At 59.1% G+C, this 114,907-nt stretch carries 98 protein-coding genes, 1 tRNA gene, 2 pseudogenes and 1 riboswitch; of the genes and pseudogenes, 45 read left to right on the top strand and 56 right to left on the bottom strand.

Translation table 11 applies throughout. The features are described 5' to 3' along the window. The first annotated feature begins 284 nt into the window (after nt 1-284). Nucleotides 285-845, top strand: a complete 561-nt coding sequence (locus ACIOWA_RS01345) for a glycine cleavage system protein R (RefSeq protein ID WP_016984694.1) — start codon at nt 285-287, stop codon at nt 843-845. A 10-nt stretch (nt 846-855) separates the two neighbouring features. Then, nucleotides 856-1,329 carry a peroxiredoxin gene (locus ACIOWA_RS01340; RefSeq protein WP_095119107.1) on the top strand — a complete coding sequence of 158 codons (474 nt, stop codon included), beginning with the start codon at nt 856-858 and terminating at the stop codon, nt 1,327-1,329. 139 nt (nt 1,330-1,468) lie between these two features. Here the strand turns inward: ACIOWA_RS01340 and ACIOWA_RS01335 are convergent, their stop codons facing one another. Both ACIOWA_RS01335 and ACIOWA_RS01330 read right to left on the bottom strand, forming a co-directional pair. Then, nucleotides 1,469-2,539, bottom strand: coding sequence for an AI-2E family transporter (locus tag ACIOWA_RS01335; protein ID WP_339430750.1), 1,071 nt, complete (start codon nt 2,537-2,539; stop codon nt 1,469-1,471). 32 nt (nt 2,540-2,571) lie between these two features. Continuing rightward, nucleotides 2,572-2,811 (bottom strand): sulfurtransferase TusA family protein, encoded by a 240-nt coding sequence (locus ACIOWA_RS01330; RefSeq protein ID WP_221729408.1) that lies wholly within the window; start codon nt 2,809-2,811, stop codon nt 2,572-2,574. Between the two features lie 99 nt (nt 2,812-2,910). Between ACIOWA_RS01330 and ACIOWA_RS01325 the strand changes: the two genes are divergently transcribed. Further along, nucleotides 2,911-4,344, top strand: coding sequence for a M48 family metalloprotease (locus tag ACIOWA_RS01325; protein WP_339430749.1), 1,434 nt, complete (start codon nt 2,911-2,913; stop codon nt 4,342-4,344). 78 nt (nt 4,345-4,422) lie between these two features. On the opposite strand, the gene ACIOWA_RS01320 is transcribed toward ACIOWA_RS01325, so the two are convergent. The 4 genes from ACIOWA_RS01320 to rpoE all read right to left on the bottom strand — a co-directional run bounded on the left by ACIOWA_RS01320 (nt 4,423) and on the right by rpoE (nt 8,237). After that, nucleotides 4,423-5,853: a DegQ family serine endoprotease gene (locus ACIOWA_RS01320; protein WP_401157802.1), complete on the bottom strand. Its 1,431-nt coding sequence runs from the start codon at nt 5,851-5,853 to the stop codon at nt 4,423-4,425. 210 nt (nt 5,854-6,063) lie between these two features. Beyond that, nucleotides 6,064-7,029, bottom strand: a complete 966-nt coding sequence (locus ACIOWA_RS01315) for a MucB/RseB C-terminal domain-containing protein (RefSeq protein ID WP_401157800.1) — start codon at nt 7,027-7,029, stop codon at nt 6,064-6,066. 8 nt (nt 7,030-7,037) lie between these two features. Beyond that, nucleotides 7,038-7,625, bottom strand: a complete 588-nt coding sequence (locus tag ACIOWA_RS01310) for a sigma-E factor negative regulatory protein (protein WP_007911408.1) — start codon at nt 7,623-7,625, stop codon at nt 7,038-7,040. A gap of 30 nt (nt 7,626-7,655) precedes the next feature. Continuing rightward, nucleotides 7,656-8,237: an RNA polymerase sigma factor RpoE gene (rpoE, locus tag ACIOWA_RS01305; protein WP_003172477.1), complete on the bottom strand. Its 582-nt coding sequence runs from the start codon at nt 8,235-8,237 to the stop codon at nt 7,656-7,658. Nucleotides 8,238-8,794: 557 nt separating this feature from the next. Here rpoE and nadB point away from each other — a divergent pair. Next, nucleotides 8,795-10,411: an L-aspartate oxidase gene (gene nadB, locus ACIOWA_RS01300; RefSeq protein WP_339430746.1), complete on the top strand. Its 1,617-nt coding sequence runs from the start codon at nt 8,795-8,797 to the stop codon at nt 10,409-10,411. Here the strand turns inward: nadB and ACIOWA_RS01295 are convergent. After that, complete coding sequence (locus tag ACIOWA_RS01295; RefSeq protein ID WP_339430745.1) at nt 10,380-10,832, bottom strand: protein YgfX; 453 nt, start codon at nt 10,830-10,832, stop codon at nt 10,380-10,382. The genes nadB and ACIOWA_RS01295 overlap by 32 nt on opposite strands. Continuing rightward, complete coding sequence (locus tag ACIOWA_RS01290; protein ID WP_093438371.1) at nt 10,816-11,070, bottom strand: succinate dehydrogenase assembly factor 2; 255 nt, start codon at nt 11,068-11,070, stop codon at nt 10,816-10,818. Before ACIOWA_RS01290 ends, ACIOWA_RS01295 begins: the two co-directional genes overlap by 17 nt. A gap of 151 nt (nt 11,071-11,221) precedes the next feature. Between ACIOWA_RS01290 and ACIOWA_RS01285 the strand changes: the two genes are divergently transcribed. Further along, nucleotides 11,222-12,163 carry a folate-binding protein YgfZ gene (locus ACIOWA_RS01285; protein WP_339430744.1) on the top strand — a complete coding sequence of 314 codons (942 nt, stop codon included), beginning with the start codon at nt 11,222-11,224 and terminating at the stop codon, nt 12,161-12,163. A 34-nt stretch (nt 12,164-12,197) separates the two neighbouring features. Next, entirely contained in the window at nt 12,198-13,019 is an 822-nt protein-coding gene (locus tag ACIOWA_RS01280) for an HDOD domain-containing protein (RefSeq protein ID WP_339430743.1), read from the top strand. Nucleotides 13,020-13,110: 91 nt separating this feature from the next. Here the strand turns inward: ACIOWA_RS01280 and ACIOWA_RS01275 are convergent, their stop codons facing one another. Further along, nucleotides 13,111-14,496: a sensor histidine kinase gene (locus ACIOWA_RS01275; protein WP_401157797.1), complete on the bottom strand. Its 1,386-nt coding sequence runs from the start codon at nt 14,494-14,496 to the stop codon at nt 13,111-13,113. After that, nucleotides 14,489-15,160 carry a response regulator gene (locus ACIOWA_RS01270; RefSeq protein WP_339430741.1) on the bottom strand — a complete coding sequence of 224 codons (672 nt, stop codon included), beginning with the start codon at nt 15,158-15,160 and terminating at the stop codon, nt 14,489-14,491. Before ACIOWA_RS01270 ends, ACIOWA_RS01275 begins: the two co-directional genes overlap by 8 nt. Nucleotides 15,161-15,396: 236 nt before the next feature. On the opposite strand from ACIOWA_RS01270, the gene ACIOWA_RS01265 reads away from it, so the two are divergent. Genes ACIOWA_RS01265 through ACIOWA_RS01245 form a run of 5 tightly spaced genes read left to right on the top strand, consistent with a single transcriptional unit; the run spans nt 15,397 to nt 20,778 of the window. Continuing rightward, entirely contained in the window at nt 15,397-16,689 is a 1,293-nt protein-coding gene (locus ACIOWA_RS01265; RefSeq protein WP_401157795.1) for an OprD family porin, read from the top strand. 53 nt (nt 16,690-16,742) lie between these two features. Continuing rightward, nucleotides 16,743-17,720, top strand: coding sequence for a tripartite tricarboxylate transporter substrate binding protein (locus ACIOWA_RS01260; protein WP_339430739.1), 978 nt, complete (start codon nt 16,743-16,745; stop codon nt 17,718-17,720). Between the two features lie 59 nt (nt 17,721-17,779). Continuing rightward, complete coding sequence (locus ACIOWA_RS01255) at nt 17,780-18,238, top strand: tripartite tricarboxylate transporter TctB family protein (RefSeq protein ID WP_339430738.1); 459 nt, start codon at nt 17,780-17,782, stop codon at nt 18,236-18,238. 1 nt (nt 18,239) lies between these two features. Beyond that, nucleotides 18,240-19,754 carry a tripartite tricarboxylate transporter permease gene (locus tag ACIOWA_RS01250; RefSeq protein ID WP_339430737.1) on the top strand — a complete coding sequence of 505 codons (1,515 nt, stop codon included), beginning with the start codon at nt 18,240-18,242 and terminating at the stop codon, nt 19,752-19,754. Further along, the gene (locus ACIOWA_RS01245; RefSeq protein WP_401157792.1) at nt 19,747-20,778 is read left to right on the top strand and encodes an AbrB family transcriptional regulator; all 1,032 of its coding nucleotides are present in this window, start codon (nt 19,747-19,749) and stop codon (nt 20,776-20,778) included. Before ACIOWA_RS01250 ends, ACIOWA_RS01245 begins: the two co-directional genes overlap by 8 nt. 64 nt (nt 20,779-20,842) lie before the next feature. Here ACIOWA_RS01245 and ung read toward each other — a convergent pair whose 3' ends face one another. Beyond that, complete coding sequence (ung, locus tag ACIOWA_RS01240; protein ID WP_401157790.1) at nt 20,843-21,535, bottom strand: uracil-DNA glycosylase; 693 nt, start codon at nt 21,533-21,535, stop codon at nt 20,843-20,845. A gap of 132 nt (nt 21,536-21,667) precedes the next feature. Here ung and ACIOWA_RS01235 point away from each other — a divergent pair, with 132 nt between their 5' ends. Further along, the gene (locus ACIOWA_RS01235; protein WP_401157788.1) at nt 21,668-22,780 is read left to right on the top strand and encodes an enoyl-CoA hydratase/isomerase family protein; all 1,113 of its coding nucleotides are present in this window, start codon (nt 21,668-21,670) and stop codon (nt 22,778-22,780) included. Between the two features lie 69 nt (nt 22,781-22,849). Here ACIOWA_RS01235 and ACIOWA_RS01230 read toward each other — a convergent pair whose 3' ends face one another. Genes ACIOWA_RS01230 through ACIOWA_RS01220 form a run of 3 tightly spaced genes read right to left on the bottom strand, consistent with a single transcriptional unit; the run spans nt 22,850 to nt 30,514 of the window. Continuing rightward, on the bottom strand, nt 22,850-28,411 hold the full coding sequence (locus ACIOWA_RS01230) for a calcium-binding protein (RefSeq protein WP_401157786.1): 5,562 nt from the start codon (nt 28,409-28,411) through the stop codon (nt 22,850-22,852). Nucleotides 28,412-28,413: 2 nt separating this feature from the next. After that, on the bottom strand, nt 28,414-29,268 hold the full coding sequence (locus ACIOWA_RS01225) for a hypothetical protein (protein WP_401157784.1): 855 nt from the start codon (nt 29,266-29,268) through the stop codon (nt 28,414-28,416). Nucleotide 29,269: 1 nt separating this feature from the next. Then, a complete protein-coding gene (locus ACIOWA_RS01220; RefSeq protein WP_401157782.1) occupies nt 29,270-30,514 on the bottom strand; it encodes a glycosyltransferase family 4 protein in 1,245 nt (414 codons plus the stop codon). 387 nt (nt 30,515-30,901) lie between these two features. On the opposite strand from ACIOWA_RS01220, the gene ACIOWA_RS01215 reads away from it, so the two are divergent. Next, a complete protein-coding gene (locus tag ACIOWA_RS01215) occupies nt 30,902-36,028 on the top strand; it encodes an SET domain-containing protein-lysine N-methyltransferase (protein ID WP_401157780.1) in 5,127 nt (1,708 codons plus the stop codon). A 126-nt stretch (nt 36,029-36,154) separates the two neighbouring features. Here the strand turns inward: ACIOWA_RS01215 and ACIOWA_RS01210 are convergent, their stop codons facing one another. Further along, the gene (locus ACIOWA_RS01210; RefSeq protein ID WP_194933739.1) at nt 36,155-36,562 is read right to left on the bottom strand and encodes a hypothetical protein; all 408 of its coding nucleotides are present in this window, start codon (nt 36,560-36,562) and stop codon (nt 36,155-36,157) included. Between the two features lie 180 nt (nt 36,563-36,742). Then, nucleotides 36,743-37,006, bottom strand: coding sequence for a hypothetical protein (locus ACIOWA_RS01205; RefSeq protein ID WP_093438415.1), 264 nt, complete (start codon nt 37,004-37,006; stop codon nt 36,743-36,745). Between the two features lie 283 nt (nt 37,007-37,289). Next, nucleotides 37,290-37,390: riboswitch (guanidine-I (ykkC/yxkD leader) on the top strand. Nucleotides 37,391-37,453: 63 nt separating this feature from the next. On the opposite strand from ACIOWA_RS01205, the gene ACIOWA_RS01200 reads away from it, so the two are divergent. The 13 genes from ACIOWA_RS01200 (at nt 37,454) to ACIOWA_RS01140 (ending at nt 52,519) form a co-directional block, all read left to right on the top strand. Next, nucleotides 37,454-38,521 (top strand): putative urea ABC transporter substrate-binding protein, encoded by a 1,068-nt coding sequence (locus ACIOWA_RS01200; RefSeq protein ID WP_401157777.1) that lies wholly within the window; start codon nt 37,454-37,456, stop codon nt 38,519-38,521. 18 nt (nt 38,522-38,539) lie between these two features. After that, nucleotides 38,540-39,355 (top strand): ABC transporter permease, encoded by an 816-nt coding sequence (locus tag ACIOWA_RS01195; RefSeq protein WP_339430727.1) that lies wholly within the window; start codon nt 38,540-38,542, stop codon nt 39,353-39,355. Next, nucleotides 39,352-40,140, top strand: coding sequence for an ABC transporter ATP-binding protein (locus ACIOWA_RS01190; protein WP_339430726.1), 789 nt, complete (start codon nt 39,352-39,354; stop codon nt 40,138-40,140). Before ACIOWA_RS01195 ends, ACIOWA_RS01190 begins: the two co-directional genes overlap by 4 nt. 25 nt (nt 40,141-40,165) lie before the next feature. Next, nucleotides 40,166-40,891, top strand: coding sequence for an urea amidolyase associated protein UAAP1 (locus ACIOWA_RS01185; RefSeq protein WP_339430725.1), 726 nt, complete (start codon nt 40,166-40,168; stop codon nt 40,889-40,891). Nucleotides 40,892-40,902: 11 nt separating this feature from the next. Continuing rightward, on the top strand, nt 40,903-41,556 hold the full coding sequence (locus ACIOWA_RS01180; protein ID WP_401157775.1) for an urea amidolyase associated protein UAAP2: 654 nt from the start codon (nt 40,903-40,905) through the stop codon (nt 41,554-41,556). Between the two features lie 182 nt (nt 41,557-41,738). Continuing rightward, entirely contained in the window at nt 41,739-45,386 is a 3,648-nt protein-coding gene (gene uca / locus ACIOWA_RS01175; RefSeq protein ID WP_401157773.1) for an urea carboxylase, read from the top strand. A 24-nt stretch (nt 45,387-45,410) separates the two neighbouring features. Next, the gene (gene atzF / locus ACIOWA_RS01170; RefSeq protein WP_401157771.1) at nt 45,411-47,183 is read left to right on the top strand and encodes an allophanate hydrolase; all 1,773 of its coding nucleotides are present in this window, start codon (nt 45,411-45,413) and stop codon (nt 47,181-47,183) included. Between the two features lie 218 nt (nt 47,184-47,401). Continuing rightward, entirely contained in the window at nt 47,402-48,889 is a 1,488-nt protein-coding gene (locus ACIOWA_RS01165; protein WP_401157769.1) for a diguanylate cyclase, read from the top strand. After that, nucleotides 48,882-49,112 carry a cysteine-rich CWC family protein gene (locus tag ACIOWA_RS01160; RefSeq protein WP_401157767.1) on the top strand — a complete coding sequence of 77 codons (231 nt, stop codon included), beginning with the start codon at nt 48,882-48,884 and terminating at the stop codon, nt 49,110-49,112. Before ACIOWA_RS01165 ends, ACIOWA_RS01160 begins: the two co-directional genes overlap by 8 nt. 33 nt (nt 49,113-49,145) lie before the next feature. Beyond that, the gene (locus ACIOWA_RS01155; protein WP_339430719.1) at nt 49,146-49,838 is read left to right on the top strand and encodes a pseudouridine synthase; all 693 of its coding nucleotides are present in this window, start codon (nt 49,146-49,148) and stop codon (nt 49,836-49,838) included. A gap of 317 nt (nt 49,839-50,155) precedes the next feature. Next, nucleotides 50,156-51,040 (top strand): alpha/beta hydrolase, encoded by an 885-nt coding sequence (locus ACIOWA_RS01150; RefSeq protein WP_339430718.1) that lies wholly within the window; start codon nt 50,156-50,158, stop codon nt 51,038-51,040. A gap of 158 nt (nt 51,041-51,198) precedes the next feature. Next, nucleotides 51,199-51,272: transfer RNA gene (locus ACIOWA_RS01145), tRNA-Gly, on the top strand. 518 nt (nt 51,273-51,790) lie between these two features. After that, nucleotides 51,791-52,519 (top strand): class I SAM-dependent methyltransferase, encoded by a 729-nt coding sequence (locus ACIOWA_RS01140; protein WP_339430717.1) that lies wholly within the window; start codon nt 51,791-51,793, stop codon nt 52,517-52,519. Nucleotides 52,520-52,592: 73 nt separating this feature from the next. On the opposite strand, the gene tam is transcribed toward ACIOWA_RS01140, so the two are convergent. Beyond that, on the bottom strand, nt 52,593-53,363 hold the full coding sequence (gene tam / locus ACIOWA_RS01135) for a trans-aconitate 2-methyltransferase (RefSeq protein ID WP_401157764.1): 771 nt from the start codon (nt 53,361-53,363) through the stop codon (nt 52,593-52,595). A gap of 366 nt (nt 53,364-53,729) precedes the next feature. Further along, nucleotides 53,730-54,815, bottom strand: coding sequence for a type I restriction endonuclease (locus ACIOWA_RS01130; protein ID WP_339430706.1), 1,086 nt, complete (start codon nt 54,813-54,815; stop codon nt 53,730-53,732). 228 nt (nt 54,816-55,043) lie between these two features. On the opposite strand from ACIOWA_RS01130, the pseudogene ACIOWA_RS01125 reads away from it, so the two are divergent. Next, nucleotides 55,044-55,397 (top strand): annotated as a pseudogene (locus ACIOWA_RS01125) (low affinity iron permease family protein). A 53-nt stretch (nt 55,398-55,450) separates the two neighbouring features. Here ACIOWA_RS01125 and ACIOWA_RS01120 read toward each other — a convergent pair. The 6 genes from ACIOWA_RS01120 to ACIOWA_RS01095 form a co-directional block, all read right to left on the bottom strand. After that, nucleotides 55,451-55,954, bottom strand: coding sequence for a DUF4142 domain-containing protein (locus ACIOWA_RS01120; protein ID WP_221731372.1), 504 nt, complete (start codon nt 55,952-55,954; stop codon nt 55,451-55,453). Nucleotides 55,955-56,289: 335 nt separating this feature from the next. Further along, complete coding sequence (locus tag ACIOWA_RS01115) at nt 56,290-57,639, bottom strand: diguanylate cyclase domain-containing protein (protein ID WP_339493668.1); 1,350 nt, start codon at nt 57,637-57,639, stop codon at nt 56,290-56,292. Between the two features lie 79 nt (nt 57,640-57,718). After that, on the bottom strand, nt 57,719-58,357 hold the full coding sequence (locus ACIOWA_RS01110) for a LysE family translocator (protein WP_401157761.1): 639 nt from the start codon (nt 58,355-58,357) through the stop codon (nt 57,719-57,721). Between the two features lie 168 nt (nt 58,358-58,525). Continuing rightward, nucleotides 58,526-59,242 (bottom strand): hypothetical protein, encoded by a 717-nt coding sequence (locus ACIOWA_RS01105; protein WP_401157759.1) that lies wholly within the window; start codon nt 59,240-59,242, stop codon nt 58,526-58,528. Nucleotides 59,243-59,279: 37 nt separating this feature from the next. Continuing rightward, entirely contained in the window at nt 59,280-59,996 is a 717-nt protein-coding gene (locus ACIOWA_RS01100; protein WP_339465989.1) for a hypothetical protein, read from the bottom strand. 194 nt (nt 59,997-60,190) lie between these two features. Further along, nucleotides 60,191-61,465 (bottom strand): hypothetical protein, encoded by a 1,275-nt coding sequence (locus tag ACIOWA_RS01095; RefSeq protein WP_401157757.1) that lies wholly within the window; start codon nt 61,463-61,465, stop codon nt 60,191-60,193. 219 nt (nt 61,466-61,684) lie between these two features. Here ACIOWA_RS01095 and ACIOWA_RS01090 point away from each other — a divergent pair, with 219 nt between their 5' ends. Beyond that, complete coding sequence (locus ACIOWA_RS01090; protein WP_401157755.1) at nt 61,685-62,281, top strand: hypothetical protein; 597 nt, start codon at nt 61,685-61,687, stop codon at nt 62,279-62,281. 46 nt (nt 62,282-62,327) lie between these two features. On the opposite strand, the gene yiaY is transcribed toward ACIOWA_RS01090, so the two are convergent. Beyond that, nucleotides 62,328-63,476 (bottom strand): L-threonine dehydrogenase, encoded by a 1,149-nt coding sequence (yiaY, locus tag ACIOWA_RS01085; RefSeq protein WP_401157753.1) that lies wholly within the window; start codon nt 63,474-63,476, stop codon nt 62,328-62,330. Nucleotides 63,477-63,630: 154 nt separating this feature from the next. Between yiaY and ACIOWA_RS01080 the strand changes: the two genes are divergently transcribed. Next, nucleotides 63,631-64,650 (top strand): DUF4917 family protein, encoded by a 1,020-nt coding sequence (locus ACIOWA_RS01080; RefSeq protein ID WP_339430696.1) that lies wholly within the window; start codon nt 63,631-63,633, stop codon nt 64,648-64,650. Nucleotides 64,651-64,710: 60 nt separating this feature from the next. On the opposite strand, the gene ACIOWA_RS01075 is transcribed toward ACIOWA_RS01080, so the two are convergent. The 7 genes from ACIOWA_RS01075 to ACIOWA_RS01045 form a co-directional block, all read right to left on the bottom strand. Next, nucleotides 64,711-65,055 carry a YegP family protein gene (locus ACIOWA_RS01075; protein WP_339493671.1) on the bottom strand — a complete coding sequence of 115 codons (345 nt, stop codon included), beginning with the start codon at nt 65,053-65,055 and terminating at the stop codon, nt 64,711-64,713. Between the two features lie 166 nt (nt 65,056-65,221). Continuing rightward, entirely contained in the window at nt 65,222-65,527 is a 306-nt protein-coding gene (locus ACIOWA_RS01070) for a ribbon-helix-helix domain-containing protein (protein ID WP_339430694.1), read from the bottom strand. A 13-nt stretch (nt 65,528-65,540) separates the two neighbouring features. Continuing rightward, nucleotides 65,541-66,122 (bottom strand): DJ-1/PfpI family protein, encoded by a 582-nt coding sequence (locus tag ACIOWA_RS01065; RefSeq protein ID WP_401157750.1) that lies wholly within the window; start codon nt 66,120-66,122, stop codon nt 65,541-65,543. A 266-nt stretch (nt 66,123-66,388) separates the two neighbouring features. Next, on the bottom strand, nt 66,389-67,603 hold the full coding sequence (locus ACIOWA_RS01060) for an SAM-dependent methyltransferase (RefSeq protein WP_339465984.1): 1,215 nt from the start codon (nt 67,601-67,603) through the stop codon (nt 66,389-66,391). Nucleotides 67,604-67,742: 139 nt separating this feature from the next. Beyond that, nucleotides 67,743-68,360 (bottom strand): hypothetical protein, encoded by a 618-nt coding sequence (locus ACIOWA_RS01055; protein WP_339430691.1) that lies wholly within the window; start codon nt 68,358-68,360, stop codon nt 67,743-67,745. Nucleotides 68,361-68,393: 33 nt separating this feature from the next. Then, the gene (locus tag ACIOWA_RS01050) at nt 68,394-69,146 is read right to left on the bottom strand and encodes a TPM domain-containing protein (RefSeq protein ID WP_401157748.1); all 753 of its coding nucleotides are present in this window, start codon (nt 69,144-69,146) and stop codon (nt 68,394-68,396) included. Nucleotides 69,147-69,159: 13 nt separating this feature from the next. Continuing rightward, nucleotides 69,160-69,768, bottom strand: a complete 609-nt coding sequence (locus tag ACIOWA_RS01045; RefSeq protein WP_401133237.1) for a LemA family protein — start codon at nt 69,766-69,768, stop codon at nt 69,160-69,162. A 260-nt stretch (nt 69,769-70,028) separates the two neighbouring features. Here ACIOWA_RS01045 and bglX point away from each other — a divergent pair, with 260 nt between their 5' ends. Further along, nucleotides 70,029-72,320, top strand: coding sequence for a beta-glucosidase BglX (gene bglX, locus ACIOWA_RS01040; protein ID WP_401157746.1), 2,292 nt, complete (start codon nt 70,029-70,031; stop codon nt 72,318-72,320). A 154-nt stretch (nt 72,321-72,474) separates the two neighbouring features. Here the strand turns inward: bglX and ACIOWA_RS01035 are convergent, their stop codons facing one another. The 5 genes from ACIOWA_RS01035 to ACIOWA_RS01015 form a co-directional block, all read right to left on the bottom strand. Next, entirely contained in the window at nt 72,475-73,632 is a 1,158-nt protein-coding gene (locus tag ACIOWA_RS01035) for a phosphatidylserine/phosphatidylglycerophosphate/cardiolipin synthase family protein (protein ID WP_339465980.1), read from the bottom strand. Between the two features lies 1 nt (nt 73,633). Next, on the bottom strand, nt 73,634-74,224 hold the full coding sequence (locus ACIOWA_RS01030) for a YceI family protein (protein WP_401157744.1): 591 nt from the start codon (nt 74,222-74,224) through the stop codon (nt 73,634-73,636). A gap of 202 nt (nt 74,225-74,426) precedes the next feature. After that, complete coding sequence (locus tag ACIOWA_RS01025) at nt 74,427-74,723, bottom strand: amidase (RefSeq protein WP_401157742.1); 297 nt, start codon at nt 74,721-74,723, stop codon at nt 74,427-74,429. Then, on the bottom strand, nt 74,720-75,799 hold the full coding sequence (locus ACIOWA_RS01020) for a serine hydrolase domain-containing protein (RefSeq protein WP_401157740.1): 1,080 nt from the start codon (nt 75,797-75,799) through the stop codon (nt 74,720-74,722). Before ACIOWA_RS01020 ends, ACIOWA_RS01025 begins: the two co-directional genes overlap by 4 nt. Before the next feature lie 152 nt (nt 75,800-75,951). Then, complete coding sequence (locus ACIOWA_RS01015; protein ID WP_401157738.1) at nt 75,952-76,830, bottom strand: acyl-CoA dehydrogenase; 879 nt, start codon at nt 76,828-76,830, stop codon at nt 75,952-75,954. Between the two features lie 153 nt (nt 76,831-76,983). On the opposite strand from ACIOWA_RS01015, the gene olsB reads away from it, so the two are divergent. Further along, entirely contained in the window at nt 76,984-77,739 is a 756-nt protein-coding gene (gene olsB / locus ACIOWA_RS01010; RefSeq protein ID WP_339430682.1) for an L-ornithine N(alpha)-acyltransferase, read from the top strand. Next, nucleotides 77,739-78,530, top strand: coding sequence for a lysophospholipid acyltransferase family protein (locus ACIOWA_RS01005; protein ID WP_339430681.1), 792 nt, complete (start codon nt 77,739-77,741; stop codon nt 78,528-78,530). The genes olsB and ACIOWA_RS01005 overlap by 1 nt, the downstream gene beginning before the upstream one ends. 50 nt (nt 78,531-78,580) lie before the next feature. On the opposite strand, the gene ACIOWA_RS01000 is transcribed toward ACIOWA_RS01005, so the two are convergent. Next, nucleotides 78,581-79,165: an ACP phosphodiesterase gene (locus ACIOWA_RS01000; protein ID WP_339430680.1), complete on the bottom strand. Its 585-nt coding sequence runs from the start codon at nt 79,163-79,165 to the stop codon at nt 78,581-78,583. A 168-nt stretch (nt 79,166-79,333) separates the two neighbouring features. Between ACIOWA_RS01000 and ACIOWA_RS00995 the strand changes: the two genes are divergently transcribed. The 3 genes from ACIOWA_RS00995 to ACIOWA_RS00985 are packed head-to-tail and all read left to right on the top strand — an operon-like array spanning nt 79,334 to nt 81,906. Beyond that, complete coding sequence (locus ACIOWA_RS00995) at nt 79,334-79,654, top strand: helix-turn-helix transcriptional regulator (RefSeq protein ID WP_221731397.1); 321 nt, start codon at nt 79,334-79,336, stop codon at nt 79,652-79,654. A 5-nt stretch (nt 79,655-79,659) separates the two neighbouring features. Continuing rightward, nucleotides 79,660-80,826: an MFS transporter gene (locus ACIOWA_RS00990; RefSeq protein WP_339493676.1), complete on the top strand. Its 1,167-nt coding sequence runs from the start codon at nt 79,660-79,662 to the stop codon at nt 80,824-80,826. A 30-nt stretch (nt 80,827-80,856) separates the two neighbouring features. After that, nucleotides 80,857-81,906, top strand: coding sequence for an alkene reductase (locus tag ACIOWA_RS00985; RefSeq protein ID WP_339465977.1), 1,050 nt, complete (start codon nt 80,857-80,859; stop codon nt 81,904-81,906). A gap of 204 nt (nt 81,907-82,110) precedes the next feature. Here the strand turns inward: ACIOWA_RS00985 and emhR are convergent, their stop codons facing one another. Then, a complete protein-coding gene (gene emhR, locus ACIOWA_RS00980) occupies nt 82,111-82,743 on the bottom strand; it encodes an efflux system transcriptional repressor EmhR (RefSeq protein WP_221731400.1) in 633 nt (210 codons plus the stop codon). Between the two features lie 263 nt (nt 82,744-83,006). Here emhR and emhA point away from each other — a divergent pair, with 263 nt between their 5' ends. From emhA to emhC, 3 genes are read left to right on the top strand one after another with little or no spacing between them, the layout of a single operon-like run. Then, entirely contained in the window at nt 83,007-84,164 is a 1,158-nt protein-coding gene (gene emhA, locus ACIOWA_RS00975) for an efflux RND transporter periplasmic adaptor subunit EmhA (RefSeq protein ID WP_401157734.1), read from the top strand. 3 nt (nt 84,165-84,167) lie between these two features. After that, nucleotides 84,168-87,332 (top strand): efflux RND transporter permease subunit, encoded by a 3,165-nt coding sequence (locus ACIOWA_RS00970; protein WP_401157732.1) that lies wholly within the window; start codon nt 84,168-84,170, stop codon nt 87,330-87,332. Then, complete coding sequence (emhC, locus tag ACIOWA_RS00965) at nt 87,329-88,789, top strand: efflux RND transporter outer membrane subunit EmhC (protein WP_339430675.1); 1,461 nt, start codon at nt 87,329-87,331, stop codon at nt 88,787-88,789. Before ACIOWA_RS00970 ends, emhC begins: the two co-directional genes overlap by 4 nt. Here emhC and ACIOWA_RS00960 read toward each other — a convergent pair whose 3' ends face one another. Then, on the bottom strand, nt 88,790-89,119 hold the full coding sequence (locus ACIOWA_RS00960; protein WP_401157730.1) for a hypothetical protein: 330 nt from the start codon (nt 89,117-89,119) through the stop codon (nt 88,790-88,792). On the opposite strand from ACIOWA_RS00960, the gene ACIOWA_RS00955 reads away from it, so the two are divergent. After that, the gene (locus ACIOWA_RS00955; protein WP_401157728.1) at nt 89,118-90,377 is read left to right on the top strand and encodes an OprD family porin; all 1,260 of its coding nucleotides are present in this window, start codon (nt 89,118-89,120) and stop codon (nt 90,375-90,377) included. The two genes, ACIOWA_RS00960 and ACIOWA_RS00955, sit on opposite strands and share 2 nt — an antisense overlap. A 53-nt stretch (nt 90,378-90,430) precedes the next feature. Here ACIOWA_RS00955 and pcaC read toward each other — a convergent pair whose 3' ends face one another. From pcaC to pcaR, 11 genes are all read right to left on the bottom strand, one after another. Further along, complete coding sequence (pcaC, locus tag ACIOWA_RS00950) at nt 90,431-90,823, bottom strand: 4-carboxymuconolactone decarboxylase (RefSeq protein WP_007917093.1); 393 nt, start codon at nt 90,821-90,823, stop codon at nt 90,431-90,433. Nucleotides 90,824-90,833: 10 nt separating this feature from the next. Next, entirely contained in the window at nt 90,834-91,625 is a 792-nt protein-coding gene (gene pcaD / locus ACIOWA_RS00945) for a 3-oxoadipate enol-lactonase (RefSeq protein WP_401157726.1), read from the bottom strand. Between the two features lie 11 nt (nt 91,626-91,636). Then, nucleotides 91,637-93,001 (bottom strand): 3-carboxy-cis,cis-muconate cycloisomerase, encoded by a 1,365-nt coding sequence (locus ACIOWA_RS00940; protein WP_401157724.1) that lies wholly within the window; start codon nt 92,999-93,001, stop codon nt 91,637-91,639. Between the two features lie 45 nt (nt 93,002-93,046). Continuing rightward, nucleotides 93,047-94,342 (bottom strand): MFS family transporter, encoded by a 1,296-nt coding sequence (locus ACIOWA_RS00935; RefSeq protein ID WP_339430670.1) that lies wholly within the window; start codon nt 94,340-94,342, stop codon nt 93,047-93,049. A 113-nt stretch (nt 94,343-94,455) separates the two neighbouring features. Further along, on the bottom strand, nt 94,456-95,022 hold the full coding sequence (gene pcaG, locus ACIOWA_RS00930) for a protocatechuate 3,4-dioxygenase subunit alpha (protein WP_339430669.1): 567 nt from the start codon (nt 95,020-95,022) through the stop codon (nt 94,456-94,458). A gap of 1 nt (nt 95,023) precedes the next feature. Beyond that, nucleotides 95,024-95,728, bottom strand: coding sequence for a protocatechuate 3,4-dioxygenase subunit beta (gene pcaH / locus ACIOWA_RS00925; protein WP_339465967.1), 705 nt, complete (start codon nt 95,726-95,728; stop codon nt 95,024-95,026). A gap of 36 nt (nt 95,729-95,764) precedes the next feature. Beyond that, nucleotides 95,765-96,970 (bottom strand): 3-oxoadipyl-CoA thiolase, encoded by a 1,206-nt coding sequence (gene pcaF / locus ACIOWA_RS00920; RefSeq protein ID WP_339430667.1) that lies wholly within the window; start codon nt 96,968-96,970, stop codon nt 95,765-95,767. Continuing rightward, nucleotides 96,967-97,749, bottom strand: coding sequence for a CoA-transferase subunit beta (locus tag ACIOWA_RS00915; protein WP_221731475.1), 783 nt, complete (start codon nt 97,747-97,749; stop codon nt 96,967-96,969). Before ACIOWA_RS00915 ends, pcaF begins: the two co-directional genes overlap by 4 nt. Continuing rightward, nucleotides 97,746-98,603, bottom strand: a complete 858-nt coding sequence (locus ACIOWA_RS00910) for a CoA transferase subunit A (protein WP_339430666.1) — start codon at nt 98,601-98,603, stop codon at nt 97,746-97,748. The genes ACIOWA_RS00915 and ACIOWA_RS00910 overlap by 4 nt, the downstream gene beginning before the upstream one ends. 288 nt (nt 98,604-98,891) lie before the next feature. After that, nucleotides 98,892-100,238 (bottom strand): MFS transporter, encoded by a 1,347-nt coding sequence (locus ACIOWA_RS00905; RefSeq protein ID WP_339430665.1) that lies wholly within the window; start codon nt 100,236-100,238, stop codon nt 98,892-98,894. A 294-nt stretch (nt 100,239-100,532) separates the two neighbouring features. After that, nucleotides 100,533-101,375: a pca regulon transcriptional regulator PcaR gene (gene pcaR / locus ACIOWA_RS00900; RefSeq protein WP_339430664.1), complete on the bottom strand. Its 843-nt coding sequence runs from the start codon at nt 101,373-101,375 to the stop codon at nt 100,533-100,535. A 650-nt stretch (nt 101,376-102,025) separates the two neighbouring features. Between pcaR and ACIOWA_RS00895 the strand changes: the two genes are divergently transcribed. Together ACIOWA_RS00895 and ACIOWA_RS00890 are read left to right on the top strand one after the other, a co-directional pair. Further along, nucleotides 102,026-102,226 carry a hypothetical protein gene (locus tag ACIOWA_RS00895; RefSeq protein ID WP_221731414.1) on the top strand — a complete coding sequence of 67 codons (201 nt, stop codon included), beginning with the start codon at nt 102,026-102,028 and terminating at the stop codon, nt 102,224-102,226. 375 nt (nt 102,227-102,601) lie between these two features. Beyond that, nucleotides 102,602-104,077 (top strand): inorganic phosphate transporter, encoded by a 1,476-nt coding sequence (locus tag ACIOWA_RS00890; protein WP_339430663.1) that lies wholly within the window; start codon nt 102,602-102,604, stop codon nt 104,075-104,077. Between the two features lie 236 nt (nt 104,078-104,313). Here ACIOWA_RS00890 and ccoM read toward each other — a convergent pair whose 3' ends face one another. The 3 genes from ccoM to ACIOWA_RS00875 all read right to left on the bottom strand — a co-directional run bounded on the left by ccoM (nt 104,314) and on the right by ACIOWA_RS00875 (nt 105,170). Further along, a complete protein-coding gene (gene ccoM / locus ACIOWA_RS00885) occupies nt 104,314-104,427 on the bottom strand; it encodes a cytochrome c oxidase subunit CcoM (protein ID WP_003222396.1) in 114 nt (37 codons plus the stop codon). A gap of 146 nt (nt 104,428-104,573) precedes the next feature. Further along, the gene (locus ACIOWA_RS00880) at nt 104,574-104,735 is read right to left on the bottom strand and encodes a hypothetical protein (RefSeq protein WP_339430662.1); all 162 of its coding nucleotides are present in this window, start codon (nt 104,733-104,735) and stop codon (nt 104,574-104,576) included. A 93-nt stretch (nt 104,736-104,828) separates the two neighbouring features. Further along, nucleotides 104,829-105,170 (bottom strand): aspartate-semialdehyde dehydrogenase, encoded by a 342-nt coding sequence (locus ACIOWA_RS00875; protein ID WP_221731416.1) that lies wholly within the window; start codon nt 105,168-105,170, stop codon nt 104,829-104,831. Nucleotides 105,171-105,400: 230 nt separating this feature from the next. Between ACIOWA_RS00875 and rapA the strand changes: the two genes are divergently transcribed. Next, a complete protein-coding gene (rapA, locus tag ACIOWA_RS00870) occupies nt 105,401-108,247 on the top strand; it encodes an RNA polymerase-associated protein RapA (protein WP_339430660.1) in 2,847 nt (948 codons plus the stop codon). Between the two features lie 158 nt (nt 108,248-108,405). Here rapA and ACIOWA_RS00865 read toward each other — a convergent pair whose 3' ends face one another. Further along, nucleotides 108,406-109,755, bottom strand: a complete 1,350-nt coding sequence (locus ACIOWA_RS00865; RefSeq protein ID WP_401157718.1) for a spinster family MFS transporter — start codon at nt 109,753-109,755, stop codon at nt 108,406-108,408. Nucleotides 109,756-110,056: 301 nt separating this feature from the next. On the opposite strand from ACIOWA_RS00865, the gene ACIOWA_RS00860 reads away from it, so the two are divergent. Both ACIOWA_RS00860 and ACIOWA_RS00855 read left to right on the top strand, forming a co-directional pair. Then, nucleotides 110,057-110,425, top strand: a complete 369-nt coding sequence (locus ACIOWA_RS00860) for a YkgJ family cysteine cluster protein (protein ID WP_339430767.1) — start codon at nt 110,057-110,059, stop codon at nt 110,423-110,425. 148 nt (nt 110,426-110,573) lie between these two features. Beyond that, entirely contained in the window at nt 110,574-112,856 is a 2,283-nt protein-coding gene (locus tag ACIOWA_RS00855) for a putative bifunctional diguanylate cyclase/phosphodiesterase (protein ID WP_401157716.1), read from the top strand. Here the strand turns inward: ACIOWA_RS00855 and ACIOWA_RS00850 are convergent. Next, nucleotides 112,747-113,643: an NAD(P)-dependent oxidoreductase gene (locus ACIOWA_RS00850; protein ID WP_339493688.1), complete on the bottom strand. Its 897-nt coding sequence runs from the start codon at nt 113,641-113,643 to the stop codon at nt 112,747-112,749. The genes ACIOWA_RS00855 and ACIOWA_RS00850 overlap by 110 nt on opposite strands. A gap of 195 nt (nt 113,644-113,838) precedes the next feature. Here ACIOWA_RS00850 and ACIOWA_RS00845 point away from each other — a divergent pair. Beyond that, a pseudogene (locus tag ACIOWA_RS00845) lies at nt 113,839-114,907 on the top strand (hypothetical protein); the annotation flags it as partial.

Raw genomic sequence — 114,907 nt, 5'->3', positions numbered from 1 at the left:
GCACAAGCGAAGTACTGCGCTGCCGCCATTCCCCTTGGCGCCGCTTTTCGCTACCCTTCAGACTTTGATCGGTACAGATCAGCTTGTACGCCGGGTTACAGCCTCCCTTTTCGGCCTCCCAAACCCCGTTCCTGCGTCGCATCGACGCGCTCCCGCTATAGTGGAGCGAGCCGCGAGTGCTTTGCCGGGGCTTTTTGAACGGACAGCCTGAATGGGCACACAGGCAATTCCCGACGGCCAACGACCGTAAACCTACCGACCGCTCATCGCTTTAGGAATGCTGCATGTCCACCCCCACAGTTCGCGAACAATTCCTTGTCATCAGTGCCCTCGGCGCCAACCCCATGGAGCTGACTAACGTCCTGTGCCGCGCCAGCCATGAAAATCGCTGCGCCGTGGTTACTTCACGCCTGACCCGCCACGGCGAGTGCAGCGCGCTGATCCTTGAGATCTCTGGCAGTTGGGACGCCCTCGCGCGTCTGGAAGGCAGCCTGTCGGGCCTCGCCAAGAAGCACGCTTTCACCGTCAACGTGGTGCGTAGCGCGGCGCTGGAAAATCGCCCGCAGGCACTGCCGTATGTGGCTTACGTCAGCTCGGCGTATCGCCCGGACATCATCAATGAGTTGTGCCAGTTCTTCATGGATCACAACGTCGAACTGGAAAACCTGACGTGCGACACGTATCAGGCGCCACAGACGGGCGGCACCATGCTCAACGCGACATTCACCGTAACCCTGCCGGCCGGCACCCAGATCAGTTGGCTGCGTGACCAGTTCCTGGATTTCGCCGACGCGATGAACCTCGACGCGCTGATCGAGCCTTGGCGCCCACAAAACCCAATGTAAGGAAGCTTTCATGGCCGTTGTCATCGACCAACCGGTAGCGGATTTCGAAGCACCTGCCACCAGCGGGCAAACCGTCAGCCTCTCTGCCCTGAAGGGCAAGCAAGTGGTGATCTACTTCTATCCGAAGGACAGCACCCCGGGCTGCACCACCGAAGGCCAGGGCTTTCGAGATCAGTACGCGGCATTCAAGGCTGCCAACACGGAAATCTTCGGCATTTCCCGCGACAGCCTGAAGTCCCACGAGAACTTCAAGTGCAAGCAGGAATTTCCGTTCGAGCTGATCAGCGACAAGGACGAAGCCGTCTGCCAACTGTTCGACGTGATCAAGCTGAAGAAGCTGTACGGTAAGGAATACCTGGGCGTTGATCGCAGCACGTTCCTCATTGACAAGGACGGTGTACTGCGTCAGGAATGGCGCGGCGTGAAAGTGCCGGGGCATGTGGATGCGGTGCTGGCGGCGGCTCAGGATCTGAACAAGGCCTGATGTTGTTGCGTCGTTTTCACTGACGCCTTCGCAAGCAAGCCCGCTCCCACACTGGATCTGTGAACGCCACGGTTCCTATGTGGGAGCGGGCTTGCTCGCGAATGGGCCTCAAGCCGCACCGAACAATACGGATCAGCCACTAAAGCAATGGCGCCACCGCTGGCTCCTTGCGCGGCCACGCATCCAGCACTGCCTTGAACAGCGTCGCCAGGGGAATCGCAAAGAACACGCCCCAAAACCCCCACAACCCGCCAAACAAAAGCACCGCGCAAATGATTGCCACCGGGTGCAGATTGACCGCCTCGGAAAACAGCAACGGCACCAGCACATTGCCGTCCAGTGTCTGGATGATCCCGTAAGCAGCCATCAAATAGATGAACTGATCGCTCCAGCCCCACTGGAACAACGCAATCAGCAGCACGGGCACCGTCACCACCACCGCTCCGACATACGGCACCACCACCGAAACCCCGACCAGCAAGGCCAGCAGCGCCGCATAGTTGAGGCCCAGCGCGACAAAAGCGATGTAGGTCACGCCGCCGCAAATCACAATCTCGATGACTTTGCCGCGAATGTAATTGGCGATCTGGCGGTTCATCTCCTGCGTGACACGGGTGATCAGCGCCCGTTCGCGGGGCAGATAGCCGCGTACCCACTCGCCGATCATTGCCCGATCCTTGAGAAAGAAGAACACCAGGATCGGCACCAAGACCAGGTAGATCATGATGTTCACCAACAGTGGCAAACTCGACAGCGAGAACGTCAGCGCCAACTGGCCGAATTTGCCAATCTCGCCGCGCGCCACTTCGATGGCCTGCAACACTTGCTCGTCGGACACCAGATGCGGATAGCGCTCCGGCAGCAACAAAAGCAGCGATTGCCATTTGGCAAGCATGCCCGGCAGCTCGTTGAACAGCGTGATCAACTGATGCCACAGCAGCGGCAACACCACGACGATGAAGAGCATCAAGACGCCCATGAACAGCGCAAACACCAACGCCACCGCAGCACCGCCCGGCATGCGCAGACGCTCCAGCGTGACCACCAGGCCCTGCATCAGATACGCCAGCACCATCCCCGCCAATACAGGCGCAAGCATGCCGCCGAGGGTGAGCACCGCAGTAAAGGCCAGCACCAGCAGCACCGCCAACACCACAGCCTCTTCGTCGGAGAAGTAGCGCTGAATCCAGTCGCGTAACACTTTGAACATCAATAATCCTTAGGTCTTTTACGCTGTCAGGTTCAGGCCTTTTTCAACCAGTAACGATAGACGCCCGATTCGTCTTCTTCACGCAGCAGCGTATGACCGGCCAATTTGGCAAAGGTGCGGAAATCGCGCTGCGAGCCCGCATCCGTGGCGATCACCTTGAGCACCGCACCGCTGGACAACTTGTTCAGTTCCATTTTTGCCTTGAGCAACGGCAACGGACAATTCAGGCCGCTGGCGTCCAGTTCCACATCATGGGCTACAGCGTCAGTCATTGCTTCACTCCGGATCAGGTCAGTCGAGCGGCCTAGAATATCTGGTCGCAGGCCTGGTGTCCGGCTACAGTAAGGTCTTTGTCTTCTAAGGCTTTGTGCATGACTTTTCTGCGCCCTACCCTGCTGACGCTCGCTTGCCTGCTCGCCTCACCGGGCTTTGCCGACGATCTGCCGTCACTCGGCGACGCCAGCTCTGCCATTGTCTCGCCACAACAGGAATACCAGCTCGGTCGCGCCTGGCTGGCCATGTTGCGCAGTCAGGTTTCACAACTCAACGATCCACAGCTCAAGGACTACGTCGAATCGAGCGTTTACAAGCTGGTGGAGACTAGCCAGGTTACTGACCGGCGCCTTGAATTCATCCTGATCAACAGCCCGCAGCTCAACGCTTTTGCGGCACCGGGCGGCGTGGTCGGGGTCAACGGTGGACTGTTCCTCAATGCGCAGACCGAGGGCGAATACGCGTCGGTACTGGCGCACGAACTGGCTCACTTGTCACAACGCCACTTCGCCCGCGGTGTCGAGGCGTCACAGCGGATGCAAGTGCCAATGATGGCCGCGCTGCTGGCCGGGATCGTGATTGCCGCGGCCGGTGGCGGTGACGCTGGTATTGCAACCATCGCGGGCACTCAGGCTGCTGCGATTCAGTCGCAACGGACCTTCTCCCGCCAGAACGAACAGGAAGCCGACCGTATCGGCATCCTCAATCTGGAGAAGGCCGGGTACGATCCGCGCTCGATGCCGAACATGTTCGAGCGCTTGATGCGCCAGTATCGTTTCGATGCCAAGCCACCGGAATTCCTGTTGACTCACCCGGTTACCGAATCGCGGATCGCCGACACCCGCAACCGCGCCGAACAGGCCAAGCCCGGCGGCATCGAAGACTCCATGCGCTATCAGTTGATTCGCGCCCGCGTCCAACTGATCTACGAGGGAACCCCGGGGTTGGGTGCCAAGCGCTTTCGCGCGCAACTGGACGAAAACCCGAAAAACGATGTGGCGCGCTATGGTCTGGCGATCGCGCAGATAAAGGGTGGCCAGTTGAATGAAGCCCGGGAGAACCTCAAGCAATTGCTGGCCAAGTCGCCAAACGAGATCATCTACAACCTTGCTCAGGTCGACCTGGACATCACCAACAATCGCCTGCCCGATGCACAGTCGCGGGTTGACCGCATGCTCACGCAGTATCCGGGCAACTATCCGCTGAACCAGGTTCGTGTCGACCTGCTGCTCAAACAGAATCGCGCCGCCGATGCCGAAAAGGCGCTGGAAGGCTTGCTCAAATCACGCCCGAATGATCCGGACGTCTGGTATCAGGTTGCCGAAACCCGTGGTTTGTCAGGCAATATCATCGGCCTGCACCAAGCACGCGCCGAGTACTTCGCGCTGGTCGGCGATTACCGTCAGGCGATCCAGCAGCTCGATTTTGCCAAACGCAAGGCGGGCAGCAACTTCCCGCTGTCCGCGCGCATTGACGCACGCCAACGCGAGTTGTTGGAGCAGGAACGCATGGTCAAGGACATGATGGGCTGAGTCATACCATCGATATAAAAGCTTCAGGTATAAAAAAACCGCCTCTTTCGAGGCGGTTTTTTTTAACCGTCAGCCTGCTTATTCAGCCAGTTTGAAGGTAATGAAGCTCGCGCGACCTTGGCGCAGAACACGCATCGACACCGAGCGATTCTTCGGCAGCGCCTTGGCGATCTCGGCGAACTCCTTGGTGGAGCCGATGGCCTGGTTGTTCAGGTGGGTGATGACATCACCTGGTTGCAGACCGATCAACGCCGCAGGACCGTCCTGCACTTCCTTGATGACCACCCCCCCTTTGAGGTCGTACGCCTTCTTCTGCTCAGCAGTCAGCTCGCCCACCGACACACCGAGGCGGTTGCTGCTCGTTTCGGTTCCGGACTTCGGCAGAACATCCAGTTCTTTGTCTTCGTCAGGAATGGCACCGACTGTCAGTTCGACATTCTTGCGCTTCCCGTCACGGATCACTTCCAGATTGGCCTTGGTACCCGCTTTCAGTGCACCAACCAGATGCGGCAGGTCAGCGGACATGACAATCGGTTGACCATTCATGCTCAGGATCACGTCGCCCACTTGCAGACCGCCCTTGGCCGCCGGACCATCATCCTGGATCTGTGCAACCAGCGCACCGGCCGGTTTATCAAGACCAAACGACTCGGCCAGATCCTTGTTCACTTCTTGAATGACCACGCCCAGCCAGCCACGGCTGACCTTGCCACCGCTCTTCAACTGGTTCGACACATCCATTGCCACATCGATAGGGATCGCGAACGACACACCCATGAAGCCGCCGGAACGGGTGTAGATCTGCGAGTTGATCCCGACCACTTCACCGTTCAGGTTGAACAGTGGGCCACCGGAATTGCCCGGGTTGATCGGCACGTCGGTCTGAATGAACGGCACGTAGTTCTCGTTCGGCAGACTACGACCCACGGCGCTGACGATGCCTTGGGTCACCGTATGGTCAAAGCCGAAAGGCGATCCGATTGCCACCACCCATTGGCCAGCTTTCAAATCCTGGGACTTGCCAAGCTTGAGCACCGGCAGATCCTTGCCTTCGATTTTCAGCAAAGCCACATCGGAGCGCGGATCAGTGCCGACCAGCTTGGCTTTCATTTCGCTGCGATCAGCCAGGCGTACGAGAATTTCGTCAGCATCGGCAATCACGTGGTTGTTGGTCAGGATGTAGCCATCCGGAGAGATGATGAACCCCGAACCCAGCGATTGCGCTTCACGCTGGCGTCCGCCGCCAGGCGAACGCTGCTGAGGCGGCATCCCGCGTTCGAAGAACTCGCGCAGCATCGGTGGCAGGCCTTCGAGATCGGGCATCTGCTGGTTCACTTTGCGATCCGGCAATTTCTGCGTGGTACTGATGTTCACCACTGCCGGCGAAGCTTGTTCGACCAGTTGCGTAAAGTCAGGCAGATCGGCTGCTTGCGCAGCAGGTACGGCCTGACCGAGCAACAGCACGGTGGCGAAAATGGAGAGATAAGACTTCAAGCTAGGTATCGACATACAGCTCCCGTTACGACGAGCAGGTTTAAGCGATATGGAACAAGGAACACCGGAAACCACACACCGGTATTTTTCTTCCAGGAAAAACAAACAAGGCCAGAGCCGTGAGGCTCTGACCTATAAAAAATTTCCGGGTGATTTGCAAATGAAAATACTCAACAAACATTTCATCTCCGTCTGAACGAAGAAAGAGTAATGACTGAAATCAGCTCACTGCTTGCTGGTTGCTGGGGCATCGGTATTACGCATCGAAAGCGCAATTCGTTCGGCAGTGCCGATTGGAATCTCACCCACCACGGTGACCATGATCTCGCCTTCCGGCGTGGTCAACCGACGGGATACGGCGACAGTCGGGCCCAACTGGGTGCGAGTATCCGTAACGGTAGCGCCATTCAATGGCTCAAGGAAAACCGAGAAGCGCGCCAAGCCATCGTCATACATCAGGCTGGTGACCTGCGCCTTTGTTTCCGAATCTTTGTGCGAAGCGCTGCTGGTCAGTTCGAAGCCGGGGGGCAACCACACTGAATGCCAGACCTGAGCCGTTTTCACGGCAGAAGCCTTGTCGCTGTCGAGCTTGACGGGCTTGCAGTCGGCGTCGGCCAGCAGGTCTTTATCAGAGGGTACATCGGCGGTATCGAGACTGGTGAACTGGAAGCGTTCGAGCAACTGCCCTTTGTCATTGAGCAACAATGACTTGAGCGCCAGCCCGGTCTGCTTGTCCAGATGCAACTCAAACCCGTAACGATGCTGGTCACGAGGCGTGAGCGATACGATCACTGCGTCTCGCCCGGCCACGCGCGATTTGCCAATGACGGCAAGGTCATACCAGTTCTTAAGCTTTTGCGGATCGAGAGAGCGAGCGGCGGAGTTGGGAGTATCCCCCAGCCCGGCAATCAGGGTGCCGCTGACGCATTGAGTATGTCCATCAATGCGCACGACTTCCTGTGCAGAACCGTCGAGCTGAAGTAAACGCTCGCGAACCTGGCCATTCTGGACGCGATGCCAGATGTTATGGGTAGAAAAACTACCGTTACGCTCGTAAACGAATGTGCCTTTAAAGCTCTGCTGCTGTTCGGCCTGGCCCAGACGGGTCAACCAGTCCTGGGCCTCGTCGGCGTGGGCTGGAACAACGAACCAGCCACTGAGCAGAAGCGAGAGTAGAGGTATGGCGCGCATGATCCTCCTTAACGGTTTTCCAGGCTCGCTGCACGTGCATATGGCAGTGCGCTTTCAGTACCTTTCAGAGCTGCCTGTTGAGCGTGTTGGCGCAAGTAACCCGGCAGACGCTGATCGTGCCAGCCCGGCTGACCTTGCAGTACGCCGTTGGCCATAGGGCCAGTGGCTTCCGAACTCTCACTATAGCCTGCCAAAACAGCCGGGCCTTTTACTTGTGGAGTGGCCAGGGTTGGCTGGTTCGATTGCTGTGCCAGTTCAACACCTGCAATTTCGTCCTGGTTGTAAAGACGAACACCGGCCAGAACGGCAACAGTTACCGAGGCTGCAACAGCCAGACGGCCGAGGTTGCGCCATGGGCTACGGGATACTTTGGCCGGAGCCGTTTCGTCTTCCAGTGCAGCAGACACTGCCGCAGCGATATCCAGACGTGGAAGCAGCAAATCCTTGTGCATGGCTGCCCGAGCGATCTGGTAACGAGCCCAGGTCTCACGGGTTTCAACGTCGTCCAGTGCATTGAGCACTCGACGCAATTCCAATTCGTCCGCTTCGTTATCCATCACTGCGGACAGCGATTCCTGCAGGGCTTCACGACTCATGGCGTTCCTCTCTTGGCTGTCGCCGCTGTCTCAGTTTTCCTGCAACAACGGCTGCAGGGCTTTATCGATGGCCTCCCGGGCGCGGAAAATCCGAGAGCGCACGGTACCCACCGGACACTGCATGACGCTCGCAATGTCCTCGTAACTCAGACCATCGAATTCACGTAAAGTTAAAGCCGTACGCAAATCCTCTGGCAGTTGCTGAATGGTTCGATGGACGGTGCCTTCGATCTCATCCCGCAGCAGTGCACGTTCTGGTGATTCGAGATCCTTGAGGCCATGATCGCCGTCGTAGAACTCTGCATCTTCGGAACTTACATCGCTATCCGGCGGCCGGCGGCCGCGTGAAACCAGGTAATTCTTCGCCGTGTTAATGGCAATACGGTACAGCCACGTATAAAACGCACTGTCGCCGCGAAAGTTTCCAAGTGCTCGATACGCCTTGATAAAGGCTTCCTGAGCCACGTCCTGGGCTTCATGGGTGTCGTGCACAAAACGCACGATCAACCCGAGAATTTTGTGCTGATATTTCAGCACCAGCAGATCGAAAGCTCGCTTGTCGCCACGTTGAACGCGTTCGACCAGTTGCTGATCCTCTTCCTGGGTTAGCATGAACACTCCTCGATAAGCCCGGAGGAGACTTGCATAACTAAATGACCAGACTTGCAACCATAGACTCGGGCTTTTCGCAAAAGTTCTCCCCCTCCAAGCAAGTTTCCTGCGGGCTCTGTTTTGGCACGCACGAAAAACGCAGCGCGGGATAAACCGGCTGCGCGAATAATCTTGTCATCGGTTTCGCCGGCAGGAACCCAACCGCAGATTCCGCACGTAAGCCGACACTGTCCCTTGTTTCTGGCACCGTCTATTGATCTTGGGCCTTTGGCAAAAGTTCCAATTATTTATAGACGCACCCACTCCACATTGGGCAACCCCGGGAAGGAAAAGTCTGTTTCATCGTCGATACAGTCGTCTTTTCCCAAAACTCATGGAAAATCTTCCGACGAAACACACGGCTTTTTCCGTCACAGTAGTTTCACAATGCCATATAGGCCCGGCTATTGTGCCGCCCCACCCCTCTATATACTAGTGGGCTGTGTGGTTGTCTTGACTCGCCAATCCAGCTGTCTTGCGCCACCCCCGATCCGGGTCGCTTTGAGCGGAATCCTGAAATGAGCCAACAGTTTCAACACGATGTTCTGGTCATTGGCAGCGGTGCTGCCGGTCTGAGTCTTGCGCTGACCCTTCCAGGCCATTTGCGCATTGCCGTATTGAGCAAGGGCGATCTCGCCAACGGTTCGACGTTCTGGGCCCAGGGTGGCGTCGCCGCCGTACTGGACGACACCGACACTGTCGAATCCCACGTCGATGACACCCTGAACGCCGGCGGCGGTCTGTGCCATGAAGACGCCGTGCGCTTCACCGTCGAGCACAGCCGGGAAGCCATCCAGTGGCTGATCGATCAAGGCGTGCCGTTCACCCGCGACGAACAGTCCGGCACTGAAGACGGCGGCTTTGAATTCCACCTGACCCGCGAAGGCGGCCATAGTCACCGGCGCATCATCCATGCGGCCGATGCCACCGGCGCTGCGATATTCAAAACCTTGCTGACCCAAGCCAAAGAACGCTCCAACATCGAACTGCTGGAGCAGCGGGTTGCCGTCGATCTGATTACCGAACGACGCTTGGGCATGGACGGCGACCGCTGCCTGGGCGCCTACGTGTTGAACCGCGCCACAGGTGAAGTCGATACCTATGGAGCGCGTTTCGTGATTCTGGCTTCCGGCGGGGCTGCCAAGGTCTACCTCTATACCAGCAACCCTGACGGCGCCTGTGGTGATGGCATCGCCATGGCCTGGCGCTCGGGCTGCCGCGTGGCAAATCTCGAATTCAATCAGTTCCACCCCACCTGCCTGTATCACCCGCAAGCCAAAAGCTTCCTGATCACTGAAGCGTTGCGCGGCGAAGGCGCGCACTTGAAGCTGCCCAATGGCGATCGCTTCATGCACCGCTTCGACAAGCGCGCCGAACTCGCACCGCGAGACATCGTCGCACGCGCCATCGACCATGAAATGAAGCGTCTGGGTGTGGATTGTGTCTATCTCGACATCAGCCACAAGCCTGAAGCCTTTATAAAAAGTCACTTCCCGACGGTTTATGAACGCTGTCTCGGTTTCGGCATCGACATCACTCAACAACCGATCCCGGTCGTACCCGCCGCGCACTACACCTGCGGCGGAGTCATGGTCGACCAAAACGGTCGCACCGATGTACCGGGTTTGTATGCCATCGGTGAAACCAGTTTCACCGGCCTGCATGGCGCCAATCGCATGGCCAGCAACTCGCTGCTGGAATGTTTCGTCTACGCCCGCTCGGCGGCGGCAGACATTCTGGCGCAACTCGATGATGTGACAGCGCCAAGCGCCCTGCCCGCGTGGGACGCCAGCCAGGTCACTGATTCCGACGAAGACGTAATCATTGCGCACAACTGGGATGAACTGCGCCGTTTCATGTGGGACTACGTCGGTATCGTGCGCACCAACAAGCGCCTGCAACGGGCCCAGCACCGAGTGCGCCTGTTGCTGGACGAGATCGACGAGTTCTACAGCAACTATAAAGTCAGTCGCGATCTGATTGAGCTGCGAAATCTCGCCCAGGTTGCTGAGCTGATGATTTGCTCAGCCATGGAGCGCAAGGAAAGTCGCGGCCTGCATTACACCCTCGACTATCCTGACCTGCTGCCCGAAGCGCTCGACACTATTCTGGTGCCGCCCACCTACGTCGGCTGAACTTGAGTCGTACTCGCAGACGTCGGTGCAGATCCGCCGTCTGCGAGTCCCGAGGCACACAGATCGACCTGACCTGCCACTCCCCGCGCAAACGAAAGCGCAGCACCACGATCAACGGCAGCGCCAGACTGTCGGGGCGCAACTGCACGGCTTGCCAGCCTTCGACCTGATTCCACAATTGCCAGCCATCGGCATCTCGACGCAATCCACAAAATGCTTTTGGATGACTCAGCAGGATCTGCCGCGGCAATACCCAGAAACCGTGAACCAGGCAGCCGAAAGCACCGACCAGACTCGCCCAGAGAGGAATAGACAGTAGGCACAACGAGCCCAAAGCGAATGCCTGGGCCAATAGATACGCCGCCAGCAACTGCCGTGAGGCATGCCAGCGGCATTCGAACGTATTACTTGGGCTGAACACGATCCAGGATCATGCGAACCATGCGTTGCAATTCCGGATCTTCGGACTCGCTGCGCTCCATGAACCAACCGAACATGTCCTGATCCTCACACGTCAGCAGTCGCACGTACAAATCGCGATCCACCTGATTCAGGTCTGCGTAAACCTCTTTCACGAACGGCACCAGCAGCACGTCAAGTTCAAGCATGCCGCGACGGCTGTGCCAAAAGAGGCGATTGAGTTCAACTTGTTCGACCATGGGGCCCTCCTCAAATTTGGCGGCAAGTATACAGCCCCCACGCGGCTCGCACAGTCGGCTTTGGTCGGGCACCATCGATCCTTTATGAACTACCCATTTCAACAACGCCCCCTTATGATGTGCCCCAGACTTTTTTACCCTGCGAAGACCCATGGCCGATTCTGCTTTTTTCTGCACCCTGTCTCATGAAGGCGTTCTCGCGGTTCGCGGCGCGGATGCCGGAAAATTCCTGCAAGGCCAATTGACCTGCAACATCAACTACCTGAGTGACACCAAGGCCAGTCTGGGTGCGCGCTGCACACAAAAAGGCCGGATGCAGTCCAGTTTCCGCATTCTGCTCGAAGGTGACGGCGTGGTGCTGGCCATGGCCAGTGAGCTGCTGGAGCCGCAACTGGCGGATCTGAAAAAATACGCCGTGTTCTCCAAATCCAAACTGACTGATGAAAGCGCCGCTTGGGTGCGTTTCGGCCTGTCGCATGGTGACAGCGCCTTGACCAGCCTCGGTCTGGACTTGCCGGCGGAAACCGACAGCGTCGTGCGCAGTGAAGGTCTGGTCGCGATTCGCGTCTCGCCGGACCGTGCCGAACTTTGGGTGCCGGCCGATCAAGCCGATGCGATCAAAAGCAAATTGTCGGCGGTCCTGCCTGAAGGTGAACTCAATCATTGGCTGCTCGGCCAGATCCGCGCCGGTATCGGCCAGGTCATGCCGAGCACCCGCGAACTGTTCATCCCGCAGATGCTCAACCTGCAAGCAGTTGGCGGCGTAAGTTTCAAGAAGGGTTGCTACACCGGCCAGGAAATCGTCGCGCGCATGCAATACCTGGGCAAACTCAAGCGCCGCCTGTATCGCGTGAGCCTGGAGGCGGGTGAGTTGCCGGAGCCCGGCACGCAACTGTTCGCGCCGAGCCACAACAGTTCGATCGGCGAAATCGTACTGGCCGCCCACGCCGGACAAAACATTGAACTACTGGCGGTGCTGCAGGCCGAAGCTGCCGAAGCGGGCAATCTGCATCTGGGCAGCCTTGAAGGCCAGACACTGCACTTGCTCGATTTGCCCTACGAACTGGATCGCGACCGCGAAATCCAGCGCTGATCGCAGCGTTTGTGCAACACCCTAGAGAGTCTAAATGAGCGAACTGGCGGATAAGGTCCAAAAGGATTTGATTGAGGCCATCGACAACGATGACCTGGTTCTGCCCACGTTGCCGGAGGTGGCCCTGCAAATTCGCAAGGCCGCTGAAGATCCGGAAATCAGCGTCAGCGACCTGAGCAAAGTGATAGGCCGAGACACCGCGCTCTCGGCGCGCCTGATCAAAGTGGTCAACAGCCCCCTGCTGCGCGCGGCGCAGGAAGTCACCGACCTGCACACGGCCATCACCCGACTGGGCATCAACTACAGCAGCAATCTGGCGATCGGCCTGGTGATGGAGCAGATTTTCCACGCCAGTTCCGAAGTGGTGGAACAGAAAATGCGCGACGTCTGGCGCAAGAGCCTGGAAATCGCCGGGGTCAGTTATGCGCTGTGTCGCCGCTACTCCCAGCTCAAGCCCGATCAGGCGGCATTGGGCGGGTTGGTGCATCAGATCGGTGTGCTGCCGATTCTGACCTACGCCGAGGACCACTACGAACTGCTGTCGGACCCGGTCAGCCTCAACCATGTGATCGACAACATTCATCCGCTGCTGGGTGACAAACTGCTGCGCGTTTGGGAGTTCCCCGAGCGACTGGTGAAATTGCCGGGGCTTTATCAGGATTTCACACGCGATTCGGCTGAAATCGATTACGTCGATCTGGTGCAAGTGGCTAGCCTGTATTGCCACAAGGACACCGATCATCCGTTTGCACGCATTGATCCGCTCACTGTCCCGGCGTTCAGGAAGCTTGGGATCGATCCCGAGAACAAAGTGTTGTGCGCAGACCTGGAAGAGTCGCGGACGATGTTTTACTGATCTGAAACCACGCCATTGGCGAGCAAGCCCACAGGTTTACGCGCCCACTGTGCGAGCTTGCTCGCGAAGAGGCCTGCACACCCCATACAAATCACCCGGCGATAAAGCTCACCCGCACCTTCAACCCCGCCTGCTCACCATCGTGCAGGCTGATCTGCGCCAGATGCGCCCGACAAATCTCACCGACAATCGCCAAGCCCAAACCCGAGCCCGCCACCTGCTGATTACGCCGATAGAAGCGCTCGAACACCCGATCACGCTCCTCCAGCGGAATCCCCGGCCCGTCATCTTCAACCTCAAGCACCGCCGGCGCCGTGACCCGCAGAATCACATTGCCGCCCGACGGTGTATGCGCCAATGCGTTGTCCACCAGATTGCTCAGCAACTCATTGAGCAGCGTCGGCTCGCCACGCAACCACACCGGCTCATCCGCCTCCAGCGCCAGGGCGACACCGCGCGCGTGCGCCAGCGGCGCCATGGCCATGCCCAGTTCACGGGCCAATTGACTCAGATCGAGCAACTGCGCGCCGCCCTCGGCAATTGCCCGAGCGCCGTTTTCGACGCGGGCCAGCGACAGCAACTGATTAGCCAAATGGGTCAGACGATCGGTGCTTTGCGCGCAGGATTCCAGAGTGCTGCGCCACGTCTCGGGTTCACTTGATCGCAAACCCAACTCAAGCCGCGCCTTGAGCGCTGCCAATGGCGTACGCAATTCATGCGCCGCATCGGCGATGAACTGCGCCTGACGTTCAAATTGGCCGCGCAGGCGCTCGGTAAAATGGTTGAGGCTGCTTACCAGCGGACCAAACTCGTGCTGCACTTCCACCAATGGCAACGGGCGCAAGTCATCGGGCTGACGCTCCTCCACCGCCGTGCGCAACCGCTCCAATGGCCGCAACGCTGCACTGACCGCGAACCAGACCAACAGCAACGCGCCAATCGCCAACATGCCCAATCGCAGCAACGTATCGCCCGCCAGACCGCGTGCCATGCTGACGCGAGCTTCATCGGTTTCAGCGACGCGGATTTCCGCCATGCCATTCATGTTCGGCTCGCTCACCGCTTTGAGCAGGCTGACCACGCGCACGTTCTGGCCCCGGTAGGTAGCGTTGTAGAAGCGCGCCAATGCCGGATAATCGTCGGTTCTTGGCGTGCCGGGCGGCGGTCCTGGCAGGTTTTCGTAACCGGAAATCAACTTCTGATGAATGTCGTTGACCTGGTAATAGATCCGCCCGGCGCTGTCGTAGGCGAACGTATCGAGGGCCACATAAGGCACATCGGCACTGAGGGTGCCGTCACGCTGGGACAAGCCGGCAGCGATGGTTCGCGCCGAGGCCAGCAAGGTTCGGTCATAGGCAGTGTCGGCGGCGACGCGGCCATTCCAGTAAGCACTCAAGCCACTGGCAAGCATCAACACCACCAGCAATATCGCCAGATTCCACAGCAACCGCCAGCGCAAGCTGCTGGGCTTATGCATCGCGGCTTTCCAGCAGATAGCCGAGGCCACGGAAGGTTACGATCGCCACCGGTTGGCCATCGAGTTTCTTGCGCAAGCGATGCACGTAGATTTCGATCGCGTCAGGGCTGGCCTCCTCATCAAGGCCAAACACCTGCGACGCCAGTTGCTCTTTGCTCATCACCCTCCCCGGCCTTGCTATCAGTGCTTCGAGTACCGCTTGTTCGCGAGACGTCAGGCTCAGCAATTCCTCGCCGAGGGTGAAACGACGGGTGTCGAGGTCGTAGGCCAGCACACCGCAACGCTGCTGACGCTCGCCGCCGAGCACAGTGCGGCGCAACAGGGCCTTGACCCGCGCTTCCAGTTCGGTCAACTCGAAAGGTTTGGCAAGGTAGTCGTCAGCGCCAAGATTGAGGCCGTGCACGCGATCCTTCACATCACTGCGTGCGGTCAACATCAACACCGGCAAATTCTTTCCGCGCGCGCGCAATCGCGCCAGCACCTCAAACCCGTCCATGCGCGGCAGGCCGACATCGAGGATCGCCACCGCGTACTCCTCGCTGCCGAGCGCAAGGTCGGCCGCCACCCCATCGTGCAACACATCCACGGTAAGACCCGTGCTCTTGAGCGCCTGAGCAACACTTTCGGCCAGTTGCAGATGGTCTTCGACGAGCAGAACACGCATGGATTTTCACCTCATTCAGGGGTGGCCGACGCCACGCTTTGCCGCGGAGTTTACAGCCGCCTCTGCCGCTGTGAAGCCCGAAAACCGTGAAAGTCATTTGAAAGGTTAGCGAAAGGTTGGCCCGTTAGAGTCAATGCACGGACAGTCCAGACTGCCGTCGCTGATGCCACACAGCGTTACGAAAAACGCCACGAAGCGTTTTCGACCAATAAGAACAATAAACGGAGTACCCCCGCATGCCGTCCTTGCAGACCAAGGCTCTCACGCCTGTTCGTCCTTCCCGTTTCAGCCGTACCGCCCTTGCCAGTGCCGCCGCCCTCGCCGGTTTTTCGCCGCTGAGCCACGCCGACTTCATCGAAGACAGCAGCGCCACCTTCGAAACCCGCAACATGTATTTCAACCGCGACTTTCGCTCTGGCACCAGCGCCCAGCAATCCAAACGCGATGAATGGGCTCAGGGTTTCATGCTCAATCTGCAATCGGGTTACACCGACGGCACCGTGGGGTTCGGTGTCGATGCGCTGGGCATGTTCGGGGTCAAACTCGATTCGAGTCCGGATCGCACCGGCAGCGGCCTGCTGCCGACCCACGACGATGGGCGCGCCGCGAACGAATACTCGAAAGTCGGCCTGACCGGCAAAGTAAAGATCTCCGCCACGGAACTGAAAATCGGCAGCCTGATTCCCGAACTGCCAATCCTCAAGGCGAACGACGGGCGCATCCTGCCGCAGACCTTTGAAGGCGGCTTGCTGACGTCCAAAGAGTTCAAGAACCTGACCTTCACCGGTGGCCGTCTGGAGAAGGCCAAGGATCGCGACAGCACCGATTTCGAGGACATCGCCCTCAACAACAAGAACGGCCGCTTCGCTGGCGCCGTCGCCGGTAAACACTTCGATTTTGGCGGCGTGGACTACAAGTTCACCGACAAGATCACCGGCAGCTACCACTTCGCCCAACTCGACGAAGTCTACAACCAGCACTTTTTCGGCCTCGTCGCCTCACGGTCGATGGGCCCGGGGACTTTTGCGACCGACCTGCGTTTTGCCCTCAGTGATGACCAAGGCGCAGCCCGTGGCGGCGAGATCGACAACCGCTCGCTCAACGGTCTGGTCAGCTATGCCTTGAGCGGCCACAAGTTCACCGCCGGTTATCAGCACATGTCCGGCGACAGTGCATTCCCCTATGTCGATGGCAGTGACCCGTACCTGGTCAACTTCGTGCAGATCAACGATTTCGCCGGCGCCGAAGAGCGCTCCTGGCAAGCACGTTACGACTATGACTTCGGCAAACTCGGCATCCCTGGCCTGAGCTTCATGACCCGCTACTTGAGCGGCGACAACATCAAACTCAAGAACGGTGATGAAGGCAAAGAGTGGGAGCGCAACACCGAAATCAAATATGTGGTGCAAAGCGGCGCCCTGAAAGACGTTGCCGTGCGCCTGCGTAATGCAACCTACCGTTCCAACTATTCTGCTCGCGATGCGGACGAAGTGCGTCTGCTGGTGAGCTATAGCGTTGCTCTTTGGTAACCGCCCTTGGGTAAGCAACACCTCGAATAACAACAATGTCCGTGGAGACTGAAATGAACTTATCACTGCGTAAAGTGGCTCTCGCCGCCAGTTGCATCCTGTTTGCCGGCCAGCTCTTGGCCGAACCGAAACGTCCGGAATGTATCGCCCCGGCTTCGCCTGGCGGTGGTTTCGACCTGACCTGCAAACTGGCGCAAAGTGCGCTGGTCAACGAGAAGCTGCTGAGCAAACCGATGCGCGTGACCTACATGCCCGGCGGTGTCGGCGCGGTCGCCTACAACGCGGTGGTCGCTCAACGTCCCGCCGACGCCGGCACCCTGGTGGCGTGGTCGAGCGGTTCGCTGCTGAACCTGGCTCAGGGCAAGTTCGGTCGTTTCGATGAAAGCAACGTGCGCTGGCTGGCAGCCGTCGGTACAAGCTACGGCGCCATCGCCGTGAAAAGCGATTCGCCCTACAAGACTCTCGACGATCTCGTTCAGGCGCTGAAGAAAGATCCGAGCAAAGTGGTCATCGGTTCCGGTGGCACCGTCGGCAGCCAGGACTGGATGCAAACAGCGCTGATCGCCAAGGCTGCCGGGATCAACCCGCGTGACCTGCGTTACGTCGCCCTCGAAGGCGGCGGCGAAATCGCCACGGCCCTGCTTGGCGGGCACATTCAGGTCGGCAGCACCGACATCTCCGACTCCATGCCGCACATCCAGAGCGGTGACATGCGTCTGCTGGCGGTGTTTGCCGACAAGCGTCTGGATCAGCCGGAAATGAAAGACATCCCGACGGCCAAAGAGCAAGGCTATGACATCGTCTGGCCGGTGGTACGCGGTTTCTACCTCGGGCCAAAAGTCAGCGATGAAGACTACGCCTGGTGGAAAGCGGCATTCGACAAACTGCTGGCCTCCGAAGACTTCGCCAAGCTGCGCGATCAGCGTGAACTGTTCCCGTTCGCCATGACCGGTCCGGAACTGGACACCTACGTGAAGAAGCAGGTCGCGGACTACAAAGTGCTGGCCAAAGAGTTCGGCCTGATTCAGTGATCGTCTCTGTCTAGCGGCTGTGGCCCCGTTCGCCCGGGGCTGCAGCACAGGAGTTCCCCATGCTTATTCAACGCATTTTCGCCTCGGTGCTGTTGCTGGCCTGCGTCGGCCTGGCACTGATGGCCTGGCCGTATCAGGCAGCCTTTTCCTACGAACCGGTTGGCCCTCGCGCCTTTCCTCTGTTGATGCTCGGTCTGATGGGCCTGGCCTTGCTGTACATGGTGTTTCGTCCAGCACCGATCAAAAGCAAAGATGACGAGCCGCCGCTGGATCGTGAAACCCTGACCAAGATCGGTATTTGCGTGATTCTGCTGCTGGTGTTCGCCGGCACCTTCGAACCCCTTGGTTTCATCATCGCCAGCATCCTGACGGGCATACCGATGGCGCGCCTGTACGGCGGCCGCTGGTTGCCAAGCATCGTGATCATCAGCCTGATGGCCGTCGGTCTTTACCTGCTGTTCGACCGTGTGATGGACGTTCCGCTGCCCCTCGGCCTGCTCGACGTTCTGGAGAACTGATATGGATACTCTTGGCTATTTGGGTCAGGGCTTTGGCGTCGCGCTGACCCCCTACAACCTGGTCACCGCGCTCTGCGGCACCTTGATCGGTACTGTCGTCGGCCTGCTGCCGGGTCTGGGCCCGATCAACGGCGTGGCCCTGCTGATCCCGATCGCATTCGCCCTCGGCCTGCCGCCGGAATCGGCGTTGATTCTGCTGGCGGCGGTTTATCTGGGCTGCGAATACGGCGGGCGAATCAGTTCGATCCTGCTGAACATTCCTGGCGAAGCCTCCACCGTAATGACCACCCTCGACGGCTACCCGATGGCCCGCAAGGGTCTGGCTGGCGTGGCGTTGTCGCTGTCGGCGTGGAGTTCGTTCATCGGCGCGCTCATCGCCACTTGCGGCATGGTGCTGTTCGCCCCGCTGCTGGCGAAATGGGCGATTGCCTTTGGTCCGGCGGAATACTTCGTGTTGATGGTCTTCGCGATTGTCTGTCTCGGCGGCATGGCCGGTGATCGACCGCTGAAAACCTTTATTGCGGCGCTGATCGGTCTGTTCCTGTCGACCGTCGGCATCGACGCCAACAGCGGCGTGTATCGCTTCACCGGTGACAACATTCACCTGACCGACGGCATTCAGTTCGTCGTGCTGGTGCTGGGCCTGTTCTCCATCAGCGAAATCCTCCTGCTGCTGGAAAAAACCCACCACGGCCAGGAAGCGGTAAAAGCCACCGGGCGCATGATGTTCAACTTCAAGGAAGCGGCGTCGGTGTTCACGGTGAACCTGCGTTGCGGCGTGCTGGGTTTCATCATGGGCGTGTTGCCGGGGGCCGGTGCGACGCTTGCCAGCGCCGTGGCCTACATGACCGAGAAGCGTCTTGCCGGCGCCACAGGCAAATTTGGTGAGGGCGATGCCCGTGGCCTCGCAGCCCCGGAAACCGCCATCGGTGGCGCGGCTTGCGGTGCCTTGGTGCCGATGCTGACCCTCGGTGTTCCAGGTTCAGGTACCACCGCGGTGATGATCGGTGCGCTATCGCTGTACAACATCACGCCGGGCCCACTGCTATTCCAGCAACAACCGGACATCGTCTGGGGTCTGATCGCCTCGTTGTTCATCGCCAACGTCATGCTGGTGGTTCTCAACATCCCGATGATCCGCGTGTTCACCCGCATCCTCGCCGTGCCGAACTGGGCACTGGTGCCGGTCATCGCCATCATCACCGGGATCGGCGTTTACGCGGTGCATGCCACCACGTTCGATCTGTTCCTGATGATCGGCATTGGTATCTTCGGTTACATCCTGCGCAAGCTGGACTTCCCGTTGTCGCCGCTGCTGCTGGGCTTCATCCTCGGCGAACTGATGGAGCAGAACCTGCGCCGCGCCCTGTCGATCTCCAACGGTGCACTGGAAATCCTCTGGTCGAGCCCGATCACCCTCGGTTGCTGGGTGTTGACGGGGATCATGCTCTTGATGCCGATCATCCGTATCTGGCGCAAACGTTCCGCTGCCCGTCGCGCCATTGCCGGTGTCTGATCGGTCGCTCAAGACCGTGTGGGGAACGCCGCTGGTCGGTCTGCTTGGCGGTTATATCGCCAGCCAGATCGGCTGGCCACTGCCGTGGATGGTCGGCTCGTTGCTGGCGATCATCCTCGTGCGCTGCTTCACTCCTTGGCAATTGAGCGAAATCCCTGGCGGGCGTAAATGCGGCCAGTGGATTGTGGGAATCGGCATCGGCCTGCACTTCACCCCGGTGGTGATGGAACAGGTGCTGAGTCATTTCGGTTTGATCTTCTTCGGGGCGCTGGTCACCAGTGTGTCGGCGGTGGTCGGTGTGTGGTTGATGCGCCGTACCGGCGAAGATCGAGCTACCGCGTTTTTTTCCAGCATGCCCGGCGGCTCGGGTGAGATGGTCAACCTCGGCGCGCGCAACGGCGCGATGCTCAGCCATGTCGCGGCGGGGCAGAGTTTGCGGGTGTTGGTGGTGGTGTTGTGTGTGCCGGCGGCGTTCAAGTATTTGCTCGGCGATGGCACGCCTGTTTCTCACGCAGGCAGCGTCGACTGGCGCTGGCTGGCGCTTCTGTTTCCGGCGGGTGCCCTGCTCGCCTGGGTCTGGGAGCGACTGCGTCAACCCAATCCCTGGCTGTTCGGGCCATTGCTGGTGAGCGCGTCGATCAGCATTGGCTGGGACTTGCACATCGGTCTGCCCGATGGCGGCAGTCAGATTGGCCAGTGGCTGATCGGCAGCGGTTTGGGCTGCCACTTCAACCGGCAATTCTTCCGGCGGGCGCCATCGTTCATGGGCCGCACGTTGATCGGCACGGTGTTGACCATGTTGATCGCAACATTGGCGGCGCTGGGCTTGAGCACACTGACCCATCTGGATCTACGCTCGCTGACCCTGGGCATGATGCCTGGCGGTATCGCTGAAATGAGTCTGACGGCGCAGACCCTGCAACTGTCGGTGCCGCTGGTGACGGCGATGCAGGTGATGCGGTTGTTGTTTGTGCTGTTTCTGGCTGAGCCGTTGTTCAAATACTGGAATCGCAATCCCGAGTAATTCAGAAAGACCGGGTTGCCTTCTTCGCGAGCCTGTTCGCGAAGAAGGCAACCCGGTCACCCCATCAAACCGGCGGCAACCGCCACTCAATCGGCGTCTCGCCGTTCTGCTCCAGAAACTTGTTGGTGCGACTGAAGTGCCCGCAACCCAAAAAGCCACGATACGCCGACAACGGTGACGGATGCACTGACGTCAGCACCAGATGCTTGGTCGCATCAATCAGCTTTTGCTTGCTCTGCGCATGGGCGCCCCACAGCATGAACACCAGGTGCGTCTGCTGCTCGCTGACCAGCTCAATGATTCGATCAGTGAAAAACTGCCAGCCCTTGTCCTTGTGCGCGTTGGCGGTGGCACGCTCCACCGTCATGGTGGTGTTAAGCATCAACACGCCTTGATCGGCCCAGCTCTGCAAATAGCCATGGTTGGGGATGTCGATGTTCAGGTCGCGCTTCAACTCTTTATAGATGTTGACCAGCGACGGCGGTGCCGGCACACCCGGTTGCACCGAGAAGCACAGGCCATGGGCCTGGCCCGGGCCGTGATACGGGTCCTGGCCGAGGATCACCACTTTGACTTTATCCAGCGGCGTCGAATTCAGCGCGTTGAAAATCAGCGGCCCCGGCGGATAGATTTCCTTGCCGGCCGCCCGCTCCTGCTGCAGGAAGTTACGCAACTCTGCCATGTAAGGCTGGTCGAATTCGGCACGCAGTGCCTCCTTCCAGCTCGGTTCGAGTTTGATACGGTCGTCAGCAGTCATGGTCATACCCGGCAAAAACAATGGGGCGAACCCTAGGAAAGCCGACCACGCTTGTCAATTGATCTGACGCAGATCCGGCACTTTCCCACACAGCGATCATACTGAACGCTCAAATTCCCGATCGAGGTCACGATGAATCTGCACTTCGAAGAACTCACCGGCACCGACGGCGCCCGCATCGGTATCGCCAGCCTGGATGCTGAAAAATCGCTGAACGCGTTGTCCCTGCCAATGATCAACGCCTTGAGCGACAAACTGAACGTTTGGGCCAAGGATCCGCAAATCGTCTGCGTACTGCTGCGCGGCAACGGCGCCAAGGCCTTCTGCGCCGGCGGCGAAGTGCGCAGCCTGGTGGAAGCCTGTCGCGCCCATCCCGGCGAAGTGCCGCCACTGGCCGCGCAGTTCTTCAGCGCGGAATATCGCCTGGATTACAGCCTGCACACTTATCCAAAACCGCTGATCTGCTGGGGCCACGGCTACGTGCTGGGCGGCGGCATGGGCTTGTTGCAAGGCGCCAGCACGCGGATCGTCACCCCGAGCAGCCGCTTGGCCATGCCGGAAATCACCATTGGTCTGTATCCGGATGTGGGTGCCAGTTGGTTTCTCTCAAGGCTGCCGGGCAAGTTCGGCTTGTTTCTCGGCCTGACCGGCGCGCATCTGAACGGGCGCGATGCGATTGATCTGGGCTTGGCCGACCGTTTTATGCTCGACGAACAACAACCGGAACTGATCGAAGGCCTGCTGCAATTGAACTGGCAGGAACAGACCGACATGCAACTCAACAGCCTGCTCAAAGCGTTGCAGCAGGAAGCCGTTGGCCAATTGCCAGAGGCGCAGTGGTTGCCGCGTCGTCAGCAAATCGACGATCTGCTCGACGTCAGCGACGTCACCTGTGCGTGGAAAGCCATCAGCCTGCAACGTGACAGCAGCGACCCGTTACTCGCCCGCGCTGCCAAGACCCTGAGCGAAGGCTCGCCGGTGACCGCTCATCTGGTCTGGGAACAGATCATCCGCGCCCGTTATATGTCACTCGCCGAAGTCTTTCAGATGGAATACACCCTGAGCCTCAATTGCTGCCGGCATCCTGAGTTCAGTGAAGGGGTCCGCGCACGGTTGATCGACAAGGATCAGAAGCCGCACTGGCATTGGCCGGACGTCAATCACGTGCCGGATGCAGTGGTCGAGGCGCACTTTCACAAGGTTTGGGAGGGCCGACATCCGTTGGCGGATCTGACGCAGTATTGAAGTACTGATTGCCCGCGATGGTCACCTTTGTCTTCGATCGCGGGCACCCTCAAACTGACGTTATTACAGTTAATTCAGTTCGTAGAACTTGATTATCTCGGCCAACGCGAGTTGCGACTCTTCATTTTCTTTTACAAGAATATCCTCCACATCACGCAGTGGCGGAAGAGGATGCAGTCGTTCGGCAATTTGCGCTGCGGGGTAGTCTTTAACCGTTTCTCCTTCGCCGCTAACCCTTATGAACCCAATCGCGCTTTCGCCTCCAGAAAAATGATTAGCCACTCGAACCTTGGGGCCCATGCCATAGCAGACCACTATGACAAGATCTTCCTGATCGCGATGAAACCTTAATTGTTCAATAGGTATACCCACACCCGAAAAATCGATTCCATCGATCCCACCCCCGGTGTTATTAATCAAGTCTCTTCCAAGACCATCGTATTTGTAGAGATCGTTGCCAGCACCACCAGACAACGTGTCATTACCGGGACCGCCTAGCAGTACATCATCGTCGACACTCCCCATCAGCGCATCATGTCCCTGCATACCTCTGATTTCACCTGCGCCGCTTAGAGTGTCATTACCGTGACTTCCCACCAGTGGGAGCGCTTGGCCATTTCTCATAGATTTGGCACTGGCCGCATTATCGACCAAGAGACCATTGTAATAAGTATTCGGGGCAGGACCCAGCTGACTGGAGCCAAACAGTTCTTTGAGAGTAAGGCTTGAGCCATCTGCAAATTTAATAATCTCAATGCCGGAACCCTCGATATCTCCGGCATTGGGTAGAACAATGCGAACTTTCTGCGACCCACCCCATTTAATATCGAGTGTCGAATAGAGCATTTGCGCGCGCGGCGGATGGCGATAGGCATTACGACGCGGATCAGGTGCCAACTCAACATTCACTGTTTCAATGAGTGTTGCGCCCCAACTGAGCTGCAAATTCTCCTGCGTCGCGTCTTCTGGAAGCACGACAGTATCTTGATCGACTAATCCATACTCGTCCTTCCATCCGGCAACACCTACTTCAGGTCGGATAAAAACCGGATTCAGCACATCCGCGATAATGGTCGTTGCGCCAGCATGCGCCTGCACGATGTAAGTATCGGCACCGTTTTCACCGTACAGGTAGTCATCCCCAGCGCCGCTCACTAAATAATCAGCGCCTTCAGAACCGAGGAGGGTATCGTTGCCTGCACCGGCGGACAGAAAGGCACCCGGTATCCTTTCATTAATATAGCCGTAATCAAGTAGAACACCAGAATAGGCGACGATCAGGTCATCGCCTGCACCCCCCAGGAAAAGATTGCCGACTTCGACATTAACTCGCCCACCGACATCGTCGCCGTGGACAACTTTATGTTTGATCGTTTCAGTTGTGACATCCCGCCGAAATTCCTTGCGGACAGTTTCGCCCGCCGTGAAACTTTCAGCAGGATAGATGTACCACCCTTCGATAGCACCTGAATCTGTTCTATCTGCAATAATTACGTCGCCGACTTTGAATGAAAAACCGCTGGCAGTGCCAGATCGAAAATAACGTGGCTCCAGCAATAACGGCGACGTAATGCCCTCTTTCTTTACCTCTCGAAAACTGGATCGGGATGTAGAGCTTGACTGTCTTTCGCTAAATACCGCATCGCCAGTGGCAGACCCCATCCATTGAGGCGTTTCAGACAATGCCCCCGTTTCGATGCTTTCATCGATCACATCAGTGTGGGTGATATAACCCGTATCGTTGGTGGTTATATGGTTACGAACCCAGACACCTGGTTTGCTCAAGGTAAATCCTGTTGCATGCCTGCTAGCGGAGCGCTTTGCTTTGAGCTCCGCCAGGAACCTGTCTGTCCAGCCAACATTATGATCAATGGCATTACTTCGTTCCTCGCCAGGAACAACGATCCCTGATTGGTCCGGAACAGCAACCTGTACTTCGTTTGCAATAATGTCTATATCTTCTTCTTTGGCCAGCACTCCATCCCCTGCTGGCGGCTCGATGATCTCTACAGCTGGCAGCGTTTTTTTCATGACCTCTTGATAGCCGAGAATGACACCATCGCTAAACGTGAACGTTGAATTCTTCCATTCTTCATAATTCCTGATAAGGATGGCGTCCCCCTCACCATTGAACAGCCGCAATACCCGGCCTACGGAAACATCAATAATGTCGGCTTTCAAACTTTCCGCAGAGAACCCGGCACCGAACTTGATGACATTGCTGCCACCTGAATCGGTGATAACGTCAAGACCATCACCCACCCCGAAATAGTAAACATCAGCGCCGTCATGGCCCTCCATCACGTCGTTACCGGGCCCGCCATCAAAAACGTTATTGCCGGAATCCCCACGAAGGTGGTCTACACCCTCCCCGCCCAACAACGTGTCGTTGCCACCACCGCCGAGCAAGGTATCGTTGCCTGAACCACCGTCCAGATAATCTGCGCCATGTTCGGCTTCGGCTGTCTGCGCGTAGTCGCCGGATAAAATGTCATCATCAGCGCCGCCATAAAGCGTGTCGGCGCCCAAGCCGCCCAGAAGGGTATCGTTTCCTTCATCGCCTTGAAGGTAATCATTGTTGATTCCACCTGACTGCAGGTTGGACACATCGCCATCCAGCGCGTCAGCTCCTGCCCCACCGATCAGGGTATCGGAACCCCCCATTCCCTGAAGTGTGTCATCGCCCGCTCCACCATCAAGTAAATCATTGCCGTGGTACCGAATTGGATGCTCAGCATAATCCCCGGCCAGCGCGTCGTTACCCTCACCTCCGAACAGCAGATCATCCGCCCCACCGCCCCAGAGTGTGTCGTCTCCTGCACCACCGTCCAGCAGGTCGCTTCCAAAAAAGTGGGCAGCGTCACCGGCAACGCCATTCAGTACATCGTCATCGCCCTTGAGAGTGTCATTGCCTGGACCACCATAAATCGCATCGTTTCCACCGTTACCAGCGAGCCAATCATCGCCACTTCCACCGTCCAATACATCGTTACCATGGTGTTTGCTTTGCAGTCCCCCGCCCCAATCGAGGTTGTCTCCCATTATCGTGTCGTTACCGCTTCCTCCGGCCAGCGTGTCATCCCCCCCATCCCCTGCAAGAAGATCATCTTCTGTTCCGCCATCAAGCAGATCCTCGCCCCATCCGCCATTGAGAACATCGCGACCGCCCTGGCCGTAGAGAACATCGTTATCGCCCTGCGTCGAACTGTTAAAGGAGGCCTGTGAAAAGACAGTTCGGTGACTGGTGACACCACCGTCTATAAGCACTTCGACGCGTTTGAATCCCCATTTCTGCTCCAGCGCGCCGGTCGTTTCATCCCCTGATAAAACGTCATCTCCCGCACCTCCAATCAGCGTATCCCGATCGTTACCGCCCAGAAGCACGTCCTGGGATGCCGTACCGATGAGCAAATCGTGGCCGGCGCCTCCGTCAAGCCAATCGCCTCGAGCGGCTTTCCCTTTAGAGTCACCAGCGGCCATGGCTTTTTCGAGCGTCGTCTGTTTATCCCCAAACAACTGATCGTTTCCGTCCTTGCCGAATAATCGGTCTGATCCACCAAGTCCGAGAATGACGTCGTCTTTTGCAGAGCCGTAGAGCACATCGGCCTTGTTTCTCTGTTTTACGTTGGCCAATAGCAACGCGTTGCCCAGCTCATCGTATGAGAACTGATCACCGGGAACATTGGGGTCGATATCTTTCGCTTTCCAGTCGCCCTGGAGAACCAGATCGGGAGCAGAGACCGTATGGTCTTGGTGTTCAGGAAGTCGGATACCAAGCATCCCGGGGCGGAAGTTATTGATAACGACGAGGTCGTTCAGGCCATATTTGATGTTGAGGGTGGGTTCAGTGAGTTCTTCGATGAGGGTCAGGGTGATGGCCTGATCCTCGGTCGACCAGATATTGCTCAAAGGGGCGCGACGTTTGAGTGAAGGAATCGGCGCGCCGTTGATCCACAGCTGCCCATTGGCGTTGGCGTCGAAGATCTCATCGATGCCATCACCGCTGGAAAACTCATAGCGGTCGCTGCCTTCGCCACCGCTCAAAGAGTCGTTACCCTTTCCTCCGACCAGAACATCATCACCGGCCATTCCGTGCAACGCATCATTGCCGTCGCCTCCGCCAAGCAAGTCGTCGCCGCGTCCACCCTCGATGACATCGTGACCTGCCAGTCCGTTGATCGTGTCATTGCCCGCGCCGCCATACAGATGATCAATGTTCGCACCGCCTGCGAAAGACCGTGCACCGTCATCGCCGAACATGACCAGCGGATTCAACACACCGGTGGTCATCGGCGCCTGTTTGGCTGAGGCGAGATCGGAGTAGGAAAACTCCTGCAGCGAGTGCTCTCCAAACGAGCCCTGGGTTCGGGCAATCAACCGGGCCAACATCTGCGCACGATCGGCAAGCCATTGCGCAGTGATGAAACCTTCGCCGGTCAGCGGATCGTAGAGTGCCAGTCCGCGTCCGGGGTAACCGTCATCGCGTTCGATGACGATTTCACTGAGTTGCTTCAGGGAATTACGCAACGCCAGGCCGATGGGTGTCGACTCGCCAGCCAGTTTTGCCCATGAATTGGCGTTTCCGTATTCGCCTATCGAACGGGTGACGATGCTTTGGGACTGCTCTGGTGAAAATGCCGAGAAGAATGCGTAAGCGTTGGTGGCGAAGGTTTCATCGGTGGTAGGTGGCGCTGCTGAATCGCCGTTGTAGGTGCGCTTGAACATGTCCAGAAATTCGTTCTGGCCATAGCGCAATATCAGGTCGACCACGACGGAAACCGGCGTGCCTTTCACTACATGCTGAATCAGCGGATTGAGGCTGCCACTGGCGAGCGCGATATTGATTTGCTCTGGCACGACGGAAAGCAGACTTTGCAATGGATTGACGCCGAAATTGCTGATCGCCGCTCGCAGGCCGACACTGTAGGAATCGATGGCGAACAGAATATTTTTATAGTCATCGAGCCTGTTGGCTTTTGCTTGAATCGGCGGGCCGCCATCTTCCCCTTGCGAATCACCCGCAGAGATCAATCTCCAGGTTTCATAGGGCGGCGCTCCACCCAACAGGCTGAATCCGACTGTCCCTGACCAGCCGGCGTTATGGCTCACGGCTGTATCCTTCTCTCCGCAAGCCTCACTAAACAGTGCCTTGCCGATCGCACTGGCATCAATCTCTGCAATCTGGCTGATGGATGGAACCGTCCAGGGTGCCAGCCGACCCGCGAGGGATCCGTCGATCAAAGTATTGATGAAATTGGCGGCGACCTGATTCGATGACAGTTGCATCAGGTTTTCACTGAAGATTTTATTCAATCTCAGTTCACCTTGCCGCGAGGTGTAGCCGCGAATCAGGGCGGAGTAGGCACCGTTTCCACCGTTGGCATCAATGGCCACGGCAAGCCAGAGCCTGGCGCTTTTCAGAACTTTTCCCGCTTCTTGATCGACAGCGGTAGCCTCAGAAACTCTTCCGCCAATAATATCGAATAGTTTTTGATACAGGGGAGCGCAGCTAGCCCCTGTTATTCCCAGTGCCTCGTACTCAATTTTTTTTGAGAGAAGCCTAATACCTTTGCAAATATTGGCTGCGTTAAAGATCGCTGTTTTTTCAATATCGCTAAAAATATAAGTCATCGTTACTTCCTTGTAATAACTGAGCGTGAAAGATAATCACTGAGAAACTTGAGCATCTCAGGTGTTTCGCGTAATGACGATAGACCGAGGTCTACGCTGCCGTGCCCCCCAGCAAAGTCAAAGCTATCCAGATTGACAGTGCAGAAAAAGTTCAACTTGCCAAAATCCAGATTTTCCAATTCTGCTCTGTTGAGCATTGCCAATTTCTCGTCAGTCAGTTGTTCCTCGGAAGCCGGGCGAATCAAACCGTTACAGCCTATCAACCGAGGGGTGCCATCACGCCGCGGCCAGCCAGTAATGACAAACGTTCTGACGGAATCCACATTCTTGAAATGCGGCGGCGGAGCATCCAGCCAAATCTCTAACCCCGGATAATTAATCAACTTCACAATCAACTCATCCGGCCAGTTGACGTGCCGATAGCCCCGTTCATGGGGTTCAGTGTTTTCTTTTTTTGTATAAAGCCCAGCGTTCAGCTTATAAAGACGCCAACTTTCAGGAGTCGGCTTTACACTCTGGTCGTGGTAAGACCGTATCTCCGTCCCGGTCCACCAGAAATGCCCCTTGAGCGTATTGGCCAGACACGCTTTCTTATTCGCCAGTTCAGGCATGCCCACATAAAACTCCGGGACCAGAGTCTTATCCACATAGCTGCCGCCCAGTATGGGCACCTGCTTCATGCTCGCCAGCTTCTTTTGACAGGCCTCCTGATCCGCGTAATAGATTGCCATCGCCTCGGCGACCTGTTCTTCACGGATATAAAAATTCACCACGCAATAACAGGCATAAATAAACAAGCCGTATTTCAACAACTTCTTAAACCATTTAACCCATGGCTTACGCGACATCCGGAGCATTTCAAATCTCCCAGTCAAACTGACGAGCAGGCGGTTTCTTGAGATGCCCGAACATCGCGCTTTCAAATACCTCAAAGTAATGTTTCGTGCCGTACGCCACATCAAATCTGCTCGCCGTCAACTTCGCAGCGCGGCGCAGGCAGTCGAACTCATCAACGGAATCAAGAACCTTGGCAATACGTTTGGCGATACCGTGATGATCGAAGAAATCCACCAGCATTCCATTGTGACCATCGACGATCACCTCCCTTACCGGAGCCGTATCCGACGCTACTACCACACACCCAGCCGCCATCGCCTCCAGTAACGACCACGACATAACAAACGGATACGTCAAATAAACATGAACCTTTGAACAGTCCAGAACTGCCCGGTAAGTCTGGTAAGGAAGCTTCCCTGTGAAATGAACGGTGGAATGATCGAAACTTACCTCTGCCTCCATCCTGCTGCGCCAATTTGCATAGCCAACCGGCTTACCCCCGTAACTGACGTCATCACCGCCCACTATGATTATCTGCGCACCGGGACACTCAGCCTGAATATGCGGGATCGCTCGCATAAAACTGTGAAACCCGCGATAAGGCTCAAGATTCCTCGCGACATAAGTAACGATCGGCTGCCCGGCTCTCAGTTCGACGCCATTGGGCAACCTGACGGCCCCAGCTTTCGCCAAACAGGAACTCTGAATGACGCCCTCGTGAATAACCCGAATGGCCGACTGATAAGCGGCCGGAAAGAGACTGCGCTGCCACCGCGTGGGCGCAATGGCAATGTCACATTGCTCAAGATTCAAAAGATGCAGCGAATTGAGCACTCGCAGCCTTGATGACTCTCTTGTTGCTCGCGGGAATTCAGGGTCGAACCCGGAATCTGCGCCCTGCGCCCGATAGTAATATTCGCAATAGTGAATAAGCGGCGCGTCAGGATAGACATCCTTGACGAAGAGCGTTTCCCCCCATCCGGGATGAGCGAGAATCACGTCCGGCCGATAACCCGAATGTTTCAGCCGGCTCAGAGTTTCAAAAACCTTCTGTCCATCAGTCACCGCTTGTTCGTAACGGGTCAGGTAGGGGTGAATACCGCTCGGCGCTCGGCTGGCAGCGCGGTATCGATATATTTTCACCCCTGCGATACCCGGCGCCGTATCCCGACCTATCGCTAAAACCTCATAACGCCTGTCAATCGCCGCCAGCACCACATGACGGAACTGGCCCGGAAAGTTTTGGTGAATAACAAGAAGCTTCATAGCGGCATCGTCCTTTTATTCGCCGCTGTTGAACTGAGTTTTGCTCACCTTGATCGGCACGAACAGACGCTAACAAATGCAAGGAAATGAAACTGTAGGAAGCGTCTGGGAATGCCCTAGGAGATGGCTAACGGGACGACTTTTCGACGGTTGCGTAGTAACGCGGGGCGGCATCCGTTGGCGGATTTGACGGGTTACTGAGCCAGACGCAGGGTCGGACCGGACGCAAATCTACATCCTGTCCGACCGCCAACACGGCGTTTAACTGGACACAAGAACTCGCACTTGATTTATGGAATGTGTTCACCGCGTGTTTTTACACTCGTGAACGCTGGAAGCGCCTAACCGCGCTTTCCCAAGGACGACTCTTTGACTATGGACAGTCTCATGACGGGCAACACCCTAGAACGCACACCTTCGCTGACACAACCGCTCCCCCCCGATGAACCTGAAGGCATCGAAGCGCTGCCGGCTGTCACTGACAGCACGATTGAGCCCCCCTTAGGCAATTGGGGTGGGGCGTTGTCCTGGCCGATTCCACTGAATCCAGACGAACAACGGCGCTTGCGCCTGATTACGATGAATCATGCGCACCACTTGGGCGACCAGCCGTTGGTGATGCAGACCCAGGGTGGTGCGCTGGAGTTTCTGCGTTATCGCTGCCCACTCCCGGATAACATCGCGAACGATCCTGCCCGGATACTCGAAATCCTGATCGGCTCCGCGCAAGGGCAACTGATGGGCAATGCGCTGCAACGAAGAATGCAGGGTATCGACAGCGAAAGCAGTGCGATGGATTACCTGCTGGCAGGCATCACACTGCAACTGGACCCCGAATCGATCACTGCCCCTGATCGGCGCAAAACTGCCGATTTTGATCTGGCCAGTGATCAGCATTGGGGCCGGCGCGCCTCTGAAGTCGCAGATAACCTGGCTGATCACTTGAGCCGGGAAGGTAGAACCAGCGCTGCCCTGGCGAAAGCCGGTGCGTACCTTTTGCTGGGCAGGTCGGCACCGCAATTTCTGATTGAGGACATACCCGGGAATGTAAAAGTTGGCAGTCTGGCATGGGCGAACCTGACCATTGCGGCAATGACCATCGAGACTCAAACACCGGGCAAAGTCCCCGGCATGTCGTTTGCCCAGATCATGAGTCAGTCTGAAAGTGCTCGCCTGGTTGACCCTGCATCCAGCCAGCGCATTCAGGCAGCCGTATTGCTCGATTGGGCTGTCGCCAACCAAATCATTCTGAAACGGCACGCTGAAAACTACCCCGCCGGACAACTTGAAACGATAAGGGTGGCATTTAACCAGGAGCTTGATGAGCGGCTTGTTGCCGCCAGAATACTGGACAAAGAATTACCGACACGAAAAGACATTGCCCTGGCCGTATTGATAGAGCGATTTGGCGATCTGGGCACGCTTTTCGAGGTCAAGGCACTCCACACGGATACGTATCGCGGCGAGAGTGGGCAGTCGGGTTTCAGTGGCATTCATTCGCTACAGGATTACGCGATGATGGATTTGCCCAATCCGCGGCCGCTGGCATCCATTGATGCCCGCATCCCGTTGGAGGCATTGAATAACAACCCGACGTTTGGAGTGCAGGAAGCTTTCGAGCAGCAGTTCACGCGCGCCATCGAGGATAAAAAAGCCGCCGTCAATACAACGGTCAGGCACATGATCTGCCTGCTCCCACTGGAGGACAAAAAGAACTTCGAGTTTGGAAAAATCAGTTTCTTCCAACAAGGTTCATATGTGTCAGATGGTTTCTTTAATCATACTCCTTGCCCGAACGAGCCCGGACTGCTCATCAGAACGGAGCTGAGCGGCAACCTTCGGGCGTATGAAATCAATATCAATAAAGACACGATTGAACGAACAGCCCTGCACAGGGCAAAGCACCGGGAATCAAGGGAAGCCAACAAATATTTTACGACCAGAGAGCTTATCCCCCGTGAGGCGGCAAGTGAGCTGGGGCGTGAGCGCGCGTTGAGCGAATCACTTTTTAACAGTTTCAGCAGCGCTCGGTCCCGTGCGATTGCCGACGCCTTTGTGCAACATCTCGATCTGGATGATCCCGCAATCAGAGCGCTGGCCCGCGGGCAGACACCCATGGACGAGTATTACCAGCCCAAACCGCTGGGTGAGTTTTTGTTGAACCTGATCCCCTTCCGATCAGCCATTGTCAATTTTCAGCAGGGCAACTATGGCGCGGCGGTGTTTGATCTCACCGTGGATATATTCGGTTTTCTCACGGCGGGCGCCGCCACTGCAGGAAAACTGATCAGGATCGGCAGCACTGCGCTCTCCACTGGAGCCAAGGCCTTGAAGACCGTCCATGTCATCGGCGTCGCCACAATCGATGTGCTCAACCCGGTGGGCGGCTTGGGTGATCTGGCCAGACTGGTGGGGACCGGTGGCCTTTATCTACTGTCCAAAGGCGCCAAAACCGTCAACCGGCTCAGGGGCGCTGCCGACAGTTACGAAGTATTGAAAGCTGTCAGCAAACAGTATGACGCAGCGGCAACGGGCACCGTAAAAGTCGCCGGCCAGACTGTGGAAGGCGCAGCTGTATTGAAGAACGGTCAATGGTATTCATTTGATGCCGACACGATGCGACCTTACGGCAGTCCGATCGAGGAGTTTGCAGTCACCACCCAGGCGGTCGCCGGTAAAGTGCTCACTTCATACCTCGATGAGTTGCACGAGCTGAGCCATGCTCTGTTCAGTCACTTCAGTGTGCCCGAATCCAGCATTGCCGGGCTCTCGCGCAACGGCCAAGGGATATATGTTGCCGCCGACGGGCATCTCTCCCACATACGCCATACCGATAGCAGCGGTAAAACAGCGGTGTACGAGGTCAGGCAAGTCACTCGCAGTGAAGATGGCGTCGTGCAGGCGCGGGTCTATCACCGCAACCGGCAAACCGAATTGCTGATCCAGCATCTCCGCGGTGACCAGTGGCAACGACTGGGCGCGCAAGGGGGTGGACGGGAGATTAGTGCATTGCATTTACGGATGTGGGAAGCATTGTCCCCGGCGCAACAGCATCAAGTTACCCGCGGCGGCTTTGCCCGACAGTATCTACTGCCGCGAAATACATTTGAGTACTACGTCAAGCCTGGCGGTGAATTGAGCGCTGCCGGCGTGCTGGTGCGTGACCGACCCGCAGATACAGCCTTCAATCTGCCGAACGTAGCGCATGTCCGTGAATGGCAGAAAATGACGCAGAAAGCCCGTGACGAAATGACCATGGGGGGATTTGCCGGTCTGCATCACTTCAACCCGGCAACCTTCAGAAGTTACGCAAGAGCCGACGGTCGCTTGGGGCCGGCCGGCGAAGCGCTGCTGCACAGCGCGGCCGGTGGTGCCTATAACAAATTCGGTTATGACCATTTACACCAGTGGAATGTGCTCTTCAGGCAACCGGGCAACACGGTGACAGAAGCGCAGTTCATGCATCAACATCAGCTCAACCCCAACATATGGCGAAAACATGTCAGGCAGGATGGGTCGCTGACAGAGGAGGCGATCAAACGTCTGGACAAGGTGAAAAAAAACACCGATCAACCTGTCCCGGATCAGCAACCTGATACGCAGAGAGTTCCGGAAATCGACTGGCCCGGCCGGGTTCCGAAGGGCAAGACTCGAAGGGTCACTGCCGAGCACCTGCGGCAATGGGAGGCGCTGCCTCAAGCAGAGCAGCAGAAGCTGACGCGTGACGGCTTTGCGCTGCAGAACAATCTGCCGCGAAAAACATTTGAGTACTACGTGAAGCCTGACGGCCAATTGAGTGAAACCGGCGTACTCGTGCGTGACCGTCCGACAGACAAAGCCTTCAACAGGACCAGCGAAACGCATGTCCGTGCCTGGCAAAACTTGACCCAGCAAGAACGTGACACCATCACAACTCAAGGATTTTCCGGTCTTCATTTTCTTCACCCGGAGACTTTTGCGGGCTATGTACATGCCGATGGAAGCCTGAAACCAACCGGACAATCCTTGATGCACCGAGCGGCCGGTGGCACCTACAAGACTTTGACCGATGAACATTTACGTCAGTGGTGGGTGCTTTCCGGGCAGCGCGATAACACCCTCACGGCAGAGGAATTCATCCGTCAACACGCATTCAATCCTGCTACATGGCAGGCGAACGTCAAAGTCGATGGATCCCTCAGAACCGCAGCCTTGCACCGTATCAAAAATGCCTTGCCTCCTGAAATGTCCACCCAACTGACAGGCCGGACTTCGAGAGTGCGTAAGCAAAGGGTCATTGCCGAACATTTGCGGGACTGGGAGGCATTACCGCAAGCGGAGCGACAGAGGCTCACACGCAAGGGGTTTGCCCGAGAGAACAACCTGCCTCGGAAAACATTCGAGTACTACGTGAAGCCCGACGGCGAGTTGAGCGCGACTGGCGTATTAGTGCGTGACCGTCCTGACGACTTACCGTTTAACCAGCCGGAAGAAACACATGTTCTTGCGTGGCAAAACATGTCTCAGCAAGAGCGAGACACAATGACCATCGAAGGATTTGTCGGTCATCATCATCTTTATCCGAACACTTTTTACAATTATGTCCGGGTCGATGGCAGTCTTGGGCCAAGGGGGCAGTCCATGATTCGCAAGGTTGCAGGCCATTCGGGGCAAAGCTCCATGCCACGCCTTGAAGGCCAACAAGCTGAAACGAGTACGCCACAAAAGCGTCCGGCGCCGGCCTCACTGGAGTCACCGCCGCCGAAAAGACCCGCCGACACGCCAGACCGTGTCGCAGAAGTTCCGGGTCCCTCTTCGGACATCTTGCCTGTCGCTATCAAAGTTGAACCAGGGATCTCCTCGTCGTTGCCTCATCAGGTCGACAACAACCTGCCGATTCTGCAGGACCCGCGAAACCCGACAATCAGCCGGACTTTATCCCTCGAAGGGCCGATAGATGACATCCGTATCGCCCACTGGAATGGCCTGCTTGACGGTCTCGATAACGCAAGCAAAAAAAACGTTTCAAGCCAGATCAAGGAATCGATCAAAGACTGGTTGCGTACCGAAGGACGGCATCAATCACGGTTTGATCAAACTCTGGAAGTGTTCACGGCACTGGATGACGGTGGGCCCAATCGCGGCGCGTCAGTGTGGGCACGACGCGATATTGCCAAATTTGAAGTGCTAGGACCGTACGCAGGCAAATTCCATGAATCAGAAGCGTCGTTGTTTCAGGAAATACGCAAACAAGGTTCAAGGGCTGTACTGACCTACTTGTTCGGCACACGGTCGGGCAATCGCTCGGTGAGTGCGCTGCACACGGGCAACAACCTGAGCCTGATCAATACCTCGCAATTGGGCGGTGGGCCGGCGTGGCGCTCGAATAACGTCATTTCCATCGCAGTGGGGAAAAACCTGACGTTTTACGTGGCGCTGAATGACATCAGGAAGGGTGAAGAATTGCTGGTTGATTACGGCCTTTCCTATAAGCCAGTGCCTGATATAGCGATTAAACCGGACCCTAGTCGATGAGTATTCAGTTCCGGCGCCGAGCCTGCTATGGCCATTAATCCTGCGTTTACCGTTGCGGCTGCATCCTGACGATATTCCGGGCACAAAAAAGCGGCGCTTTATGCGCCGCTTTTTGTTGGCGGGTGATTACCATCGGTTGCCACGCCCGTTATGGTCACCACGCCCGCTGTGTCGGTCATAGTTACCGCGACCGCGGTGATCGTTATCCCAACCGCCGCGACGATGGCCATCCCAACGCCCGCGATCGTTGTCGTGCCAGCGACGGCTTTCGTAATAACGTGGAGCCGGCTGGTAGTAACGCGGCGCCGATTGGTAATAGCGCGGTTGCTGGTAATACCGCGGGGCCGGCTGGTAGTAGCGAGGCTGCGCGTAATACGTGCTGCCACCGTTGTAATACGTGCCGCCCGTGTTGTAGTAGGCCGGTGCGGGTGATGTGTAGACCTCTGAGCTGTAATACGAGTCCGCGTAGGAGTACGGGACGCAACCGGCAACGGAAAACATCATCGCAGCAAGTAGAAGAATTCGTCTATACATGGCGGCCTCCTGGACCGCGGGTTGGCCACACCAGCGACGCTGGCAGGCGACAGTCATTTAATCGGTGACTGTCGAAAAATCAGACAGCGTTTTCGGCATCTGGTGCGTTCCTGCAACAAGTTGAAACAAGTAATTGATGAAATCCTGTTCATTTGGAAAACGCTGTCATTCAGCCGCTGATTAATGGTGGCCACCGTGATATCCGCCGCCGTGATAACCCCGTCCGTAACCGCCTCGATAGCCGTAGCCACCGTGGTAATAACGCGCGCCGCCGTAGTAGCGCGGAGCGTAATAACCACCGTAGGAATAAGGTGAGTAATAGCCGGGATAGTAGTAGGTAGACGGATAAGCATCGTAGGGCCCGGCGTAGTAGTAGCAACCGGACAGACCCAAACCGAGCACCGCTCCCAGCAGCACCCTTCGCAATGTTTTTTGAATAAGCATGGCGGCCTCCTGAAAGACCCGCGACAGCAGTCGGCACAGACCGGCTGACATCTGTTTTGACTGGCAAACCCAGACCGAGTGCCAACAGCGCAAAATCATCGGATCAGCGGCAAACACGCTGCATCACGGTGCAGCCGCGCACCAACTCAAAGCGCCTCAGCAGCCTCGCCACCAACACTAGGTAAGCCGCGCGCCCGTGCCAGAGCGCCTGACGCGACTTGGCACGCGTCTCGCTTAAGCAAACCCGTGCAGGAGTCATCACAGGTTCGCGGCACCACAATTTGCAATGGCTGACTAGGGTTCCGGCTCGCAATCGCGAGTGGCTGGTCCGAGAGTTGGCGACCTCCAGTTGAGGTTACACGGCGGGACAAAAGCCCGGGAGACAAGCCACCGTTCGCGGTGCCGCGTTGCCTTCCTGTCCGCCCTTGATCAACTGGAGAATCCACCATGTCACGACTACGCCTACCCGCCCTGCTCGCCGCCGTCTTCGCCGCGCTTGTCAGCACCCAATCCCCCGCCGCCCAGAAAGACCATTTCAGCGTCTGCTGGACGATTTATGCCGGCTGGATGCCATGGGAGTACGCCGGCAGCCAAGGCATCGTCGACAAATGGGCGAAGAAGTACGGGATCAAGATCGACGTCGTACAGCTCAACGATTACGTCGAATCGATCAACCAGTACACCGCCGGTCAGTTCGACGGCTGCACCATGACCAACATGGACGCACTGACCATTCCAGCGGCGGGCGGCGTCGACAGTACTGCGCTGATCGTCAGCGACTTCTCCAACGGCAACGACGGCATTGTCCTCAAGGGCGAGGGCAAGACAGTCGCCGACCTCAAGGGCATGGACGTCAATCTGGTCGAACTGTCGGTGTCGCACTACCTGCTGGCGCGGGCGCTGGACTCGGTGGACCTGACCGAGAAAGACCTGAAAGTGGTCAACACTTCCGACGCCGATATCTCCGCCGCTTTCAACACCGAACAGGTCAACGCCGTCACTACCTGGAACCCGATGCTCTCGGACATCAAGGCCAAACCGGGGGTGACCGAAGTGTTCAATTCCAGCCAGATTCCCGGCGAGATCATGGACATGATGGTGGTCAACAGTGCCACCCTCAAAGACAACCCGGCACTGGGCAAAGCGCTGACGGGCGCCTGGTTCGAAGTCGTCGAACTGATGAACGCCAAGAATGCTGCGAGCACAGCCGCGCTGGAGCTCATGGCCAAAGCCTCCGGCACCGATCTCGCCGGGTTCCAGTCGCAACTGGACACCACCAAACTGTTCGCCACCCCCAGCGAAGCACTGAGTTTCGCCACCAGCAAACAACTGCCGGCAACCATGCGCAAAGTCGCTGAGTTTTCGTTCGAGCACGGTTTGCTCGGTGAAGGCGCCAAAGACACCAGCGCCGTCGGCATGTCGTTCGCCAACGGTGTGACCAGCGGCGACACCAGCAACCTCAAGCTGCGTTTCGATCCGACCTACGTGCAGATGGCCGCCGACGCCAAGCTGTAAGCCACGGAGGATTTGGCCATGCGCCTGATCAATCGCCACCCGGATCGTCCGAGCCGCTTGTTGCTGGTGATCCTGCCGTTCGCGTTGCTGCTGTTCGCCTACTTCATGGGTTCGGCCGAGCGACTGGCAGACAACCCCAACGACAAACTGCTGCCCAGCGCAGTGCAAATGAGCGACGCGGTAACACGCCTGGCCTTCAATGCCGACAAACGTACCGGTGACTACCTGTTGTGGCAGGACACCGCTTCGAGCCTGCGGCGCCTGGCCATCGGCCTCGGTATCGCTGCGCTGGCCGGGCTGTGTCTGGGCATCGCTGCCGGGACTTTACCGTTATTCGGTGCGCCGTTGTCACCGCTGCTGACGGTGCTGTCGATGGTGCCGCCGCTCGCGATCCTGCCGATTCTGTTCATCGTTTTCGGCTTGGGCGAATTGTCGAAAGTGATGCTGATCGTGATCGGCATCACACCGGCACTCGCTCGGGATCTGGAACAGCGCGCCCGGGAAATCCCCGTCGAGTTGCTGATCAAGGCGCAGACCCTCGGCGCCTCGACCTGGACGCTGATGCTGCGCGTGGTGCTGCCGCAACTGCTGCCACGTTTGCTGATTTCGCTGCGGCTGATGCTCGGTTCGGCGTGGTTGTTCCTGATTGCCGCCGAGGCGATCGCCTCCACCGACGGGCTCGGCTACCGGATTTTTCTGGTGCGCCGCTATCTGGCGATGGACGTCATCCTGCCTTACGTCGTGTGGATCACCCTCCTCGCCTGGCTGATGGATTGGGGTTTGAAACACCTGACGCGGCGCGCATTTCCCTGGTACGAAGGGGCCGCCAAATGAGCTTCATCCGTGTGAAAAACGTCTGGCAGCAATACGCCGATCAGGTCGTGCTCGAAGGCCTGAACCTGAACGTCAACGAGGGCGAGTTCTGCACGCTGGTCGGTGCGTCCGGTTGCGGTAAATCGACCTTCCTGCGTTTGCTGCTCGGCCAGGAAACCGCCAGTCGCGGCGAGATTCTGCTCGACGGTCAAGCGCTGGCCAGCGAGCCCGATGCCAGCCGTGGCGTGGTGTTCCAGCGCTACTCGGTGTTCCCGCACCTGAGCGTGCTGGACAACGTCGTCATCGGCCTTGAGCTACCGCACTCGCCGCTGCTGGGGCGTCTGTTCGGCAGCGCCAGGCGCCAGGCACGCGAACACGCTTCGGCGCTGTTGCACAAAGTTGGCCTCGGTCATGCGCTGGACAAATATCCGGCGCAACTGTCCGGTGGCATGCAGCAACGGCTGGCGATTGCTCAGGCGCTGATCATGAAACCGCGAGTATTGCTGCTCGACGAACCGTTCGGCGCACTCGATCCAGGCATCCGCAAAGACATGCATGCCCTGCTGCTGGACCTGTGGCGCGAGACGCCGTTGACGGTGTTCATGGTCACCCATGACCTGTCCGAAGGTTTCAGCCTCGGCACTCGCCTGCTGGTGTTCGACAAGGTTCGTCTCGACCCGCACGCCCCCGGCGCCTATGGCGCACGCATCACCTATGACATCCCTTTGAACAGCGACCGCCGCGCCCAACGCGCCGCCGTCGAAGCCTTGCCGGCGTCACTGGCGGGCGCACTTCGAACTGCTTGAGAGGACTGCTTCGATGAATAAGCCAATGACTGATTCGACCCAACTGTTCCCACCGTTCGCAGAAGAAATGCTGCCCGGTGGCGGTCACCGTTCCTTCGTGTTGAAGCGTGGCCAATTGCTGCGCCTGACCGATCTGCGCGGTGGCGCCAACGTCAGCCTGACCCTGCTCAACGCCAACGAAAAAACCGAGCGGCTGAACCTGCCCGACAGCCTCAAATGCCAACACACCGCCAAGCTCACCACCGGCCACTGCCTGTATTCGGACATGGGCCGCGTGCTGGCCGCCATCACCGCCGACACTTGCGGCTGGAGCGACAGCCTCGGCGGTGTGCTTTGCGCAGAAGAAGTCGCGCACAAGTACGGCCAGGGCCGCTATCAGGAACTGCGCAATGGCTTCTTTCGCAATGGCACCGACAACCTGTTGGTGGAGCTGGGCAAGTGGGGGCTGGGCCTGTCCGACCTGCTGATGACCCTCAACCTGTTCAGCCGCGTGAACGTCGATCAAGCGGGACATTTGCATTTCGTCGAAGACCACTCCAAGGCTGGCGACTACATCGAGTTATACGCACCGATGGACACACTGGTGGTGCTCACCGCCCTGCAACACCCGATGGACCCGGCGCCGGACTACGCGCCAAAACCATTGAAGCTGAGCTGGATGAACGCCGACGCCAGCGTCGCCGAACACTGCCGCACCTCGCGCCCCGAGAACGAGCGCGGATTTATCAACACTGACCGTTTGTTCGCCTGAGGATCGCCGCCATGTCATTTGCCATCGCTACTGCTGACGTTTGCGAAAACAGACGACCCGACACCGCGGTCTACCGCGCGACCATCCCTGCCGGCGAACCCTGGCTGATGGAGGTCAAGGCCGGCCAGACCCTGCGCATTCTTGATCTGGAAGGCAACCAGGCGATCGACACCTTGTTCTACAGCCTCGCCAACCCCAAAGAACGCTACGACGTGCAACGCACCTTGCGTCGGCAGAACAGCGTCTACCTGAGCACCGGCAGCGTGCTCTATTCCAATCTGGGCAAACCGATGCTGACCCTCGTCGCCGACACCTGCGGACGCCACGACACCCTCGGCGGCGCGTGTGCGCAAGAGAGCAACACCGTGCGCTACGCCCTGGAAAAACGCTACATGCACAGCTGCCGCGATAACTACCTGCGCGCCTGCGTGCACGATGGGCGACTGGGCAAAAGCGACATCGGGCCGAACATCAATTTCTTCATGAACGTCCCCGTCACTGCCGACGGTGGACTGACCTTCGAAGACGGGATTTCCGCGCCGGGCAAATACGTCGACCTGCGCGCCGAGATGGACGTGATCGTGCTGATCTCCAACTGCCCGCAACTGAACAACCCGTGCAACGCCTACAACCCGACCCCTGCGGAGCTGCTGGTATGGAACTGAAATTGCGCCGCTGGTTGTTTGCCTTATGCCAGGCCCGATCCGGGCAGTGCCTGAAACCGTCCGCACGCCCCGCTCCCACAAGGGTTTTGTGCTGATTGGGAGAACGTGTTTTTCATCCGGGACGACCCGGATGCCAGTCGAAAAACGGCGGGACGGCCCGCTTCCCCTTCAGGGGTTATGCCATGTTCGAAAAAGTCCTCATCGCCAACCGTGGCGCCATCGCCTGCCGCATTCTGCGCACCCTCGCGCCGTTGCAGGTCAAAAGCGTCGCCGTTTACGCCCAAGCCGATGCCGCCAGCCTGCACATCCTGCAAGCCGATGAAGCCCACAGCCTTGGTGAAGGTGCAGCGGCCAGCACTTATCTGGCGGTCGATAAAATCCTCGCCATTGCCAAAGAAAGCGGCGCCACGGCGATTCATCCCGGCTACGGTTTTCTCTCGGAAAACGCCGCTTTCGCTGAAGCGTGCCAAGCCCAAGGCATCGCCTTCATCGGCCCGACGCCGGAGCAACTGCGGGTGTTCGGCCTCAAGCACACCGCGCGCGCTTTGGCGAAACAGCACGGCGTCCCCATGCTCGAAGGCACCGAACTGCTCGACAGCCTCGACGCGGCGCTGATCGCTGGCGAGCACGTCGGCTACCCGGTCATGCTCAAAAGCACCGCTGGCGGCGGTGGCATCGGCATGCGCGTGTGCCGCAGCGCCAGCGAATTGAGCGACTCATTCGAAGCGGTCAAGCGTCTGGGCCAGAACAACTTCAGCGACGCCGGGGTGTTCATCGAGAAATACATTCAGCGCGCCCGGCATCTGGAAGTGCAGGTATTCGGCGATGGTCGCGGCGAAGTCATCGCCCTCGGTGTGCGCGACTGTTCAGTGCAGCGGCGCAACCAGAAAGTCCTCGAAGAAACCCCAGCGCCCAACCTGCCAGTCGGCATGGCCGATGAGCTGTGTGCAGCGGCGATCAAACTGGCCAAAGCGGTCAATTACCGGAGCGCCGGCACCGTTGAATTTGTCTTCGACAGCGTGGCGCAGCGCTTCTATTTTCTTGAAGTGAACACACGTTTGCAGGTCGAGCACGGCGTCACGGAACAGGTCTGGGGCGTGGATCTGGTGCGTTGGATGGTCGAACTGGCCGCGGGTGAGCTGGCGCCGCTCGCCGAGTTGTACCGCGACCTGAAACCCGGCGGCCATGCCATTCAGGCGCGCTTGTATGCCGAAGATCCGGGGCGTGATTTTCAGCCAAGCCCGGGCCTGCTGACGGCTGTTGAATTCCCACCGGCCAACGGCATTCAGTTGCGTATCGACACGTGGGTCGAGGCTGGCTGCGAGATCCCGCCGTACTTCGACCCGATGATTGCCAAAGTCATCGCCTGGGCACCGACCCGTGAACAAGCGCGCACAGAACTGCATCAGGCGCTCAGTGACAGCCAGTTGTACGGCGTGGAAACCAACCGCGATTACCTGCGCCAGATTCTGCTCGACACCCCGTTCGCCAGCGGTGAGCCGTGGACCCGTTGCCTGGAGAACCTGGTTTATCGCGCCAATACCTTTGAGGTGCTCAGCGCCGGCACACAAACCAGCGTGCAGGATTATCCCGGTCGCCTCGGTTACTGGGCCGTCGGTGTGCCGCCCTCGGGGCCCATGGACAGCCGGGCGCTGCGTCTGGGCAATCGCCTGCTTGGCAATGCCGATGGCGCAGCGGCGCTGGAAATCACCATGAGCGGGCCGATGTTGCGCTTCAACTGCGAGGCGGTGGTGGCGGTGACCGGGGCGCCGATTGCCTTGGCGTGCGAGGGTCAAACCGTGCCGATGAACACCGCGCTGCTGATCCCGGCGGGCGCGACGTTGAACCTTGGCAGCATCAACGGCGCCGGGGCGCGCAGTTATCTGTGCCTGCGCGGCGGCTTGCAGGTGCCGGACTATCTGGGCAGCAAAAGCACGTTCACCCTCGGCCAGTTCGGCGGCCATGGCGGTCGTGCGCTGCGCACTGGCGACGTGTTGCACATACCGGCGCTGGCCGATCGCAGCGCCGGTCAACAACTTGCGGCGCAGCACATCAGCGTGTTGCCGGCCGTGCGGCAGATTCGCGTGATGTACGGCCCTCACGGCGCACCGGAATACTTTACCGAACACGCCATCGACACCTTCTTCGCGAGCCCGTGGGAAGTGCACTTCAACTCCAGCCGCACTGGCGTGCGCCTGATCGGCCCGAAACCGGAATGGGTGCGCGCCGACGGTGGTGAGGCCGGGTTGCACCCCTCAAACATTCACGACAATCCCTACGCCATCGGCGCCGTGGACTTCACCGGTGACATGCCGGTGATCCTCGGCCCGGACGGCCCGAGCCTCGGCGGGTTTGTGTGCCCGGTGACGGTGATCGAAGCCGATCTGTGGCAGCTAGGGCAGCTCAAGGCTGGCGATAAAATCCAGTTCATCCCGGTGGTCCTCAAAACCGCCCGCGAACTCGCCCTGAAATGGGATACCCCCTGTGGGAGCGGGCTTGCTCGCGAAGAGGCCGTGTCCGTCAACATTGATGTGCCTGACACACCGCTTTCGCGAGCAAGCCCGCTCCCACAGGGTTTGGTGTCGCCTGTGGTGTTGGAGTTGGGTCAGGGGGATCGGCGGCTTGTTGCGCGAGTCTGCGGGGATACTCACCTGTTGCTGGAAATCGGCGAGCCTGAACTCGATCTGGTCCTGCGCTTCCGCGCTCACGCCCTGATGCAAGCTTTGGAAAGCAAATCCCTGCACGGCGTGATCGACCTCACGCCGGGCATTCGCTCGCTGCAAGTTCACTACCAGCCCGAGCAATTGCCACTCGCCGACCTGCTCGGCATCGTCGCCGGGGAGTGGGACGCGGTGTGCGCGGCCAAGGATTTGCAGGTGCCGTCGCGCATCGTGCATTTACCGCTGTCCTGGGACGACCCGGCCTGTCAGTTGGCGATCGAGAAATACATGACCACCGTGCGCAAGGATGCCCCATGGTGCCCGAGCAATCTGGAGTTCATCCGCCGCATCAATGACCTGCCGGACCTCGACGAAGTACAGCGCACGGTGTTCGATGCGAGCTATCTGGTGATGGGCCTTGGCGACGTCTACCTCGGCGCGCCGGTGGCCACTCCGCTCGACCCCCGCCATCGATTGGTCACCACCAAATACAACCCGGCACGCACCTGGACCGCCGAAAACTCGGTGGGTATTGGTGGCGCTTACCTGTGCGTGTACGGCATGGAAGGCCCGGGCGGTTATCAGTTCGTCGGGCGCACGTTACAGATGTGGAATCGCTACCGCGAAGTGGCGGCATTCGATGGCAAACCGTGGCTGCTGCGTTTCTTCGACCAGATTCGTTTTTACCCGGTCAGCGCCGAAGCGTTGCTGCGCATCCGCAGGGATTTCCCCCTCGGGCGTTTTGAACTGGACATCGAGCACAGCCAGCTCAACCTCGCTGAGTATCAGGATTTTCTGAGCCGCGAAGCGCACAGCATCAGTGCGTTTCGCAGCCAACAACAAGGCGCGTTCAACGCCGAGCGCGAACGCTGGATCGCCAGTGGTCAGGCGCACTTCGACAGCGAAGAGGTGGCGCCGCCATCAACCGAGGACGCACCGTTGGCGCACGGCCTGCAGAGCATCGAAAGCCATATCGCCGGCAACCTCTGGCAAGTGCAAGTCGAGGCTGGCAGCCGCGTCGCGGCGGGTGATGTGCTGGTGATTCTCGAATCGATGAAGATGGAAATCCCTGTGCTCGCGCCAATGGCTGGCGTCGTACGCGAAATTCGTGTGCAGCCGGGTTCGGCGGTGCGCGCAGGTCAACGGGTCGTGGTGCTGGAACTCGACTGAACCCATTTGTAAAAGGATCAACTCATGAATCTGCAACTCGATGTTCTGCGCCAGGCCTATATCAAGGGCGAAACAACACCCCGCACATTGCTGCCTGCACTGCGCGAAAAAGCCGCCGCGCTGAATCCCGACTATCACCTGTTCATCCACTTGCTCAGTGTCGAAGAACTGGAGCCGTACCTCGCCGCCCTCGACGGCCGCGACATCGACAGCCTGCCGCTGTACGGCGTGCCGTTTGCGATCAAGGACAACATCGATCTGGCGGGTATCCCCACCACCGCCGCGTGCCCAGCGTTCGCGTATATGCCGCAGCGTTCGGCGACCATCGTCGAGCAGTTGATTGCGCTGGGAGCGGTGCCGCTGGGCAAGACCAACCTCGATCAGTTTGCGACTGGCCTCAATGGCAGCCGCTCACCCTACGGCGCATGTCCGAACAGCGTGTTGCCGCAATATCCGTCCGGAGGTTCCAGCGCCGGTTCGTCGCTGGCGGTGGCGTTGGGCGTGGCGAGTTTTGCCCTGGGCACCGACACTGCAGGGTCAGGGCGGGTGCCGGCGGCCCTGAACAACCTGATCGGTTTGAAAGCCAGCAAAGGGCTGATCTCCACGGCCGGGGTGCTGCCGGCGTGCCGGACGCTGGATTGCGTCACCACGTTTACCGCGACCGCGCGCGAGGCCAGTCAGTTGTTGGCACTGACCGCAAAACTCGATCCACGGGATGAGTACAGCCGCCCTAATCCGGCGTGGAATGACGGCTCGGCATTCGGTGCGCCACAGCCGTTTCGCTTCGGGGTCCCGCGTGCGCAGGATCTGGAGTTTTTCGGCTGCGTCGAAGGCCCGCTGCTGTTCGGCGATGCCATCGACCGGCTCCAGGCCCTGGGTGGCGAAGCGGTCGAGCTGGATTTGTCGCCGTTCCTGGAAGCCGCACGCTTGCTGTACGAAGGGCCGTGGGTCGCCGAGCGCTACAGCGTGGCGGGCGAATTGATGGAAGAGAATCCCCAAGCGGTCTTGCCGGTGATCCGCGCCGTGCTGGCCAAAGCTGCGGCGGTGACGGGCGTGCAGACCTTCCGCGCCCAATATCGGCTGCAAGCCCTGAAAGCGCGTTGCGATCAGGCCCTCGAAAACCTCGACTGCGTGCTGACCCCGACCCTCGGCCGTCCCGTGACACTGGCGCAATTGGACGCCGAACCGGTGCTGCGCAATTCCGAACTCGGTTACTACACCAACTTCATGAACCTGCTCGATTACGCCGCCGTCGCCGTGCCAAGCGCGTTCATGGCCAATGGTTTGCCGTGGGGCGTGACGCTGTTCGGACGGGCGTTCACCGATCAATACCTGTTGAGCGTGGCGGATGCGCTGCAGCGCCAGCAAGATTGCGCGCAGCCATCACCTGCGAACGTGGCGCGCAATGACCGCGCGCGCGTGGTGGTGTGCGGCGCGCATCTGGATGGTTTGCCGTTGAACGGGCAGCTCACGCAACGGGGTGGGCGCTTGCTGGAAACCACGCTCAGCTCGCCGGACTATCAACTTCACGCCCTGGCGGGTGGCCCACCGAAGCGCCCGGGCATGGTCAGGGTGAAGGATGGCGGTGTGGCCATTGCGGTGGAAGTCTGGGAGTTGCCGAGCAGCGAATTGGGCTCCTTCCTTACCGGTATTCCCGCCCCGCTCGGCCTGGGCAAGGTGCAACTGGCGGATGGGCGCTGGGAGAGCGGGTTCATCTGTGAGCCGTATGGCTTGGAGGGCGCCGTGGATATCAGCCATCTGGGCGGATGGCGGGCCTATCTGAAAACCCTGGCCTGAGGCGCTCCTTGGCAGGCGTGAGCCGGCTCGCGATAGCAGTGTTTGAGCCACACCATGGGTGAATGTCACGGCCCCATCGCGAGCAGGCGCACACCGATAAGGGGTGGCGCCACTTCAGGCCAGTACAGGAACGACCATTCGCACCGCACATGGAGCAGATATTTGCCCCGCAGTCCCGTTAGAATGTTTGCCATCGGGCCACTGCCAACGGATCTGCCATGCCGCATCGCTCTGCGCTGTACTCCCAACGTTCACTGGTGTTGACGCTGATCGCCCTGCTGGGCGCCGGTTTCCTCGCCACCTCGTTGCTCAGCTACTACGCCTCGCGCACGTCGATCCGCGACAACATCGTCAACACCGAACTGCCGCTGACGTCCGACACCGTGTATTCGGAAATCCAGAAAGACCTTGTCAGGCCGATCCTGATTTCCTCGATGATGTCCCGCGATACCTTCATGCGCGACTGGGTGGTAAACGGCGAACAGAACCCCGAGCAGATGACCCGTTATCTCGACGAAGTCATGACCCATTACGGCGCCTACACCGCGTTTTTCGTCTCCAACAGCACCCTCACCTACTACCACGCCAAAGGCGTGCTCAAGCAGGTCAAGGTCGAGGAGCCGCGTGACGCCTGGTACTTTCGCGTGCGCGACATGAAAGACCCGTACGAGATCAACGTCGACCCGGATCTGGCCAACAAGGACAACCTGACGTTCTTCATCAACTACAAGGTCTACGACTACCACAACCGCTTCATCGGCGCGGCGGGTGTCGGCCTGACGGTGGACGCGGTGATCAAGCTGATCGACAAATACCAACAGCGCTATCAACGCAGTGTTTACTTCGTCGACACCTTTGGCCGGCTGGTATTGACCGGTGCCCAGGGCGGACCTGAAGGCGCGCACATTGGCCAGAGCCTCGGCGAAATAGACAGCATGAAAAGCCTGGTCAGCCAATTGCCCAAGCCCCACAGCGGCCGCTACGAATACTCCGCCCACGGTCAGGGGCACTTCCTCAACGTGCGGTTTATCCCGGAGTTGAACTGGTACCTGTTCGTTGATAAACGCGAGGACGGTGCACTGAGTGAAATCCGTCAGTCGCTGTACCTCAATCTGCTGATTTGCCTGCTGGTGACCTTGATTGTGTTGGCAGTGCTGAACCGTGTGATCAAACGGTTTCAATCGAAAATCCAGGCCCAGGCCACGCTCGACAGCCTCACCGAACTGCCGAACCGGCGCGGCTTTGATCTGCTGGCCGCGCAAGCCCTGCACGAAGCGCAACGCGAGACCAAGCCGCTGACCGCGTTGCTGCTCGATCTCGATCACTTCAAAGTGCTGAACGACACCTACGGCCACATGGCAGGCGATCAAGTGTTGATCGGTTTCGCCCGGGATCTACAGAGTTGCCTGCGCCATGCCGACATCGTCTGCCGCTGGGGCGGTGAGGAATTTATCGTTTTGCTGAAGGACACCGACGGCGAAACCGGTCAGAACATTGCCGAGAAGATCCGTCAGCACGTCGAACAGCACGAATATACCTACAACGGCCATACGCTAAATCTGACGGTGAGCATCGGTGCCACCACCCTGCAACGCGATGACACCTTGCACAGCCTGCTGTCCCGGGCCGATCATGCGATGTACCGGGCCAAGCAAACCGGCCGCAACCGCACCTGCGTGGAAATGCCCCACTCGACCTATGCCTGACATCAATGCAAGACCCGACCTCTGCCCGGCCTGCGGTACCCGCAACGACTGCAGCCTGGCCGACCCACGCACCGCCGACCGCGCCTGCTGGTGCTACGGCGTGAGCATCGACCCGGCCGTGCTCGAAGCATTGCCGCCCGAACTGCGCGACACATCCTGCCTGTGCCCACGGTGCGCGCAGGTCCAGGCGCAACTGCAAGCGGCCAGCCAGACGATCCCGTAAGATGCGCGCCCCTTCACCCAGCGAAACCTGAACATGCGCGTTGACCGCTTCCTCAGCAATCTACCCCGCTACAACCGTCAGCAGGTTCGCCTGTTGCTGGTGGAAAAGCGCGTGCGGGTTGACGGAAAAGTCGTCATCGATCCCCACAGCGATGTACTGGAGTTCAGCCGCGTCGAAGTCGATGACCAAGTGCTGCAACTCGGCAAACCGGCGCGCTACTTCATGCTGCACAAACCTGCAGGTTGCGTCAGCGCCACCCGCGACCCACAACACCCGACCGTGCTCGACCTGATCGATGAGCCGGACAAAGACGACCTGCACATCGCCGGACGCCTGGACTTCAACACCACCGGGCTGATGTTGATCACCAACGATGGCACCTGGTCGCGACGCCTGACCCAGCCGCAGACCAAATTGCCGAAGGTCTATTACGTGGAGACCGAACAGGACATTGGCGCGCACTATGCGCTCACGTTTGCCGAGGGGATCTACTTTGCTTTCGAGGATCTGACCACGCAACCGGCGCATCTGGAGTTGCTCGGCCCAAGGTCGGCGCGCTTGAGCATCGTCGAGGGCCGCTACCATCAGGTGAAGCGCATGTTTGGTCACTTCAACAATAAAGTCCTGCGCCTGCACCGCGATTCCATCGGCCCGTTGCTGCTCGATCACGCGCTAAAACCGGGCGAGTACCGCGCTTTGCGCACCGAAGAGATTCAATTGTTCTAAAGCCGCGACCGCTCAGCAGAAGTCGTCAAAGAATTTACCAACGGCACTTGCGCGATCCCGATCCCCCTGCTTGAATCAGGACGTCGGCCGAAATGTGACCGACGAGTCACAACATACCTCTAAGAAACTTTTTGCCGGTAGACAGCCCTCAGGGCTGCGCCTCAGCCGGCAGACTGCCCGCCAATAACAATACCCGTCGACCTGCCGTACCGGATCGACATGGGCCAAGCAAATTTCAGGCGTATGCCTACCTGTCACAAAGCTCGTGCAATCTCTATTTGCGCGCATACCCGCTTGCTTGCCAGGAGTCTTATGACATGAGGCCAGAAATCGCTGTGCTGGATATACAGGGTCAGTATCGGGTTTACACGGAGTTCTATCGCGCAGACGCCGCAGAAAAGACCATCATCCTGGTCAACGGCTCGATGGCCACGACTGCGTCGTTTGCACAGACTGTGAAAAACCTGCACCCGCAATTCAACGTGGTCTGCTACGACCAGCCCTACGCGGGCAAGTCAAAAGCCCACAACCTGCACGAGAAACATCTGACGAAAGAAGTCGAAGGGCAGATCCTGCTGGAACTGATCGACCACTTCGGCGCTGAGCATGTGCTGTCGTTTTCCTGGGGCGGCGCCGCCACACTGGTTGCCCTCGCACACCAGCCTCGGCGCATCGAAAAAGCCGTGATCAGCTCGTTCTCTCCGGTGATCAACGCGCACATGCTCGATTACCTGGAGCGCGGCGTCGACTACCTCGGCCAACGCGATGGCGATCGGGTAGGTGAACTGGTCAACAGCACCATCGGCAAGCACCTGCCGTCGCTGTTCAAGCGCTTCAACTACCGCCACGTCAGCAGCCTGGCCGAGCACGAATACGGGCAGATGCACTTCCACATCAGCGACGTGCTGCACAGTGATCGTCTGTGCTATTTGAATGCAGCGCAGAAAATCAACGTGCCGGTGCTGTTTCTCAACGGAGAATGGGACGAGTACACCGCCGCCGACGATGCGCGCCTGTTCGGCAACCATGTGGCTCAGAGCACCTTCACCACGCTGCAGGCCACCGGACACTTTCTCGACATGGAGCACAAGGCTGCCTGCCGAGATAGCCAGAACGCCCTGCTCGGCTTTCTGAAACCGGCACCGCAGGCGAGCCGAACGCGTTACTCGTTTGTTCAGGATCACCATGCACTGGCCATTTGAAAAAGCGTCGTCGCGAGCGAGCCTGCCGGGTTGAGGTTTTCGTTTACTTACCCGCAGCGCTCGCCCGCGATTGACCGTTTTCAGCGATTTAAAGCCATCGCACGCAAAAGAAAACTTCAAATTCGTTGGCGACTCTGGTACAAAGTCAGCCGCTCTGAGCGGGTATAGTTTAATGGTAGAACAGTAGCTTCCCAAGCTTCCGACGAGGGTTCGATTCCCTCTACCCGCTCCAATCGAATAGAGGTCTCACGTCGCACTGTTCGGCGGGGGATGCAGAAACAGAAAAAACCGGCCTTGATGGCCGGTTTTTTTACGCGCTGTAGAAAGCAAGCAGGGACTCGGTGTCGTACGCCGGAATGGCGAGAAACACCGGTTCGGGCTCGTTGGTAGAGCCCATGATTTGGCCTATCAAGTTACCGACCACCCTCCAGGCACACAAGCCGGCGAATTCTGGCGTACCGGCAGGCAACAGCTCAAGGGTTTGCAGGCTTCAGGACGTAACACCGAATACCTTTAAACACGGCCTCCAGAAAGCGTTTACGCACCCACAAAAAAACGGCAATTCGCCCGACTTTACAGATCGACAACACTGCACCGGTTCTCACTTGGCGCGCGCCCCGCTAGCATTTCCTCATCAACCACCCCCTCCCCCCTGCGCGGCCATCGACGAATACGCGTCATCACTTTCGAGGGAATCCCAATCACGGCCAATTTGCCGCTGACGACTGAACTCAAAAGAGCACTTCACCCATGACTCAAAACATTTACGACGATCCCGAGTTTTTCCAGGGCTACAGCCAGATGAACCGCTCCATCGGCGGCCTCGATGCCGCGCCGGAATGGCCGGCGCTCAAAGCGCTGCTGCCCCCCCTGCATGGTTTGAACGTGGTGGACCTGGGCTGCGGCTATGGCTGGTTCAGCCGCTGGGCCAGCGAACAGGGCGCGGCTAACGTGCTGGGGCTGGATGTCTCGGAAAAAATGCTGGAACGCGCACGCCAAACCACCACAGCAGCGAACATCCGCTACGAACGTGCCGACCTTGAACAACTCGACTTGCCCGCCTGCTGCTATGACCTGGCTTACAGCTCGCTCGCGCTGCACTACATCAAGGATCTGCCGGGGCTGTTTGCCCACCTCTACAGCGCGCTGAAACCGGGTTCGCACTTCGTGTTTTCCATCGAGCACCCGATCTTCATGGCACCGCGCAATCCGGGTTGGCTGATCGACAGTGAAGGTCGCAAGCGCTGGCCGCTGGACAGTTATCAGCTGGAAGGCGAACGCGTAACGAACTGGCTGGCCGAGGGCGTGATCAAACAGCATCGCACGGTCGGCACGTTGCTCAATTCATTGATTGGCGCGGGTTTCAGCATTCGCCATGTCAACGAATGGGGCCCAAGCGATGCGGATATCGCAGCGCAACCGGCGCTGGCTGAAGAACAGGAGCGGCCGATGATGATGTTGGTGGCGGTGCAACGCTGAGATTGCAATAGAACCAAAGACCCTCTCCCAAAGGGAGAGAGTTGCGGCAACGCCTGACTTCTCAAGTCGAATCTCAACGCGTCGCCACAATAAACAACCGCGGAAACGGCAACAGCACCGAGCCATCCGCCAGCGCAGGGTAAGCCTTCGCGACTTCTGCCAGATACTGCTCCAGATACTGCGTGCGCTGCGCCTCGGTCAGCGGGTCCAGAAACGGAATCAACCCGCTGCCCTTGAACCACTCCACCACCCCCGCTGCCCCGCCTGACAACTGATGGTGATACGTCGTGCGCCACACATCGACCCGGGCACAATGCGGTCGCAACATCGAGAAATAATCACCGGCACTTGCCATATCGGTTCGCTGACCGGCGGCGCCGGCGAGTTTGCTGGCCCATGGGCCGTTGGCGGCGACTTCGCGCATCAGTCGATGGGAAGGCTCATTGAGGTTGTCGGGCATTTGAATCGCCAGACTGCCGCCCGACGAGAGTTTGCTTGCCAGCGCCGGCAGCAAACTGGCGTGATCCGGTACGCACTGCAACACCGCGTTGGCGAAGATCACATCAAACGGACCCGCATCGGCCCATTGATCAATCTCGGTCACGTCGAATTGCAACTGTGGCAAGCGCTTGCGCGCTGCGTCGATCATGTCCGGTGAACTGTCGAGCCCGCTGACTTTTGCCCCTGGAAAACGCTGCACCAAAAGCGCCGTCGAGTTGCCGGGACCGCAACCGATATCCACCACTGACCGGGCCTGCGCCGTGGGAATCGCCGCCAGCAGATCGCGGGCCGGGCGGGTACGTTCATCTTCAAAAGCGACGTATTGTTTGGCGGACCAACTCATTGTGTTTTCCTTTTGGGACTTTCAACAGTTTCGCCACGATACAGGCTGCTATACAGCCGGTTCCAGAGCTACATTGCAAAGGGTGTCAGTTCACCGCCAACTGCTCGATAGAAGATCCCTAACGTGATTGCTAGTACAGCTACGTCATTTATCGCATGACCGTCGCGCGCGACGACAAACTTTCAGAACCGCGCCTAATGCTCATACCAACCGAACCCGACCTTGACCTTTCGGACTTACACGACGGCACTTCGCATCGCCAAATGTAAGTTGAGTTTCATGCTGATCCGTCAGTATCGTGAAGCGATGGGTCACGTCAATAAATCGTAGAAAATTGAAAATCGGCCTTTAAGGCCGATTTATCGATTAGTCGTAGTATCCAACTGTTTTTTTCAAATGATCTGAATACTCATAGATGTCATCGACTGAGCTGATCGGATGACGTGTTTCGTTTTTTTCTTCATCAAAAATACCTATGTACTTCTGCGACCGATTGAAATGCAATCGACAGATGGGTTTGCGATTGTTGTCATCCAGCAAAATCCCAAAGTAACTCTGCGTGTCTCGCTGAACGATTCGCTTGGCATCGACCACCGACCGTACCAGCGCTCGAACGATGTGATATCCCTCTAACTCTTCCAGCGTTGTTAAAATTTTGTCGTCTGATTCGTCACGCGGATCTACTGGATCAGTCCCGACAGAAGCTGAAGGCAAAGACGCTAACGCAGGTTGAATAGCTCCACTCATTGCAGATTTGAGCCGGTCATTGATCTGGTCATTTAAAAACTGCACAACGGCTTTTCTTGTCAGTTCTTGAAATTGCTCACGTACTTTTTGCGTGATCACACCGTCATAAACACGAGAGGCGAAAACCTTCACGAAATCATCATCCGGTTTGCTGACCTGAGCCGCAATAACCTTCTTTATTTGACTGACATACTTCAATTCGCCAGCCGCACTTATGATGGAATCAACATCAAATGCCGATTTTGTCAATTTGATCAGTTCGGGAACTGAATACTCGTCTATATCCAAGAGATCCAGTTCCAAAAATGGCTTTTCATCCATCTTGTTCGGGGCGTCCAAGTCGGTGAAAAACTTGTAGACCTGTCCGTTAGTTAGGATTGATATACGAGCGCTAGTGACGTGAAAATACCGAAAGAGCTGAGATGCATGATTGATATGCAGTGACTCACCAATTTTCTTGCACTCGATGAGTATCTGTACTTCGCCGTCTTTCATGACGGCGTAATCTATTTTCTCGCCCTTCTTCGTACCCACGTCACAGACAAATTCGGGCGTTACCTCCGTCGGGTCAAAGACGTCATATCCCAAGACCGTACTGATGAATGGCATGACGAACGCATTTTTCGTCGCTTCTTCCGTATGGATTGCAGCGCTCTGCAATCGGACTTTAGCGGCTAAGCTGGCTAGCTTTTCGAAGAATTCCATGAGTGGCCTCTTGCGTGATGTCGATCCGTGTAATGAGCTGCTGGCAATTTGACTACCACTTGATACTAGACACAAACCTGCACAATGGAAGTTCGCCCACTAAACGGAGAAGCCATCGTCGATGGATTTCACATACCTTCATTGATGGCAGACAGTTCTAAGTAAAATTTTCGGCAATCCATAAGTGTCAGGATTTCAAACGCCCACCCACCCATAATGACCACAGCTATGAAATTCGCAAAAATCTCGCAAAAATTCGTACTCTAGCCGGAATCCCGAAGATTTTTATGGTGGCGTTGATCTTGATCGGGTTGTGGGGTTTGAGCGGGCCGATTTTTCATTACTGCGACACTTGGCAACTGATCATCAATACCTCGACCACCATCATCACCTTCCTGATGGTTCTCCTGATCCAGAACACGCAGAACCGCGACACCGACATTCTGCATTTGAAGATTGATGGATTACTGTTAGTTAGCAGAAGCCATGTTCAGCTTGGAAGCACCGAATTTGAAGCAACTGGAGGCGTTGTCCGAACACTTCCGCAAGCTGGGCGAGGGAGCAGTGTTGAACCTTGAATGACTGCTGATAATCAAAAACGGCGCCAAAGCGCCGTTTTTATTTGAGGTCTGCCCTTAGCGGCTGGCTTGCAGCGCTCGGGCCATTTGCAGGTGATTTTGCAGTTTGGGCAACGTCTCATCGGCGAAGGCTTTGATCTCCGGCACGTCGGTGGTCTGCGCTTGCTGCTGGATCTGCTCAATGGCTTCTTCGGTGGCTTTCACCTGACTGGCGGCGTAGGCCTGGTCGAAGGTCGCGCCGTCCTTCACTTGCGGTATCAGTTGCTTGGCCTTGTCGGCCATTTCTTCACGGGGCGCGACGGGAAGATCGAGCTTTTTGGCAATCTTCGCCAAGTGCTGGTTGGCCGTGGTGCGGTCGTTGATGACCACGATGGTGTAATCCTTGACCTCTTTGGATTCGGTCTTCTGATGCGCCATACGGCTGGCCTCGATGTCGGCCATGCCTTTGGCGGACGCATCGTTGATGAATTCGGCGGGCGACTGGGCGAAAGCACTGCTGGCAAACAGGCCCAGTACGGTGACAAAACTGAAAGTGCGTATACGGGTGGCCATCCGGCTCATGGTCGCGCCCTCCTTCTCTGTAAATTCAAGCGGAAGCTCAGGCCCCGCCGCTCAATCAAAATCACCTTCACCGACGACGTCGATGTCTGAACGGGCTTGACTCCTTTCGGTTTTCGACAGTCGTTGTGGTGATTTCCCCACCCTTGCGACCCGTTTCAGAAGCCTTCGTTCGGTCGTTGGCGAAGTTTGCCCAGTTCGAATGACTTGTATCCGGCAGGTTTCTCTCGCTCTTGATAATGAGCGCGGCGAGCAGATGCCCTGCATTGATTGAGAATTTCCTGGCCGACAAAGGTTTAGAAAAGTTGCAGTTACCACGACGAACGGTGCCCCCCCGTTCAGATATCCAGCGCCCGATGATTCAGCCGTTTGGCGGCATACATTGCTTGATCGGCATGGCGGAACAGTTGCTGTTCCTCGCGGCCGTGCTCGGGGTAGCGGGCGACGCCGATACTCGGTTCAATTTGCAAGTTGTGGCCATCCAGGCGCATGGGTTGTACCAGCACTTGTCGCAGCTTTTGCGCCACGCTGTCGGCATCTTCCGTTGCTTGAACGCTGTGCAGCAGCACAACGAATTCGTCACCGCCAATGCGCGCCACCGTGTCAGTCTCGCGCACGCAACCCTTGAGGCGACTGGCCACGGTTTGCAGCAGCATGTCGCCCACGGCATGCCCGAAAGTGTCGTTGACCTGCTTGAAACGATCCAGATCGACATACAGCAACGCCATGTGCCCCTTTTGTTCGCGGGCGCAGGTCAACGCAGCCTTCACGCGATCGCGAAGCAACTCACGATTGGGCAATTGCGTCAGTTGATCGTACTGCGCCATGCGTCGCAGACGGGCGTGTAACTGCTGACGCTCAATGGCCGTGGCCACTTGGGCGCAGACATATTGCAGCAGTTCTTTGTCTTGCTCGGTGTAGCGCTCGCCGCCCGGCAGGCTTTTGACGATCAGCGCACCGATGGTGCCGTTTTTCGAGTTCAACGGAACGCCGAGCCAGCAAGAAGAATTCTGCCCCGCCACCAGCGCGGCGAAATCGGGCGCCGAATCGGGACTTTCCGGCGTCAGAAGAATCGGCTTACCGCTACGGATGACTTGCGCACACAGACGTCCGGTGACGGTGCCGGGTTGTTCAGGCTGCAACTCGTGATCGTTGACGTGATAGGGGAAATTCAGCTGAGCACACTGATCGTCGTAGAGCGCTACGGAGAAATTCAGTGCCGGCAGCCACTCGCCGATGATCAGGTGGATGCGTTTGAACAGCGCTAACAAGTCCTCCGACGCATGCGCCGCCTCGGAAATCGCATACAACGCCGCTTGTCGCGATTCGGCTTGTTTGCGCTCGGTAATGTCACGGGCCACGGCAATGCGCAGTTGATCGACCTCCGACCAGCGCGCCGACCAGAGGATGTGGGCCACGCTGCCGTCCTTGCGTATGTAGCGGTTCTCGAAGTTGTGCTTGGGCTCACCGCCCATGATTTGACTGGCGGCCGCCAGGGTGCGCTGACGATCAGCCGGGTGCACCAGTTCGATCATCGGACGGCCGATCAACTCGTCTGGCGTGTAGCCGAAAACCCGCTCGCAGGCCGCGCTGACAAAAACGAAGCGGCCTTGCTTATCGACTGCACAAACGGCGTCCAGCAACAGGTCGATGAAACTCGCCAATGGCGCGGAGTTTGGGCTTTCCATGGTTCAGCGTGGGAGTCCAAGTCATGTAGCGTTTATCAACCATCCCTGACCTTGTGAGTGCTCATCCCTGCAAACAAAATCAAGCCCTGTCCGGCATCAGCCCTGGCAGTGCATGCACCAGCGCATTGATGGCGAACCCCATGAACATCACGCCACACAAACGGGTGATCAGCCGCTCATGCCGTTGATACAGCGCGCGCACCCGCTGCGCGCCGACAACGCCGGTGAGGATAGCGTAAGCCGACAACCCGCCCAGAAAGCTCAAGGCGATCAGCGCCGGCAGCATCGTCCAGTTGAGCAATTCGGCGCGGCTGGATAACAGCGCGGTAAATGTCGCCACCGCGACCGGGTAAGCCTTGGGGTTGGTCAGGCCGAACACAATGCCGTGCCAGAACGGCCTGCGCGCCGCGCCTTGCGGTTCGTCATCGTTGCGGCGCTGGGCACGCACCGCCCGCCAACCGAGCCAGAACAGATACACCCCGCTGAGCACGCCGAGCACATCAAATGCGGTGCTGCCGATTTCTCGGGCGCCAACAATCGCGATCAACGCCGTGCTGCACCAAACCACATCCCCGAGCAGATGACCACACAGAAACCCTGCCCCCGCTCTGCGCCCATGCGCCGCGCCGATGCCGAACACCGCCAGCACACCAGGCCCCGGCGTGATGCCATAAATGAAACCCGAGGCCAGTACGGCCATTAACAACGATGGGGTCATGGAACACCTGCACATGACGACGCAAATGACGGCCAGTCTATATCAGCTCAACGCGTCGGGTCAGGACTCGTCGTAGAAACGCATGCCGACATGCAGATTCGGCATATCGCGGTCTGCCCCCTAGCTGCGGCTGGGCTCATTGACGGATTGAGGCCTGTGAGCATCGGTTCAGTAACCTCTGAGGTCTTCAGGCACGACGTATTGTTGGCCGTCGTAGGTCAGGGTGATTCGGGTTTTCTTCAGGTTGGTGTTTTTTGAAACGCACTGTTTTCCCGATTGGGTGTTTTTCATTTTGGTGCCGCTGGTGGTGACGATCAGATCGGCGAAACCGTAGTGACTTGATGAACCGACCTCGATGGTTCTGCGGATCTTCCTGGCGTAACCCTCGCAATCACTCATGAATTCGCCATTGTTCTTGTAGATCACCAAACCTTCCAGCACCGGGCGCAAGGTATTGCCCTCGCGCACATACAGCGCCAGATCGGTTTTCTCGTAGGGAATGGCGCGGGAACTGTGGACGAACTTCGAACGCAGGCCAAAAGCACGGACATCCGGCGCCAGTCGGTAGCGGCCTGTGTCGACACGCAGATCATCAAACCGCACGGCATCGGAGTTGTACGCGCCCGGTTTACGGTAAGTGGCGACGGGTTTGGCATTGCTGGCGTTGACGATCGCCAGATCCAGATCGAACACCCCGGCATCGTCGCCACCGGCATCAGCAAGGTAGGTGGACTTGACCGCGATCGCCTGACTCGGGAAGGCCGGCCAGACGATGCAGCGTGACAGTGATTGGCCGTCGAAAGCGTTTGTGGTGCAGGCGGCTTGGGCTTGGGCAGTGACAGCCAGAAAACCGAGGGCGATAAGGAGTCTGGTGGGGGTAGGCATGGTTCTTCCTTGATAAAAATCGTTGTTGGCAGGCTGGCTACAGACCTTTGAAACCTGGCGGCAGGACGTAAGACTTTCCGTCATAACGCAAGGTTGTCAAAACCGGTTTGTAGACGGTGGTTTTATCTTCACACGCGTCCCCTTCACCTTCGCTTTTCGTGCCTGTTTGCTGGGTTTTGACGATCAAGTCTGCGTAACCGTGGGAGCTCGTTTTAGCGATATCGATAGTTCTTGAGATCTCGAAGCGCTCCCCAGCGCAGTTGTCATCCCACTCGCCGCCGTACTCATAAACCACCAACTGACGCAGGACTGGGCGCAATTTTTCGCCCTCCCTGACGTAAAGCGAGAGCTGGCTTTCATCCATCGGATTGAGGCGAGAACCATTGGTGAGTCGTGCACGTAGACCAAATGCGCGAAGGTCGGGGGCGAGTTTGTAGCGCGCCGTATCCAGTGTCAGCTCGCGCAAGCTGGCGCCATCCATCACGAAAGCAGTGGCCTGGTGGTAAGTCGCAACCGGCTTCGGTTGCGCGTCTTTCAGCACCGACAGGTCCAGATCATGGGTGCTGAGCGCGCCAGCGGCGGCAGGCGTGAACCGGGTTTTGGCGCTGATGGTCAGTCCCGGGTAAGCCGGCCAGTCCTTGCAGACTGACAAATCCTCGTCACCCATTACCGGCGCCGGCGTGCAATCGGCAAACACCTGCCCCGCCATCAGCCACCCACACAGCGCCACACCGCCGATCAATCCAGACTTCATTGTCACATCCCGCTCCTCGATAGCTTTTCAGCCGCGCACTATCCCCTCCTGAACGAACGGTTTCAACCGAGTGAATGCTAAATGGCCAGTCGCTGATTCGGTCCCGACACACCAGTGGAGCTAGCCGGTGCCACGCAATGCACTGTCATCGCGAGACCGCTCATCCCCCCAAGAAACCGTGTTTCAACGCCCTATCAACTGTGGGTCAGCAATCGGATCAACTGTGCGGATTCGTTCTTTGTTCCCAGCACCACGACCGAAGCGTCTTGCAAGCAGGCATCGCGGGCGATCCAGTCGATCTCGGCCGTGCCCTCGAGATCAAACGACTCGTCCACCGCCCCGTCCTTCAGGAAGCCCCCCGTCAACAGATTGCGATGCCCACCCGAGGTCTGACCCACGGTGACTATGCGCTGATCCGCAGAATCACCCACTGCAAACCCAGCAACCCAGCTCTTGAGTTCCTGTGGTTGCGTCGAAGCGCTAAGAACCGGCGCGCCGCCATTGAACGACGGATCAATTTCGCCGCCGTGGGTGATACCGGTCATGAACGCATGTTGACGTTTCTCCCCGCCAGCCGCCTCGACAGCGGCGCCGATCAAGAGTAAGCGCTGTGCCGACTGCTCTACGATGCCGTTCACCGAGCTTTCCAGCGGCGTGCCTTCATTGCGAATGTTCAACAACAACGTACCGTCATTGCCGAATGACTTCGCAACCTGTCCGGCATTGTCGAACGCCATGATCCACCCCTGATGGGTGACTTCTGTCTTGCCATAAACCAGTATCAGCCCACTGTTCAGTTGCGTGACGCCTTGCAACTGGATGGCGACGCCGGGGTGCGTGATGTAGATCCAGCCGTTGGCATTAAACGCGGTGTCATCGCTGCCATCGAGGAAAAAGCGCGCAAGCAGCGCGCCCCCCTGTTTCGACGTGGCAAAAAGCAACCTGTCGTGCGCCGCCGCTTTTTGGTCCGATTGCGCCAATTCAAGGCTTGCGGCCACCGCACCGAAGAGAGAAGGAACGCGCATGGGAACAATTTTGTAACCGCTCTGACCGTCACCGAACTCAAGATCAGGCGAACCGTCCGGCAGAAAGCGCGCAATGATTTGCTCGTAATCGACAGACGTCCCTTTGATGAGTCCGCACACCCAGATCCCGCCGCTTGCATCGATGCTGAGTGTCCCGCCGTGTGAGGGCACATCACGCCTGTATTGCCCCACGACATAGCCGGCCTGGCCAAAAGTCGGATCAAGATGACCATCGGCGAGCAGACGCGCCAAGCCATAACACACATTGCCCGATGCATCGGTGACGGTCGCACAAACCATCATCTGACCGGTGGGCGTTGTCGCGACACCCTGACCGACGGTCTTGCGTGCACCTGGGAATTGCAGCGTTTGCAACCCTGCATTTGCAAAGGAACGATCGATTTCACCGGCTGACTGCGCTTCACGTGCGTTAGTTCGTGACATGTTCGTAGGCTCCTTACGAGATCGGGTTTGATCCGTTTCCCGGGCCATTCGATCCGAGTCAACCACAGACCACAACTGATAGAAATGACAGTCTTTTAGAAGAAATCGCAATTATTCATCGAACAAAAAAACCTAAAGAACTGTTACTTCTTACAGGTTCTCCATCAAAAGAACCGTGCCAACCTCTCGCTTCACTCCACCCGGCAACGAGAGCACATCATGAGCACTTCGCCCCACTCCAACATTGAGTCCGTACCTGCCCCCGTCATCACCGACCCTGCCGCAGACACCAAAACGGGCCCGGCAACACTCTTACTGGGCGTCGGTGTACCTATGGCTTTTGTCGAAGTGTGGGACATCGAAAACACACAGTTGCACGGAAAAGGCCCCGTCAATGCAAACGGCCGATGGGCCTTTAGTTTCAGTGGCGATCTTGCGCAGGGACCACACCGTATTCACGCCCGCCAAACGTTCGACGACGAAACATCCCCATGGACTGACGTTCGTTTGTTTAATGTCCTCCTGCAACCGGATGTCGCTGCACCTGCGATTGGCACGCCGCAGGAAGGAGAACAGACGGATAACGCTGCGGTTCTATCAGGCGATGTACGACAGCCCGGTGGCATCGTGGACATTATTGACCTCGACGCCAACCTGTGGATTGCCTCGGCAACGGTGGAGGGTGACCTGAGTTGGCGAACACAGGCATCGATGTCGGCAGGCCCCCATCGGATTTCGGCCATTCACCGCGTGGCGGGCAAGGTTTCCGATTGGGCGCGTATCCGGACATTTACGGTCTCGCCAAAGGGTACATAAACCAGGCGAACAATCCATTCAAGGCTGTTCGCCCAATCCGCGCACTTCAAAACGCGTTGCGGAAAATCTCCTCGATCTGGCGCTGATCCGCCGCCCGTGGGTTGGTCAGGCCGCACGCGTCTTTCAGAGCATTGGTGGCCAGGATCGGGATGTCCGTGAGTTTGGCGCCCAGTTCACGCAAACCACCGGGGATCTCGACGTCGCCGGCCAGACAACGGATCGCGTTGATCGCCGCCTGAGCGCCCTCTTCAGGGCTGAAACCGCGAACATCGGCCCCCATGGCCTGCGCCACATCGGTCAAACGTTCAGCACACACCAACGCGTTAAACGTCTGCACATGGGGCAGCAATACGGCGTTACACACGCCATGGGGCAAGTCGTAAAAACCGCCCAACTGGTGCGCCATCGCATGCACGAAGCCGAGCGAAGCGTTGTTGAACGCCATGCCCGCGAGGAACTGCGCATACGCCATGTTCTCCCGCGCGGTGAGGTCGCTGCCATCGCGCACGGCCAGGCGCAGATTGTTGCTGATCAGGGTCATGGCCTTCAGCGCGCAGGCGTCGGTGATCGGGTTGGCGGCGGTCGACACATAGGCTTCGATGGCGTGGGTCAGCGCGTCCATGCCGGTGGCGGCGGTCAGGCTTTTCGGCATGGCGACCATCAGCGCCGGGTCGTTGACCGACAGCAGCGGCGTGACGTTGCGGTCGACGATGGCCATTTTTACGTGGCGCGATTCGTCGGTGATGATGCAGAACCGGGTCATCTCGCTGGCGGTGCCGGCGGTGGTGTTGATGGCGACCAGCGGCAGTTGCGGCTTTGTGGATTGGTCGACCCCTTCGTAGTCGCGGATCTGCCCGCCATTCGTGGCACACAAGGCGATGCCCTTGGCGCAGTCGTGGGGTGAACCACCGCCTAGCGACACCACGAAATCACAGCGGCTTTCCTTGAGCAGCCCCAGCCCTGATTCGACGTTGGCGATGCTGGGGTTCGGTTTGGCGCCGTCGAAAATCACCGAATCAATGTCCTGCATCGCCAGTTTCTCGGCGACCATCGCCGCCACGCCCGCCTTGGACAGCCCCGCGTCGGTGACGATCAGCGCCTTGCGAAAACCATAGTTGCGGATCGCGACCATGGCTTCATCCAGGCATCCGCTGCCCATGATATTTACGGCTGGAATGAAAAAAGTGCTGCTCATGCGCCTCTCCTGACTGGGGCCGAATCGACTGCTGCGATCCGGCGGACGCACACAGGATCGACTGATCGGTCACGGCGGATGTTGATCTGGCTCAATGCCCGCTCGTGATAAAGTCGCCGCCCATCAGCCCCTTTGTTTTGAGACCTCCCACGCAATGACCGATTTTCTGGATGTCGACGCCACTCTCGAAGACTGGAATGCCTTGCGCACCGCGACCGACTTCAAGGGTTTGCTGGTGGGTAACGGCGCCAGCCGCGCCGTGTGGGACGACTTCGGCTACGACTCGCTGTTCGAAAATGCCCGCACCGTGACAGAGAAACCGCTGAGCCCGTCGGAACTGGCCGTGTTCGACGCGATGCACACGCGCAGCTTCGAGCAGGTACTGGGCGCACTGAAAACCACCAGCCGGGTGAACAAGGCACTGGCCATCAGCTCAGCCGCACCGCGCAATCGCTACTACGCGATCAAGGAAGCGCTGATCAACACCGTGCACGCCGTTCATATCCCGTGGCGACGGGTTCAGGCCTCGACGCTGACCACGCTCAACGAAGAACTGGCGCGCTATCGCACGGTGTTTACCACCAATTACGACTTGCTCAACTATTGGGCGCTGCAGCACAAAAGCGAGGCCATTGACGATCTGTTCAATGGCACGAATGCAAGTTTTGATCTGAGTGAAAGTGCGACTGAAAAACCGCGCTTGCTGTATCTGCACGGTGGTCTGCACCTGGTGCGCAATCAGGACGGCACCGCGCGCAAACTGACCTCCACCGAGGGCACGCTGCTCGGCAGTTTTGCGATCAACAACACGATCAAAACCCTGGATGACGTGCCGCTGTTCGTCGCTGAAGGGCCAAGTGCCGAAAAACTCAAAACCATTCGCAGCTCGGATTATCTGTCGTTCTGTTATGCGCAGTTATTGGGGCATGGCGACAGTTTATGCATCTTCGGCCATGCCTTGAGTGAACAGGACGCTCACATTGTCCGGGCGCTGCGTTTGGCGAAACCGAACGCCGTGGCGATCTCGATTTATCCGCGCAGTGCGGCGTTCATTCAGCATCAGAAGCGGCATTACGCCAAGGTGTTTGAAGGGACTGGGGTTGAGTTGCGGTTTTTTGATGCGAAGACCCATGCGTTGGGGAGCCCCAAGCTTTCGGTACCCGTCGAGGTCTGATGTCCGCGGGCCTGACGCCTTCGCGAGCAAGCCCGCCCACCTGTTGACCTTCAGCGTTCCTTAGAGGACCGGCAGGGTCTTGTCCTTGATGGTTGTGGTTGGCCCGTTGGCCTTGACGCTGGCGATGCCTTTGGCGCAAGCGGCGTCTGAGGAGTACGACTCGCTGCTGCCGATGATCTGATGATTGGCGGCCTTGAGGTTGAAGTACGGATGCCCGTCCTTCGTCGTTTTTTTCTCGTAGCGTTCATCCAGCGGGCTGTTGGTCTGCACCGAAGCAATGCCATTGTCGGCTGCCGCGCGGGTGGTGTAGAGCTCGCTGGTGAGAATGGTTTCAGCGTTGGCGGCTTTCAGCACAAACCTGAACTGGCCGTTGCTGCTTTTACTGACTTCGTACCATCCGGACATGCTCGTTTCTCCTTGGCGGTTGAGAGGTTTCGCGCCAATGAGTAAAGACCAGCCTCAGACTTCTGTCGCCTGAACCAGCCTCTTCGCAAGCAAGCGGCTCCCACATCTGGAACGCATTCCCCGTGTGGGCGCAGGCTTGCTCGCGAATGAGGCGACTCGGCCCCGGCTATTTCACCCGCGCCCGCACCACCGACAACGGCGTCTCAGCCACCCGGCGCTGACTCAGATACCGCGTACAACTCACCCGCAAGAACGACGCAAAGTTCACCACCTCTCCGCGATAATCCATCACCTCTTCGTACAGTTTGGCGATCAACTGGTTAGTGGTCATACCGTCGACCTCGGCGATTTCGCGCAGGATGTCCCAGAACTGGTTCTCCAGGCGCAACGTCGTCACCACCCCGCAGATGCGCAATGAACGCGAGCGCGATTCGTAGAGGATCGGGTCGGCCTTGACGTAGAGCTCGCACATGGGCGAATCCTCGTTACAGGGTGATTTGGGTGCCGAGCAGACCGAGGAACCCGGCCAGCCAGTTCGGATGCGCAGGCCAGGCCGGCGCGGTGGCCAGATTGCCTTGAACGTGGCCGTCGGTCACGGGGATGTCGATGTACGTGCCGCCCGCCAGTCGGACTTCCGGCGCGCAAGCCGGATAGGCGCTGCATTCACGTCCTTTTAACACGCCCGCTGCCGCCAGCAACTGGGCACCGTGGCAAACGGCGGCGATCGGCTTGCCGGCCTTGTCGAAGGCGCGCACCAGTTCGAGGACTTTTTCGTTCAGACGCAGGTATTCCGGGGCACGACCGCCGGGAATCAGCAGCGCGTCGTAATCGCTCTCGCTGACCTTGGCGAAATCGAAATTGAGTGCGAACAGGTGACCGGGTTTTTCGCTGTAGGTCTGATCGCCTTCAAAGTCATGGATGGCGGTGCGCACGGTGTTGCCGGCAGCCTTGTCCGGGCACACGGCGTGGACGGTGTGACCGACCATTTGCAGGGCCTGGAACGGCACCATGACTTCGTAATCTTCGACGTAATCGCCGACCAGCATCAGGATCTTTTTCGCGGCCATGGGGAGGACTCCTCTGGGAAAGGGCTTGCGGGAGTATTCAAGGTAGACCTTATCGGGACGAGCAGGTAATAACCGACTACTACCGAGTTATCGTTCTTCGCGGGCAAGCCCGCACACAGATTCTGCGTCGATCACAGGTTGTGTGTGGGACGCAAATACTCTGGGGCGGGCTTGCTCGCGAAGGGGCCCTGACAACCGACAGCTTCGTTGACTGTCAGCACGCCTTCGCGAGCAAGTCGAATCGGCGCACCGCCGCTGTCACAGGATCAGAGGTAACCATCCGCGCGCAGCAGGGTTTCCAGGCAGTGCTCGCTGATGTTGTAGAACGCCTTCAATTCCTGAATCTTCACCAGCAACTGAGCCGGGTCCACCGGTTCGGCGCGTTTGACCGCCAGAATCATCTTGTTCTTGTTGGTGTGATCCAGCGAGATGAACTCGAACACCTTGGTTTCGTAACCACAGGCCTCAAGGAACAGCGCACGCAGACTGTCGGTGACCATCTCCGCTTGCTGCCCCAGGTGCAAACCGTATTGCAGCATTGGCTTGAGCAGCGCCGGGCTCTGGATCTGCAAGCGGATCTGTTTGTGGCAGCACGGCGAGCACATGATGATTGAGGCGCCCGAACGGATGCCCGTGTGGATGGCGTAATCGGTGGCGATGTCGCAGGCATGCAGGGCGATCATCACGTCCAGCTCGCTCGGCGCGACGCTGCGCACATCACCGCATTTGAATACCAGCCCCGGGTGATCCAGCTTTGCCGCAGCGCTATTGCACAGGTTGACCATATCTTCACGCAACTCGACGCCGGTGACTTCGCCCTCGGCCTTCAAGGTGTTGCGCAAGTAGTCGTGAATCGCAAACGTCAGGTAACCCTTGCCCGAACCGAAATCCGCGACCCGCACCGGTTTGTCCAGCGCCAGCGGTGACGAGGTCAGGGCATGGCTGAACACTTCGATGAACTTGTTGATCTGCTTCCACTTGCGCGACATGGCCGGGATCAGCTCATGCTGCGCGTTGGTTACGCCCAGATCCTTGAGGAACGGACGGCTCAGCTCCAGAAAGCGGTTTTTCTCACGGTTGTGCTCAGCGGACGGAGCCTCACGCAATTGCTGAGGTTTGCTCCTGAAGAGCGAAGGCTTGCCCTTTTTGCTGTATTCGAGCTGTGCTTCGTCAGTCAACGCCAGCAAATGCGCATTTTTGAACGAGGCCGGCACCAGCGCGGCGATCATCGCTACGCCTTCCAGCAACGGCAGGTTCTTGGTGATGTCGCGGGTCTTGTAGCGATAAACAAAGGACAGGTTAGGCTGCGCCTTGACCGTCACTGGTTTGATGATGACCCGTTGCAGATCCGCCTCTTCGCCGACGTACTTGGCCAGCACCAGTTTGATGAAGCCGTTCTGTTCGAGGCTGGTTTGCAGCAGCTCGATGAACTGGGCGTGGTGATCCGGCGCAGATGGCGCGGTGGGGGCGGTGACGGACATGAACAAGCGGCCTCGGACGGGGCGAATCGGGAATGGCGGGTATTTTAGGGGGGATGCGGGTTGGGGACACGCTCTTATTTACCGAACGGCATAAACTGCGCCGGCCCCCTCACCACAGGGCACTGCTGCGCCCAGAGATTTAACCCAACACCACCAACCGATTCGGCAATTCATTGCGTACCTGCGTCACCGGCACATGCACTTTGAGCAATTCGCCACACGCCTCGATGCAGGTGACAAACCCTTGCAGCGTGCGCCCCTGCCGCACCTGCTCGGTAAACGCCGCGACAATGGCATCCCAGCTTTTATTGTCCAGTCGCCGGGAAATCCCCTCATCCACCAGAATCTCCACGTACCGCTCAGCCTCGCAGACAAAAATCAGCATTCCGGTGCTGCCCACCGTGTGATGCAGGTTCTGTTCGAGAAACTGCCGACGCGCCAGATTCGAGGCGCGCCAGTGACGCACCCGGCGAGGCACCAGATGAGTGGTGATCTTGGGCAAGCGAAACAACAGGCACAGCACAATGAAAATGCCCCACTGCACCAGCAGCAGACTGCGCATGGTGAGCCAGCCGGTCAGGTAATGCACAACGCCTGGTACCACCAGCGCCAGCAGGCTGGCCCACAGCAACGGGATGTACGCGTAATCGTCGGCGCGGGCGGCCAGCACGGTCACCAGTTCCGCATCGGTGTCGCGCTCGACGCGGGCGATCGCCTCGGCGACTTTGCGTTGTTCGTGTTCAGTCAGTAATGCCATGTCAAAGAGTGCCTGCTCATTATTGTTGTGTGCTCACCAGCCGCCCGACGAACCACCGCCGCCGAAACTGCCCCCGCCGCCGCTAAAGCCCCCGCCTCCACTGCCGCCGCCAAAACCTCCACCGCCAAAGCCACCGCCACCACCGGAGCCGCCACGGCCGGCGGGAAGGATACCGAGCATCTGGCAGACAAACACCGTCAGGATGAACAACATCACTAAAAACACGAACAACGTCGGGTGCCGAGAGATGAAATCATCGGAAGGATCACCGCCGGGTTCATACACCGTTGACGGTTCGTCCAGCGGATTGCCCCCCAGCACCACCAGCATCGCCGCCACGCCGTCGCTGATGCCCTTGCTGAAGTGGCCGGTCTTGAACGCGGGGGTGATGACTTGATGGATGATCACCGACGTCTGCGCATCGGTCAGCCGGTCCTCCAGGCCATAACCGACTTCAATGCGCAATTTGCGCTCGTCCCGGGCGACGATAAGCAATGCGCCGTTGTTTTTGTCTTTCTGGCCGATGCCCCAGTGCCGGCCCAGTTGCACGCCAAAATCTTCGATGGTGGTGCCTTGCAGATCCGGCAGCGTCACCACGACCAATTGCTCGCCGGTCGCCTGTTCGTGCGCCTGCAACTGCTGGCTCAGTTGCGCACGCACTGACGGCTCGATCATCTGCGCGTCATCCACCACCCGCCCGCTCAGCGCCGGGAACGTCAACTCGGCCCGGGCGCTGACGGCGAACAGCCACAGCATCAGCACCAGGCCCATTTTCAACACACGCATGGGCAACCTCGGATCAGAACTTCACTTCGGGCGCCTTTTCTGCACCGGGGGTGGTGGCTTCAAAGGTTTCGCGGATCGGCAGGTCGCTGTACATCACGCTGTGCCAGAGGCGTCCCGGGAAGGTGCGGATTTCAGTGTTGTATTTCTGCACCGCCAGAATGAAATCGCGCCGCGCCACGGAGATACGGTTTTCCGTGCCCTCAAGCTGCGACTGCAGGGCCAGAAAGTTCTGGTTGGCCTTCAGGTCCGGATAACGCTCAGAGACCACCATCAAACGGCTCAACGCGCCGCTCAGTTGATCCTGTGCCTGTTGGAACTGCTTGAGCTTTTGCGGGTTGTCGAGGGTGCTGGCATCCACCTGGATCGACGTCGCCTTGGCCCGCGCCTCGATCACGGCGGTCAGGGTCGCCTCTTCATGCTTGGCGTAGCCTTTCACCGTTTCGACCAGATTGGGGATCAGGTCGGCGCGGCGCTGGTACTGGTTCTGCACTTGGCTCCAGGCCGCTTTGGCCTGCTCGTCGAGGGTCGGGATGTTGTTGATGCCGCACGCGGTCAATAGCGTGGCCAGCACCAGCAATGTGGCGACCTGCAGACGCGAGCGGTTGATTGGGCTGACATTCATCAAAGTGATGCTCCTTGGCACATTTCATTAAAAACCGTCGGCGAAAACTTCGGGACCGGCTCTTGGGGCATAATCGGCCTCGTCACTGGAATGCGACGGGCGAATGGGCTAAAAAGTGCCCTGCGCGTTCACGCTACCGAGTGTCGGCTGTGGTTTTTTGGCTCGGTATTTTTGAGCCGGCACCCGAACAACAATAGTCGCTCCCAACATTTTGGCTGGCCGGCATTGCATTGCCGCTTGGGCCCTTGAGAAAAACATTCATGAAGAAGCTGTGTTTGCTGGGTCTGCTCGTCAGCCTGGCCAGTCATCACGTATTGGCCGCCACGACCCCGGCGCCCCTGGAAAACAAGGACGCGTTCATCAGCCACCTGATGAGCCAAATGACCCTCGAAGAGAAGATCGGCCAGTTGCGCCTGATCAGCATCGGCCCGCAAATGCCCCGCGAACTGATCCGCAAGGAAATCGCCGCGGGCAACATCGGCGGCACGTTCAACTCCATCACTCGCCCGGAAAACCGGCCGATGCAGGACGCGGCCATGCGCAGCCGTCTGAAGATTCCGATGTTTTTTGCGTACGACGTGATCCACGGTCACCGTACGATTTTCCCGATTCCGCTGGCCCTGGCGTCGAGCTGGGACATGGACGCCATCGGCCTGTCCGGACGCGTGGCGGCCAAAGAAGCGGCGGCCGACAGCCTCGACATCACCTTCGCGCCGATGGTCGACATCTCCCGCGATCCGCGTTGGGGCCGCAGCTCCGAAGGTTTCGGTGAGGACACCTACCTGACCTCGCGCATCGCCAAAGTCATGGTCAAGGCTTATCAGGGCCAGTCCCCGAGCGCCGCCGACAGCATCATGGCCAGCGTCAAGCACTTTGCCCTGTACGGCGCGGTCGAGGGTGGTCGTGACTACAACACCGTGGACATGAGCCCGGTGAAGATGTACCAGGATTACCTGCCACCGTACCGCGCCGCGATTGATGCCGGCGCCGGCGGCGTGATGGTCGCGTTGAATTCGATCAACGGCATTCCGGCCACCGCCAACACCTGGCTGATGAACGATTTGCTACGCAAGGACTGGGGCTTCAAAGGCCTGGCGGTCAGCGACCACGGTGCGATCTTCGAGCTGATCAAGCACGGCGTGGCCCGCGACGGTCGTGAAGCGGCGAAGCTGGCGATCAAGGCCGGCATCGACATGAGCATGAACGACACCCTGTACGGCAAAGAGCTGCCGGGCCTGCTCAAGTCCGGCGAGATCGAACAGAAAGACATCGACAATGCCGTGCGCGAAGTGCTCGCGGCCAAGTACGACATGGGCTTGTTCAAGGACCCGTACCTGCGCATCGGCAAGGCTGAAGACGATCCGGCCGACACCTATGCCGAAAGTCGCATGCACCGTCGCGAGGCCCGTGAAGTGGCGCGTCGCAGCCTGGTGCTGCTGAAAAACCAGAACGAAACCCTGCCGCTGAAGAAAACCGCGAAAATCGCGCTGGTCGGTCCATTGGCCAAGGCGCCGATCGACATGATGGGCAGTTGGGCGGCGGCCGGTAAGCCGGCGCAATCGGTGACCCTGTTCGACGGCATGAGCAACGTGATCGGCGACAAGTCGAACCTGATCTACGCCCGTGGCGCCAACATCACCAGCAACAAGAAGGTCCTCGACTACCTGAACTTCCTCAACTTCGATGCACCGGAAGTGGTCGATGATCCACGCCCGGCCAGTGTGCTGATCGACGAAGCGGTGAAAGCCGCCAAAGACGCTGACGTGGTCGTTGCGGCAGTGGGCGAATCCCGCGGCATGTCACACGAATCCTCCAGCCGCACCAACCTGAACATCCCGCAAACTCAGCGTGAGTTGATCCGAGCCCTGAAAGCGACCGGCAAACCGCTGGTACTGGTGCTGATGAACGGCCGTCCGCTGACCATCCTTGAGGAAAAGGAATCGGCCGACGCCATTCTGGAAACCTGGTTCAGCGGCACCGAGGGCGGCAACGCCATCGCCGATGTGCTGTTCGGTGACTACAACCCGTCGGGCAAACTGCCGGTGACCTTCCCGCGCTCCGTCGGGCAGATTCCCACCTACTACAACCACCTGAGCATTGGCCGGCCGTTCACGCCGGGCAAACCGGGCAACTACACCTCGCAATATTTCGATGACATCACCGGCCCACTGTTCCCGTTCGGCTATGGCCTGAGCTACACCGGTTTCAGCCTGAACGACATGGCGCTGTCATCGACCACCCTGAACGCCACCGGCAAGCTCGACGCCAGTGTCACGGTGAAAAACACCGGCAAGCGCGACGGCGAAACCGTGGTGCAGTTGTACATTCAGGACGTCACCGGTTCGATGATCCGCCCGGTGAAGGAACTGAAGAACTTCCAGAAAATCATGCTCAAGGCCGGCGAACAGAAAGTCGTGCACTTCACCATCACCGAGGATGACCTGAAGTTCTACAACGCTCAGCTCAAGTACGCGGCAGAGCCCGGCAAATTCAACGTGCAGATCGGTCTTGATTCGCAGGACGTGACGCAGCAGAGCTTCGAATTGCTGTAACTATTGAGGCCACACACGCCTGTGTGAGAGGGGCCTTTGTGGGAGGGGGCTTGCTCCCGAATGCGGTGTATCAGCCAAATAAATGCTGAATGACATGCCGCCTTCGGGAACAAGCCCCCTCCCACATTGGAATCCACTGGTTTCGGAGCTGGCGTTAACCGCGCCTGTCCAGCAGGTTGACCACCAACCGATCCACCCACCCCCACACCCGCTGCTTGACCCTGCGCCACAACGGCCGACGCTGCCACTCCTCCAGACTCACCCGCTGACTCAAGCCGAAGTCCTTCTCGAAACTCGCCCGCACCGCCGCCGTCAACGACGGATCGAGTGCCTCCAGGTTCGCCTCCAGATTGAAACGCAGGTTCCAGTGATCGAAGTTGCACGAGCCGATGCTCACCCACTCGTCCACCAGCACCATTTTCAGGTGCAGGAAACACGGCTGGTATTCGAAGATCTGCACCCCGGCCTTGAGCAGGCGCGGGTAGTAGCGATGCCCGGCGTAGCGCACGGACGGGTGATCGGTGCGTGGGCCGGTCAGCAGTAAACGCACATCGACACCACGAGCGGCGGCCTTGCGCAGGGAGCGGCGGATTTTCCAGGTCGGCAGAAAATACGGCGTGGCCATCCAGATGCGTTTCTGCCCACTGTTCAGGGCGCGGAACAGCGACTGCAGAATGTCGCGATGCTGGCGGGCGTCAGCGTAAGCCACACGGCCCATGCCCTCGCCTTTATCCGGCACACGGGGTAACCGCGGCAGGCCAAAATGCGCGGCCGGGCGCCAGGCGCGACGATAGCGGTTGGCGATCCATTGCCGGTCGAACAGCAATTGCCAGTCGATGACCAATGGACCGCTGATTTGCACCATCACCTCATGCCATTCGCTGGTGGCATGGCCTGGGGTCCAGAACTCGTCGGTGACGCCGGTGCCGCCGACCACTGCCGAACATCGATCAACCAGCAGCAGCTTGCGATGATCACGATAGAAATTGCCAACCCAGCGCCGCCAGCTCAAACGATTGTAAAAACGCAGTTCGACCCCGGCCTGGATCAGGCGCTGGCGCAGAGAATGGGTAAACGCGAGGCTGCCGTAATCGTCGAACAGACATCGCACACGCACGCCGCGCTCGGCCGCCAGCACCAGCGCTTGAACGATGGTTTCGGCACAGGCGCCCGCCTCGACCAGATACAGCTCAAGTTCGATCTGTTCTTTGGCCTGGGCAATGTTCTGGAGCATGCGCGCAAAGAATTGCGGGCCGTCGATCAACAACTCGAAGTGGTTGCCGTCACGCCACGGAAACACTGCGCCGCGCATGTCAGCGCGCCGTGAAGATCAGCACCGCACCCACCGGCACCGACAGGCTGATGGCCGACAGACCGGCCAGTTTGCGCAAGCTTTCAATCCCCGGAGCGAGATCGAAATCCTCGGCATTGATCACCAGCGGCTCCAGCGTCACCACTTGGAAACGGCGGTCATCCAGACGTGTGGCGAGCAACTCGGCCGGATATTCATGTTGCTTGCCGTGCAGGTTGACGGTCAGCGGCAAACGTAATTCAAGCTGAGCGCCAGGGGCCAGATCGTTGATCGGGCGCAGGTCGATCCGGGTGGTGATGGTCGCCGCGGGAAACTGCTCGATCTGGAACAGCTCCTTGCGCATACGCTCGTCACGCAGGGGGATGCCGCTGTTGATCGAATCCAGCTCGACTTCGACTTCGGCGCGACCATTGGGGTCGACTTTGCCGTGCAACACCAGAAAGCGCTGCACTTCGGCAAGGCTGGCGTTTTTCGTGCTGACGAACGACAGCCGCGACGACTCGCCATCCAGGTACCAATTGGCCTGCGCTGGCAGCGCAGCGGCGGCCAATAACAGGCTGGACAGGGCTGCAAACAGGGAACGGTTGAACATTAAAGACTCGTGGGGCCAATAAACCTGAGCCGAACATTAACCGCCCGTGGCGTTATTGCAAACTTTCAATCCCCGCCAGTCCATTGACTGGAAAAGTTCCCGTGGGCGGGCTTGCTCGCGAAAGCGCCGGCACAGGCAACATTTGTGGTGACTGACACACAGCCTTCGCGAGCGAGCCCGCTCCCACAGGGGGACGAGCACATCAAGGATTGAGGCGGCAGCCTTGGCGTTCGCCCAACCACCGGGCACTGTTGCTGCGCCCCATGCCGCTGACGGTGATGGTCTTGCTGGCGGGCTCATCGGTGAAACGGCTGGTCGGCAGCCACTGTTTCACATAGCCCCGGCAGTATTCGGCCTCGTTGTTCATCACGTAGCGACACGAACAATATTCCTTGGCGGTGTAGGCACTGATGATGTCGGGAAAGGCCCACAGGTTTTCGCGTTCATATCCGACCCAGCCCAACAGCATGACCGACAGCACCAGCAAGAAGCGCTTCATGGCTGCACCGCCTTCAGCACGCGTTTGATCAATTCGTTGTGGCGATAGCGGCCGTCGCGATCATCGGCGTAGCGCACGATCACCAGGTTTTCGCTGGGGATGACGTACAAGGCCTGGCCCCAATGGCCGAGGGCGGCAAAGGTGTCGGGCGGTGCGTCGGGCCACGGCGATGGCGCGCCGTCCGCCGGGCGATTAAGCCACCAGTGGCCGCCGGGGACGGCTTCGTCCTGATGGGCCTTGTAGCCGGCGAAGGGTTTGAGGTTGAAGGCGAGCCAATCCCTGGGCAGCAATTGCCGATCAGCCCAGCGCCCGTCGCGGGCCATCAACAGACCGACCCGCGCCAGATCCCGTGCGGTCAGGTAGGCATAAGACGAGGCGACAAACGTACCGCTGGCATCGCGTTCCCACACGGCATGGCGGATGCCCAACGGGTCGAACAGGGCCGTCCACGGATAGTCCGGATAACGCGGCGGACCGACAATGGTTTTCAGCGCGGCCGACAACAGATTGCTGTCACCGCTGGAATAACGGAACGCCTGTCCCGGTGCCGCAAAGCGGTCATGATTCGCCGTGAACGCTGCCATGTCGCGATGACCACGGGTATAAAGCATCGCCACCACCGAGGATTTGAGCGGCGCGTATTCGTAGTCTTCCTGCCAGTCGAGGCCAGAGGCCCAGTGCAGCAGATCGGCCATTGTGATGGCGGGGTGTTTTTCCAGCGCCGGGTAAAACTTCACGGCGGGATCATCAAGCCTGAACAGGCCTTCGCCGTACGCCACACCCAGGACTGTGGCCATCAGACTTTTGCTGATCGACCAGGTCAGGTGCGGGGTGTCGGCAGTGGTCGGGCCGGCGTAGCGTTCGTAGACGATCTGGCCATCGCGGATGATCAGCAAGGCGTCGGTGCGGACACCTTGGCGAGTGGTGTCGTCGCGGGGCGGGAAAGCGTAGGCCTCCAGTTTCTCAACCGCAGGGCCTGTGAGCTGCGGGCCCGTCGGCCATTGCTCGCCGGGCCATTGCCCGGCCTGAACGGTGAAGCTGATCAGCAGCAGGAGCAGGAGCAGGCCTTTGAACATGGTGAGAGCTCTTGAAAATAACCTGCTGAGGGTAGTCGGGGTTTATGACAGATGTGTGGTGTTTTCAGGGCCTCTTCGCGAGCAAGTGTTCGAGTTCCTTCAGTTGAAATGCAATCAAACTGTGGCAGCGGGCGTGCTCGCGAAGAGGCCGGTCAGGCCTGCGCCAAAGCCTTGGCCAACCGCTTGGCCCTGGCCCCCGAAGCCAATTGCATCACGCCTTGATCACGCTGCCACATCGCCGCCCACTCGGAATGTCCCTCGCTCAACGCTAGATCGACTTCAGGCTTGAGCGCGTCAAACTGCGCAAACAACCCACCCAGCAACACATGCCCGGCCGGGGTATTGGGCGGCTGGCGACTCATTTCGGCACACCCGGCCAACAACGCCAGCAAGCGTAATTGCAGCGCTTGTGGCCAATCGCTGTCCTGCCCGACGCCATACAACCACGCGGTCATCGCACTCAACACATAGACATCTTCCAGGGTGCGGAACGGTTTGACGTAAGCATCCCAGCCATCCCCGGCGAGCAATTCGCACAGGGCGCCATCGAGGTGGAGCCGACCATGGCTGATGTCCGGCATCAACGGCAGCGCCGGCAGTTTTTCCACACGCACACCGGGTTCGCCGGGATACACCACCGCCAGGCTCAGGCGCGGCGTCTGGCCGGGTTCTTCACTGCGCGCGGCGATCAGCAGCCAGTCCGCCGCATCGCCAGCGGTGACGAAATCCTTGCGCCCGCTCAGATGCAGATCGGTCAGCCGCGTTTGCATATCCGCCGGGCGCAAACTGCGCTGTTCAGTCGCACACAACGCCCCAAGGCTCAGCGGTGCGCTGGGCCAAAGCATGCGCAACGCCGCTTGATAACCGACCAGAAACGCCAGCCCCGGCGTTGCCATCAACCGCCCTCCCGCCACCGCCAATTCGAACGGCGTGACGTTGCCCAGCGTGTGCAACAACGCCGCAAAACCTTCCGCCAGGTCAGCAACGACGGGCAATCGTTCACGGCTTTCAAGCAGATCGGGCCAAGGCATAAGAGGCTCCTCGTGGGTTGTCATATAAGCATCACCAAACGTTCATGGCGATGACACCGGGGCTACATAGCCTGACTTTGCACAACACGGCTGCATAAAGAAAGTCGATCGGCTGCAACCCACGACGGGTTAAAGGCCCGTACGGAGATTCACATGACTCAGATCGCCCGCATCAGCGACACCGGCAATGAACGCCGCCTGCAAGCCGAACGCCTGATCGGCGCCGAGGCCTTGCAGCAAGCCCAGGCCTTGCGCTTCAACGTCTTCAGCGGCGAGTTCAACGCCAAACTGAAAGGCGCTGAACGAGGTCTGGACATGGATGATTATGATGTTCACTGCAGCCACATCGGTGTGCGTGACCTGAACACCGGCCGCCTGGTGGCGACCACTCGTTTGCTCGACCACACCGCCGCCAGCAGCCTGGGCAAGTTCTACAGCGAAGAAGAATTCAGCCTGCATGGCCTGGCGCATTTGAAAGGCCCGATCCTGGAAATCGGCCGCACCTGCGTCGACCCGGCCTACCGCAACGGCGGCACCATCGCCGTGCTGTGGGGCGAACTGGCCGAAGTGCTCAATCAGGGCGGATACAGCTATTTGATGGGCTGCGCGAGCATCCCGATGCAGGACGGCGGCGTGCAGGCTCACGCGATCATGCAGCGTCTGCGTGAACGTTATCTGTGCACCGAACATTTGCGTGCCGAGCCGAAAAATCCGCTGCCGGCCCTGGATATTCCCTCCAACGTGATTGCTGAAATGCCGCCGCTGCTCAAGGCCTACATGCGCCTGGGCGCGAAAATCTGCGGCGAGCCGTGCTGGGACGAAGACTTCCAGGTCGCCGACGTGTTCATCCTGCTCAAGCGCGATGAACTCTGCCCGCGCTACGCCAAGCACTTCAAGGCAGCGGTGTAATGCGCCGTTTGCGGGTGTACGCGCGAGTCGCGCGAGTGCTGCTGGTGGTGACGCTGGGGTTGACCATGGCCAGTGTTTTCGGGATGTTTGAGCGTATTGGCCTGGCCCATTCGATGGAGCGCCGGCAGCGCTGGTCGCGCTTTTTCATGGCGCGCCTGAGCAATGCACTGCCCTTTCGCGTGAGCGTTCACGGCGAGCTGCCGAAACAGCCGATGCTGTGGGTCAGTAACCACGTTTCATGGACGGATATTCCGCTGCTCGGCATGCTCACGCCGCTGTCGTTTCTGTCCAAGGCCGAAGTACGCACCTGGCCGGTCGCCGGTTGGCTCGCGGCGAAGGCCGGCAGCCTGTTCATCCGCCGGGGTTCAGGTGACAGCCAGTTGATCCGCAAGCAGATGACCCGTCACCTGCAAACCGACCATCCGCTGCTGATGTTCCCGGAAGGCACCACCACCGACGGCCGTTCGCTGCGCACCTTTCATGGTCGCCTGTTGTCGGCGGCGATTGATTCCGAGGTGATGCTGCAACCGGTAGCGATCCGTTATCTGCGTGACGGCGAAATCGACGCGTTGGCACCGTTCATTGGTGACGATGACCTGCTGTCGCACTTGATGCGTCTGTTCAGCAATGACTGCGGCGATGTCGAAGTGCATCTGCTCAAGCCGATTGCCTGTCAGGGGCGCGAGCGGGCGGCGCTGGCGTTCGAGGCACAGCAGGCGGTGCAGAAGGCGTTGTTTGGGGCGATCCCGGACACCCAACAGACCCCGATGCGCCCGGCAATCGCGGCCTGATACACAGGCTCCCACAGCGGCCGTGCCCCCTGTGGGAGCAAGCTCCCACATCAGGTTTTCAAGGGCTCGGCGTGTCGGGCGAAATCCTGAAGTTGTGGGTAGAACAACGCAAAATCCTCACTCAACGGCTCATACAAACGCCGCAATTCCTGCATCGCACCCGCCAGCTCTTGCGGCCGGGTCAAGCGTCGGGAGATCCCGCGCAACACCTGCTCCAGCACTTCAAACTCCTGATACGACCCCAGCCAGTCATTGGCAACCATGTGCGGCGCGATCTTCGCCAGACGCTCGGGCAGTTGTCGCTCAAGCGATAGCACCCGATAGACGTCCGTCGTGAACTGCTCCAGCGGCTGCTCGGCGTACAAACGCCAGTCTCGCGCCAGACAATGGTCGAAAAACACGTCGAGGACGATCCCGGCATAACGTCTTCGAGTAGCGCAAAACCGCCGCAACGCGACGTCCACCTGCGGATGGCGATCGGTGAAGACATCAATCCGCCGGTGCAACTGGATGGCCGCCTCGACCTCCGGCGCAAACTGCCCCTGCAGCCGGCCTTTGACGAAGTCGCCATACAAACTGCCGAGTAATTGGCCCGGGCGCTGGCCACCGAGGTGCAAATGTGCGAGATAGTTCATGGGCGCAGCTTAGCACTGCGCCTTCATCGTTACACTCAACGTATCGTTATAACCCGATATACCGATTTACACGGTCGTCAGATCAAAAACATATTGGTATATCGCGAAATACCGATTTAAAGTTCGCCTCATCGCGATATAGCGCTACAGACATCACGAGCCCAAGCCATGAACCTCGACCTCGACGAAATAATAAAAGCCCTGGCACACCCAGTACGACGAGACATCCTCATCTGGCTGAAAGATCCCAAAGTCCAGTTTCCGGAACAGATTCACAACCACGAGTACGGCATCTGTGCCGGGCAGATCGACCAGCGCTGCGGCCTGTCGCAGTCGACGGTGTCCGCCCACCTCGCCACGCTGCAACGCGCCGGGCTGATCAGCAGCCAGAAGGCCGGTCAGTGGAACTTCTTCAAGCGCAACGAGGACGTGATTCAGGCGTTCCTCGACGCCATCGTCAAAGAGCTCAGCGCTCCCCCAAGGAATTGATGCACATGCCCCTCTCGCTACTTATTCTGGCCTTGAGCGCCTTCGCCATCGGCACCACCGAGTTCGTCATCATGGGCCTGCTGCCCGATGTGGCGGCCGACCTTGGTGTGTCGATCCCGGGCGCCGGCTGGCTGGTGACCGGTTACGCCCTGGGCGTGGCCATCGGTGCGCCGTTCATGGCACTGGCCACCGCCAAACTGCCGCGCAAGGCTGCATTGGTTGCGTTGATGGGCATTTTCATTGTCGGCAACCTGCTCTGCGCCATTGCAGGTGATTACAACGTGCTGATGTTTGCCCGTGTCGTCACCGCGCTGTGCCACGGTGCATTCTTCGGCATCGGCTCGGTGGTGGCGGCCGGTCTGGTGGCACCGAACAAACGCGCTTCGGCAGTCGCGTTGATGTTCACCGGCCTGACCCTGGCCAACGTGCTGGGAGTGCCGTTGGGGACTGCGCTGGGTCAGGAAGCCGGCTGGCGTTCGACCTTCTGGGCAGTGACCGTCATCGGTGTGATTGCGCTGATCGGCCTGATCCGCTTCCTGCCGGCCAAGCGTTACGAAGAAAAACTCGACATGCGCGCCGAACTCGCCGCCCTCAAAGGAGCCGGTATCTGGCTGTCGCTGAGCATGACCGCGCTGTTCGCAGCCTCGATGTTCACCCTCTTCACCTACGTCGCCCCGCTGCTTGGCGATGTCACCGGTGTTTCGCCAAAAGGCGTGACCTGGACCCTGCTGTTGATCGGCCTCGGCTTGACGGTCGGCAACATCATCGGCGGCAAACTGGCAGACAAACGCCTGGGCGCCACCCTGATCGGCGTGTTCGTGGCGATGGCAGTGGTTTCCACTGTGCTGAGCTGGACCAGCGTCGCGCTGATCCCGACTGAAATCACCCTGTTCCTCTGGGCGACCGCTTCCTTCGCTGCCGTGCCGGCCCTGCAAATCAACGTGGTGACCTTCGGCAAGGCTGCGCCGAATCTGGTGTCGACCCTGAACATCGGCGCCTTCAACGTCGGTAACGCTCTCGGCGCCTGGGTCGGCGGCAGCGTTATCGCCCACGGTTTCGGGCTGACCAGCGTGCCTCTGGCCGCAGCCGCCCTGGCAGTGCTCGCCCTGCTGGTGACCCTGATTACTTTCCGTCAGAACGGCAATGCCGGTCTGGCTCCTGCTACCCACTGATTAACCACTTCACTGACGAGGGTTGTACACATGGCAACTATTTTCGATCCGATCAAACTGGGCGACGTCGAGCTGTCCAATCGCATCATCATGGCCCCGCTGACCCGTTGCCGCGCCGACGAAGGCCGCGTGCCGAACGCGCTGATGGCCGAGTATTACGTGCAGCGCGCCTCTGCCGGCCTGATTCTGAGCGAAGCGACTTCGGTGACACCGATGGGCGTCGGTTACCCGGACACCCCAGGCATCTGGTCGAACGATCAAGTGCGCGGCTGGGCCAACGTGACCAAAGCCATTCACGGCGCTGGCGGCAAGATTTTCCTGCAACTGTGGCACGTCGGCCGGATTTCTCACCCCTCGTACCTCAATGGTGAAGCGCCGGTCGCACCGAGCGCCATCCAGCCCAAAGGTCACGTCAGCCTGGTGCGTCCACTGGCCGACTACCCAACCCCACGCGCACTGGAAACCGCTGAGATCGCCGACATCGTCGACGCCTACCGCACCGGTGCCGAGAACGCCAAAGCCGCCGGTTTCGACGGCGTGGAAATCCATGGCGCCAACGGTTACCTGCTCGACCAGTTCCTGCAAAGCAGCACCAACCAGCGCACCGACAACTACGGTGGTTCCCTGGAAAACCGTGCACGTCTGCTGCTGGAAGTGACTGACGCCGCCATCGAAGTCTGGGGCGCCGGGCGTGTTGGTGTGCACCTGGCACCGCGTGCGGACTCCCACGACATGGGCGACGACAATCTGGCTGAAACCTTCACTTACGTGGCTCGCGAGCTGGGCAAACGTGGCATCGCGTTTATCTGCTCGCGCGAGAAAGAAGGCGCCGACAGCCTCGGCCCGCAACTCAAGGAAGCTTTCGGCGGCCCGTACATCGTCAACGAACGTTTCACCAAGGACAGCGCCAATCAATGGCTGGCGGCCGGCAAGGCTGACGCCGTGGCGTTCGGCGTGCCCTTCATTGCCAACCCGGATCTGCCGGCACGCCTGAAGGCCGATGCGCCGCTGAACGAGCCGCGTCCTGAGCTGTTTTACGGCAAAGGCCCGGTTGGCTACATCGACTATCCGACGCTGTAACTCTTAATGCAGGAACGCAAAAGCCCCGACTCGCAAGAGCCGGGGCTTTTTCTTGGGGCCCGGTATTGGGGCCGCTAACATTCCTTCACACAGGCGACACAAATTCCCTACAAAATGCGTGGCTGGCTACCGATAAACTGCGAACCGCAAACGTATATAAAAACGGGCCAATTGACATAAGCTGTGCCCATTACGCGCTTGTTTTCATCGGCGCAAACTGGGGCTCAGGCGCAGCATGTCCAACCCTGTATCGACCCAGCGCTCGGCTTCGGCATGCAGTTCGAAGCTGTCCGGGGCCAACAGCCAGCCATACAGGAGGCCATCGATATAAGCATGAATGCTGATGGCCGCTCGGGCAGTGTCGAGATCTTCAGGCAACTGGCCGCGATTCACCGCATTACGCAGGGTCAGCCCGATACGCACATTGCAATCGAGACTGGCCGTCCGGCGCTGCTGGCGCAGATCGCACATTTCATCGGTGAATTCGCACTTATGAAACAGAATTTCGTTGATACGCCGGGTCTTCGGGTCCAGAGCAACTTGATGAAACAAATGAATCAGCAGCTTACGCATGCAGCCCAGCGGGTCGAGTTCATCCTCGCTCTCACTGGCCTTGGCCAGTTCATCCAGCGGCTCGTGCAAGCTATCGAGCATGGCCTGGACCAGGTCGGCCTTGTTGCTGAAATGCCAATATATGGCGCCGCGCGTGACGCCGGCCATGCTCGCGATATCCGCCAGCGTCGTACGAGCGACGCCCCTTTCATAGAAGGCTTTCTCTGCCGCTTCCAGAATCTGGCTGCGGGTTTCTTGAGCTTCCTCTTTGGTACGACGGACCATGACAGTAAAACCTCAAACAGGATGTTTCAGGGATGGCTGAATATCCGCTGAATAAAGAGGGGGCGATCTCTCGCGGATCGACTCCCCGGCCTACAATTTCGAACCTTGCGACGTTTTTTGTAACAGGGTGGATACGACGCCAAGGTGTTTACAAACAACCATGAACGTAAGTATATTCCTTAGCAAGCTACTTATCCACCCGGCAGTTTTTTTTACTTCCACACTTCTTGTGCGCTTTTCGCGCGCCTGACCCGAGGATTTTCATGCAATTCAAGCCAGCTGTTACCGCTCTGGTCACTGCCGTCGCCCTGGCATCGCTGCTCAGCGGATGTAAAAAGGAAGAAGCGGCCCCAGCCGCTCCGCCTCCTCAGGTCGGCGTCGTCACCCTGCAACCACAAGCCTTCACCCTCACGTCCGAACTGCCGGGCCGCACCAGTGCGTTCCGCATCGCTGAAGTTCGCCCTCAGGTCAACGGCATCATTCTCAAGCGACTGTTCAAGGAAGGCGGTGACGTTAAAGCCGGCCAGCAGTTGTACCAGATCGATCCGTCGGTCTATGAAGCCACCCTGAAAAGCGCCGAAGCCAACCTGCGTTCGACCAAGTCGATCTCCGACCGATACAAGCAACTGGTCGATGAACAGGCCGTCAGCCGCCAGGAATACGACACCGCCGTGGCCAACCGCATGCAATCGGAAGCGTCGCTGCAAAGCGCGCAGATCAACGTGCGTTACACCAAGGTTTATGCGCCGATCTCCGGCCGTATCGGCCGCTCTTCGGTGACCGAAGGTGCGCTGGTCAGCAACGGCCAGACCGACGCCATGGCGACGATCCAGCAGCTCGACCCGATCTACGTCGATGTGACCCAGTCGTCAGTTGAATTGCTGGAACTGCGCCGCGAGCTGGAAAGCGGTCGTCTGCAAAAATCCGGCGACAACGCTGCAGCGGTCAAGCTGACCCTGGAAGACGGCAGCCAGTACAAGCTCGACGGTAAGCTGGAATTCTCCGAAGTATCGGTCGATCCGACTACCGGTTCGGTAACCCTGCGCGCGGTCTTCCCGAACCCCGACCACACCTTGTTGCCTGGCATGTTCGTCCACGCCCAGTTGCAGGCGGGTGTGAACAGCGCCGCGATCCTCGCCCCGCAGCAAGGCGTGACCCGTGACCTCAAAGGCACACCGACCGCACTGGTCGTTGGTCCGGACAACAAGGTCGAGTTGCGTCAGCTCAAGGCCAGCCGCACCGTCGGCAACCAGTGGCTGATCGAAGACGGACTGAAGGCCGGCGATCGTCTGATCACCGAAGGCCTGCAATTCGTCAAACCCGGTGCCGAGGTCAAACCGACCGAAGCGACCAATGTCGGCGCAAACAACCCGGCCCCCGCACAGGCAGCTGACAAAGCCGCCGGCGGCAAAGGGGAGTAACCCATGTCAAAATTCTTCATCGACCGTCCGATTTTCGCCTGGGTAATTGCCCTGGTGATCATGCTGGTCGGGGCACTATCGATCCTCAAGTTGCCGATCAACCAGTACCCGAGCATTGCGCCACCGGCCATTGCGATCTCCGTGACCTACCCGGGCGCTTCGGCGCAAACCGTGCAGGACACCGTGGTTCAGGTGATCGAACAACAGCTCAACGGTATCGACAACCTGCGTTATGTGTCGTCGGAAAGTAACTCCGACGGCAGCATGACCATCACCGCGACCTTCGAGCAAGGCACCAACTCCGACACCGCGCAGGTGCAGGTTCAGAACAAACTGAACCTCGCGACTCCGCTGTTGCCGCAGGAAGTGCAGCAACAAGGTATCCGCGTCACCAAGGCCGTGAAAAACTTCCTGCTGGTGATCGGCGTGGTCTCGCGTGACGGCAGCATGAGCAAGGACGACCTGTCCAACTACATCGTGTCGAACATGCAAGACCCGATCTCGCGCACCGCCGGTGTCGGTGACTTCCAGGTCTTCGGTGCCCAGTACGCGATGCGCATCTGGCTCGACCCGGCCAAGTTGAACAACTTCAACCTGACCCCGGTCGACGTGAAAACCGCCATTGCGGCGCAGAACGTCCAGGTCTCGTCCGGTCAGCTCGGCGGCTTGCCGGCCGTGCAAGGTCAGCAACTGAACGCGACGATCATCGGCAAGACCCGTCTGCAAACCGCCGAGCAGTTCAAGGAAATCCTGCTCAAGGTCAACAAGGACGGCTCGCAGGTTCGCTTGAAAGACGTCGCCGACGTTGGCCTGGGTGGTGAAAACTACGCGATCAGCGCCCAGTTCAACGGCAGCCCGGCTTCCGGTCTGGCAGTGAAACTGGCCAACGGCGCCAACGCCCTGGACACGGCCAAAGCCCTGCGCACCACCATCGACAGCCTCAAGCCATTCTTCCCGCAAGGGATGGAAGTGGTATTCCCGTACGACACCACTCCAGTGGTGACCGAGTCGATCAAGGGTGTGGTTGAAACCCTGGTCGAAGCGATCGTGCTGGTATTCCTGGTGATGTTCCTGTTCCTGCAGAACTTTCGCGCCACCGTCATCACCACGATGACCGTGCCGGTGGTATTGCTAGGTACGTTCGGCATCCTCGCCGCCGCCGGTTTCAGCATCAACACCCTGACCATGTTCGGTATGGTGCTGGCCATCGGCTTGCTGGTGGACGACGCCATCGTCGTGGTGGAAAACGTCGAGCGGGTGATGGCGGAAGAAGGCCTGTCGCCGAAGGAAGCGACCAAGAAGTCCATGGGCCAGATCCAGGGCGCACTGGTCGGTATCGCGCTGGTACTGTCGGCGGTATTGCTGCCGATGGCATTCTTCGGTGGTTCGACCGGGGTAATCTACAAGCAGTTCTCGATCACCATCGTTTCGGCCATGGGCCTGTCGGTGCTGGTAGCTTTGATCTTCACTCCGGCGCTGTGCGCGACCATGCTCAAACCGATTCCTCATGGTGAGCATGGCACGCCGAAAAAAGGCTTCTTCGGCTGGTTCAACCGCAACTTCGACCGCAGCGTCAAAAGCTACGAGCGCGGCGTCGGCAACATCTTGAGTCAGAAGGTCCCGTACTTGCTGGCCTACGCGCTGATTCTGATCGGCATGATCTGGCTGTTCATGCGTATTCCTTCGTCCTTCCTGCCGGAAGAAGATCAGGGCGTACTGTTCGCTCAAGTGCAAACCCCGGCCGGCTCCAGTGCCCAGCGCACTCAGGTGGTCGTGGATGAAATGCGTGAGTACCTGCTGCGTCCGACCAAGGACGGCGGTGAAGGTGACACGGTTGCCTCGGTGTTCACCGTGACCGGCTTCAACTTCGCCGGCCGTGGTCAGAGCTCGGGTATGGCGTTCATCATGCTCAAGCCATGGGACGAACGTGACGCCGAGAACAGCGTGTTCAAACTGGCGGCTCGCGCCCAGCAGCACTTCTTTACCTTCCGTGATGCGATGGTGTTCGCCTTCGCCCCGCCAGCGGTACTGGAATTGGGTAACGCCACCGGTTTCGACGTGTTCCTGCAGGACCGCGCCGGTATCGGTCATGAAAAACTGATGGAGGCACGCAACCAGTTCCTCGGGATGGCGGCGCAGAGCAAGGTGCTGTCGCAGGTGCGCCCGAACGGTCTGAATGACGAGCCACAGTTCCAGCTGGAAATCGACGACGAGAAGGCCAGTGCCCTCGGCATTACCATCAGCGACATCAACAACACCTTGTCGATTGCCTTGGGCAGTAGCTACGTCAACGACTTCATCGACCGCGGTCGCGTGAAAAAGGTGTACGTGCAAGGTCAGCCGGATTCGCGCATGAACCCGGAAGACTTGAAAAAGTGGTACGTACGCAACGCCAGCGGCAGCATGGTTCCGTTCTCGGCATTCGCCAAGGGCGAGTGGATCTACGGCTCGCCCAAGCTCTCGCGCTATAACGGCGTAGAGGCGGTGGAAATCCTTGGTGCCCCGGCTCCGGGTTACTCCACAGGTGAAGCCATGGCTGAAGTCGAGGCCATCGCCGCGAAACTGCCGAAAGGCGTGGGCATCTCCTGGACCGGTCTGTCCTATGAAGAGCGTCTGGCAGGGTCGCAAGCCCCTGCACTGTTCGCGTTGTCGCTGTTGATGGTGTTCCTGTGTCTGGCGGCACTCTACGAGAGCTGGTCGATTCCGATCGCAGTCGTGCTCGTGGTGCCGTTGGGGATCATTGGTGCTCTGCTCGCGACCAGTCTGCGCGGCCTGTCCAACGACGTGTACTTCCTGGTGGGCCTGTTGACGACCATCGGTCTGGCGGCGAAAAACGCCATTCTGATTGTTGAATTCGCCAAGGAGCTGCACGAACAGGGCGCCAGCCTGCGCGACGCAGCCATCGAGGCTTGCCGCATGCGTCTGCGTCCGATCATCATGACCTCGCTGGCGTTTATCCTCGGCGTGGTACCTCTGGCGATTTCCAGCGGCGCAGGTTCAGGTAGCCAACACGCCATCGGTACGGTGGTAATCGGCGGTATGCTCACGGCCACGATCCTGGCGATCTTCTGGGTCCCACTGTTCTTCGTCACCGTGTCGTCCATTGGCCAGCGCAAAAACGCCGGCAAGGATGACGCCAAAGAAACTCCTAAAGAGGCTGGCCAATGAGCAAGTCGCTACTCTCCCTCGCAGTCGCCGCCTTCGTGCTGAGCGGTTGCTCGCTGATACCTGATTATCAGCAGCCTGAGGCTCCGGTCGCAGGCCAGTACCCACAGGGCCCGGCGTATTCGCCGGCCCAGGCACCGGCGCAAGCCGCTGCCGAGCAGGGCTGGAAGCAGTTTTTCCATGACCCGGCCCTGCAACAGCTGATCCAGGTCTCGCTGGAAAACAACCGCGACCTGCGTGTTGCGGCACTGAACATCGACGCTTATGCGGCCCAGTACCGCATCCAGCGCGCCGACCTGTTCCCGGCGGTTTCGGCCAATGGCAGCGGCAGTCGTCAGCGTCTGCCGGCGCGTGCGTCGCAGACCGGCGAGTCGATGATCAGCAGCTCCTACTCCGCCACGGTCGGCGTCAGTGCCTACGAACTCGACCTGTTCGGTCGGGTTCGCAGCCTGAGCGAACAAGCGCTGCAACAATACTTCGCCACCGAAGAAGCGCGCCGCAGCACCCAGATCAGCCTGGTCGCCAGCGTCGCCAATGCGTATATGACCTGGCAGGCCGACAAGGAACTGCTCAAGCTGACGCAAGACACCCTCGGTGCCTTCGAAGAAAGCTTTAAGCTGACCAGCCGCAGCAATGAAGTCGGTGTCGCTTCGGCACTGGATCTGGCTCAGTCGCGTACCTCGGTGGAAAATGCCCGTGCCCAATTGGCGCGTTATACCCGTCAGGTCGCGCAGGACGAAAACAGCCTGACCCTGCTGCTCGGCACCGGTATCCCGGCCAATCTGCAAGCGGCCAAACCGCTGGCCGACGACCTGCTCAGCGACGTACCGCCCGGTCTGCCTTCGGATCTGCTGCAACGTCGTCCGGACATCATGCAAGCCGAGTACAACCTGAAGGCCGCCAACGCTAACATCGGCGCAGCGCGTGCAGCGTTCTTCCCGAGCATCAGCCTGACCGCCAACGCGGGCAGCCTGAGCCCGGATCTGTCCGGCCTGTTCAAGGGCGGTTCGGGTACGTGGCTGTTCCAGCCGCAGATCAACCTGCCGATCTTCAACGCCGGCAGCCTGCGCGCCAGCCTCGACTACGCCAAGATCCAGAAGGACATCGGCGTGGCGAACTACGAGAAGGCGATTCAAACCGGCTTCCAGGAAGTCGCCGACGGCCTGGCCGCCCGCCAGACCTACACCGATCAGTTGCAAGCGCAGCGTGACTTTGTACAGGCCAACCAGGATTACTACCGCCTGGCCGAACGTCGTTATCGCATCGGCGTCGACAGCAACCTGACCTTCCTCGATGCCCAGCGTCAGTTGTTCAGCGCGCAACAGTCGCTGATCACCGACCGCCTCGCGCAGCTGACCAGTGCGGTCAACCTGTACAAGGCCCTGGGCGGTGGCTGGAATGCGCAAACCGCGCAGAACGAACCGCTGAAAGAAGAAGCACCGAAGATGAAGCTGTTCTGATCATCCGGTGAATACAAGAGCCCGCCATTTGGCGGGCTTTTTGTTGCCGGCAGGAAAGTCGTGGGGCCGGCACAACCACCACAAAGCCGCAATTAATCTTGCGTTCGATAATCGCCCAAAACCCGCTTTCCCCAATTGAAACCCCACTGCCGCGCCCCGCACCATTCGCTCCACAAAACCAATAACAACAGGTTCGACAACATGCCCCCGCGCCCTGCCCTGTCTGGCTGATTGCCTTCGCTTGATCTCCCCATTGCATTCCATGTCTGCCCCCTGAAAGCGGCGGCAGCGCACCCGCTCGACTATAAAAACCAGAGAGACCCAATCCATGACAGCCTCCCCTGCGCCTTACGTATTCCCCGGTTTGATCGCCCTGGCCCTGGCCGGCGCCGCACTGCCCGCCACGGCTGAAGAAGCCGGATTTGTTGAAGGCGCGAAGGTCAACCTGAACCTGCGCAACTTCTACATCAACCGTAACTTCACCAACCCGACCAAGGCTCAGGGCAAGGCTGAAGAGTGGACACAAAGCTTCATCCTCGACGCCAGGTCCGGCTTCACTCAAGGCACCGTCGGTTTCGGCATGGACGTGCTGGGCCTGTATTCGGTGAAGCTCGATGGCGGTAAAGGCACGGGGGGTACGCAGTTATTGCCGCTGGATAATGACGGCCGCCCGGCGGACAAATTCGGGCGCACCAACGTGGCGTTCAAAGCGAAGTTTTCCCAGACAGAAGTGAAAGTCGGCGAGTGGATGCCGGTGCTGCCCATCCTGCGTTCGGACGATGGTCGCTCGCTGCCGCAAACCTTTCGAGGTGGCCAGATCACCTCGAAGGAAATCGATGGCCTGACACTCTACGGCGGCCAGTTCCGCGCCAACAGCCCGCGCGACGACAGCAGCATGAACGACATGTCGATGTCCGGCAAAGCGGCGTTCACCTCCGATCGCTTCAACTTTCAGGGCGGCGAATATGTATTCAATGAAAAACGCACACAGATCGGTGTGTGGAATGCCGAACTCAAGGACATCTACAGCCAGCAATACTTCAACCTGATCCACAGCCAGCCGCTGGGCGACTGGACCCTGGGCGCCAACCTCGGTTTTTTCTACGGCAAGGACGACGGCAGCGCCCGCGCTGGCGATCTGGACAACAAGACCTGGTCGGGTCTGTTCTCAGCCAAATACGGCGGCAACACCTTCTATGTCGGTCTGCAAAAACTCACCGGCGACAGCGCGTGGATGCGGGTCAACGGCACCAGCGGCGGCACCTTGGCCAACGACAGCTACAACGCCAGTTATGACAATGCCCAGGAACGCTCCTGGCAACTGCGCCACGACTACAATTTCGCGGCCCTCGGCGTGCCGGGCCTGACCCTGATGAACCGCTACATCAGCGGCGACAATGTGCATACCGCAACCACCACCGATGGCAAGGAATGGGGACGCGAATCGGAACTGGGTTACACCGTACAAAGCGGCACGCTCAAGGATTTGAACGTCAAGTGGCGCAACTCGACCATTCGCCGCGACTTCAGCAACAACGAGTTCGACGAGAACCGTTTGATCGTCAGCTATCCGATCAGCTTGCTGTAACCGCACGCCTGCTCCCCCAGTTGATCGTGTTTCAACTGGGGGAGCAGGCTAGATCACTCTCGGGATTCAACACCCAGTTCATCCCAAACCGATTCGGCCAGATGAAAAGTGGCATTCGCCGCAGGAATCCCGCAATAAATCGCGCTCTGCATGATCACTTCCTTGATCTCGCCACGGCTCACGCCGTTATTGGCTGCGGCCCGAAGGTGCAGTTTGAGCTCACCTTCGCGGTTCATGCCGATCAACATGGCGATGGTGATCAGGCTGCGGGTATGGCGAGGCAACCCCGGACGCGTCCAGATATCACCCCAAGCGTGGCGAGTGATCATCTCCTGGAACTCCGAGTTGAACTCGGTCAGCGTGGTCAGGCTGCGATCAACGTGAGCATCACCCAGCACCGCACGGCGCACTTGCATGCCTTCGTCGTAACGTTGTTTCTCGTCCACAAAAACGTCCTCAGTTAGCCTGCAAAAAAGCCAACACGCGATCACTGAAATCCGCACCGGCCTGTACGTTGGACAAATGCGCCGCGTAGAACTCGGCGTACTCGGCCCCGCGTACATGCTCCTGAATGAAACGCCCGCCAGACGGCGGCGTGACAGCATCTTCAGTGCCGGCGATCACCAGCAACGGCACAGTGATCGAGGCGATCTGATCACGAAAATCGGCATCACGTACCGCCGCACAATTGGCCGCGTAGCCTTCAGGTGAAGTGGCCGCGAGCATGTCGGTAATCTGCTGGGCCGCTGCCGGCTGGGCCGCGGAAAAATCCGGGGTAAACCAACGGGCAATCGAGGCATCACGCAGGGAGACCATCGCTGCCGCGCCGTCACGCAATACGGTTTCGATGCGCGGGTTCCACACCGCTGGCTCGCCGATTTTCGCAGCGGTGTTGCACACGATCAGCGTGTGCAAACGGTGCCCGGCGTTGATCCCCAGCCACTGGCCGATCAAGCCGCCCATCGACAGACCGCAGAAATGCGCGCGCTCAATGTGCAGCGCATCCAGCAGCGCCAGCACGTCGCGGCCCAATTGCTCGATGCTGTACGGCCCCGGCGTCACCAGCGATTGGCCGTGGCCACGGGTGTCGAACCGCAACACACGAAAATGCTCGGTGAACGCCGGCATTTGCGCATCCCACATGTGCAGGTCGGTACCCAGGGAGTTGGACAGCACCAGCACCGGCGCATCGACCGGGCCTTCAATGGTGTAGTGCAGTTCGCCATCGGCGAGTTGAACGAAAGCCACAGCCGTCTCCTTCAGACAGTCAAAGCGTTGTGTTCGGCCACCGCCCGTTCGACCCAGACGTGTGCCTGTCCGAGGTAGTGGGCGGGGTTGAGTAAGTGATCCAGTTCAGCATTGCTCAGTTGGGCGGTGATTTCTGGCTCGTCACCGAGCACGGCACGCAGATGCCGTTGCTCGGCCACCGCACGTTTGCAGCATCGTTCGAGCAAGTGATGCGCGGTGTCGCGACCGACCCGTTGCGCGAGGACGATACTGACCGCTTCGGCCAGCACCAGCCCTTGAGTCAATTCGAGGTTACGGGCCATACGGGCAGCGTCCACTTCCAGGCCGTCAGCGAGCAATCGCGCCTGTTGCAGTGATCCCGAAACGAGGCAGCAAATCTCGGGCAGGGTTTCCCATTCGGCATGCCACAGACCGAGGCTACGCTCGTGTTCCTGAGGCATGGCACTGAACAATGTCGAGACCAGGCCCGGCACCCGCGTCGCCGCGCCGATCAGCACCGCAGCCCCAACCGGGTTGCGCTTGTGCGGCATGGTCGAAGAACCGCCCTTCCCCGGCGCCGAGGGTTCGAAAACTTCCGCCACTTCGGTCTGCATCAACAGGCTGATGTCGCGCCCGAGCTTGCCGAGGCTGCCGGCGATCAATCCCAGTGCCGCGCCAAACTCGACCACGCGATCGCGCTGGGTGTGCCACGGTTGCTCCGGCATGGTCAGTTGCAGCTCTTGGGCCAAGGCTTGGGCAATCGGCAAGGCCTGTTCACCGAGCGCCGCGAGTGTCCCCGACGCGCCGCCGAATTGCAGCACCAGCAAACGTGGCTTGAGTTCGCGCAGACGTTGACGACTGCGCGTGACGGCGCCCAGCCATCCAGCGATCTTCATGCCGAGGGTCACCGGTGTCGCGTGCTGCAACCAGGTGCGCCCGGCCAGCGGTGTTGCGGCGTGGCGTTGTGCCTGGACCGCCAACGAGCTCGCCAGTTGTGCCAGATCACGTTCGATCAACGCCAACGCCTGACGCAATTGCAGTACCAACCCGCAATCCATTACGTCCTGACTGGTGGCGCCCAAATGCACATAACGCTCGGCCTCGACATCCGTTGCGGCGATCTGCTTGCCCAACGCCTTGACCAATGGAATCGCCGAATTGCCCGCCGTGGCAATCGCCTCGCCCAACGCGGCGAAGTCATAGAGCCCGGCGTTGCAGGCGTTTTCAATGGGTGAAACAGCGCTCGTCGGAATCAACCCCACACGCGCTTCGGCCCGGACCAACGCCGCTTCGAAGTCGAGCATCGCCTGCACCCGGCCCTGATCGCAGAACACGTCGCGCATATCGCGGGCAGTGAAATAGGCATCGAACAATTGATTGCCCGGTCGCTGAGTCATAGAAGTCCTTGCTGGCGCGGGCCACATTGGCCCGCGCGTTTCGGGTTAGAGGTCGTGGTGCAAATATTTCGCCTGTTTCGGCAAGCGCAGGCTGAACAGGAAGGCCACCGCCATCATCAGCGTAACGTACCAGTAGAAGGCGTTTTCCATGCCGCCGGCTTTCAGGCTCAAAGCGACGAATTCCGCCGAACCGCCGAAGATCGCGTTCGCCACCGCATACGCCAGGCCAACGCCAAGGGCGCGCACCTCGGGCGGGAACATTTCGGCTTTCACCAGACCGCTGATCGAGGTGTAGAAACTCACGACGGCCAGTGCCAGCGTGATCAGCACAAAGGCCAGGAACGGGCTGCTGACGCTTTTGAGCGTCAGCAGAATCGGCACGGTCAACAGCGTGCCGAGCGCGCCGAACCAGAGCATCGAATGACGTCGGCCAATCTTGTCGGCGAGCATGCCGAACAGCGGCTGCATGCACATATACAGGAACAGTGCGCCGGTCATGATGTAGCTGGCGGTCTTGGCATGCATGCCAGCAGTGTTCACCAGGTACTTCTGCATGTAAGTGGTGAACGTGTAGAAAATCAGCGAACCACCCGCGGTGTAACCCAGCACAGTAATGAACGCCGCTTTGTGGTCACGGAACAACGCGGTGATGCTGCCGGCGTCCTTGTTTTCACGCATTTGCTTGCTGCTGGTTTCTTTCAGCGAACGTCGCAGCAGCAAGGAAATCACCGCCGCCGCCGCGCCGACCACAAACGGAATCCGCCAGCCGTAAGCACGCAGGTCTTCTTCCGTCAGGAACTGTTGCAGGATCACCACCAGCGACACCGCCAGCAATTGCCCGCCAATCAACGTCACATACTGGAACGAGGCGAAAAACCCGCGCTGCCCCTTGAGCGCCACTTCGCTCATGTACGTCGCCGTGGTGCCGTACTCGCCGCCCACCGACAGCCCTTGCAGCAACCGCGCGAACAACAGCAGCAACGGCGCCCATACGCCGATGGTGTTATAGGTCGGCAGACAGGCGATGAGCAACGAGCCGAAGCACATCATCAGTACCGAGATCATCATCGAGGCCTTGCGGCCCTTCTTGTCCGCCAGGCGACCGAAGATCCAGCCACCAATCGGTCGCATCAGAAACCCGGCGGCGAACACGCCCGCGGTGTTGACCAACTGCACCGTGGGGTTGTCGGAGGGGAAAAACGCCGGGGCGAAATAGATCGCGCAAAAGGCGTAGACGTAGAAGTCGAACCATTCGACAAGGTTGCCGGACGAGGCACCGACGATGGCGAAGATACGCTTGCTGCGCTCTTCGCCGGTGTAATGGGAAGTGATGGTTGTCATTGTTTTTCATTCAATAGGGACAGTGAGAGTCTAGACATACTTTGCAACACTCCCGTTCCACAGAGATATCCGTCCCCCGCAGAGCGCGGGGACGATCAGCGGGGAGGCGTTCTTCAATAATCGAAGAACACCGTTTCGGCGTCAGTGCCTTGCAGAACCACATTCCACTGATAGACACCCGCCGCATCCGGCTTGGCCAGCAATGTCCCACGGCGCTCGGCCGGTACGCATTCGAGCAGTGGATCATTCACGTTCGCCGGGTCGCCCTCGAAGTAAATCCGCGTCAGCAAGTGCTTGACCAACCCGCGAGCAAACACCAACACCACCAGATGCGGCGCCTGGGTCGAGCCCTTCAAACCCTCGACCGTGCCCGGTTTGATCGTGGTGAAACGAAAGCGTCCTTCGGCATCCACCGGTACGCGGCCGAAACCTTCGAAGTGCGGGTCCAGCGGTTTGTCCTGTTCGTCTTCCGGATGGTCGTATTTGCCGGCCGCATTGGCTTGCCAGACTTCGAGCATGGCGTCGTTGACGATGTCGCCGTTGCCATCGACGACTTGCCCGGTGATCGCCACGCGCTCGCCGAGGGTTTGTTCGACGGCCAGGTTCTCGCGGTTCAGCCAGGTCAGGCCGATGTGGTAATACGGCCCGACGGTGTGGGACGTGGTTGCAGTCAGGGTCATCTTATTTCTCCATCGGCGTGGCTTCACGGCCGCGCAGCACGATGTCCCAGCGGTAACCGAGAGCATAGGAAGGAACAGTTTTTTCCAGATCGAAAGCAGCGATCAGACGCTCCTTGGCCGACGTGTCCGGTACACAGTTGTAGATCGGGTCGTAGGCCAGCAGCGGATCGCCGGGGAAATACATCTGCGTCACCAGCCGGGTGAGGATGCTCGGCCCGAACAGCGAAAAGTGGATGTGCGCCGGGCGCCAGGCATTGTGGTGGTTGCCCCACGGATAGGCGCCGGGCTTGATGGTCTGGAACTGGTACCAGCCGTCGGCGTCAGTCACGGTGCGGCCGGTGCCGGTGAAATTCGGGTCCAGCGGTGCGTCGTGCAGGTCGCGCGGGTGGTTGTAGCGACCGGCCGCGTTGGCCTGCCAGATCTCCACCAGAATCCCCGGCACCGGCAGACCGTTTTCATCCAGGACACGGCCGTGGATGATGATGCGCTCGCCCTGCGGTTCGCCGCTGTGCTGCGCAGTCAGATCGTTGTCGGTTTCAGCCACGCGCTCGGCACCGATGGTCGGCCCGGTGATCTCCGACAACGAATGTGGCAGATACACCAAAGGCTTCGACGGCGAGCGCAAATTGGTGGATTGGTAGGTCGGGTGCAGGTACTCAGGCTGGGTGCCTTCCTGCGGGCGACGGTAACCAGGCTTGTCAGTCATTTCGCTTTCCTCAGTTCTTTTTCTTGCCGCTGCGCGTCAGACGCGCTCGATGGCCAGGGCCAGGCCTTGGCCGACACCGACGCACATGGTCGCCAGACCTTTCTTGCCACCGGTCTTTTCCAAGTGATGCAACGCAGTCAGCACCAGCCGCGCACCGCTCATGCCCAACGGGTGCCCCAGGGCAATCGCGCCGCCGTTGGGGTTGACCTTTGCGGCGTCATCCGCCAGCCCCAGTTCACGCAGCACCGCCAAGCCTTGGCTGGCGAACGCTTCGTTGAGCTCAATCACGTCGAAATCGCTGACCGCCACGCCGAGCCGTTCGATCAGTTTGCGCACCGCTGGCACCGGGCCGATGCCCATCACCCGAGGGGCGACACCGGCACTGGCCATGCCCAGCACTTTGGCGCGGGCAGTCAGGCCATGTTTTTTCACGGCGTGAGCCGAGGCCAGAATCAACGCCGCGGCGCCATCGTTAACGCCCGAGGCATTGCCGGCGGTGACGGTTTTGTCCACGCCGTTGACCGGTTTGAGTTTGGCCAACGCTTCAAGTGTCGTGTCCGCACGCGGGTGTTCATCCTGACTGACCACGGTTTCGCCCTTCTTGTGGGCGATCCGCACTTCGACGATCTCTTCAGCGAAGTAGCCGGCGGCCTGCGCGGCGGCAGTCCGTTGCTGGCTGCGCAGGGCGAAAGCGTCCTGATCCGCACGCGACACTTTATAGTCGTCGGCAACGTTATCAGCGGTCTGCGGCATCGCATCGACGCCGTACTGAGCTTTCATCAAAGGATTGATGAAACGCCAGCCAATCGTGGTGTCTTCCAGTTTCATGTTGCGCGAGAACGCCGCGTCAGCCTTGCCCATCACGAACGGCGCGCGGGACATCGACTCGACGCCGCCGGCAATCGCCAACTCCATCTCGCCGCTGGCGATGGCGCGGAACGCCGTACCAATCGCATCCATGCCCGAAGCGCAGAGACGATTGAGCGTTACGCCCGGAACGGTTTCCGGCAAGCCAGCCAGCAGCAGCGCCATACGTGCGACGTTACGGTTGTCTTCGCCGGCCTGGTTGGCGCAGCCGAGGAATACCTCGTCGATCGCGCTCCAGTCCACAGACGGATTGCGCTCCATCAGCGCCTTGATCGGCACGGCGGCGAGATCATCGGCACGCACGGCAGACAGACCACCGCCGAAACGGCCGATGGGCGTACGAATCGCATCGCAGATATACACATCACGCATCATGCTTCTCCCGGTGCCTGGCCATGGGCGGCGGCGGTGCGCGCTTCGAGATCACGCAGCGCGGTCAGTTCGACGTCAGTCGGTGCCGCAGTCGTTTCAACGTCGTCGGCAAACCGGATCGCCCAACCGGTGGCGGCAACCACTTGCTCGCGGGTGACGCCCGGATGCAGCGCGGTGACCACGAACTCGTGAGTCCCCGCTTCCGGCTCCATGATGCACAGGTCGGTAATGATGCCCACCGGCCCGGCCCCCGGCAGGCCCAGACGCTTGCGTGAATCGCCACCCTCGCCATGACCGACCGAGGTGATGAAGTCGAGCTTGTCGACAAACGAACGCGCCGACTGTTTAAGGATGATCAACACACTCTTCGCCGAACCGGCAATTTCCGGCGCGCCACCGGCACCCGGCAAGCGCACTTTCGGCGCGTGATAATCGCCAACCACGGTGGTGTTGATGTTGCCGAAACGGTCCACTTGCGCCGCGCCGAGAAAACCGACGTCGATGCGCCCGCCCTGCAACCAATAGCGAAAAATCTCACCGGTCGGTACGACGGTGTCAGCGGTTTCCGCCAACTCACCGTCCCCGATGGACAGCGGCAACACACTGGGCTTGGCGCCAATCGGGCCCGATTCGTAAATCAGCACCACGTCCGGCGATGACGTCAGGCGCGCCAGGTTTGCCGCTTTCGACGGCAGGCCGATGCCGACGAAGCACACCGAACCGTTCTTCAAGCGACGGGCCGCCGCGACGGTCATCATTTCGTTGGTGGAGTACGTCATTATTTGGCCTCCGAAGCAGCGGCCAACTTGGCCTGGAACTCGCTGAAGTCAGCGCAGCCATGGATGTATTCGTTGATCCATGCGGTAAACGTCCCACGGTCACGGGCGATCGGATCCCACGCCTGATAGAAACGATTGTCACGCTCGGTGTAACCGTGGGCGTAGGACGGATGCGCACCGCCCGGTACGTGGCAAACCGCGCTCAGAGCCCAGGTCGGCAGGACACAGGCGTTCATCGGAGCCTTGAGGTCGTCGACGATTTCTTCCACGGTGACGATGCAGCGTTTGGCCGCCAGTGCCGCTTCTTTCTGCACACCGAGAATGCCCCACAACAGAACGTTGCCTTGGCGATCGGCTTTCTGCGCGTGGATCACGGTCACGTCCGGCCGTACCGAAGGCACGGCTGCCAGCACCTCACCGGTAAACGGGCAAGTGACGGACTTGATCAGTGGATTGACCTTCGGCAGGTCGGAACCGGCGTAAGCCCGCAGCACCGCGAACGGCAGGCCGGAGGCGCCAGCCACGTAAGCATTGGCCAGGTCGGCATGGCTGTGTTCTTCGATTTCCAGTGGGTGCGGCCACTGTTTCTCGACCGCGTCACGCAGACGGTGCAGCGAACCCACACCGGGATTACCGCCCCAGGAGAAAATCAGCTTGCGTGCACAACCGGCGCCGATCAGTTGGTCGTAGATCAGGTCAGGCGTCATCCGCACCAGCGTCAGATCTTTCTTGCCCTGACGAATGATTTCATGACCCGCTGCCGTAGGGATCAGGTGGGTGAAGCCTTCGAGCGCGACCGTGTCGCCGTCGTTGACGAATTGCTTCACCGCGTCGTGCAGCGAAAGGATCTCAGCCATGGAGCGGGCTCCCGTTTTTGTATTGAATCGCCAGTGATAAAAAGGCGCGAGGTTCAGCGCCGGAGTCACTGCAGATTAAGCCTGGGAAAATCGCCAAACAATCCGATAATCGACTGAGTGTTCGTTTATCGAACAGATTGTTATCACCCTAACAATCGGCCGCAAAAGCTTCGCCGAAACGCCGCTCGGAGCAAGCCCGCTCCCACAGGTTGAAATGCATTCCAATGTGGGAACGGGCTTGCTCGCGAAGAGGCCAGAACATCCAACAAATATTCTTACCCTTTAAACTCACGTCGCATCCGCGTGACTGACCATCCCTTTGATCAGCACTGCCGCCGTCGCCAACGCCGCCGGAATCACCAACGCCGTCAAAACCTGCTCAAAGTTCCAGCCCAGGCCCAACAGCGTCGCGCCCATCCAGGCCCCGAGAATCGCGCCAAAACGACCAATCCCCAGCATCCACGACACCCCGGTCGCCCGCCCTTGCGTCGGATAAAACCGCGCCGCCAGCGAAGGCATCGCCGATTGCGCACCGTTCACGCACATCCCCGCCACCAGCACCAGCGTCGCCAGCAATGTGATGTTGCCCAGGCTCTGCCCTACCGCGTAGGCAAACACGCCGGCCAACAGGTAGAACGTGCCGATGACCTTGTGCGGATTGAACCGATCCATCGCCCATCCCACAGCGACCGCGCTCAACACGCCGCCGAACTGGAACAACGCGCCAATGAACGCCGCCTGCTCCATGCTCGCGCCACTGTCACGCATCAGCGTCGGCAACCAACTGGTCAGCAGGTAAACGATGACCAGACCCATGAAGTAGGTCAGCCACAGCAGCAGCGTGCCGGCGCTGTAGGTGCCAGAGAAAATCACCGCGAACACGTTGCGGGCCTTGACGGTTTTCTGTTCCGGCACGCTGAAGCTTGAGGCCTGGGCGACGACGACAGGATCAATCGGTGCCAAGGTCTTGCGCACCTTGTCGGAGCCACGGTTACGCACCACCAGATAGCGCGCCGACTCCGGCAGCCAGAACAGCAATACGACAGCGAGGATCAGCGGCAGAATCCCGCCGATCAGCAACAGGCTGTGCCAGCCGAACGCTGGAATCAGTTTTGCCGAAATGAATCCACCGCCAGCCATACCCAGGTTGAAGCCGCAGAACATGCTGGTCACCAGCAGCGACTTCTTGCGCTCCGGGGTGTATTCCGAGAGCAGCGTGGTGGCGTTGGGCATCCCGGCGCCAAGACCCAGGCCGGTCAAGAAGCGCAGCACCAGCAGTTGATCGAGATTACTGCTGTACGCCGACGCGAGGCTGAATGCACCGAACAGCAGGACCGCGCCCACCAGTACGACTTTTCGCCCAAAACGGTCAGCCAGCGGGCCGGAACCGAGGGCGCCAAACACCATGCCGATCAACGCAGCGCTCATCACCGGGCCGAGGCTGGCGCGATCGATGCCCCAGTCCTGGGACAACGCCGGGGCAATGAAGCCCATCGCGGCGGTGTCGAGACCATCGAGGAACACAATCAGAAAACACAGGATCACCACCCGCCATTGATAGCGCGAGATCGGTTGGGCATTGATGAAGGTCTGCACGTCGAGGCATTGACCTACAGCGGACTGAGGCTGGTTCATTATTTTTATTCCACGCAAAAAACGCAGTCGAACGGCGGCCGGCCACAGAGCGGCACGGTCACAAGAATAGAAGGTGTGAATCAGGCGTTGCGGTGAACCCGGCAATACGGGCTGAAGCTGTGACAGTCGGGGAACGTGCACATGGAGAGTTGCCTCTTGTCATTATTATGGGAGTCGGCAGTCCGGCGAGGCCATTGACGTCAACGCCGGATGACGCTGCCGCGACATTAATGATCCGAGGGTTTTAGCGTCAATTCGATAAACGCAACACTGTGCGTTTATCGAACAGCTTCATCAGGCGAACAACTGCGCACTGAGGTCGCGACTGGCACTGAGCAGGCCTGGCAGGAAGCGCTGTTCCAGCTCGCTGCGGCTGACGCGGCCGGCGTGGGTACTGACGTTGAGCGCCGCCACCACTTGGCCTGATGCGTCGTAGACCGGCACCGCAATCGAACGCAGCCCTTGCTCCAGTTCCTGGTCGACGATGCACCAGCCCTGCTGCCGCACTTCTTGCAGGCATTCGAGCAACGCCTGGGGCGTGTGAATCGTGCGGCTGGTCTTGGCCACCAGTTCGGCGTGGTCCAGGTATTCACCCAAGGTCGTGTCGTCCAGCGCGGCCAGCAGAATGCGGCCCATTGAAGTGCAATAGGCCGGCAGGCGCCCGCCCACTGACAAATCCACCGAAATCAGCCGTTGAGTCGTCGCCGAACGGGCGATGTAGAGAATGTCGTCGCCCTCCAGCGTGGCCATGTTGCAGGCTTCGTGCAGTTGCTCGCTCATACGGTCGAGGTAAGGCTGAGCCGAGACGGCGAGCGGCGTCGAGGACAGATAAGCGTGGCCCAGGGTCAGCACTTTCGGCAGCAACGAGTAGGTACGGCCATCGGTGGTGGCGTAGCCAAGCTTGATCAAGGTGTGCAGGCAACGGCGCACGGCAGCGCGGGGAATTTCCGTGCGGTGGCTGATCTGAGCGATGGTCAGGTGCCGCTTGCGCTCCTGAAACGCCTGCACCACGGCCAAGCCACGGGCCAGCGAGGTCATGAAATCCGGATCGCCCGTCAACGCCTGGATCCGCTTGGCCGGCGAGGCGACGATCGGCGGCGCCACGGAGGTGAAGGAGTTGCGCATTTGATCGTTCATTTCAGGTCCTTTATCCGGCTCGGATCAGTGGCTATACAAACGGCTCGCGGGCCAATACACAAGCAACGCCCCTCAAGATCGGGCGATTATCGAACCGCCGACCGATAATCGCAACAAACCCGCTGGCCCGCATCACCGCTTGATCCGCTCGCCCAACTTCGCTGACACACTCAATCGCCCCCTTAGTTGATCGAGTAAATGGCGCCAAAAACAGAACGCGTGGCAAATAACGATTTACCTGCACTTCAACTAGCGACAAAAGTTGCGAGTAACAAAACAATCACACATCCAGAACCGTTTTTAACTTGGCAAAGATAGTCATTCCTGAATCGGCCGCTATAATGCACCCCAGTGAGGCCGCGATTTTTTAATCAGCAAGGTCGCCACTGGCTTTCGCGATATCCATCGTCGTCAGCCCCAGCCAGCGCTTGACGCTCATTATTCATGCAACGCCAGCGCTCGCTGAAACAGGAAACTGATGCTGCGTCAGTTTTAATCTGGTGCCGTAGCCGCCTGTAACACGGAAGTCTTGATCGCCCTGCCGATGCCACCAATGCCTGTTCAGGCGTTGCGCGCTCGACGGGTCTGTTCAATTGATTCGTTGCAGTGCGTTTCACCAGATATTTATCTCAACTCAAACAGGTAGCACTGTGACGAAAGACGAACTGCGCGCGGAACTTGAGCGCCAGGAACAACGTTACAAGGAAGTTTACGGCGGGGAAGTCACCACCTACGCCGCTCAGCCCGAACCGGAGCGCAAGCCTTGGCGTAAGCGCGCCACCGTTCAGGATCAGGTCTTCAAACAAGAGATTGAAAAGATCGAAAAGGAACTCAAAGCCGAAGAGCCATGAGCCACGGGTTTTGATTATTTCGAAGGTCGCGTGCGCACCGGCTACAAGCGCGGTGTATCGACGATGCCTTGCCCGCCCGCTATCCGCGGGCAGCGGCGGCTATGCACCGCCCTACAGACCAATGGCATGCTTCAGACAGGTTTCAGAGATATTTCAGACAAGCGTTTGAGCCTGCGACACTGCCTGAAAAATGCTCACCATCAGCAATATTCACCAATAAAATCAATGACTTGAAAAACCCTCCATAACACTGGGTTTTAACGCCCTGCAACAAATTAAATAGAAGAAGAATGTTACCAATGAGCAGGTAGGGCATCGATTTCGAGACTTTTCTGGCATAATCGCGCCCCCTTACGACCGGGTCAGAAAACCTTCATGATCGATTTATTCAGCGGACTGGATGCTTGGGTGCTTGTGAGCCTCTTGCTCGCCCTGACGTTTGTCCTCGCCTTCGAGTTCATCAATGGATTTCATGACACCGCTAACGCGGTAGCCACTGTTATCTACACCAAAGCCATGCCGCCTCATCTGGCGGTGTTCTTTTCCGGTGTGTTCAATTTCCTCGGCGTGCTGCTGGGCGGCGTTGGCGTGGCGTATGCCATTGTTCACTTGCTGCCGGTTGAACTGCTGATCAACGTGAACACGGGCCATGGCCTGGCAATGGTGTTCTCGTTGCTCGCCGCGGCCATCGCCTGGAACCTTGGCACCTGGTACTTCGGTATCCCCGCCTCCAGTTCCCACACCTTGATCGGTTCGATTCTCGGTGTCGGTCTGGCCAATGCCCTGATCAACGATATTCCGTTGGCCGACGGGGTTAACTGGCAGAAAGCGATCGATATCGGCGCCTCGCTGGTGTTCTCGCCAATGGCCGGTTTCCTGGTTGCAGGCCTGGTGCTGGTTGGCCTGAAATGGTGGCGCCCGCTGTCGAAGATGCACAAGACACCGGAACAACGCCGCAAGATCGACGACAAGAAGCACCCGCCATTCTGGAATCGCCTGGTACTGGTGATGTCAGCCATGGCCATGAGCTTCGTGCACGGCTCCAACGATGGTCAGAAAGGCATCGGCCTGATCATGCTGGTCCTGATCGGTATCGTGCCTGCTCAGTTCGTACTCGACCTGAACAGCACCACTTACCAGATCGAACGTACCCGCGACGCCACCCTGCACCTGAGCCAGTTTTACCAGCGCAACGCCGAAACCCTCGGCGAGTTCCTGGCCCTGGGTAAAAGCGTCGAAGGCGACCTGCCGGAGAAATTCCGCTGCAACCCGCAGCAGACCGAACCGACCATCTCCGCCCTGCTCCACACCCTCAAGGGTGTAGCGGACTACCATTCGCTGCCGGCCGACAGCCGCATCGAAGTGCGTCGCTACCTGCTCTGCCTGGACGACACTGCGAAGAAAGTCGCCAAGCTGCCGGGCCTTCAGGCTCGCGAAAAAGCTGATCTGGACAAACTGCGTAAAGACCTGACCACCACCACCGAATACGCCCCGTTCTGGGTCATTCTGGCGGTCGCCATGGCCTTGGGTCTGGGTACCATGGTCGGCTGGAAGCGCGTGGTAAAGACCATCGGCGAGAAGATCGGCAAGCAAGGCATGACCTATGCACAGGGCATGTCAGCCCAGATCACCGCCGCATGCATGATTGGCCTGGCCAACATCTTCAGCCTGCCGGTGTCCACCACCCACGTTCTGTCCTCGGGCGTGGCCGGCACCATGGTCGCCAACAAAAGCGGCCTGCAAGGCGGGACGGTGAAAACCATCCTGCTGGCATGGGTGCTGACCCTGCCGGCAACCGTGGCACTGTCGGCCGGATTGTTCTGGCTGGCGTCCATGGTGCTGGGTAGCTGATAGGCAGCGAAAAATGAAAAAGGCGCGATTCGAAAGGATCGCGCCTTTTTTGTTCATCTCGGGAAAAAGGTCACACGGGCAGAGATTGTGCGATTGGACGGGCCTCTTCGCGAGCCAGCCCGCACACATTTCAAACCGCATACACCGGGGTGGGTCCACAGGCCGCCAGGCACATAAAAAAAAAGGGCAACCGAAGTTGCCCAAAATGCCTTGCGTGCTCGTCAATCCAGAAGAACCTACTTCTTGCGCTTGTTCGCATCCTTCCAGATAAAAAATCCAAACCCTGCAAAAAACAGAACCATGAGGCCCACTGTGAGGACTCCGGCAAACACCACGTTATCGAAAAACATGACTGGCCTCCTGGCCCCTGCTCTGCTGCGATGGAGCTAAGTTAACCAATCAGGCAGGCGCAGAAATTGACCGGGGTCAATGCCAATGAAGAAGGGGAGTAAAGGCGGGAAAATAACTGACCTGCATCAAAGGATGCAGGGGGAGATCAACGCTTTTTCGGTTTGTTTTTCGACTTTTTCCTGGCTTTTCCCAACGGCATGGCCTGTTCGAAGGCATTGCGCACTTCATTCAGACGCTTCTCGTTGAGGTCATGCACGCGTTTGGCGCGTTCGGTACTGAGGTCGATCAGTTTGTCGTCTTGGCTCATGGCGTTCGATGCATCGCTTGAAGAAAACACAACTGCCAGATCACCGGCAGGACTGCGTCAATAATGCCGCCTGACGTCAGCGCTGACCAGCCATCAGATCTCGATATCAACCCACATGCCCTGACGCGGTTGATCTTCCATCAGCGGCACCACCGGCACGGTGTTGTCGGCATTGAGTTCTGTGCCTGGCACGGCGAGATGTTCTTCGGGGTCTTCATCCGCTTCGCGGCGGCGACGCTCGCGCTCCTGCTGACGGCGCTGTTCCTCGCGCAATTGCAGCGCGGCCTCTTCCGGGTCGCGCTTTTGCAGGTCGATCGTGCTTTCGCTGGAGCTTTCCTGCACCGGCACCACCGGTGGAATGTCCGGGCGCTGGCGGATCGGGTCCTGCTGGGAAGTGATCGGCACAGCGCTCAGGGGGAGCATCGGTGGCAGCATATAGAGGGTCTCCTGTCAGCAGGCTATCGGCTTGAGCGATCACGGCTTGAGCCGTCGGTCGCAAACTTGTGACCGGATTGGCACTCACAGGTGCCCTGCCACTTCCTGAAACCGACGCATGGCCTAATCTTCCCTGAACATATAAAAGCTGGGCGCGGCTCCTTATCCTTTGGCCTCGGGGCCTCATTCCGTTAAGATAGCCCGCTTTTTCAAGGTGGGAGTCAGGCAGCATGGCGCAGCAGTATCAACCGGGGCAACGCTGGATCAGTGACAGCGAAGCAGAGCTTGGTTTAGGCACCGTTCTGGCACAGGACGGCCGCTTGTTGACCGTGCTTTACCCGGCCACTGGCGAAACCCGCCAGTACGCGCTACGGAATGCGCCCCTTACCCGTGTGCGGTTCTCGCCGGGTGACAGCATTACCCACTTCGAAGGCTGGAAGATGACCGTGCAGCAAGTCGACGATGTCGATGGGCTGATGGTCTATCACGGCCTCAACGCGCAGAACGAAGCGGTAACGCTGCCGGAAACCCAGTTGTCGAACTTCATTCAGTTCCGTCTGGCCAGCGACCGTCTGTTTGCCGGGCAGATCGACCCGCTGGCCTGGTTCTCCCTGCGCTACAACACCCTCGAACACACCAGCCGCCAGTTGCAATCTTCGCTCTGGGGCCTGGGCGGCGTGCGTGCGCAGCCGATCGCGCACCAGTTGCACATTGCCCGTGAAGTCGCCGACCGTATCGCGCCGCGGGTTTTGCTGGCGGACGAAGTGGGTCTGGGTAAAACCATCGAAGCCGGTCTGGTGATCCACCGCCAACTGCTCTCGGGCCGTGCCAACCGCGTGCTGATTCTGGTGCCGGAAAACCTCCAGCACCAGTGGCTGGTGGAGATGCGCCGCCGCTTCAACCTGCAGGTTGCACTGTTCGACGAAGAACGTTTCATCGAAAGCGATGCGACCAACCCGTTCGAAGACACCCAACTGGCGCTGGTCGCGCTGGAATGGCTGGTCGACGACGAAAAGGCGCAGGACGCCTTGTTCGCCGCCGGTTGGGATCTGCTGGTGGTCGACGAAGCGCACCACCTGGTCTGGCACGAAGAAAAAGCCAGCCCCGAGTATTCGCTGGTCGAGCAACTGGCCGAAGTGATCCCGGGCGTGCTGTTGCTTACCGCCACCCCGGAGCAACTCGGTCAGGACAGCCACTTCGCCCGTCTGCGCCTGCTTGATCCGAACCGTTTCCATGACCTGGCCGCGTTCCGCGCCGAGAGCGAGAACTATCGCCCGGTGGCCGAAGCCGTGCAGGAACTGCTCGACAAAGGGCGTCTGTCGCCTGAAGCACACAAGACCATTCACGGTTTCCTCGGCAACGAAGGCGAAGCCCTGTTGACTGCGGTCAACGATGGCGACACCGAAGCCAGTGCTCGCCTCGTGCGTGAGCTGCTTGACCGCCACGGCACCGGCCGCGTGCTGTTCCGTAACACCCGCGCCGCCGTGCAAGGTTTCCCGGAGCGCAAACTGCACCCGTACCCGCTACCGTGCCCGGACGAATATCTGGAACTGCCGTTGGGCGATCACGCCGAGTTGTACCCGGAAGTCAGCTTCCAGGCCCAGCCGGATGCCAGCGAAGAAGAACGCTGGTGGAAATTCGACCCACGCGTCGAATGGCTGATCGATCAGTTGAAAATGCTCAAGCGCACCAAAGTGCTGGTGATCTGCGCCCACGCCGAAACCGCGATGGATCTGGAAGACGCCTTGCGCGTGCGCTCCGGCATCCCGGCCACGGTGTTCCACGAAGGCATGAACATCCTTGAGCGTGACCGCGCTGCCGCCTACTTCGCTGACGAAGAATTCGGCGCGCAAGTGCTGATCTGCTCGGAAATCGGCAGTGAAGGTCGCAACTTCCAGTTCGCTCACCACCTGGTGCTGTTCGACCTGCCGTCGCACCCGGATCTTCTGGAGCAGCGTATCGGCCGTCTCGACCGAATCGGCCAGAAGCACATCATCGAACTGCATGTGCCGTACCTGGAAACCAGCCCGCAAGAGCGCCTGTTCCAGTGGTACAACGAAGCGCTGAACGCCTTCCTCAACACCTGCCCGACCGGCAATGCCTTGCAGCATCAGTTCGGCTCACGTCTGCTGCCGCTGCTCGAAGAAGCCGACGACAGCGAGTGGCAAGCGCTGATCGACGAAGCCCGCACCGAGCGCGAGCGTCTGGAAGAAGAGCTGCACACCGGTCGCGACCGTCTGCTGGAGCTCAACTCCGGCGGTTCGGGCGAAGGCGATCAGTTGGTCGAGGACATCCTTGAGCAAGACGATCAGTTCGCCCTGCCGATCTACATGGAAACCCTGTTCGACGCGTTCGGCATCGACAGCGAAGACCATTCGGAAAACGCCCTGATCCTCAAGCCGAGCGAGAAGATGCTCGACGCCAGTTTCCCGCTGGGCGACGACGAAGGCGTGACCATCACTTACGACCGCAACCAGGCGCTGTCGCGTGAAGACATGCAGTTCATCACCTGGGAACACCCGATGGTGCAGGGCGGTATGGATCTGGTGTTGTCCGGTTCGATGGGCAACACCGCCGTCGCACTGATCAAGAACAAGGCGCTGAAACCGGGCACCGTGCTGCTGGAACTGCTCTACGTCAGCGAAGTGGTTGCCCCGCGCTCGCTGCAACTGGGCCGTTACCTGCCGCCGGCCGCATTGCGCTGCCTGCTCGACGCCAACGGCAACGACCTGTCGGCACGCGTGTCGTTCGAAACCCTGAACGATCAACTGGAGAGCGTGCCGCGTGCCAGCGCCAACAAATTCATCCAGGCCCAGCGCGATCAACTGACGCCACGGATCAACGCCGGTGAAGACAAGATCACCCCGCGTCACGCCGAGCGCGTGGCCGAGGCTCGCCGCCGTCTGGCGGCCGACACCGACGAAGAACTGGCGCGCCTGACCGCGTTGCAAGCGGTCAACCCGACCGTGCGTGACAGCGAACTGGTTGCCTTGCGTGAACAGCGAGAGCAAGGTCTGGCGATGCTGGATAAGGCTGCTTTGCGTCTGGAAGCGATTCGGGTGCTGGTGGCGGGTTAAACCGCCCTGCTCCACCGCGTCAAGCAAGAAGGCCCGCAGCGATGCGGGCCTTTTTGTTTGCCTGGCAATTAACAGGGTGATGCTGTCGGCCTCTTCGCGAGCAAGCCCGCTTTGGCATGCATTTCAAATGGTGGGAGCGGGCGTGTTCGCGAAAGTGATCATGCCGTCGCCACTGCTCCATCAGGCTCGACGACAGCCACCAGCCCCTCCTTCATCCGCTTGGCATCGCGGACAAAACATCGCGAGGCCAAAAACAGAAACACCATCGTCAAAAACAGCGCCACCGGAATCAGGTACATGGCGTCATGCAAGCCAACGGCTTTATAAGCCTCGGTCATTTGCTCAGCGCCCTCGGCCAACATCGCCGTGTGCGCAAAATGATCCGACAACCCGCCAACCACCACCGGCCCCAAACCACCGCCCAGCAGGTACAACCCGGCAAAGAACAACGCCATCGCCGTCGCTCGCAGACGCGGTTCGACCACGTCCTGTATTGCTGTGTACACGCAGGTGTAGAAGTTATAGGCAAACAGCCAGCCGACGCTGAACACCGCGACAAACACCCCTATTTCGATTCGCCCGGCATGCAGTGCCCACACCGTGCACAGGGTCGAGATGATCAGACTGAACCCCGCGAACAACAGTCGGCCACTGGCCACCCGCTGATGAATCTTGTCAGCGATCCAGCCGCCCAGCGTCAGGCCGATCAACCCGGTGACGCCGACGATCAATCCCGTCGCCACCGCCGCATCCTGCAATGGCATGAGGAAATAGCGCTGCAGCATCGGCACCAGGAACGAGTTACAGGCATAAGTGGCGAAGTTGAAGCACAACCCGGCCATCACCAGCCACAGAAAAGTCGGAACCGCCAGAACGCGACGGATCGGCTTGTCGACTTTCGCTTGGGAAACCTGCACGGCTTCCGCTGCGCCGCGCGTGGGCTCCTTGATGAAAAACATGAAAATCGCGAGGATCAGCCCCGGTACGGCGGCGATGAAGAACGGCGCCCGCCAGCTATCGAACGCCTTGACCATCGCGCCAATGGTGAAGAATGCCAACAGCAGCCCCAATGGCAGACCCAGCATGAAGATGCCCATGGCCCGCGCCCGACGATGGGCGGGGAACAGATCGCCAATCAGCGAGTTGGCCGCCGGCGCGTAACTCGCCTCGCCGATGCCGATGCCCATGCGCACGATCAGAAAGCTCCAGAAACTGCCGACCAATCCGTTGACGGCGGTCAATGCGCTCCACGTCGCCAGGCCCCAGCCCATCAGTTTGCTACGCGAACCCGTGTCGGCCATGCGCCCTAAAGGCAGGCCGGCGACGGCATAAACGATGGTGAAGGCTGTGCCGATGATCCCCAACTGAAAATCACTGAGGTGCCATTCCATACGGATCGGCTCAATGATGATCGCCGGGATGGTGCGGTCGAAGAAGTTGAACAGGTTGGCAAGGAACAACAGGAACAGAATGCGCCAGGCATTCGCCGCTTGGGTCGAGTTCTGCATGGGTCCGTCTCTTTATTGTTATGGGGCTTCACTGCCGACGCAACCGAGCCCGGAACCTGCAATCTAGTCAGCCGTGCAGGGGCTGTCTGTGATCATTCGTGTGCCTGATATCGAGCCATGGCACTGTAACGAAACGTAAGCTCTTGATAACGCTGCAATCCCCCGAAAACAGGGGCTTTTCGCGAAAAAACCTGCCACAAAAAAATAGTTCCGCGCCCCCCTTCCCAAGTCCGTGGCGAAGCATAGAATGGCCGCCGGATCCGTCCGGATCTTCCGATCAATCCCTTTGATACCCCCGCCCATGTCCGAAGTCAGTCCGTGTCTGAATTGCGGTGCCTGCTGTTCCCATTTTCGCGTGTCTTTCTTTTGGGGTGAGTGCTCATCCTCTGGCGGTACAGTCCCTGATGAACTGGTTACACAAATCACCCCAAGCCGGGTGGCAATGATCGGCACTGACCGCAAATCACCACGTTGCATCTCGTTGGCTGGCGAAATCGGCAACGCGGTGCAATGCACGATCTACGACAAACGTTCGAGCCCCTGCCGCGAGTTCGAGGCATCTTGGGAAAACGGTGAACAGAATACCGATTGCGACGCCGCCCGCGCCCGCTTCGGCCTGCCGCCCTTGCAACAGGGCTGGAGCGAAATCCCATTGGAAAAGATCGCCTGACACTTAGCGCCAATCGCTATTGCGGTAATTCCGAAATCATTACAGCCAATGTGCCACTACGGCTTCCACAGCAAAAACCGCCTCTATACTCCAGACATTCGCCTGCGTTAACCGCGCGGTAGTGACGACTTCAGAGACGGGGCATGCTATGGAGTGGCTTGGTTTGCAGTTTGTTACCGAGCTGCCGGAGAGCGGGCAGGTCATACTCAATGGCACACACAACCCCTTGCTGATGCTGGCGGCCTATCTGGTCGCTTGCGCCGCGAGTTTTGCCACCCTGGACATGGCCGAACGAGTCGGTCATGCCGAAGACCCGGGCTCGCAGCGGGTGTGGCGCTGGATCGGTGCGACCTGTCTGGCCGGCGGCATCTGGGCCATGCACTTTATCGGCATGCTTGCCTTCCAGACCCCGATCGACATCCACTACGACCTGCCGATCACCCTGTTTTCGCTGCTGATCGCCTTGCTCGCCTCCTGGCTGGCGATGCACACGTTGGGCGAGGCGCAACCGAGCCTGGTGCACTGCCTCAAAAACGCCCTGCTGATCGGGCTCGGCATCGCCGGTATGCATTACGTTGGCATGGCAGCCATGAAATCGAATGCCACCCTCTACTACCAGCCGTTCCTGTTCGTGCTGTCGATCGTGATCGCCATGGGGGCCAGCTTCGCTGCGCTGTGGGTGGCGCGCTATCTGCGCGACGGCAGTGGCCTGTTTCATCAGATGCTCAAGTACGGCGCCGCGCTGATCCTCGGCGCAGGCATTTTCAGTACGCACTTCACGGCAATGGCCGCGCTGAAACAGGTCTTGGCGCCGGGCAGCGTTCCGTTCCTGCCAGCGCAAACCAACCACCTGCAATTGGGCCTGACCGTGGCGCTGATCATCTTGCTGATCCTGGGCAGTGCAATCAGCGCCGCGCTGGCCGACAGGAAACTGCAGAACAAGGAACACGACCTGCGCCGGGTCAACGCCCTGCTCAGCCAACTTGATCAAGCGCGTATGTCGCTGCAACAAGCGGCCAACTACGACGCCCTGACCAACCTGATCAACCGTCGCGGCTTCAACCAGATCTTCGCCGAGAAACTCAGCCAGAAAACCACCGAGGGCGGCATGCTTGCGGTGATGTTTCTCGACATCGACCACTTCAAACGCATCAACGACAGCCTCGGTCACGACGCCGGCGATGCACTGCTCAAAGTGATTGCCAATCACATCAAAGGCTCAGTGCGCAGCCATGAAGATGTCGTCGCGCGTTTTGGCGGAGATGAGTTTTGCATCCTGATCGGGCTGAACGACCGTGAAGAAGCCCGCAACATGGCTCAACGCATCATGCTGAGAATGAAAGAGCCGATCGAGCTGGCCGGACGGCGCATGGTAATGACCACCAGCATCGGCATCAGCCTGTATCCCGACGACGGTTCCACCTGCGAGGAACTGCTCAAGCACGCGGATCTGGCGCTGTATCAATCCAAGGGCGCGGGGCGCAATGGCCTGCATTTTTTCAATTCCAACCTGAAAAGCCGAGCCAGCATGGAGCTGCAACTGGAGGAAGAACTGCGCCAGGCGTTGGGTGAAGAAAACGGTCTGATGCTGTATTACCAACCGATTTTCGAACTGAAAACCGGTCGGGTCACCAAGCTTGAAGCGCTGATCCGCTGGCAGCATCCGTTACAGGGTCTGCTGACGCCGGACCGTTTTATCAGCATCGCCGAAAACAACGGTCTGATCGCCGAACTGGACAATTGGGTGCTGCGCCGGGCCTGCAAGGACCTGGGCGAGTTGTCGCGCCATGGCTGCGAAGCGTTGAAAATCGCCTGGAACTGCTCGCCGCTCAACCTCACACGCGAAGCGTTGGCTGACGAAATCGAAAGCGCGTTGCGCGCGGCAGGTGTCGCGCCGGAGCGCCTGGAACTGGAAGTCACCGAAAACGCCCTGATGGGCAACATCGCCAACACCCTCGTGCTACTGCGGCAGATCCGTGCCCTGGGCGTGTCGTTGTCGATCGACGATTTCGGCACCGGTTATTCATCGCTGGCCTACCTCAAGCGCCTGCCGCTCAACACCCTGAAGATCGACCGCTCCTTCATTCTCGACATCCCCAAAGCCACGGCGGACATGGAGATCGTCCAGGCGATCATCGCCATGGCGCACACCCTGCATTTGCAGGTGGTCACCGAAGGCGTGGAAAGCCTGGCGCAGTACGAATTCCTCGAGCGTTCGGGCTGCGATTTCATTCAGGGCTACCTGCTCAGTCGTCCGGTACCAATGGACGAACTGCGCCCGGTACTGGAAGAAATCAATCAGCGCAAACATTCGCCTGGGGTCAATCCGTTGATTCTGGCGCGCGGTACATTTGCACCAGCGTCGCAGGATCTTTCTCCAGAAAGCCTTGCGCCCCATGCAGGCGCATCAGTTGTGCGGCCAATCCGCTGATCGGCGTCGCCGAACCCTGCTCGCGAGAGAATTTCACCGCCGTGTCGAGATCCTTGAGCAGCGTGCGCACATGCCATTTGATCGGTTCGAAACGGCTTGCAGCCATTTGCGGGGCGAGGATCTGCAACGGTTTGGAGTCGGCAAAACCACCGGCCAGCGCTTCGGCAATCAGGCTTGCATCGACCCCGGCCTGTTCGGCCAGCGCCACCACTTCGGCGATCACCAGTGCATTGCAGGCGACGATCATCTGGTTGCAGGCTTTGGTCACCTGTCCCGCACCGATGCCGCCCATGTGCGTAACGCGTTGACCGAGATTGAGCAGCACCGAGCGCACGCGCGCAAGGTCCGCCGCATCGCCACCGACCATGATCGCCAGACTGCCCGCCTCGGCGCCGACCACACCGCCGGACACCGGTGAGTCCATCCAGCGCATACCGGTTTTGTCTGCCAGTTCAGCCGCCATCTCACGCGTCGCCGTCGGTTCAAGGCTGGAAAAGTCCACCAGCAACTGACCGTGCTTCGCGCCCTCGACAACGCCGGCCGGGCCGAACACCACCTCACGCACCACCGCCGTATCCGCCAGGCACAGCATCACCACCTCGGCGTGTTCGCACAGCTCGGCCGGGCTGGCGACTTGTAGGGCACCGGCGTCGACCAGCGCCGCGCACTTGGCCGGATTGCGATTCCACACCGTCAGCGGATAACCCGCCGCCAACAGGCGCCGACACATCGGCAGACCCATCAGACCGATTCCGGCGAATCCCAACGAAGGTAGCGTTGACATCATTTAGCCTCCTTTTGATTAAAGATCGCCGAATAATGGCCGATTCATCATCGATCAGGAAAGGATTCCCCCCAGCGACAGTCAGGCCAAATCCCTGGCGCTCGGGCTCAATTCGCGCAAAAAAGACGCGAGATCTTATTCCGTGAGGTTCGCTGACATTGGTTATCGAGCCGACCCAGTCCAGGTATATGGCGCACAATGACTTCTAAAAACAATCCCGCCACAGCGGTATCCGATCTGACCGCGAGCCCCGCTGCGAACAGCCCGTCATCGTCCAAGCCATTGGTTCCCTCGCGCCCGCTGTCGACCCAGCAATACCTGTACTTCACCGAAACCAATACCGACCGTATCCTGGACAACCTCGACGGCCTGCGTGATCTGGTGTTCCCGCGTCCGCCACACCTTGAAGGCGACAACGAGCAGCACAACGATCAGGAATTTCCGTCGGTGTGCCTGATCGGCCTCGGTCGCTGCGGCTCCAACATCGCCCTCGATGTCGCTGAGCTGGTGTACAACGCGCGCAAGTTCTATCTCAACGAATTCAACAACGAAGATCGCCTGTCGCCGGACAAGCGCTACGCCGAAAAGGGCTACAGCCCGGCTCAGTGGATCAAAAACAACCTGCGGATCGGCCCGAACAAGGCGAGCAAACCGGTGTTCCTGGTTGAGCCGCTGGTGATGCTCGGCGACCTCGACAAAGACATCGCCGGGCGCATCCGCTTCTCGCGCAAGGGCGAGAAAAGCGGCTTCCTGCGCGACTACAGCAAAATGAAGATCATGGACTTGTCTGAAGTCCACGCCGGTGGCGCCGGTAATGCGCCGATCCTCGGCCAGTACCTGGCCAAGATCATCCTCAACAAGGACACCCAGCGTTTCTCCAGCCCTGACTGGAAAATGATCCACTCGTACCTGATCGACAGCTGCGGCATCAAGGCCAACCAGTCGCGTCTGTACTTTTCGATCTTCAGTGCCGGCGGCGGTACCGGTTCGGGCATGGCTTCGGAATTCGGCCGGGCCCAACAGCACTCGTACATGAACAAGACGTTCGACACCAAGCCGATGGACGAGCATGACGGCAAGAGCGGGCATTCGTTCGTGTTCGAGCCGATCTTCACCAGCGGCATCTGCGTGCTGCCGAACATCTCCGACCACCGCAGCGAAATGTCCGAGGCGCTGCACATCAACGCCGGTCGCTTGCTGTGCAAATACCTGTCGGAAGAATGGGATTTCTCCTACAACTTCGCCAATGAAGACAGCAGCGTAGCCA

Origin of the sequence: Pseudomonas sp. NPDC087614, assembly GCF_044743485.1 — a bacterium.
Lineage (GTDB): Bacteria > Pseudomonadota > Gammaproteobacteria > Pseudomonadales > Pseudomonadaceae > Aquipseudomonas > Aquipseudomonas baetica_A.
Note: the sequence above shows the minus strand (reverse complement) of the source record. Positions and strands in the feature narration are given on the sequence as shown.

Excerpts from the sequence above, each read along its gene's own strand:
- ACIOWA_RS01345 (WP_016984694.1), top strand. The coding sequence starts at position 285 with ATGTCCACCCCCACAGTTCGCGAACAATTCCTTGTCATCAGTGCCCTC.
- ACIOWA_RS01340 (WP_095119107.1), top strand. The coding sequence starts at position 856 with ATGGCCGTTGTCATCGACCAACCGGTAGCGGATTTCGAAGCACCTGCC.
- ACIOWA_RS01335 (WP_339430750.1), bottom strand. The coding sequence starts at position 2,539 with ATGTTCAAAGTGTTACGCGACTGGATTCAGCGCTACTTCTCCGACGAA.
- ACIOWA_RS01330 (WP_221729408.1), bottom strand. The coding sequence starts at position 2,811 with ATGACTGACGCTGTAGCCCATGATGTGGAACTGGACGCCAGCGGCCTG.
- ACIOWA_RS01325 (WP_339430749.1), top strand. The coding sequence starts at position 2,911 with ATGACTTTTCTGCGCCCTACCCTGCTGACGCTCGCTTGCCTGCTCGCC.
- ACIOWA_RS01320 (WP_401157802.1), bottom strand. The coding sequence starts at position 5,853 with ATGTCGATACCTAGCTTGAAGTCTTATCTCTCCATTTTCGCCACCGTG.
- ACIOWA_RS01315 (WP_401157800.1), bottom strand. The coding sequence starts at position 7,029 with ATGCGCGCCATACCTCTACTCTCGCTTCTGCTCAGTGGCTGGTTCGTT.
- ACIOWA_RS01310 (WP_007911408.1), bottom strand. The coding sequence starts at position 7,625 with ATGAGTCGTGAAGCCCTGCAGGAATCGCTGTCCGCAGTGATGGATAAC.
- rpoE (WP_003172477.1), bottom strand. The coding sequence starts at position 8,237 with ATGCTAACCCAGGAAGAGGATCAGCAACTGGTCGAACGCGTTCAACGT.
- nadB (WP_339430746.1), top strand. The coding sequence starts at position 8,795 with ATGAGCCAACAGTTTCAACACGATGTTCTGGTCATTGGCAGCGGTGCT.
- ACIOWA_RS01290 (WP_093438371.1), bottom strand. The coding sequence starts at position 11,070 with ATGGTCGAACAAGTTGAACTCAATCGCCTCTTTTGGCACAGCCGTCGC.
- ACIOWA_RS01285 (WP_339430744.1), top strand. The coding sequence starts at position 11,222 with ATGGCCGATTCTGCTTTTTTCTGCACCCTGTCTCATGAAGGCGTTCTC.
- ACIOWA_RS01280 (WP_339430743.1), top strand. The coding sequence starts at position 12,198 with ATGAGCGAACTGGCGGATAAGGTCCAAAAGGATTTGATTGAGGCCATC.
- ACIOWA_RS01275 (WP_401157797.1), bottom strand. The coding sequence starts at position 14,496 with ATGCATAAGCCCAGCAGCTTGCGCTGGCGGTTGCTGTGGAATCTGGCG.
- ACIOWA_RS01270 (WP_339430741.1), bottom strand. The coding sequence starts at position 15,160 with ATGCGTGTTCTGCTCGTCGAAGACCATCTGCAACTGGCCGAAAGTGTT.
- ACIOWA_RS01265 (WP_401157795.1), top strand. The coding sequence starts at position 15,397 with ATGCCGTCCTTGCAGACCAAGGCTCTCACGCCTGTTCGTCCTTCCCGT.
- ACIOWA_RS01260 (WP_339430739.1), top strand. The coding sequence starts at position 16,743 with ATGAACTTATCACTGCGTAAAGTGGCTCTCGCCGCCAGTTGCATCCTG.
- ACIOWA_RS01255 (WP_339430738.1), top strand. The coding sequence starts at position 17,780 with ATGCTTATTCAACGCATTTTCGCCTCGGTGCTGTTGCTGGCCTGCGTC.
- ACIOWA_RS01250 (WP_339430737.1), top strand. The coding sequence starts at position 18,240 with ATGGATACTCTTGGCTATTTGGGTCAGGGCTTTGGCGTCGCGCTGACC.
- ung (WP_401157790.1), bottom strand. The coding sequence starts at position 21,535 with ATGACTGCTGACGACCGTATCAAACTCGAACCGAGCTGGAAGGAGGCA.
- ACIOWA_RS01235 (WP_401157788.1), top strand. The coding sequence starts at position 21,668 with ATGAATCTGCACTTCGAAGAACTCACCGGCACCGACGGCGCCCGCATC.
- ACIOWA_RS01230 (WP_401157786.1), bottom strand. The coding sequence starts at position 28,411 with ATGACTTATATTTTTAGCGATATTGAAAAAACAGCGATCTTTAACGCA.
- ACIOWA_RS01225 (WP_401157784.1), bottom strand. The coding sequence starts at position 29,268 with ATGCTCCGGATGTCGCGTAAGCCATGGGTTAAATGGTTTAAGAAGTTG.
- ACIOWA_RS01220 (WP_401157782.1), bottom strand. The coding sequence starts at position 30,514 with ATGAAGCTTCTTGTTATTCACCAAAACTTTCCGGGCCAGTTCCGTCAT.
- ACIOWA_RS01215 (WP_401157780.1), top strand. The coding sequence starts at position 30,902 with ATGACGGGCAACACCCTAGAACGCACACCTTCGCTGACACAACCGCTC.
- ACIOWA_RS01210 (WP_194933739.1), bottom strand. The coding sequence starts at position 36,562 with ATGTATAGACGAATTCTTCTACTTGCTGCGATGATGTTTTCCGTTGCC.
- ACIOWA_RS01205 (WP_093438415.1), bottom strand. The coding sequence starts at position 37,006 with ATGCTTATTCAAAAAACATTGCGAAGGGTGCTGCTGGGAGCGGTGCTC.
- ACIOWA_RS01200 (WP_401157777.1), top strand. The coding sequence starts at position 37,454 with ATGTCACGACTACGCCTACCCGCCCTGCTCGCCGCCGTCTTCGCCGCG.
- ACIOWA_RS01195 (WP_339430727.1), top strand. The coding sequence starts at position 38,540 with ATGCGCCTGATCAATCGCCACCCGGATCGTCCGAGCCGCTTGTTGCTG.
- ACIOWA_RS01190 (WP_339430726.1), top strand. The coding sequence starts at position 39,352 with ATGAGCTTCATCCGTGTGAAAAACGTCTGGCAGCAATACGCCGATCAG.
- ACIOWA_RS01185 (WP_339430725.1), top strand. The coding sequence starts at position 40,166 with ATGACTGATTCGACCCAACTGTTCCCACCGTTCGCAGAAGAAATGCTG.
- ACIOWA_RS01180 (WP_401157775.1), top strand. The coding sequence starts at position 40,903 with ATGTCATTTGCCATCGCTACTGCTGACGTTTGCGAAAACAGACGACCC.
- uca (WP_401157773.1), top strand. The coding sequence starts at position 41,739 with ATGTTCGAAAAAGTCCTCATCGCCAACCGTGGCGCCATCGCCTGCCGC.
- atzF (WP_401157771.1), top strand. The coding sequence starts at position 45,411 with ATGAATCTGCAACTCGATGTTCTGCGCCAGGCCTATATCAAGGGCGAA.
- ACIOWA_RS01165 (WP_401157769.1), top strand. The coding sequence starts at position 47,402 with ATGCCGCATCGCTCTGCGCTGTACTCCCAACGTTCACTGGTGTTGACG.
- ACIOWA_RS01160 (WP_401157767.1), top strand. The coding sequence starts at position 48,882 with ATGCCTGACATCAATGCAAGACCCGACCTCTGCCCGGCCTGCGGTACC.
- ACIOWA_RS01155 (WP_339430719.1), top strand. The coding sequence starts at position 49,146 with ATGCGCGTTGACCGCTTCCTCAGCAATCTACCCCGCTACAACCGTCAG.
- ACIOWA_RS01150 (WP_339430718.1), top strand. The coding sequence starts at position 50,156 with ATGAGGCCAGAAATCGCTGTGCTGGATATACAGGGTCAGTATCGGGTT.
- ACIOWA_RS01140 (WP_339430717.1), top strand. The coding sequence starts at position 51,791 with ATGACTCAAAACATTTACGACGATCCCGAGTTTTTCCAGGGCTACAGC.
- tam (WP_401157764.1), bottom strand. The coding sequence starts at position 53,363 with ATGAGTTGGTCCGCCAAACAATACGTCGCTTTTGAAGATGAACGTACC.
- ACIOWA_RS01130 (WP_339430706.1), bottom strand. The coding sequence starts at position 54,815 with ATGGAATTCTTCGAAAAGCTAGCCAGCTTAGCCGCTAAAGTCCGATTG.
- ACIOWA_RS01120 (WP_221731372.1), bottom strand. The coding sequence starts at position 55,954 with ATGAGCCGGATGGCCACCCGTATACGCACTTTCAGTTTTGTCACCGTA.
- ACIOWA_RS01115 (WP_339493668.1), bottom strand. The coding sequence starts at position 57,639 with ATGGAAAGCCCAAACTCCGCGCCATTGGCGAGTTTCATCGACCTGTTG.
- ACIOWA_RS01110 (WP_401157761.1), bottom strand. The coding sequence starts at position 58,357 with ATGACCCCATCGTTGTTAATGGCCGTACTGGCCTCGGGTTTCATTTAT.
- ACIOWA_RS01105 (WP_401157759.1), bottom strand. The coding sequence starts at position 59,242 with ATGCCTACCCCCACCAGACTCCTTATCGCCCTCGGTTTTCTGGCTGTC.
- ACIOWA_RS01100 (WP_339465989.1), bottom strand. The coding sequence starts at position 59,996 with ATGAAGTCTGGATTGATCGGCGGTGTGGCGCTGTGTGGGTGGCTGATG.
- ACIOWA_RS01095 (WP_401157757.1), bottom strand. The coding sequence starts at position 61,465 with ATGTCACGAACTAACGCACGTGAAGCGCAGTCAGCCGGTGAAATCGAT.
- ACIOWA_RS01090 (WP_401157755.1), top strand. The coding sequence starts at position 61,685 with ATGAGCACTTCGCCCCACTCCAACATTGAGTCCGTACCTGCCCCCGTC.
- yiaY (WP_401157753.1), bottom strand. The coding sequence starts at position 63,476 with ATGAGCAGCACTTTTTTCATTCCAGCCGTAAATATCATGGGCAGCGGA.
- ACIOWA_RS01080 (WP_339430696.1), top strand. The coding sequence starts at position 63,631 with ATGACCGATTTTCTGGATGTCGACGCCACTCTCGAAGACTGGAATGCC.
- ACIOWA_RS01075 (WP_339493671.1), bottom strand. The coding sequence starts at position 65,055 with ATGTCCGGATGGTACGAAGTCAGTAAAAGCAGCAACGGCCAGTTCAGG.
- ACIOWA_RS01070 (WP_339430694.1), bottom strand. The coding sequence starts at position 65,527 with ATGTGCGAGCTCTACGTCAAGGCCGACCCGATCCTCTACGAATCGCGC.
- ACIOWA_RS01065 (WP_401157750.1), bottom strand. The coding sequence starts at position 66,122 with ATGGCCGCGAAAAAGATCCTGATGCTGGTCGGCGATTACGTCGAAGAT.
- ACIOWA_RS01060 (WP_339465984.1), bottom strand. The coding sequence starts at position 67,603 with ATGTCCGTCACCGCCCCCACCGCGCCATCTGCGCCGGATCACCACGCC.
- ACIOWA_RS01055 (WP_339430691.1), bottom strand. The coding sequence starts at position 68,360 with ATGGCATTACTGACTGAACACGAACAACGCAAAGTCGCCGAGGCGATC.
- ACIOWA_RS01050 (WP_401157748.1), bottom strand. The coding sequence starts at position 69,146 with ATGCGTGTGTTGAAAATGGGCCTGGTGCTGATGCTGTGGCTGTTCGCC.
- ACIOWA_RS01045 (WP_401133237.1), bottom strand. The coding sequence starts at position 69,768 with ATGAATGTCAGCCCAATCAACCGCTCGCGTCTGCAGGTCGCCACATTG.
- bglX (WP_401157746.1), top strand. The coding sequence starts at position 70,029 with ATGAAGAAGCTGTGTTTGCTGGGTCTGCTCGTCAGCCTGGCCAGTCAT.
- ACIOWA_RS01035 (WP_339465980.1), bottom strand. The coding sequence starts at position 73,632 with ATGCGCGGCGCAGTGTTTCCGTGGCGTGACGGCAACCACTTCGAGTTG.
- ACIOWA_RS01030 (WP_401157744.1), bottom strand. The coding sequence starts at position 74,224 with ATGTTCAACCGTTCCCTGTTTGCAGCCCTGTCCAGCCTGTTATTGGCC.
- ACIOWA_RS01025 (WP_401157742.1), bottom strand. The coding sequence starts at position 74,723 with ATGAAGCGCTTCTTGCTGGTGCTGTCGGTCATGCTGTTGGGCTGGGTC.
- ACIOWA_RS01020 (WP_401157740.1), bottom strand. The coding sequence starts at position 75,799 with ATGTTCAAAGGCCTGCTCCTGCTCCTGCTGCTGATCAGCTTCACCGTT.
- ACIOWA_RS01015 (WP_401157738.1), bottom strand. The coding sequence starts at position 76,830 with ATGCCTTGGCCCGATCTGCTTGAAAGCCGTGAACGATTGCCCGTCGTT.
- olsB (WP_339430682.1), top strand. The coding sequence starts at position 76,984 with ATGACTCAGATCGCCCGCATCAGCGACACCGGCAATGAACGCCGCCTG.
- ACIOWA_RS01005 (WP_339430681.1), top strand. The coding sequence starts at position 77,739 with ATGCGCCGTTTGCGGGTGTACGCGCGAGTCGCGCGAGTGCTGCTGGTG.
- ACIOWA_RS01000 (WP_339430680.1), bottom strand. The coding sequence starts at position 79,165 with ATGAACTATCTCGCACATTTGCACCTCGGTGGCCAGCGCCCGGGCCAA.
- ACIOWA_RS00995 (WP_221731397.1), top strand. The coding sequence starts at position 79,334 with ATGAACCTCGACCTCGACGAAATAATAAAAGCCCTGGCACACCCAGTA.
- ACIOWA_RS00990 (WP_339493676.1), top strand. The coding sequence starts at position 79,660 with ATGCCCCTCTCGCTACTTATTCTGGCCTTGAGCGCCTTCGCCATCGGC.
- ACIOWA_RS00985 (WP_339465977.1), top strand. The coding sequence starts at position 80,857 with ATGGCAACTATTTTCGATCCGATCAAACTGGGCGACGTCGAGCTGTCC.
- emhR (WP_221731400.1), bottom strand. The coding sequence starts at position 82,743 with ATGGTCCGTCGTACCAAAGAGGAAGCTCAAGAAACCCGCAGCCAGATT.
- emhA (WP_401157734.1), top strand. The coding sequence starts at position 83,007 with ATGCAATTCAAGCCAGCTGTTACCGCTCTGGTCACTGCCGTCGCCCTG.
- ACIOWA_RS00970 (WP_401157732.1), top strand. The coding sequence starts at position 84,168 with ATGTCAAAATTCTTCATCGACCGTCCGATTTTCGCCTGGGTAATTGCC.
- emhC (WP_339430675.1), top strand. The coding sequence starts at position 87,329 with ATGAGCAAGTCGCTACTCTCCCTCGCAGTCGCCGCCTTCGTGCTGAGC.
- ACIOWA_RS00955 (WP_401157728.1), top strand. The coding sequence starts at position 89,118 with ATGACAGCCTCCCCTGCGCCTTACGTATTCCCCGGTTTGATCGCCCTG.
- ACIOWA_RS00960 (WP_401157730.1), bottom strand. The coding sequence starts at position 89,119 with ATGGATTGGGTCTCTCTGGTTTTTATAGTCGAGCGGGTGCGCTGCCGC.
- ACIOWA_RS00940 (WP_401157724.1), bottom strand. The coding sequence starts at position 93,001 with ATGACTCAGCGACCGGGCAATCAATTGTTCGATGCCTATTTCACTGCC.
- ACIOWA_RS00935 (WP_339430670.1), bottom strand. The coding sequence starts at position 94,342 with ATGACAACCATCACTTCCCATTACACCGGCGAAGAGCGCAGCAAGCGT.
- pcaG (WP_339430669.1), bottom strand. The coding sequence starts at position 95,022 with ATGACCCTGACTGCAACCACGTCCCACACCGTCGGGCCGTATTACCAC.
- pcaH (WP_339465967.1), bottom strand. The coding sequence starts at position 95,728 with ATGACTGACAAGCCTGGTTACCGTCGCCCGCAGGAAGGCACCCAGCCT.
- pcaF (WP_339430667.1), bottom strand. The coding sequence starts at position 96,970 with ATGATGCGTGATGTGTATATCTGCGATGCGATTCGTACGCCCATCGGC.
- ACIOWA_RS00910 (WP_339430666.1), bottom strand. The coding sequence starts at position 98,603 with ATGGCTGAGATCCTTTCGCTGCACGACGCGGTGAAGCAATTCGTCAAC.
- ACIOWA_RS00905 (WP_339430665.1), bottom strand. The coding sequence starts at position 100,238 with ATGAACCAGCCTCAGTCCGCTGTAGGTCAATGCCTCGACGTGCAGACC.
- pcaR (WP_339430664.1), bottom strand. The coding sequence starts at position 101,375 with ATGAACGATCAAATGCGCAACTCCTTCACCTCCGTGGCGCCGCCGATC.
- ACIOWA_RS00890 (WP_339430663.1), top strand. The coding sequence starts at position 102,602 with ATGATCGATTTATTCAGCGGACTGGATGCTTGGGTGCTTGTGAGCCTC.
- ccoM (WP_003222396.1), bottom strand. The coding sequence starts at position 104,427 with ATGTTTTTCGATAACGTGGTGTTTGCCGGAGTCCTCACAGTGGGCCTC.
- ACIOWA_RS00880 (WP_339430662.1), bottom strand. The coding sequence starts at position 104,735 with ATGAGCCAAGACGACAAACTGATCGACCTCAGTACCGAACGCGCCAAA.
- ACIOWA_RS00875 (WP_221731416.1), bottom strand. The coding sequence starts at position 105,170 with ATGCTGCCACCGATGCTCCCCCTGAGCGCTGTGCCGATCACTTCCCAG.
- rapA (WP_339430660.1), top strand. The coding sequence starts at position 105,401 with ATGGCGCAGCAGTATCAACCGGGGCAACGCTGGATCAGTGACAGCGAA.
- ACIOWA_RS00865 (WP_401157718.1), bottom strand. The coding sequence starts at position 109,755 with ATGCAGAACTCGACCCAAGCGGCGAATGCCTGGCGCATTCTGTTCCTG.
- ACIOWA_RS00860 (WP_339430767.1), top strand. The coding sequence starts at position 110,057 with ATGTCCGAAGTCAGTCCGTGTCTGAATTGCGGTGCCTGCTGTTCCCAT.
- ACIOWA_RS00855 (WP_401157716.1), top strand. The coding sequence starts at position 110,574 with ATGGAGTGGCTTGGTTTGCAGTTTGTTACCGAGCTGCCGGAGAGCGGG.
- ACIOWA_RS00850 (WP_339493688.1), bottom strand. The coding sequence starts at position 113,643 with ATGATGTCAACGCTACCTTCGTTGGGATTCGCCGGAATCGGTCTGATG.